Raw genomic sequence first — 109,079 nt, 5'->3', positions numbered from 1 at the left:
GAACTGTCCGAAGGCCGGTGGACCGTACAGGTCTGTACCGCATCCCACCTTGGAGGGTTGGATCTCCGCCAGCCGCACGGCCGGGGAATGTTCTCCCTGGCTCAGGTCGTCGATACGCCGATGGCGGCCCTGCCCGCCCCTGTGTGTACCCGACGTCCGGCCCTTACCGGCTCGCGCGGCCCGAGGACTCGAAACGTCCTTGACGTCCTTTCGTGTCGTCCGCCCGGTTCGGCTGGTGGAAAGCGGTTCGCCATGTCCACCGTCTCCTTCGCGGACGGCACCCTCTCGCTGAGCCTCGCGGCTGATCTCGCCGTCCCCGACCGCGCGGCCGCCGTCCGCGGCCTGCAAGCCCTCGTCCTCGCCCACCGACCGGACCGCGTCCGCGTGCGGGTGACCCCCGGGTCGCCGACGTCCGCCGCGCTCAGTGTTCTGGCCCGGCTGCGGCAGATGTGTGACACGCTCTCCGTCCCCCTCAGCCTCGACACCGGCCCGCCGCCCGGCGTGCGGGCCCGTCCCCGTATCAGGGCGGGTGCGTCATGACCGGCGTGCTGGCCCGCGAGGTCGAGACGGTCCTCGCCGACGGCGGCTTCGGCCCGGGCAGCGGCCTCGTCGTCCAGGAGCGCCCCGGCGGCGTGCTCGTCTCCTGGCACGCGGACGCGGTCATCCGGCCGATGATCCTCGCCCACGCCTCCGACCCTGCCGTCCGCACCCGCGCCACGATCCCCGGGATCCGGAGCGCGCTGGACCACGCCCTGGCCGCGCTCTTCCTGGACGCCGGCCTCCACACCACCACCCCTGCCAACGGCCTCCTCCTGGTGAGCCGTAGGGAGCCGTCGGCCCGTACGCACCGGAGGGGATCGGCATGACACGCGCCATTACTGCGAGCCCGGCCCCCGCCGCGCGGGACACGACGGCCGACGACACGGGCGCCGCCACCCGCAGGCGGGCGCTGGACGGCCTGCCGGAAACGGCCCGCCCCCGCGCCGCGGACACCGATGACGCCCGTGCCCTGTCGGTCGGGCTGTTCCACCGCCTGCACGAGCTGAAGGAGGGCACGCCGGAGTACGCGTACGTCCGCAACACGCTGGTCGAGCTGAACCTCAGCCTGGTCAAGTTCGCCACCCGCCGCTACCGCCGCCGGGACGAGCCCGAGGACATCCTCCAGGTCGGCACGATCGGCCTGATCAAGGCGATCGACCGCTTCGACCCCTCCCGCGGGATCGAGTTCTCCGCCTTCGCCCTGCCGACGATCCTCGGAGAGATGAAACGCTACTTCCGCGACACCGGCTGGGCGGTCCACGTCCCCCGCCGCCTCCAGGAACTCCGCCTCGACCTCGCCAAGGCATCCGACGCCGTGGAGCAGCGCGACGGGCACCGGCCCAGCAGAGCCGAGCTGGCCGCGCACCTGCACCTCACCGAGGACGGCGTGGCCGAGGGGCAGCTCGCCGCGAACGGATACGCCGCGCACTCCCTCGACGCCCCCGCCGACGGCGCCGAGGACGACGAGCGCGCCCCCAAGGGCACGGAGGGAAGGAACACCGCGGTCGAGGAGGCCGGCTACGAGCTGATCGACGACCTTCAGTCACTGCGCCCGCTGCTGGAACAGCTCGACGAACGCGACCGGACCATCCTCTCCCTCCGCTTCGGCACGGAGGAGCTCACCCAGGCAGAGATCGGCCGCCGCCTCGGCCTCTCCCAGATGCACGTCTCCCGCCTCCTCACCCGCATCCTCACCACCCTGCGCGAGGGCCTGCTCACCGACCCGGAGCCCGACGACACACCTGTCGACGGCCGAACGCCGCGCAGTGGAGTGGCTGCGACCGTGCCCGAGTTTTCACGGGGCCGCGATCTGGCAGACCTCCCGTAGTCATCATCCATCCAACGGAAAGGGTTCGCTGTGAGCGAGTTCGACATCTGGGTCTACCGCCCGAACACGGGCTACCAGAAGGGCATCGACATCGTCGGCTACAAGGTGGAGGCCACCGACGGCAGCATCGGCAAGATCGACAAGCACTCCGAAGACGTCGGTGCCTCCTATCTGGTCGTCGACACCGGCGTGTGGATCTTCGGCAAACATGTACTGCTGCCCGCCGGGACGATCGAGCGGATCGACACCGCAGAGGAGAAGGTCTACGTCAGCCGGACGAAGGACCAGATCAAGGACGCCCCGGAGTACGACGCGGCCAAGCACGGCGGCGAGCCCGGCTACCTGGAGCAGTTCGCCCGGTACTACGGCCAGCCCCACATGTAGCGGCGAGCGGATCGTGCGGGGCAGCGGCGCCCTCACCGCCGAGCCCTGGAACGAGTGGCGGCTGCCGCAGCGGTGGGTGCTCCCGTCCCGGCCCGGCTGTGCTCGATCCAGCTGGGCAGGAGAGGCCGGCCGTGGGTGCCGTGGTGGGTCAGTGGCCGAGCGCGTTCTTCAGCTGCTGCTTGGTCATCGTCGAGCGGCCTTCGATGCCGCGCTTCTTCGCTTCCTCGTACAGCTCGTCCTTCGTGCGTTCGGAGGAGCCGCCCGACTTCTGTCCGCCGCGCTGGGAGGCGGACTTCCCCTGGGTCGAGCTGCGGCTGGAGGTCTTCGTCTCGCCGGACCGGGCCCGTTCCTTGTTGACGGTCCGGGAGGCCATCTCCTTCGCCCTGCTCTCGGACATGCCTCGCTTCTCGCCGGACTCCTTGATGTGCTCGTACTGTCGTTCGCGCTTCTGGCTGGATCCTCGGGGCATGGCGAAACCCTTTCGTCGACGGTGTCGTAGGGCCATCGTGCGTGTGCCCGCAGTACCCCGCATCCACACCGCCGCTCGGCTGGTGCATCCGTGCATCGGCATGCGCACTGCGCCATCGGGGAGGAATCCCGACCGGGGTGATAGCGACGTCGGGCGGGCGGGTAGCCGCTCAGCATGAGTCCCAGCCATCACGCTCCGCTGCGCGCGGTCGCTCTTGTCTGCACCCTGTCCCCCTCGCCGGCTCGGTCGAGCTCGCAGCTGCTGGCCGAGCAGACCATGACCGCGCTCGCCGAGCACGGCGTGACGGGCAAGGTCGTCCGGGTCGTCGACCACCGCGTGAAACCCGGCGTGGAGATCGACATGGGCGAAGGGGACGACTGGCCGGAGATCCGCGCCGCCATCCTGGACTGCGACATCCTGATCCTGTCCACGCCCATCTGGCTCGGCCACCCCTCCAGCATCGCCCAGCGCGTCCTGGAGCGCCTCGATGCCGAACTCGGCGAGAGCGACGACCAGGGCCGCATGCTCACCTACGGCAAAGCCGCCGCGGTGTGCGTGGTCGGCAACGAGGACGGCGCGCACAAGGTCAGCGCCGACCTGTTCCAGGGCCTCAACGACGTCGGCTTCACTCTCGCCCCGAACGCGGTCACCTACTGGGTCGGCGAAGCCATGCAGGGCACCGACTACCAGGACCTCGACGAGACACCCGCGAAGACCGCGGCCACCACCAGGACACTCGCCGCGAACACCGCCCACCTCGCCCGCCGGCTCAAGGCCGCCCCGTACCCGGCGAGCTGACGCACCCGTCCGCCGTCTCCCCACGACAGGAGCCATCACCGTGCCGTCCCCCGACCCTGTCACCCGTCACCCGCAGCCGCCGCTTCCCGACCAGGAGCAGGAGCATCCCGGCTCGACCGAGGCCATGGATCCGCGGCCCGACCACGGGGAGGACACCTACCGAGGCCACGACGTGCTCGCGGACCGGGCGGCGCTGGTCACCGGCGGCGACTCCGGGATCGGCCGGGCTGTGTGCCTGGCCTTCGCGCGGGAGGGCGCGGACGTCGTCTTCACCCACCTTCCCGAGGAGGCGGACGAGGCCGCCGAGACCACCCGCCTGATCCGGGAGACCGGCCGCAAGGCGGTGGCCGTCACCTGCGACATCCGCGACGAAGCGCAGTGCGAGGCGCTTGTCGACCGGACGGTGAGGGAGCTGGGGCGCGTCGACATCCTCGTCAACAACGCCGCCTACCAGATGTCCCAGCCCGACGGGATCGAGGCCATCACCACCGAACAGTTCGACCGGGTGATGAAGACCAATCTGTACGGGATGTTCTGGCTCACCCGGAAAGCTCTGGCGCACATGCCGCGGGGCGGGTCGGTCATCAACACCGCGTCCGTCCAGGGCTACCAGCCCAGCCCCCACCTGCTGGACTACGCGATGACGAAGTCGGCGATCATCTCCTTCACCCACGGGCTGGCGCAGATGGTCGCCGAGCGCGGCATCCGCGTCAACGCCGTCGCCCCCGGCCCCGTGTGGACACCCCTGATCCCCGCGACGATGCCCGACACGACCCACTTCGGTGAGAAGGCCCCGCTGGGCCGGCCCGCCCAGCCGGCCGAGATGGCACCCGCCTACGTCTTCCTCGCCTCCCCCCAGAACACCTACATCACCGGGGAGATCGTCAACGCCACCGGCGGAACCCCCCTGCCCTGAACCAGAAGCCACGCCCCCCGCGAGAGCTTGAGCAGGGGCGGTCGGGCGGCTGGTTCCCCGACCTGGGGCTCAGCCCTCCACGCCCGTGGAGGTGTGCGCCGCTCCCACCGGCTTGGATTCCGGTGATCCCCGCTGGCGCAGATAGACGGAGAGGATGGCCATGGCGGCCACCGCCGGCAGCTCGGACTGCCAGTTCTGCAGCGAGCGGTCCCAGAAGTCGGCGCTCGCCAGGTAGCCGGCCCAGGAGACGGGCGGCAGGAGGTCGCGCAGCTGCTGCTCGTTGTACGCGGCCGTTCCGGCGATCGACTGGGCCAGCCAGGACAGGAGGAACAGCAGGGCCATCACGGCCCCCAGGGAGCGTGAGTACAGGTGCTGCCGCCAGTCCTTCGTGCCGGCCCACCGGGGCGAGTCGGCGTGGGCGTGATCACCGATCTTCTGGTCCCTGTCGCTCTCGGTCCCGGCCTTGTGGAGCTCCTTGGACTCGGGCGAGCCACGGTGGAGGAGCCAGACGGTTCCGAAGACGTAGAGGAAGAACCGGAGGAACTCCGACTGCCAGTTCTCGGTGACGTCGACGGCGAAGTCCGAGGACATCAGGTACTCGCCGAGCGTCAGCTGCTGCATCCCGTCGACGGCCAGGTCCTCGTTGAAACCGGCGTGCCCGGCGAGCGCCTGCCCGCCCAGGACCAGGAGGAACGCGATACCGAAGGCGAGGGTGAGGCTGTTGTCCCGCCAGAAGCCACCCCCAGCGCCCTGCAGTCGGCCGTTCACCGGTTCATCGCCCCGATCGCCATGAAGTAGCCCAGCCCGCCCAGGATGACGACCAGGCAGGTGATGAACAGCAAGCGCAACTCAACCGCCCTCCAACGCACACCGGTAGGGCAGGCCGGCCGCTGGTTCGCAGCCCGCGGCCACGACCTTCCAGCCGCCGGCGAACTGCGACAGGAACAACGTGTCCCGATCCAGATGGAGCAGGGCCTGCCGCCCGTACACCTGCGTCGCGCGCACCGCACCCCCGGCGGGCAGTTCCTCGCCGGCCAGGGCCTGACCGCAGGGTCGGGCGGCATCCTCTTCGAGCTGCCGGCGGGACTGCGGAGCCAGCAGCGCACATGCGCCGGCGTAGTCGGCGCGCGCGAGACTCTTCTCGAACTCGGCGGCGGCCCGGCGCGCGCCGTCCAGCCGCGGCTGGGACACCCCGCACCCGCACAACACCACAACCGCGGCGGCGAGCAGGGCGGCGTGCCGCCGCTGCCCCGGCCGCCTCCGCGGAGGCGGGGCGGCGGCGGTCACTCGTCGGCGCTCGGGACGGCCAGGGGGTCGCGGGGGGCCTTTGCCTTCTCAGCTTCCAACTGCTCGCCGATCTCGGTGAGGCGGTTACGGCCCATGGCCTTGCGTACGTCAGGGAACCACTCCTGCTCCTCCTCCTCGACGTGATGGCGCACGTTCTCCATCAGCACGCTCATCTTCGCCTTGAGGCGTTCGTCCGAGGGATCCATGCCCTTGAGCTCGGACAGCATCCACACCACCGCGTGGTGCTCCTCGATGCTTTCGAGAATGTGATCGGTGGTGTCCGGAGCGGCCTCACGTGCGGCGGGATAGAAGACCTGCTCCTCGATCCACGCGTGCACGGTCAGCTCACTGACCACCTCGTCCGCGATGGCCCGCCGCTCGGCCAGATCGTCCTCACCGGTCTTCTCGAACCGCTTGAACAGCTTCTCCACCGTCTTGTGGTCCTCGCGCAGCAGCACGATCGCATCCATGTCCATTCCCTCCACCGGTGCCGAGTATCAGCACCACCATCCCCGGACAGCCCCGAGGGACGGCGGCCCCGGCCCGCCACAACGCGACAGACCGCCCGCCCGGCCTAAGGGACAGGCGGCGCCATCGCCACCACCGAGCCGGCCTGCGACGTCGTGGACGACCTCGCTCGTTCCACCTGCGCATCGCCCTTCTCGACAGGCGGACATCGGCCGCCGAGCCAGCCTCTCCCGGATGCACGTCTCGCCCTGCGCCGGCGCCATGACCGCCGGCCCACCGTGACGCCTTCAGCTGCGTCGGGGGACCTCCGGGGCGTCCAGGCAGGCGCCGTCGTAGCCCCTGGCCTCGCCGAAGCGGTCGCTCTTCATCCAGTCCTCGCGTGCCTTGCGGATGTCCACGTCGGCGCTGCCGACGACGTTCCACCACAACATGGCCACCGATGCAGCGCCGCGACAGCAATCACACTGAGTGACGCCGACTCCGAGCAAAAAGCCGCCCGTTCAGGGTCGGACCGCGCCGCCCTCCGGCTCGAACCAGCACGCTCCGTTCCCGTGCTGGTTCGGTGCTGGTTCTCACCGGTCGTAATGGGAAAAGGCGCAGGTCCTAACCCTGATCGAATGAGTTGTCGTACCACTCGATGGTGGTGCCGATCAGGCTGGCGGCGACGATGCGCTTGATGGATCCGGGGGACGTGGCAGTGGGTCTTGCGGCGGCCATGTGCACCACTTCCGAGCAGGCGATGGGGACGATTCCGTGTCGCCACACCGTAGAAACCCGCTGGTCACGCGTGTATGTGGTTGCACACCATAGTTCGGTGGCCGAAGGTGCGGGCGGCCACCATGCGGAGGCCCTCCGAGAGGGTCGAACTCATTACGGATAGGGGATTGCACTCGCCGCAAGAGGGCGTCCGATATGGCTATTTCTGCCCCAGTTTGACGACGGGGTTCTCACTACGGTGCTGGTTTGGTGCTGACCTGGAACCCCACGTCAGCACCCCTGCCCACCGCTCCCGTGCTGGTTCGGTGCTGACTACGGAGCGTTGAACTCGGGCATTCGGGCACGGATCGGATGGCCATGGGTGAGCGGACACGTGAGGCCGACAGTCTCCGTCGAGGACTGTCGGCCTCACGTCTCATCGACCGGCGTCAGGCGGCCGGGACGAGCGCGTCGAATTCCAGGGGCTGGCGACGCTGCGGCGGGATCGAGAATCGGCAAGGGCCCGCACCTCCCGGCACCGCCTCCCCCGAGCCTGTCGCGCTGTGTCGGCCCGCGCTTCCCGGCTCGGACCCGCGTCCCGGGGCGGGCGCGCTTCGGCCCGGCCGGGCCCTGAAGAACCATTTCCCGCCACGGCGCGTCCTGTTCTAGGGTGCCCATCAGCTGACCAGGAAGGGGAGGGCCATGGCACAGCCGAGAACGACGTTCGCTCGGCGGATCTCCGAACAGCGGGCGGGAACCGGTGACCCGCGGGCGCTCGTGGGCGAGATGCGGCGCACGGTCCTCCTGGTCCCGTCGGCCGGGGTCGGCCTGTGGTCGGCGCGTTCGGGCGGGGTCCGCTGGATCTGCGCGTTCACGGACGAGACGGCTCTGGCCCGCTTCGCCGTCCACCACGGTCCGGGCGACCGGCCGATGGACTACGTCGCCCTCCTCGGGGCTCGGATCGTGGACGAGATCGTGCCCGCCCTGGACGAGCCCGCCGGCATCGCGGTGGACATCGCGGACACGGACGGGGCGATGTTCTTCCCGCCGGTCACCGGAATCGTCCCGCCCGGCGCCGCGGTCGACGCGGGCCTGACGGATCCCACCGGTCCGGTGGGACCGACCCGTCCGGTGGGGTCGAGCCCTCCGGCGGGGCCCGCCGAGGGGAGGAGCGGGCGTGAGTGGTGACGGGGCGGACCTCTCCTTCGACCAGGCGTCGGTGGCGAAGTTCACGCAGGGCGTGGGAGCGGTCATCGACGGGCTCGGCGACCTCGGCGGTGCCACGGGGTCGGTGATGGGCAAGGGGTTCTCAGGCCTGGCCATGACCGGTATGGAGGCCGGGCACCACGGGCTTTCGGTGGACTTCGAGGACTTCTGCGAACGCTGGGAGTGGGGCGTACGGGCCCTGGTGAACGACGCGAGCTCGCTCGCGAACCGCCTCGGGCTGGCGGCGGGCACCCAGTGGGAGCACGACCAGTACGTCGAGGGCGCGCTCAAGGTCGGCCTCAACTCCGTGATGGGCGGCAACCCGCACGCCGACGAGAAGGACATCGCCCAGCAGGACTGGGGCGACGTCTTCACGCCCGACTACCTGAACCCCGACTGGAGCCCCGAGTCGTTCGAGAAGGCCGGCCAGGACATGGAACAGACCTGGAAGGACACCGGCCGCACCGTCCTGACCGAGGGACAGGGCGGCCGGCAGTCGCAGATGCTCAACGACGCCCTCGGCATCTCCGACGACCAGTGGAACGAGGCCCTGGACGACACGTTCGGGCCGTCGCCGGAGGAACGCGCCCGGCAGGCGCAGCAGCAGGGTGATGCGGGCGGGAGCGGCTGAGGATGGGTTTCGGAGACTTCGTCAGTGACATCACACCCGACGTCGTCGAGGACGCCGTCGAGGACGGCGTCGAATGGGTCGGCAACCGCGTCGAGGACGCCGGGAAGTGGACCGGCGACCGGCTCGACGACGTGGGCTGGGAGTCCGGCGCCGACTGGGTGCGGGAACAGTCGCGCTCGGTGGCGAACCGGATGGGCGCCGAGGTCGACGAGATGGACCTCGGACAGACCGAGGACAAGACCAAGCTGATCTACGGCAGCCCCGCGAAGATCCGCTCCACCGCGGGTCGACTCCGGGCGTTCCAGAAGGCGTTCGACAGCTCCGGCGACGGGCTGAGGGGGCTCGACTCCTCCCGGCTGAAGGGCGAGGCGGCCGAGGCGCTGCGCACCGCGGTGAGCACCCAGCCGCCGAAGTGGTTCACGGGTGCGGACGCCTGCGAGAAGGCGGCCGCCGCGTTGGAGGCGTTCGCCGGCACCGTCACCTGGGCGCAGAACCAGGCGCAGACGGCGATCGAGGTGTGGAAAGAGGGCGTCAAGGCCTCCCAGAACGCGGCCGACGCGCACCGCAAGCGGGTCGACGACTACGACAAGGCCGTCGACCGCTACAACGCCCAGGCCCCGGACAAGCGCGACCCCGCCACGCTGCCGCCCTGCCCCGCACCGACCTTCGAGGACCCGGGCAAGGCACTGATGCGGGACGCGCAGGAGCTCCTCGCCCAGGCGCGTACCCAGCGGAACACAGCCGCGGAGACCGCCCGCACCGCCGTCCGCGCCGCCCGTGACATGGCTCCGAAGAAGCCCTCGTACGCGGAGCAGTTGGGCGACGGTCTGCAGGAGTTCCAGATCATCAAGGACCATGTCGGTGCCGGCGTCATCAAGGGCACAGCGGGGCTGGTCAACTTCGTCCGGGGGATCAATCCGCTCGACCCGTACAACCTGACCCACCCCGCCGAGTACGCCACCAGCCTCAACAGCCTCGCCGCCGGACTCGTCGTGGCCGTCAACGACCCGGTCGGCACCGGCAAGCAGATGATCAGCGACTTCATGAAGGACCCGGCGGAAGGTTTCGGCCGGCTGCTGCCGGACGCGGCCCTGACCGTGGCGACCGGAGGCGGCGGGGCCGCGGCCAAGGCGGTTCGCCTCGCCGCGGACGCGGCGGACGCGGCCCGGCTCCGCAGGCTGGTCGACGACGCTCCCGACGGCACGTACACACGTCCTGACGGGCGGCGCGTCGTCACCGGCACCGACCCGGTCGACCTCGCCTCGGGCAGAATGTTTTTGCCCCAGACCGATCTGGTGCTGCCGGGCACCCTGCCCCTGGCCTTCACCCGCCGCACCGAGTCCGGTCTGTCGGCGGGCCGTTTCCTCGGCCCCTCGTGGACCTCCACCGTGGACGAACGCCTGGAGGTGGACGCGGCCGGTGTCCTCCACGTCACCGCGGACGGCCTCCTGATCGCCTACCCGCACCCCGCCCCGGGCGCCCCGACCGAGCCCGACTCCGGGACCACCCGCACCCGGCTGGCCCGCGGGACGGACGGCGACTACACCGTCACCGACCCCGGCACCGGTCTGACCCGCTTCTTCACCGCCCCCTCCGGCAGCGGGCCCGGCGGCGACGGAACCGCCTGGCTGGACCGCGTCGAGGACCGCCACGGCAACGGCTGGGCCGTGGAGCGCGACGAGGACGAAACCCCGCTCGCCCTCACCTGCTCCGCCGGCCGCCGGGTCACCACCGCGGTGAGCGACGGCCGGATCACCTCCCTTTCCCTGGCGGGAGCGGGAAGGGACGGGGCCGACCTTCCCCTGATGCGCTACGGCTACGAGGACGGCAACCTCACCACCGTCACCAAGCCGTCCGGCGCCACGACCACCTTCCTCTACGACGACCACCGCCGCGTCACCGCCTGGATCGATTCCAACGGCAGCCGCTACGACTACGTCTACGACGACCGCGACCGCGTCGTCGCCGAGGGCGGCGAGGCCGGGCACGTCCAGATCACCCTCGCCTACACGGAGCCGGACCCGGACACCGGTCATCGCACCACCGCCCTCACCACGGCGGCGGGACACACGACCCGGCACCGGATCGACCGGCACTCCCGGGTCGTGGCCACCACCGATCCGCTCGGCCACACCACCCGCTTCGCCTACGACGCCCGCGGCAACACCCTGAGCCGCACCGATCCCCTGGGCCGCACCACCTCCTTCACCCACGACGCGAATGACCGCCTGCTCACCGTCACCCGCCCCGACGGGAGCGAACTGAGCACCGTGCGCGACGCGTCGGGCGCTTCCACGGAGTTCCGGGGCCCGGACGGTGCCCGCTGGCTCCAGGAGTTCGACGAGCGAGGCAACCGCGTCGCCGTCACCGACCCGGCCGGCACCACCAGCCGGTACGCCTACGACGAGCGGGGCAGGCTGACCACCTTCACCGACGCCCTCGGCGCGACCACGACCGTCCGCTGCGACGCGGCGGGGCTGCCCGTCGCCGTCACCGACCCGGCCGGCGGCACCACGCTCCTGGTACGCGACGCCCTGGGCCGGATCGCGCGGACCGTCGACCCGGTGGGCAACGTCACCCGGGTCGACCTGGACGAGGACGGGAACCTCGTGCGCCGCACGGGCCCGGACGGCGCCACCGAGACATGGACGCACGACGGCGAGGGCAACCCCCTCAGCCACACGGGCGCGGCCGGCGCCACCTCCCGGTTCGACTACACCCATTTCGACCTGCTCACCACCCGCACCGGACCCGACGGCACCCGCCACACCTTCGAACACGACGCGGAGCTGCGGCTCACCCGGGTCACCGGCCCGCACGGCACCTGGTCGTACACGTACGACGCCGCGGGCCGGCTGGCCTCCGAGACCGACTTCGACGGCCGTACCCTCACCTACCGCTACGACGCCGCCGGGCAGCGTACCTCCCGGACCGACGCCCTCGGCCGCACCGTGTCCTACGCCTACGACCAGCTCGGCCGGACGGTCCGCAAGGACGCGGCGGGCAGGATGACCACCTACGCGTACGACCGGGCCGACCGGCTGCTGAACGTCACCGGCCCGGACAGCGAGATCGTCTACGCGTACGACCGACGGGGCCGCATCAAGACCGAACTCGTCGACGGCCGCGCCATGAACTACGCCTACGACACCCTCGGCCGCCGGGCCCGCCGCACCACCCCGACCGGCGCCGTCACCACGTACGGCTACGACGCGGCCGGCCGCCCCGCCCGGATGACCAGCGGCGGCCGCGAGGTCACCTTCGCCCACGACGAGGCCGGCCGGGAGATCGAGCGCGCCTTCGGCGGCTCCCTCACCCTGACCTCGGCCTGGGACGAGGCCGGCAGGATCCGCGCCCAGCACCTGACGGCCGCGGGCCGCTCCCTCAACCACCGCCACTACGCCTACCGCGCCGACGGCCACCTCACCTCCGTGGTTGACGGCCTGTCGGGCTCCCGTACGTTCGACCTGGACGCGACCGGCCGGGTCGGCGCGGTCCACGCCGAGGGATGGACCGAGCACTACGCCTACGACGCCGCCGGCAACCAGACGGCGGCCTCCTGGCCGGAGTCCCACCCCGGGCACGACGCCACCGGCGCCCGCTCGTACGCCGGAACCTCCCTCACCAGGGCCGGCGGCGTCCGCTTCGAGTACGACTCCCTCGGCCGCGTGACCCTGCGCCAACGGACCCGCCTGTCGCGCAAGCCCGACACCTGGCGCTACGAGTGGGACGCCGAGGACCGCCTCGCGTCCGTCGTCACCCCCGACGGCACCCGCTGGCGCTACCGCTACGACCCCTTGGGCCGCCGCACCGCGAAGCAGCGCCTCACCGCCGACGGCGAGGGCGTCGCGGAGGAGGTCCGCTTCTCCTGGGACGGCACCACCCTGTGCGAGCAGACGGTGCACTCCCCCGATCTCCCCCACGTCGTCGCCCTCACCTGGGACCACCGCGGCCTGATCCCGCTGACCCAGACCGAACGCCTCCTCACCCCGGACAGCCGTCAGGAGGAGGTCGACCGCCGGTTCTTCGCCATCGCGACCGACCTCGTGGGAACACCCACCGAACTGGTCGACGAGTCGGGCGTCATCGCCTGGCAGACCAGGAGCACCCTCTGGGGCACCACCGCCTGGGCCCGTGCCGGCACGGCCTACACTCCGCTGCGCTTCCCTGGCCAGTACTACGACCCGGAGACCGGCCTTCACTACAACCTCTTCCGCCACTACGACCCCGAGACCGGCCGCTACACCTCCCCGGACCCCCTCGGTCTCGGCCCCGCGCCGAACCCGGTCGCCTATGTGCACAACCCGTTCACCGTCTGCGACCCCCTCGGCCTCTCCCCGTACTCGCAGTTCAAGGGGCTGGGCTGGCTGACCGAGAAGATGATGGAACGTCCGTCGTTCCGCTACCAGCGGCTCGTCACCGACCAGAGCTACGAACAGCAGTGGATCCTGCCGGACGGCCGGGAGGTCCACGTCGACGGCGGCCCGCGGGACGGCTGGATCACGGAGGCGAAGTTCACCGGCGGAGACCGGGTCTCCGAGTGGGAGAAGTCGCCCTACAACCCCGATTTCAAGTACTACGACGAGAGCAGGATCACCACCCAGGCCGACAAGCTCCTCGCCCTCAACGAGGACCTCGGAGGCAAGGGCGTCCGCTATATGGTGTCCAATGAATGGGGTGCCGCGCATGTGAACGAGGTGCTGTCCAAGGCCTTCCCCGAGGCCTACGCGAGCGGGCAGCTGAGGGCGTATCACGTGCCCGGCAACGGCATGAGTGGAATGAGTTCATGGCTGCAGTGATCGCGATGTTGGAACAGCTCAGGGGCCTCGCCCCGCTGACCGCCGAAGGCGCGGCGGGGCGGTTCTCGGCCCAGGGGTGGACGCCCGGCGGCAAGACCCGGGACGGCGTGGAGACCTCTTGGGACAAGGACGGCGCCGGGGCCTGGATCCGGACGTTCAGCAGCGGGACGGTCACCGTCTCGTTCACCGTGTGGATCCGCGACGTGGACGAGTCGGGCTACTTCGACGACCTGGACTCCGTCTACGAGGAGGGGGAGCGAGCCCTTGCCGACTTCCTCCCCGAGATCGAGCGGTCCCCCCTCGCCGGCCACCTCGTGGAGGCCGAGCAGACGGCGGAGGACAAGGACGAGTTCATCGCCGTGAGGAAGTGGACCCTCGACGACCGGATCCTGACCGCCGGCGTGGTCCAGCCCGACACCGACCTCCCTGTCATGGTCGTGGTGGCCCTGGAGGCCCCCCCCGCCTGACGCGACCACGCCGACGAGGACGTCATCCGGTCCCCTCACGCGCCGGGACCATGCCCGCGCGAGGGGGGAACCGGCCTCGGGCCGCGTTTGGATGAGTCGTGGCAGCTGTTTGCGAGGGTTGGTGGGTCCCTTCAGCACCGTTGCGCGGGCCCGATGACCGTGAGATCCACCTGCGCGGCGAGCCAATGCGCGTACGGTTCGCTTGTCTGGCGGCCGTCGAAGACGGCGCTGCGGACGTGGACGAGGACGCTGTGATCGTCGGTGGGCTCATCGAGCTCGCGGGTGGCGGTGTTAAAGAGAAGTGTCACCTCAGCGTGCTTGGACTCGCCGTAGAATCCCGTCTCGGGCGCGGCTGGCCATTGCAATGTGTCCCAGTTGATCAGGCCCATGTTCTGGCCGATCGCCGCGGTGAAATCCGCCTCGATACTGCCGATCGGCAGATTCCATGCCTCCCACTCCACCGGCAGCCGTCCCTCGAACGCCGCTTCCTCGGCCGGCAGGCCGCTCGCTTCGACACCGACGACGAGAGCAGGCCGGTCCTCGAACGGCACTCCTTCGAATTCGTCCAGTTCAGATGCCCCGCAGAACCGTCCCTGGGACATGGCCTTCGCCAGCCGCCGCACCTCCGCGACGGAGGAAAGCTCCGCGTACGCGCAGACCTCGGAGTGCTCGCAGCGGCCGAACTCCATGAGACGGCGCGCGGTGCGCAGGGCGAGTGTCGGGTCGGGGGTACGGAAGACGGGATAGGCAACGTCGTTGGACATCCGGTGATCCTGCCACGGCTTGTCATCGCCGGGCGTCGTAATTACGGCACGCTTCCTATGCGTCGGTAGGCTGCGAGGCGTGCAGGGGGTTGTCGAGCGTGTGGTGCCCGACGGGTTGTGGGAGTTGTTTCAGCGGGTGATGCCGGAGGCTGCTTCGCGACCGCAGGGTGGTGGCCGGCGTCGGCATGGTGACCGTGAGGTGTTGGCCGCGATCGTGTTCGTGGCCACTTCCGGGTGTACGTGGCAGCGGCTGCCTGCCGTGTTGTTGGGGCCGTCCGGGGCCACGGTCCACCGCCGGTTCGCAGAGTGGTCGAAGGCCAGGGTCTGGGCCAAGCTGCACCGCCTGGTCCTCGACGAGCTCGGCTCCCGGGGCGAGCTGGACTGGTCGCGCCGCGCGATCGACTCGGTCAGCATGCGGGCGATGGAAAGGGAACCTGACAGGTCCGCATCCTGTCGACCGGGGCAAGTACGGGTCGAAGATCCACCTGATCACCGAGCGGACAACCACCTGCGGCATTGGCCACGACCCAGCGCACCTTGCCCAGTCCGGAGCCGTGGGCGACGCCGCGTCGGGCCATCAGGGGTGTGTACGAGGACGGCGCGTCCCGGTCAGCCGGTGTCCGCGGCGCAGCGGAAGCCGATGTTGCCGGCGCTGCTGTCAGGGGTGTTGGAGCTGCGGGCGTCGACCCGGTAGCGGAAGCAGTGGCTCTCGTGGCAGAGGTAGGAGCCGCCGCGCATCACCTTGCGGTCCCCGCGCGGCGGCCCGACGGGGTCGGTCCGGGGGCCGGTCGCGTGCCACGTGGGGTGGAACCAGTCGGAGCACCACTCCCACACGTTGCCGCAGGTGTTGTACAGCCCGTACCCGTTGGGCTCGTACGCGGTGGCCGGTCCGGTGCCGAGGTGGCCGTCGGCGCCGGTGTTGTGCGCGGGGAACTCGCCCTGCCACACGTTCATGCGGTGCGTCCCTCCGGGCTCGCGCTCGTCGCCCCATGGATAGCGGGCCTGTGACAGACCGCCCCGGGCCGCGTACTCCCATTCGGCCTCGGTGGGCAGACGCTTGCCCGCCCACTTCGCGTAGGCCCGGGCGTCACGCCAGGTGGCATGGACCACCGGGTGGTCCATGCGGTCGGTGATGTCCGATCCGGGGCCTTCCGGGCGGCGCCAGTCCGCGTGCGCGATCTCCCTCCACCACGGCGTCGCCGGCACGGGGCGGCCGCCGCGTGCGTCGTCGGGCAGCAGTCCGGCGAAGACGAAGGACGTGCCGAACCGCTCCGCGAGCGTCACCCACCCGGTGGCGTCGACGAACTCGGCGAACGCCTCGTTGGTGACCGTCGTGGTGTCGATCAGGAACGGGGCGAGGCGGATCTCGCGCACCGGCCCCTCTCCGTCGGCGGCGTACCCGTCTCCGGCGTCGGTGCCCATCAGGAACTTACCGCCGGGCAGGAGCACCATGCCGGGATGTCCGGACGCCGACCGTTCCGCCGCCGGGGTCGGCCCAGGCCCGGGCTGCTGCCACTCCCGTCCGGTTTCGCGGCTCGCGGAGCAGCACGACCGCTGACGGGTCATGACAGGGTCACCGGCGCGCCGCTCGTGCGGCTGCGATGAGCCGCCTCGACGATCGCGACGATGTCGAGCACTTCCGCCGCGGGGACGTTGGGGATGCCGGTGCGGCAGGCGTCGACGATCGAGGTGAGCAGGCCGGCGAGCATGGGCGGTCCGGCCTCGATGGTGAAGTCGCGGTCTCCGTCCGGGCCGCTCACGCACCCCGTCGTGAGCGGTGACCACCGCTCCTCGCCGCCGAGGGTCGCCGTCCTTCCGTCCGCCCAGGTCAGCGTGACCCTGTCGCCGGTCGAGGCGTCGACGTGCGCGCATCCCGGCCCGAGCGCAGCGACCGCGAGGTCGACCAGGTGGACGCCGTACCAGGCCAGGAAGGGGTGGCCCGGCTGGGTGGGCAGCGGGCCGGTCAGGTCGGCACGGTCGGCACGGCCCCGGCCCGCCGCGCGACGGAACGCGGGAGTGAAGCGCTTCGGCGAGCCCGCCAGCGGCAGGCACCCGTGGGCGCCGGCCGTCGCCAGCATGGCCCGGGCGTCGTCCGACGTGAGCGCGAAGCGCGTGTCGACGTAGACCGGCTTGCCGAAGGGCGCCAGCCGGTTGAAGTACCCGGCGTGGGTGCGGGCGTCCGAGGCGACCACGAGCAGGGCGTCGCAACTCTCGGCGACCTCCTCCGGAGTGCCGTACAGCGGCACCCTCAGGTCGGACACCTCCTGGGCGAAGGCGTCGATGCGGTCGCGGCTGAGCGGGAAGTCCCCGGCCGCCACGCCCTTCCAGGCCGCGGCGACGGTGCCGCCCGGCACGGCACCGTCGACACCGTCACCGAACAGGCGGGTGAAGGACGGAGCGTGCGGGGAGTCGACGCCGATGAGCCCGAACCGCAGGGGTGGTGCCGTCACGCCGTACGTCATCCCTTCACCCCCGACGAGGTGACGCCGGCGACGATGTGCCGCTGGAGGACCATGAAGATCACGAAGCACGGGATGAAGCTCACGAAGGCGGCGGACATGATGCCGGCCGTGGACACCGTCTCGGTGTGCAGGGTGGCGAGCCCGACCGTCAGTGTGCGGGCCTCGTCGGTCTGGCCCACGACCAGCGGCCACAGCAGATCGTTCCAGTGCCAGAGGAAGACGAAGATGGCGAGCGTGGCCAGCACCGGCCGGATCAGCGGCAGCACGATCCGCGTGAAGGTCCGCCACTCCCCCGCTCCGTCGATCCGCGCCGCGTCGAACAGCTCGTCGGGCAGGTCACGGACGAACTGCCGGATCAGGAAGACCGCCTGGGCGTTGGCCAGGGTCGGCATGATCAGACCCCACAGCGTGTTCACGCCGTCCATGCGTGCGACGAGGACGAACGTGGGGATGAGGGTGGCCTGCATCGGCACCATCAGGGTGGCGATGATCGCCCACAGCACCGCGTTGCGTCCCGGGAACCGCTTGCGTACCAGTGCGTAGGCGGCCATGGAGGCGGTGAGGAGGATGACCACCACGGAGACCGCGGAGTAGACGAAGGAGTTGAACAGCCAGAGCGGGAACTCGCCGACCTCGAAGATCCGCGTGATGTTGTCGAGCGTCAGCGAGTCGGGGATCGCGTGCGGCAGCGTGGGCGCGTCCTCGGGCGAGAGAGCGAGGACCACCACGGCGATCAGCGGTGCGATGGTGAAGAGGGAGATGACGGTGAGCGCGAGGGCCGGCGGCCAGTTGCGGGGCCGGCGGGCGCCGGGACGGCCGGCGCCGAGGGCGGAGGGCGGGGTGTTCACTTGGTCTCCTTGCCTTCGACGAGGCGCCGCTGGACGAGGGACAGGACGAGCACGATGACGAAGAGGACGATGCCGATCGCCGCCGCGTAGCCGAAGTCGAGGAATTTGAAGCCCTCGTCGTAGAGGAAGTAGATGAGGCTGTGGCTGGCCCGGCCGGGGCCGCCGCCGGTCATGACGTAGATGGTGTCGAACACCTGGAAGCCGATGATCGTCTCGATCACGAGGACGAAGAACATGACGGGCTTGAGCAGCGGGAGCGTCACGTGCCGGAACGCCTGCCAGCTGCTCGCCCCGTCGAGGCGTGCCGCCTCGTGCACCTCGGCGGGCTGGGCCTTCAGCCCGGCGAGGAAGACGAGCATCGAGTAGCCGAAGCCCTTCCACACCGAGACCAGCGCGAGGCCGGCGAGGACCAGGAGCTGGTTCCCGGACAGGAACGGGACCGGGCCGAGACCGAGCCCGCCGAGCGCGGCGTTGAGCGGACCGTCCATGTCGAAGATCCAGGACCAGATGATGCCGGCCATCACGAAGGAGCTGAGGTAGGGAACGAAGAGCACGGCCCGGAACGTGCCGGTGAACCGCACCAGTTTGTTCAGGAGCAGTGCGCCGGCCAGGGAGACGACGATGATCAGCGGCACGAAGATGAGCACGTAGCTCACCGTCACGCCGAGGCTCTTCCAGAAGTGGGGGTCGGAGAACAGGCGGGTGTAGTTCTCTGCCCCCAGCCAGGTGATGTCGCCGTTGAGGCGGTAGCGAGTGAGGCTCATGGCCCCGGCGCCGGCGATGGGGAAGAACTTGAACACCGCGAAGATGACGAGTGTGGGCAGGATGAAGAGGATCCCCGCCGTGGCCTCGCGGCGCTTCAGCCGGCGGCGGGCCGCCCGGCTGCTCGGAGAGTGGCGCATGGGCTCAGGATGACGGAGCGTTCTGCTGGCCGAGGCGGTGCTCGGAGGTGTGTGCACGGACATGGCGGCCTATCAGCGGTGGGGAGACGGACAGGGGAGGCGTGCGGTCCTCGGCGGGGACGGCACACCCCACGGGCTGGTTCAGGACCGGGCGAGAGGTGCGCGCGCTTCCTCGGCGGCCTTCTCCAGCGCCTCCTTCGGCGTGCGGTCGCCGCCGAGGGCGGACTGGATGTAGGGCGCCAGCGTGGCCATCACCTGACGGGCGGCGGGCGAGGGCTCTCCGGGGTTGGCGTACTGGAGCGCCTCGTTCAGGACCTCGAAGTCGGGTCCGGTGCCCGGCGACGTGACGTCGGTACGGGTCCGGAAGGTGCCCGACGCGGCGTTGAGGGACGCCTGTGCCTCGGCGGAGCTCAGGTAGGCGAGCACGTCGTAGGCGGCCTCGCGGTTCTCGTCCTCGTTGATGGAGGTCAGGGAGAGCAGACCGGGGTTGCCGTAGGTCGCCCGCACCTTGCCCTGGAGAGGCAGGCCGAGGGCCACGTTCTCCTTGCCGAGCGCGGCGCGCATCTGCCCCAGCTCGGGCAGCGAGGTGACGGCACGCATCGCGACCTTGCCCTTTGCGATCGGAGCACCCTCGACCTTGGGGCCCTCGGTCGCGGCGTCGGCGGGCAGGCCGCCCTGCTTCTTCAGGTCCACGAGGAACTGGAGGGCGGCGACGCCCTGCTCGGAGTCGAAGGCGATGTCCTTGCCGTCCTCGCTGAAGACCGTGCCCCCGGCCTGCCAGAGCAGCGGATAGAACGAGAGGTTCAGGGTCTGCTCGCTGCTGCCCGCGTAGTCCATGACGGCGATACCCCTCTTGGCGAGCACGGGGGCCGCCTTCAGGACGTCGCCCCAGGTCCTGGGCAGTTCGAGGCCGGCGTCCGCGAAGACCTTGGTGTTGTACGCGGTGGTGTTGATGTTCTGGAAGACGGGGACGCCGTACAGCTTTCCGTCGAGGGTGGCGGCCTTCAGCGTCCGGGGCTGGAACGACTTCCGCTGGTCGGCGACGGCGTCGTCGACGGGCAGCAGCCCCCGCACCCTGTGGTAGGTCGCCGCCTGATCGGGGGTGATCAGCACGATGTCCGGACCGGACCCTGCCGCGAGGGCGGCCGAGATCTGGGCGTCCCGCTTGTCGAACGTCTGCAGCTCGATGTCCAGGTCGATGCCGGGGTGGGCCTTCTCGAAGGCGGCTTCGGTCTGGGCCCAGTACTTCTTGCTCGCCTCCTCGTCCTTGATGACCGGGTACATCCACAGGGTCACCTCTGCCTTCCCGTCCCCGTCGGAGGCGGAGCAGGCCGTGAATGCCAGTACGGCGGATGCGGCCAGGGCCGCGAAGCGCAGCGGTCGTGTCCTCATGCTGATCCTCTTTCTCGGGGTGGGGCTGCCTGTGCCGCGTCGGTCAGTGCGGCGAGGGCGGCGCTGTGGCGCGGCAGCAGGGGGTCGGGGTTCAGGACGGGGTCGTCGGTTTCGCGCATCCAGCGGAGCAGGGCCTCGGCGAGGCCGGCCCGCACGTCGGCGAGTGCCGGGTCCTCCGCACGGTTGTCGCACTCGTGCGGGTCACGGACGAGGTCGTACAGCTCCAGGGCGGGGCTGGAACCGATGGTGGGCCCTCTGAGCACGGCGGGCAGGCTGCGGCGAACCCATGACTGGGTGGGGTCCATGGCCTGCGGAGCGTTGGAGAAGTTGGCGACGAGCTTGTACGAGTCCGAGCGTGCGGAACGCTTCGGGTCGTAGTAGATGTGGTGGGTGAGCTGCCCGAAGGTGTGGGCACGGGCCGGGCGGCCCTGTTCCACCACCGGGACGAGACTGACGCCCTGGCCGTCCGGGGCCTGCGGCAGGCCGACGAGTTCGAACAGGGTGGGCAGGACGTCCACATGGCTGACCATGGCGTCCACTCGGCGTCCTCGCCAGTCGGGCCGGCCGGGTACACGCATCATGAGGGCGACTTCCAGGCCCGGGTCGTAGAGGGTGCATTTCGCCCGGGGCAGCGCGAGGCCGTGGTCGGTGGTGAACACCACGACGGTGTCGTCGCTCAGACCGAGCGCGTCGAGGTGGGCCAGGATGCTCCCGACGCCCTCGTCCATGTGGCGCACGGCGCCCTGGAGTTCGGCGATCTCCTCGCGGGCGCCCTCGTCGTCCTGGAGATACGGGGGGACGGTGAGCCCGTGGGAGTCGTCCGCGGTCACCGTGTCGCCGAGGAAGCCCATGACTCCGGGGCGGTCGTTCTTCGACGGCGTGCGGTGCGGTTCGTGGAATCCGACCTGCAGGTAGAAAGGGGTGTCCGACGCGGCCGCGCGGTCGAGCGCCTCGATGGTCCGCTCGACGACGGTGTCCCGGTCGCCACCGCTGCGGACCCGGTCGAAGCCGAGGCGTTCGGCCACGACCTCGTCCGCGAGGACGCGTGACTCGTGGTGCACGCCGACGAGTTCGGTCGCGTAGCCGACCGCGCGCAGACGGCCGGCGAGGTGGGTCGCGGGGTCGTCGAGATCCCAGCCGAAGGGGTCATGGGTGAGGCCGAGGACTCCGTTGGTCTGCGGGTACGTGCCGGTGAACAAGGAGGCCCGGGCGGGGCTGCAGTGCGGGGCGGTGGCGAACGCGGCCTCGAACAGCGCCGATTCCGCCGCGAGGGCGTCCAGGTGCGGCGAGACCACGGTGGGGACCTCGTACGCGCCGAGGAACCGGCCCAGGTCGTGGCAGTGGAGCAGCAGAATGCTGCGTGCCGTGGTCACGGTCATCCCCTCGTCACCAGGTCTGCGCGGGTCAGAGCGTGTTCCAAGGGCTCCCCGGTCAGGTGCCGGCGGATCTCCTCCACGACGATCCGCCCGGCGCGCTGCCGTGAGTCGGCGGTCGCGCCCGCGATGTGCGGCGTGAGGAGGACGTTCGGCAGACCGCGCCAGCGGTCGTCGACGGGCAGCGGCTCGCTGTCGAACACATCGAGTGCGGCGTCGATCCGGCCCGAGGCGACCGCCTCGAACAGGGCGTCCATGTCCACGATCGAGGGCCGGGAGGTGTTGACGAAGCGTGTGCCGTCACGCATCGCGGCGATCTCGGCCGCGCCGATCATGCCCTGCGTCTCCGGCGTGGCGGGGGCGTGCACGGCGACGACGTCGCTCGACGTGAGCAGGTCCCTCAGTCCGGTGGTCAGACCGGCGAGCGGATCACCGGGCGGAACGTAGGGGTCGTAGACGCGGACGTCGGCGCCGAGTGCCCGGCACATGTCGATGTAGTGCCGCCCGGTCCGCGACGCGCCGACGACTCCGATGCGGGCCCCGCCGATCTCGCGCGCCCGCTCGGGACCGGCGGCCGTCTCCCAGCTCTGGCCGGAGTGGAGCGCGTGGTCGTGACGGTGGGTACGGCGCAGCAGGGACAGGGTGAAGCCCAGGGAGAGCTCCGCGACAGCCGGAGCCATCGCCGCTCCCGCCTGGGAGACGGGCAGGCCGGTGGCCCAGAACTCGTCGCTCACGAGCCAGTGGAGTGAGGACGCGGCGTGCATGACGAAACGCAGATCGGGTGCCAGCGCGAGGCGGGCGGCGTCGAGGCGGGGGAATCCCCAGGCGGTGACGACGACGTGTACGCCGTCGAGGGCCCGGCGAAAGGCGTCCTCGGTCTGCAGGGCGGCCGGTTCGCACTCGGTGACCTCGCCGAGCACGGCGAGGGCCTGGAGCGTCGGCGGGGGAAAGAAGGCGTCCTTCTCCCGTGAGGGGACGCTCAGGAGGATCCGGATGTGTGAGCCCTGAAGGTGCGGTTCCTGGCCCACTCCGACGTGGTGAATCATGCGGTGAAGCTAGCCCTCACCCTTACTTCTGTCAATGACCGAATAAAGTACACTGGGCCCATCACCCGGGGGACACCAGGCCCCTCCGTACCGTGCGATCACCAGAAGGAGCCGCCAGCCATGAGGCCACGCGCCGGGAGCAAAGCCCTGATCCGCGAGATCAACGAAGCCCTGGTTCTCGATGTCGTCCGTGCTCATCGCCCTGTGGCCAGGGCGAAAATCGTCGCCGAGACCGGACTGAGCCCGGCGACCGTCACCGGGATCACGGCCCGCCTGCTGGGCGCCGGGCTGCTCGCGGAGACCGATGCCGTACGCAGCACCGGAGGGAGGCCCGCCCGTCTTCTCGATCTGGGCACCGACGCGGTGCTGGCCGCCGGCGTCAGGGTGTCGGACACCGATGCCTACGTGGTGCTGGTCAATCTGCGGGGTGACGTCGTCGCCTCCCATCAGGAGCCGCTGACCTCCACCCGCCCGCAGGACGTCGGTACGACCGTCGCCCGCGCGGTGGCCCTGGCCTCGGCGAGCAGGGAATCCGCGACCCTGATCGGTGTCGGCGTCGCCGTCTCCGGCGTGGTCGACCAGCAAGGTGGCGTCGTCCGGCACAGCGGATCGATGGGCTGGGAGAACGTGCCGCTCCAGCAGCAGCTGACGGCCCTGATGGGAACTCCCGTCGTACTCGACAGCTACGTCAACGCCTTGGCCTCCGGTCTGCTGCTCTTCGACGACAGACTCACGGGCCGGAACCTCATGATCTTCAGCGTGGGAGCGAGTCTGGGCGCGTCCGTGGTGGTGCGGGGACGCATTCACCGTGGCTTCAGCGGCACCGCCGGAGGGTTCGCCCACTCCCGCGTGGGCTTGGAGACGGGGCGGCCCTGCCACTGCGGTGCGGAGGACTGTCTGGAGACCCGGGCCAGCTACTGGGGCATCCAGCGAGAGTACGAAAGGCGCGGCACGAAGCCGGGAAGCCTCGTCGGACGCGACGACGACGTCGTGGCGTCCGCCGCCGACAGCCTTGGTACCGCTGTGGCCAACGCCGCCAAGATGTTCGGCCCGGAACGGATCGTGGTCGCCTTCACGCCCGAGATGAACGTCCCGGCGCTCACCTCCCGGACGGAGCAGGTGTTCCGACGGCAGTACGCGCACGGCACCACCCCTCCCCCCGCCCTGGAGATCGCCGTGACCGGCCCCTCCAGCCACGCCGCCGGCGCCGCCTACACCGTCCTGGCGCAGATGTTCACCGCCGACAGCACCTCCGCCGCGGACGTCACCAGCGCCCCCGGCACCGTCACGGCGGGATGAGCGCCGGCCGACCCGGGCGCCCCGTGGGCGACTGGGCACAGACCGTCCGCCTCTCGTTCACGCCCAGACGGATCCGCGACGAGGGAGAAACACCTGACTACCGCTTCTCGCTCGCCAACGAGCGGACGTTCCTCGCCTGGATACGGACAGCGCTCGCGCTCATCGGCGGCGGCTTCGCCATCGACCAGTTCCTGCCGGACCTCGACGGCACGGTGCGGGCGGCCCTGGCGCTCGCCACCATCGCCACCGGCGCGCTGTGCGCCGTGCGCGCGGTACACCACTGGGTCCGCTGCGAACAGGCGATACGTCGTGGCGAGGACCTGCCCGCCACCGCCTTTCCCGCACTGCTCGCCGGCTTGGTGACCGTCGTCTCCGTCGCCATGGTGGCCGTCGTGGCCCAAGGCAGCGCATGACCGCACCGAGCAGCCGTGATCCCGGTCTCCAACCCGAACGCACACGACTCGCCTGGCGCCGGACAGCCCTCACCGGGACGGCCACCATTCTTCTGGCGAGCCGTCACACCGTCACCTCCCCGGCGATGGTCACCGTGGGCATGATCACCGCGGTGTTCACCTTCTGGGCCGTCGCACACCGCCGGATCACGGCACTGCGACGTGCCGAGGCACCTCCGGTGATGCGAACGGGCACCGCGGCCGCCGCCCTTGTCACGACGCTCACGCTGGCCGGGATCGCCGTCGTCCACGTCCTATGAACCTGTGGCGGCCGTCAGACGGCTGTCGGGCGGCTGTCACCGAGGCGAGCAGATCTCTGCCGAGGAGCCCCGCGCCCAGACACCCGGCGGCGTCCCCGAGAGCAGCCGGGACGATCGCGGGCAGCTTCTGGAACGTGACGCGTTCCGACGCCTTGATCGCCGGGGGTGCCTTCGTCGTCCGGGACGGCCCGATCCCGGCCGATCGGCTCGGACACGACGCACTGTGCCCACACCGGGGTGCGGTGCACATGGGAGGCGTACCAACGACCAGTTCGGCTCAGCTCGGGGACCGCCGAGTCTGCGAAGCGGAACGTCACCGCCTTGCCGAGCGACAGCGACCCGAGCACGGTGGCGGGCGGGTTGACGACGGCTCCGGAGAGTCAGCGGCGCGAGGTGAGGATGCTGAGGACGTTGGCGCCGACGACGGCTCCGATGGCGGCCCCTTCGGTCCAGCCGAGGGCCTGTCCGAGGCCGATCCAGCCGACCAGGGCCGCGAGCACGGGGTTGACGCTCATGAACAGGCCGAAGGCGGCGGTCGGCACGTGGCGCAGCGTGAACAGGTCCACCAGGTACGGCACGGCCGAGGCGAGGACGCCGGCGACGACGGCGTACCCGAGGGATGCGGCTGTCGGCGGGTGGCGCAGCACGACGTAGAGCCCGACCGGCAGAAACATCAGGGCGGACAGCAGCGCGGCTGCCGCACTGCCCTGCGCGCCGGGGACGCGGCTGCCGACCGTGCGGTTGAGCAGGATGTACGCCGCCCAGCAGACGGCCCCGAGCAGACCGAAGCCCATCCCGACGTAGTCGGTGGAGGGCTGCGGGCGCATCAGGGTGACGACCCCGGCCGCCGCTATGACGGCGCAGAGCACGTCGACCCGGCGGCGGGTGGCGGCCAGGGCGATGGCGAGCGGGCCGAGGAACTCAAGGGTCACGGCGAGCCCGAGGCCGACGCGGTCGATGGCGGTGTAGAGGGAGAGGTTCATCGTGCCGAACACGACCGCGAGCAGGATGACGGGCCGCCACTGCCGCCAGGTGAAGCTCCGCAGCGCGGGCCGGCCGACGGCCAGCAGCACGGCGGCGGCGACGTACTGGCGGACCGCTACGACCCCGACGGGTCCGAGGACGGGAAAGGCGAGGGAGCCGGTCGCGGCGCCGATCTGGTTGGACAGGCCGCTGCCGAGCATGGCGGCCACACCGGCCGGGGAGGTGCGGTGCGTCTGCTCGGTGCGCGTCGCCGGGGCAGGTCCGGCGGGGGCTGTTTGCATGGGCCGATGGTGGCGCCGCACCGTCCTTGCACAAAATGCATGTGCACATCAGATCTATACGCTGGAGTCATGGATGTGGAACTTCGACAGCTGCGCTGTCTCGTCGCGATCGTCGACGAAGGCACCTTCACCGACGCCGCGCTGGCGCTCGGCGTCTCGCAGGCTGCCGTCTCCCGGACCCTGGCCTCACTCGAACGAACGCTCGGCGTACGGCTGCTGCGGCGCACCTCCCGGTCGGTGACCCCGACAGGCACCGGGGTGCGCGTGGTGACGCACGCGCGGCGGGTGCTCGCGGCGGCGGACGAGCTGGTCCGGGACACGACGGCGGGGCAGCACGTCCTGCGGATCGGTTACGCCTGGTCCGCCCTCGGCCGCCACACCCCGGGCTTCCAGCGCCGGTGGGCGGCGGCGCATCCGGGGACCGAGCTGCACATGGTCCGAGTCAACTCCGCGACCGCCGGGCTGGCCGAGGGCTCATGCGACCTGGCCGTGCTGCGGCGACCGTTGGAGGACCGCCGCTTCGACTCGGCGATCGTGGGGCTCGAACGGCGACTGTGCGCGATGGCCGCCGACGACCCGCTGGCCAGGCGCCGGTCGCTGCGCCTGGCGGACCTGAGCGGCCACACGCTGCTGATCGACCGCCGCACCGGTACCACGACACCGGAGCTGTGGCCGCCTGAGTCCCGCCCCGCGACGGAAGAGACGCACGACGTGGACGACTGGCTCACCGCGATCTCCACCGGCCGCCGCATGGGCATGAGCGCGGAGGCCACCGCCAGCCAGTACCGCAGGCCCGGCGTGGTGTACCGCCCCGTACGCGACGCCGAGCCGGTCGCGGTGCGGCTGGCCTGGTGGCGGGACGACCCGCACCCGGCGGCCCCAACCGTGATCGAACTGCTCACCGACCTCTACCGCAAGGCGTGAAAGGACCCCGGACACCTTCGGCCGGCCGGGACGTCATCGACGATGACCGGATGCGCTCGGCCCACGCCCCGAGGTCGTGCAGGCTCCTTGTGCTTCTTCTTCCGCTCGGGGGATGCCTGCCGGGCCGCTGAATGCCGCGCGGTGGAGTGGCTGCGAGCGTGCCCGAGTTTTCACGGGGCCGCGATCTGGTCTCCCGTAGTCATCATCCATCCAACGGAACTCCGAAGACGTCGGTGCCTCCTATCTGGTCGTCGACACCGGTGTGTGGATCTTCGACAAGCATGTGCTGCTGCCCGCTGGGACGATCGGGCGGATCGACACCGCGGAGGAGAAGGTCTACGTCAGCCGGACGAAGGACCAGATCAAGGACGCCCCGGAGTACGACGCGGCCAAGCACGGCGGCGAGCCCGGCTTCCTGGAGCAGTTCGCCCGGTACTACGGACAGCCTCACATGTAGCGGCGAGCGGATCGTGCGGGACAGCGGAAACCTCGCCGCCGAGCCCCGGAACGAGTGGCGGCTGCCGCAGCGGTGAGTGGTCCCGTCCCGGCCCGGTTGTGCTTGGCCCGGCCGGGAAGGAGAGGCCGTGGGTGCCGTGGTGGGTCAGTGGCCGAGCGCGTTCTTCAGCTGCTGCCTGGTCATCGTCGAGCGGCCTTCGAGCCGCGCTTCTTCGCTTCCTCGTACAGCTCGTCCTTCGTGCGTTCGGAGGAGCCGCCCGACTTCGGTCCGCCGCGCTGGGAGGCGGACTTCCCCTGGGTCGAGGTGCGGATGGAGGTCTTCGTCTCGCCGGACCGGGCCCGTTCCACGCTGACGGTCCGGGAGGCCATTCGGCATGCGCACTGCGCCATGGGGGAGGAATCGCGACCGAGGAGACAGCAGCCTAGGGCGGGCGGTTAGCCGCTCAACATGAGTCCCAGCAATCACACTCCGCTGCGTGCGCTCGCGCTTGTCTGCACCCCGTCCCCTTCGCCGGCTCGGTCGAGCTCGCAGCTGCTGGCCGAGCAGACCATGGCCGCGCTCGCCGAGCACGGCGTGACGGGCAAGGTCATCCGGGTCGTCGACCACCACGTGAAACCCGGCGTGGAGATCGACATGGGCGAAGGGGACGACTGGCCGGAGATCCGTGCCGCCGTCCTGGGCTGCGACATCCTCGTCCTTTCCACGCCCATCTGGCTCGGCCACCCCTCCAGCATCGCCCAGCGCGTCCTGGAGCGCCTCGATGCCGAACTCGGCGAGAGCGAAGACCAGGGCCGCATGCTCACCTACGGCAAAGCCGCCGCGGTGTGCGTGGTCGGCAACGAGGACGGCGCGCACAAGGTCAGCGCCGAGCTGTTCCAGGGCCGCAACGACGTCGGCTTCACCCTCGCCCCGAACGCGGTCACCTAGTGGGTCGGCGAAGCCATGCAGGGCACCGACTACCAGGACCTCGACGAGACACCCGAGAAGACCGCGGCCACCACCGGGACTCCGGCCGCGAACACGGCTCATCTCGCCCGTCTGCTCAAGAGCTCACCGTACCCGGCGGGCTGATTCTCGTCTCCGTTCAGCACTCCCGACAGGGAATGCCGTGTCGGGGATTCAGGTGTCGGTGGGCGTCGGTGTGTGGTCCGGATGGTGGTGGGTGCGGCGTTCTGTCTTGAGACGCGCCTCCCACAGGTGGTCGCGTCCGTCGGCCAGTTCGTCGACGATGTCGCGCTCCATCGCGGCGAACGGTCTGTAGTAGGTGTCGTTGTACGCCTCGATGATTTGGAAGGTCCAGTGGCCGGGGATGACGTTGCGGCCCACCAACTCGCGCTCCACCCGCGCCGCCTGCTCCTCGTGCCCGGCCTCCCGCAGCTGCCGGACCGCGTCACCGAGTTCGAAGTCGGCCGTTCCGGTCAGCTGATGGAAGCCGTAGAGGTGGCCCCGGGCCCGCTCCGTGGTCTCCAGCGCCTTCGAGAGCGCGCCCAGCGCGCGCACGGTCTTCTCGTCGACCCCCTCCGGCGGCTGATGCTCCGGGTCCCTACGCAGTTCGTCGTCCATGGAGATCTCCTTGCCCGGAAATGGTGGTGCCGAGCGGGAGGTTCAGCCGAGCGACCCAACGTGGCGTCTGCCGCGCGTACGGCGCGGGTCATGCCGGCCACCGCCATTCGGTGATCTCGGCGGGGTCCACTCCGGTGCGGCGAAGCTCGCGCCGGAGTTCGTCCCGGTGGCGCGCGTACTGCTCGGCGATTTGCCGGGTCCGGCCTCCAGGCCGCTCCAGATGGCGCAGGAGGCTGAGGGCGAGGTCGTGCCGGGTGGTCCCGTTGAGCGCGAGGAGGTCGTACGGGGTGGTGGTCGTGCCTTCCTCGACGTAGCCGCGGACGTGGAAGCGGCCGGGGTGGGGGCGGCCGTGCAGAAGCTGGTGCACGGCCGAGGGGTAGCCGTGGAAGTCGAGGACGACGGGCGTGTCGTCGCCGAACAGGTCGTGGAACCGTTCGGGGGACATCCCGTGGGGGTGGCGGTCCGGCGGGGCGAGGGCGCACAGGTCGACGATGTTGACGAAGCGGATCCGGGCGTCGGGGAGGTCGCGGCGCAGCAGGTCGGCGGCGGCGAGCGATTCGACGGTGGGAATGCCGCCGGCGCAGGCGAGGACGGCCTCGGCGGGTCCGTCGTCGGCGGTCCCGGCCCATGCCCAGGCGGAGGCGCCCGCCCGGCAGTGCGAGCGGGCGGCGTCGAGGTCGAGCCATTGGGCGGCGTCGTGCTTGCCGGCGACGACGGCGTTGATCTTCCCGGTCTCGTCGAGGAGCTGTTCCATCGTGACCAGCAGGGTGTTGGCGTCGGGCGGCAGGTAGACGCCGGTGACGGCGGAGTTGCGGTCGAGCAGGTTGCTGATGAAGCCGGGGCCCTGGTGGCTGTAGCCGTTGTGCTCCTGGCGCCACCCCTCGCTGGTGAGGAGGTAGGTGAGGCTGCTGACCGGGGCGCGCCAGGGAACCTCCCGGGACATCTTCAGCCACTTCGCGTACTGGTTGGCCATGCTGTCGACGATCGAGGCGAAGGCTTCGTAGGTGGGGAAGAGTCCATGGCGGCCGGAGAGCAGGTACCCCTGGAGCCAGCCCTGGCAGTTGTGCTCGGAGAGCGTCTCCATGACCCGGCCGTCCCGGGCCAGGTCCTCGGCGTACTCCTCGACCGGCCAGACGTACGCGCGTCCGCCGGCCCGAAGGATCGCGTCGAGCTTGTTGGAGGCGAGTTCGTCCGGGGAGACGATGCGGAAGTCGCGGCTCCCGGCGGTCGCCTCCATCAGTCCGGTCAGCCAGTCGCCCAGGACGCGGGTGGGGCTCGCCGTGGTCGAACCCGGGCCGTCCGCGAGGGCGACGGCGTGGGGCTTCAGGGGCGGGAGCGGGAGAGGACGGCGCAGTCGTCCTCCGTTCGCGGCGGGCTGGGCACCGATGAGAGCGTCCGGTGCCGGCAGGCCGGCGAGGACCTCGGGTACCGGCCGTCCCCCCTCGTCGAACAGTTCCCCGGGGCGGTACGACCGGAGCCAGGACTCCAGTGCCTTCAACTGCGCGGGGTCCTCGCGTGCTCCGGGGAGGGGGACCTGGTGGGAGTGGAAGGTGCCCTCGATGGCGGTGCCGCCGACCTCGGCCGGCGCCCCGGCGCCCTTGAGGCTCCGGAGCACGATCATCGGCCAGGCGGGCCGCATGGGAACGTCGCCGGCGCGGGCCCGGCGCTGGAGCTCCCGGATGGTGTCGTGGGCGTCCAGCACGGCCGTCGTCAGGGCGGCTCCGGGTGCGGGACCGGTCTCGTCCACGATGCGCGGGTCCCAGCCGTAGCCCCGGAAGAGAGCGGTGAGCTCCGTGTCGGTCATCGTCGCGAAGAGCGTCGGTGAGGAGATCTTGTAGCCGTTCAGGTGCAGCACGGGGAGGACCGCTCCGCAGGTCACGGGGTCGAGGAACTTGGTGGAGTGCCAGGCTCCCGCCGTGGGGCCGGTCTCCGCCTCGCCGTCACCCACCACGCATGCCACGACCCGGTCGGGGGCGTCCAGCGCGGCCCCCACGGCCGTCGCGAGGGCGTAGCCGAGTTCTCCGCCCTCGTGCAGGGTGCCGGGTACGGACGGAGAGAGGTGGCTGGGGAAGCCGTCCGGGGCGCAGTAGCGGCGCGCCAGCTCCCTCAGGCCCTCCCCCGTTCTGGCCAGCCCCGGGTCCTGGCGCTCGTGCGTGCCCTCCAGCCAGAGGTTGGCGTGGATGGCGGGTGCGCCGTGGCCCGGCCCGGTGACCAGGAGGACATCGGTGCCTCGCTCGCGGATCAGGGTGTTCAGGGCCGAGTAGACCATCGTGATGCCGGGGCAGGATCCCCAGTGGCCCAGAAGTCTCGGTTTGACGTGCTCGGGCCGCAAGCTTTGGGCCAGCAGCACGTTGTCCTGGAGGAAGATCAAGGCGGCCGCGATGTAGTCGGCGGCGCGTTCGTACGGGCTGCGCTCGTCGGGCTGGGTCGGAGCGGACAAGGTCATGGGACCTCCGAGGGACGGGGCTTCGTCAGGGCGCCTGCCCGGAGTGGCTGGGTTCAATCGGCCGGGGCTGGGGGGCGGTCCCACTCGGTACGGGGGGCGGTCCCACTCGGTACGGCGGTCGGTCCCACTCGGTACGGGGGGCGGTCCCACTCGGTACGGCGGTCGGTCCCACTCGGTACGGGGCGAGGACATCGATGAGGCTCTCCTCGCCGGGACCCGCAGTGGACCCGCCCGCCGTCGCCGCGCTCGTAGAACGCTGCCGGGGACCAGCCGCAGGCCGGTCTCCACGGTCGGCGCGGCGGTCCTGTCGGTGAGCGAGGACCGGGCAACCGGTGGGCGATCGGGATGGGGGCTCGCGAGTGCCTGGTCGGTTCATGCCCGACGCCGTCCGTCGAGGCGGTGCGGCGAGGGGTGGGCGGTTCACCCGGGCCAGGTGCCGGTCAGGCGGCGGGTGGCGGTCGCTCCTGCCCGGTCGACGGCAGCCTTGACCAGGGCGAAGATCGCACCCTGCAAGGCTGCGGCGAGCAGGACCTCCCGCCAGGTGCGGTCCTCGTCCGTGGCGTCCGGGGCGTCGTCGTCGGGGCTGATCAGTCTCCACGCCTGCTTGAAGGCCAGGCTCGCGGCCAGGCCGCTGACGGTGCCGAGGGCGAGCCCGACGGGCTTGTAGGCGACCTTGGATGCCTTCATGTCCGCCTCCGGTTGCGGCGCAGGACGAGGAAGACGGCCGTCAGCGCGGCGACGGCCAGCAGCGGGGTGCGGCCGGCCCGTGCGAGGGTGCCGGCGGATGCCGCCTTCCGGCGCACGGGGCGGGGCGTGTTCTCCGCGACCAGGTGCCCGACGTGGGCCGCGCCGTCACGGACCTGCGCCGCGGCGTGCGTCACGTGGTCCAGCACCGGGTCCGGGGTCCTGGCCTTGATCAGCTCGGCGGCCTGGGATGCCTTGCCCTGAATCCGGCCGGTCAGCAGCGCGGCCTGCTCGACGGCCTGCTCCTTGGCATCGGCCGCCTTCGCCTTGGTCTGCGCCTTGATGTCGGCCTTGCCTGCCAGTGCCTCCACGGTCCGGCCGAGTTGGTCGCGGGTGTGCTCGATCTGCTCGCGCAGCTGTTCCGGAGTTGTTCCGGGCTTGTCGTCCTGGGGCTGGCGGCTCATCGGTGTGCCTTCTCCTTGATCTCGGCCACGTCGGCCTTGACGCTGTCGATGGTCTGCTCCGGGGCCGGACCACCGGCCCGGGCGAACTGCTGCTTGCCGGCCATGGCCAGCACCGCGGCGAAGGCCGCGAGAGCGGCGCCGATGATCAGGGCCGACGCCCACAGCGGAAGGAACAGGGCCAGAGCCGCGATCGCGGCGGCGACAAGGGCTTGGGCAGCCAGGACCCCGACGAGCCCGGCGCCGCCGAACAGGCCGCCGCCGGTCCCGTACCGCTTGCCCTTCTGGGCCATCTCCGCGCGGGCCAGCCGCATCTCCACCCGGACCAACTCCGAGATCTGCCGCGACGCCCTCGACACGAGATCGGCCACCGGCTCTTCGCCGCCATGACCGGGGCGATTTCCCACGGTGCTCATCTCGCTGCTCACCTTCCTCCGCTCGCCAAGACCTCTCCGGTCCGCGCATACCCTGCCGCCCGCCGGTCACCCGCCTCAGTTCGTCGTGGCCTCGCCGATGCCGTTCCCGGACGCGGATCCGCAGGCGAGACCGGGTCCGTGGTGCCCGCCGGCCCGCCCGCGGCTCTGGGTGAGGGGCGCGGGAATGAGGATCGCGGGAGAGGGCAGCCGAGGTACGAGCCCGTGGGAATCCAGCAAGGAGAAGGCGATGAACAGCACCCCGGAGCCAGAGCTCCCCGACCCCGTTCCGACGGCGCCGGACGCCGTCACCCCTGACCTGCCCCCGCCCGACCCGGAAGCCCCTGACATCAGGGTCGCCGAAGGCGGGCACTCCCCGTCCGGGAAGACGGGAGGGGCGGACGCGTCCGACGAGGGCCACACCGACGACGACGCGGACGGGAACGCCGACGCGCGGGGTGAAGGCGCCCCGACCGCCGGGCCGGGGACCCCGGCACCCCAGGAGGAGACCGACTAGACGGCCGGGAGCATGCACCGAAGGGGTTCTCCCCAAGCTCTTGAGGCGTTCGGGATCGCGATCGAGGGCGAAGCGGCGACCCCTCACCGCGCCGGGACGGGAACCCGGGCAGGACGGTCACGTGAGGTCACCGGGACGTGCCCGGAGGATCCGCGCCGCCCACCCCGCGCCCGCACATGTATGAAGGCGTCTGTTCCTGTGGTCCGGCGGAATCGCTCGGACAGGGCTCCGCGTCGGGGGCACCGGTCGCGTCGCCCGGCGGCGGACCCGCGGGGGCTTCGGCTACCCGGTGCCGGTCAGGGAGAGGCGTACCGTGACGCGTTTGCCCGCCGGTTCCTCGGTGCATTCGAAGCTGTCGGCGACACTCGCGACGATCTCCAGCCCGTGCCCGCCGATGCGCCCTGCGTCGGCGGGGCGGGCGGCAGGCAGAACGGTGCTGGAGTCCCGGACGACGATCTCCACCTGCTCACCGACGATCCGCAGCTCGATCACGAGGGGACCCGGGGCGTACTTGAGGGCGTTGGTGACCAGCTCACTGAGCACCAACTGCGCCAGCTCGACCGCTGCCGGCGCCACGCGTCGAACGCGGGCGTCGTGCACCTCGGCGAGGAACGCGGCGGCGAGACGACGTGCTCGGGCGATCGAGGCACCGCTGCCGTCGAGCGACGTCGACATGCTGGACAGGGGTGCCGTGAACGCCTCTCGCGTCGACGTACCTGGTTCGTGCATGACCGCCTCTGCACCCGCTTGCCACCGAAGGGCGCCTACCCCCCGGCCGATGTCTGATGCCCGGCCCTCCGTGTGAGGCACGGCACACCGGGCCACCTCTGATCGAGAGCGCCGGGCGGGCTGGGCATCACCCGGCGAGTGTGCCAGGCTTCCCCCATGGCTGCGGCAGAGAACCGGAACTTTCCAAGCCCTACGCCCGGACAGCTGGTCGTCACCACCGCCTCAGCGCCCGGCGGCGTCCGCATCGTCCGCCTGGCCGGCGAGATCGACCACGTCACCGGCGGCACACTCCGGGACGCGCTGCGCGTCCCGGGCCGGCGACCGAGGATCGTCGCCGACCTCAGCCAGGTCAGCTTCATGGACTCCAGCGGAATCAACGTCCTCATCACCGCGCACCAGGAACTGACCGAGGCCGACGGTTGGCTGCGTCTGGCCTCACCCTCCTCCGCCGTACACCGCACCATCACCATCGTCGGTCTGGAGGCCGTCATCGGCTGCCATCCCGCCGTCACCGACGCCTTGGCCGCCTGACCGGCCGACGTGGGACGGGGCGCTTCGAAGCGACGGCGCCGTCAGCGGGCGGTCAGGTGCCGACGGCGCCCCTGACGGGCAGCGGCCGCGCCCGGCTGAGGGAGAGACCGAGCCGGCCGCTCACTGGGACGCGTCGGCCCCGGTCAGCAGGCCGATCAACCCCGGCATGCCCGTCTCGTCCAGTGCCCGGCGCTGGCGCTCGGCGGGTGTGCCGCGGTGCAGGAGCCGGTGGACGAGCCCGCTCACTCCGCGGAGGTCGCCCGCGTCCCCCAGCGCGGGAGTGACGTGGCGCAGAAGGGCGTACAGCACGTCGCCGCTGCGATGCGGGCGCCCCAGGGGATCCAGCAGGGTGCCGGCGAGACCGTGTCGGGCGGCGTGCCAGTTCGCGGCCTGTGCCAGCTCCGGTGGGACCTCGGGCAGGGGCATGCCTGCCTTCTCCTCCGCGATGGCCGTGGCCACCAGTCCCCGGACGATCCCGGCGAACATGACGGCGTCGTCGGCACACAGCTGGACGTCGAGGCAGCGCACCTCGACCGTGGGGTAGCGGTCGGACAGTCGAGCCTGCCAGTAGACCTGCCCCCGGTCGGCGATCACCCCCGACTCCACCAACTGCTCCAGCCGCCCCTCGTAGTCGCAGACCCCGTCGAAAGGAGGCGGCGGGCCACTGACCGGCCAGCGGCCGAAGATGATGGTGCGCCAACTCGCGAATCCGGTGTCCCGACGGTCCCACAGGGGCGAGTTGGCGGACATCGCCAGAAGGGTGGGGAGCCAGCCCCGGATCCTGTTCAGCACCGCCACGCCCGTCTCCGGATCGGGAATCCCCACGTGCACGTGCATCCCGCAGATCAACTGCTCGTCGACCAGACGCCGAGCCGCTCTCTCCATCCTCAGGTAGCGCGGCGCGGGGGTCACGGGTACGGGCAGGCCGCCGCGCAGCGGTGCCGCGCCCGTCGCGGCCACCCGCACGCCGCTCGTCTCGGCGGCGGCTGCGACGGCGTGACGCAGCCGCAACGGTGATCACGGGCCGCGTCTGCCCGAACATCTCATGATCACCCGCTCCGGGACTCCCTCGCACGGATGCCGGACAGCTGAAGCCCACCGCAGGTCGTGCTCTCCTCCGCCGGCCTCTACTCCAGGGGGTGGCGCAGGACGCTGGCTCCCCGGTCCCACGCCTCGCGGAGGTGAGCGGCGAGGCGGTCCTCCAGCAGGACGGTCGCGGCGCAGCCGAAGGCGATGTCGGCCTCCAGCGTGGGCTCGTCGGCCAGGAGTCCGCCGACGACGCCGTGGCGCACCACCTGTTCGTGGACGGCGTCGGCCTCCACGTGTTCGGCGTAGAAGCGTTCGGCCGCGGGTCCCGCCCCGCACCGCCGCATGGCTGTGGCCAGGCGTCTGGACCCGGGCGACGAGGTGATCTCGACACAGGCGAAGTGGCCGACGAGGGCGCCGCGCAGGGCGCGATGGAGCCCGAGGAGCGACATGAGGTTCACGGTCGCCAGGAGCGGTGCGGGCGCGTGGTCCAGGTACCGGCCGTAGGCGCGGTCGAGGCCGAGGTCGTCCATGAGGTCCGCGAAGAGCCGCGCGTGGACGCGGTCGGCGCGGCCGGCGCCGAATTCGTCGTACTCGATGGCGACCATGGACGCCTTGGCCTGTCCGGCGAGCCGGGGGATCACCCACGCGTGCGGGTCGGCCTCCTTCAGATGGTAGAGGGAACGCAGAGCCGCGTACTCGCGCAGCTGCCACAGCTCACCGGCCGTCGCGAGGTGGTGGCTGAGGCTGCCGCTGAGGTCCACGGGCTCGACGAGAAGGGGTGCGAAGGCTTCCGCGACCGTCCGTGGAGCGTCGGGGAGTTCGGCGCGTAGGACGTCGAGGAAGCGCGCTTCCATCGCCTGACGCAGCCGCAGGAGGTCGGGGTCCCACTCGCGGGCGTCGTCCACTCCCTCGAAGCCCCGGTAGTGGAGTTCGTACAGGAGATAGAGGGTGAGCTGAAGGTCCTCGCCCCACGGGTCGGCGCGCGGTACGGCCGCGGCCGGGTGTCGCGGCGCGTCTCCTGACCGCAGGGCCCGCGTCACGGCGCGGGACAGTTCGCCCCGCTCCTCCACGAGCCGGGGTGCCGCGGCGGCGGTCGCCGGGCTCGGGCTCGGGCTCGGGCTCGGGCTCGGGCTCGGGCTCGGGCTCGGGCTCGGGCTCGGCGGGGGCATTATCGCTTCCTTTCCTCGGTCGGGCGGCCGTTTCGCTCGCGGCGGCGATGACTGGTGTCGCACCAGGGGTACGTGCGGCTGCGCCGACACGTACAGATGGCGACGGAGAAGCGATCGGACCGGGCTACCGTGCCGTCGTCGAGCACGATCTCGACGGGGCCCTCCACGATGACGGGCCCCTGAGGATCCACGAACACCCGGCGCGCGGGTGTCCGGTCCGGCGTGTCGTCAGAGGTTGCGGGCACGGATGACCACCAGTTCCTCCCGCTGCTCGTCCGCGCCGGCCAGGCCTCGCCGTTCCAGCCAGGCCCGTCGCGAACGCAGGACCGGCCCCCACGGAACGGACGCACGTGCCGCGACCGTGGCGGACAGGCCTCCTCCTGTCAGGTGGTTCACGGTCGTCTCCGCACCGCACATGCCGGAGTGCACCATCACCAGGACTCCGCCGGGGCGCAGCAGAGCGCCTGCGGCCTCGCAGATCCGGTCGATCACCAGGCGGCCGTCGGCACCCGCGTCCCAGGCCCGCTCCGCGCCCCTCGGCAGCCGGGCCCCCGGGGCCGGTACGTACGGTGGGTTGGTCACGATCAGGTCGAAGCGCCGTCCGTGCGTCCGCTCGGCGAAGTCACCGTGCAGAACGCGCAGCGGCAGGCGGTGGAACAGCGCGTTCATCCGTGCCGTCACCACGGCGGGCCAGGAGACGTCGACCGCCGTGACCGTGGCGGCGCCCCTGCGCGCGGCGTGGAGGGCGAGTGCTCCGGTACCGGTGCCGATCTCCAGGACGTCCGTGAGGGGCCCGACCTCCTCCCGGGCCAGCGCCGCGGCGAGCAGATGCGTGTCCTCCTGGGGCCGGTAGACTCTCGGGAGGGCGAACAGGCCCCCGGGGAGCGCGCCCGGGGGCAGAACCGTGCTGGACATCGGCTACCTCATCTCCGGAGGGAACCCGGCGCTCGCAGCAGCCGGTTCCGTGGTCACGGGCATGGGGCCCATAGGGGTTTCAGCGGACATGGGGGCGGGAGTCAGGGGGAGAAGAGGACCTTGACGGCCCCGTCCTGCTTCTTCTGGAACATGGCGTACGCGTCCGGGGCCTGTTCGAGGGGCAGGCGGTGGGTGGCGAAGTCGTCGACGCCCAGCGGGTCCCCGTCGGTGAGCAGGGGGAGGATGTCGTCGACCCAGCGCAGCACGTTGGCCTGCCCCATGCGCAGCGTCAGCTGCTTGTCGAACATGGTCAGCAGGGGCAGCGGATCCGCCGCGCCGCCGTATACCCCGGAGACCGACACGGTGCCACCGCGGCGGACGAGGTCGATGGCGGTCCGGAGGGCCGCGAGCCGGTCGACTCCGGCGCGCTTCATCAGGGCCCCGGCCAGCGCGTCCGGCAGGAGGTTGGTCAGGCCGTGGGCGGCCTCGGGGACGCGACTGCCGTGCGCCTCCATGCCCACGGCGTCGACGACGGCGTCCGGGCCGCGCCCCTCGGTGAGGGAGCGGACGGCGTCGGCGAGGCCGTCGCCGCACTCCTTCAGGTCCAGGGCGTGGGCACCGCGTCGACGTGCCCTTTCGAGTCGCTCGGGGACGAGGTCGATGCCGATGACCGTGGCGGCTCCGCGATGGGCGGCGATGCGGCAGCTCATGTCGCCGATGGGTCCGAGTCCGAGGACCGCGACGCTGCCTCCCGGCGGCACGTCCGCGTACGCGACCGCCTGCCAGGCCGTGGGCAGGACGTCGGAGAGGTAGACGAAGCGGTCGTCGGGCGGCCCGTCCGGTACCGGGATCGGCAGCGAGTTGCCGAAGGGCACGCGCAGGTACTGGGCCTGGCCGCCGGGGACCTGGCCGTAGAGCTTCGTGTACCCGAAGAGCGAGGCGCCGGTGCCGTGCTGCCGTACCTGCGTCGTCTCGCACTGGGAGTGCAGCCCTCGGCCGCACATGAAGCACGACCCGCAGGAGATGTTGAACGGAACCACCACCCGGTCCCCCGGCTTCAGAGCGGTGACCGCCGGTCCCGCCTCCTCGACGACTCCCATGGGCTCGTGCCCCAGGATGTCCCCGGCGTCGAGGAACGGGCCGAGGACTTCGTAGAGGTGCAGGTCGGAGCCGCACAGACCGGTCGTGGTGATCCTGACGATCACATCGTCGTCCTCGCGGATCACCGGATCGGGCACGGTGTCCACCCGTACGTCCCTCCTGCCCTGCCAGGTGAGTGCCCTCATGACGCCTCCTCCTCGACTGATCCATAGCGCGCGTGCCCTCAGGACCGATCGCGGAAACGGACATCCGGGATGATTCGGGATGTCTCTCGTGGAGTTGCGGGTCTCGGTGCGCGTGGCCCGGTCCACCCTCCGGTTGCCGGTGCCACTCACGTGGGTGAGCTTGGAGAGGAGGTCCGCGCAGTGTGTCGGACCGCCCCTCGACGATCGTCCTTGTCCTCAGGAGGAGACATGGCGCATTCCGAGCAGGACCCGAAGCGGCAGGAAGGTCCCGAGGACGGCGGCGCCGGCGGCATGCCCGACGTCCACGACGGCGGAGCGGACGGAGGCGCCGACGGCGGTGCGGACAGCGGCGCCGAGGGCCCGGCGGACGGCGGTGCGGCCGGCACTCCCGGCGTACACGACGGCGGAGCCGACGGAGGCGCCGACGGTGGTGCGGACGGCGGCGCCGATGACGGCGCGGACGCGGGTGCCGACGGAGGCGCGGACAGTGGGGCCGACGGAGGCGCAGATGGTGGTGCCGATGGCGGTGCGGACGGTGGCGCGGACAGTGGAGGCGATGGTGGTGCCGGAGAAGCCGGCGGCGGCGTTTGAGCACCGTCCCCAGGACGCTTCGGGACACGGCCCCGGATGCCGGGAGTCGTGTCCTGGAGGCACGGCTGATCGGCCTCGGCCGTGAGGAGTTCGCCGCGGAGGTCTGGGGGCGCCTGCCGCTGCTCACCCGCGGAAGCGGTGACTTCTCCGACCTCTTCTCGGCATCCGCCGTCGACGAGCTGGTCTCCCGGCGCGGACTGCGCACGCCGTTCGTCCGCGTCGCCAAGGACGGCGTCACCGCCCCCGAGTCCTCGTACACCTCGCCGGGAGGAGTGGGCGCGTCGGTCGCGGACCAGCTGGACGACACCGCGTTGTGGCGGAGCTTCGCCGACGGCAGCACCCTGGTCCTGCAGGCGCTCCACCGCACCTGGGAACCGGTCACGGACTTCACGGCGAGGCTCGGCACGGAACTCGGCCATCCCGTGCAGGCGAACGCCTACGTCACCCCGCCGCAGAGCCGCGGCTTCGACGACCACTACGACGTCCACGACGTCTTCGTCCTCCAGGTCGCCGGCACCAAGCGCTGGATCGTCCACGAGCCGGTGCACCCGGCGCCCCTGCGCGACCAGCCCTGGACGGCCCGCCGCGCCGCGGTCGCCGAGGCCGCGCGGTCCGAGGCGTACCTCGACACGGTGCTCGGACCCGGTGACGTCCTCTATCTGCCGCGCGGATGGCTGCACGCCGCCGAAGCACTGGGGGCGGTGACGATCCATCTGACACTCGGCGTCCACACCTGGACGCGGCACGCGCTGGCACGACAACTCGCCGAAGCCGCCCTCGCCTTGCTGCGGGAGGACGTGGAGATGCGCGGGTCCCTCCCGCTGGGCGCGGACGGTCCGGGCGCCGACATCGACCTCGTGCGCCGGCGTCTCGTCGCCGCGCTCGCCGAGGCCGACCCGACTCCCCGCTTCCACCGCGCCCGGCGCGACCAGGCGCGCCCCGCACCCCTGGGGCCCTTGGCGCAGCTCGGGGCTCTCGACGGCCTCGCTCCCGACTCGCCGGTGCGGCTGCGGGAGGCGTTGGAAGCCAGGCTGGGTGGCCATCGCCTCACCACCCGCGTCGGGTGGCTCGACCTCTCGGAGGCAGAACTCCCCTCGGCGCTCCAGATCCTCGACGGCGGCACTCACCTGGCCGGCGAGCTGGGTCTTCCACTGGCCGAACGGCTGCTCCGCGCGGGTGTGCTCGTCCCGGCCGAGTCCTGAGACGGCCCGATGACGACTCCGAATCCGGCACGGTTCCTCTGCTCCGACGCCGCTCGCCTGCGCGGAGACCCCCTCGTCGGCACGGCACCGTACGGCTCGGTCTGGATCCTCATCGAGTACCGGGCCGGCTGGCCGTTCAACGGCTTCGACGGAGTCGGTCTCGATCCCGACATCAAGGCACGGGTGAACGCCGCCGCACGCGCGATGCGCGCGCGCGTGCTGCTGATCCGACGCCACGGCCGCGGTCGTACCGACGAACGGCCACGATGGGCCGTACTCCGGTACGCATCGGGAGGCGCCCACCGCCAGGAATGGGGAACCTGGGACGACGACAGGGACCTGGCGGGGATCGTCACCGCCCTGGACGCACCCGGAGAACCGGGGCACCCGCCGGTCGTCCTCGTCTGCGCCCATGGCCTGCACGACACCTGCTGCGCCCTCCGCGGCCGTCCGGTGGCCCGTGCCCTGAGTGAGGCATGGCCACGGCTGGTGTGGGAGTGCACGCACGTGGGAGGCGACAGGTTCGCCGCCAACGTCGTCGTCGTTCCCGACGGTGTCTACTACGGCGACCTCGACGCCCCTTCGGCGGTGAGCGTGGTGGACGAACACCTGTCGAACCGCATCCACCCGGACCATCTGCGCGGCTACACGGACCTCACCCCGCCCCAGCAGGCGGCCCTGTCCGCCGTTCTCCGCCACGCGGGTCCATCGGGTCGGCACGACTACGTCGTCGAGGAGACGGTCAGGGACGACGACCGCCGGCGGATCCGCGTCACCGGCCGGCTCGCCGGACTGTCGGACTTCGAGGTCGAGGTCCACGCCCACCGGGCGCCGGCGCACCCGCTGACCTGCCGCGCCCTCTCCCCCAGCTCGGCGGTGTACTACGAAGTCACCTCGCTTCATGTACGCGAATCGGGTCGCGGCGACATGCCCGACCGCATCGTGTGAGGGCGCACGGTCGACGAGGAGCGGGCCCGGCCGGGAGTGAGCGGGGCGGCCGGCCGCGGCTCCACGCGGGGCGAGTGCGCCTCGCGTCGCGCCGACGACGAGTTCCGTGAACAGATCCGTGAACAGAACAGTGCGCTGCCGGTCAGACCGCGTCGACGACGTCCAGCACGTCCCCGGTGCCGGTGACGGCGAGGAGCCGCGTGAGCTGGCCGCTGAGCGGGCCGATGAGGATGTGCCGCTCGGGCCGGCTCCGTGTGTCGCCGAGTGCGTGGACGAGCGCGGAGTCGCCGAAGTTCACGCCCGCCAGGTCCAGCAGAACCAGTTCGACCTGCGGGGTGCGGACCGCGTCGAGGGCCTCACGCAGGCAGGGGACGGTGTCGGCGTCGAAGGCACCGCTCAGGAGCAGGGCGGCCGTGGTCGGGCAGCCGACAGGGGCGTAGCGCACGAGGGCGTCGCCGTGGTGGGCGCGCCAGGCCGGCGCACCGGCGACGAGTTGGAGGCGGGTGCGGGGCGTCTGGTGTCGGGGTCGGTCGGGTGTCACGTTGCGTCGCCTCGATCCGTGGGGGCGGCCCTTCGGCTGCGTGCACCCGCTGGCCTCCGCGGGATCCCAGGCGTCGGAGCCTGGCTTCGAGGCGACATCGCCGCCGACGGGAAGGTGGGACGTCGGCGGTAACCCGGATCGGTCCGGTCGTCCCACCATCCTCCACTGTGAGCCGGAACGCACATGTCGCAGGTCAGGACCGGTCTTCGAGGCGGCACGGCGCGGGGGCTGCCGCGCCGGACGCCCGGTCGGGGCGCGGCGTGGTGCTGCCCGCGGGCCGGTGGACCGTACGGGTTCGGGTCCGTACCGCTTCCCGGCGCGGAGGGCGGGGTCTCCGCCCGCCGTCGACGTACCGCTCGACGGTGGAGCGGAGTGGAGCGGGGGTACGGGTCAGCCCGCGGTCCAGCCGCCGTCGAGCGGCAGGGAGGTGCCCGTCAGGTAGCCGGAGTGCGGGCCGCAGAGCCACAGGACGGCGGACGCGACCTCCTCGGTCTCCAGGAGCCGCTTGACGGGCGAGCGGGCCAGCATGACGTTCGACAGGACGTCGCCCTCGCTGATGCCGTGGGCGGCGGCCTGGTCGCGGACCTGGCCCTCGACCAGCGGGGTGCGGACGTAGCCGGGGTTGACGCAGTTGCTGGTCACGCCGTGCGGGGCGCCTTCGATCGCGGCGACCTTGCTGAGTCCTTCGAGGGCGTGCTTGGCGGCGACGTAGGCGGACTTGTAGGCGCTGGCCCGCAGGCCGTGGACGCTGGAGACGTTGACGACACGGCCCCAGCCCTGCCCGTACATGTGCGGCAGCGTCCTGCGCATGAGCAGGAACGGGGCGGTGACCATGACGTTCTGGATGAGCTCGAAGCGCTCCGGGGGGAACTCGGTGAGCGGGGCGACGTGTTGGAGGCCGGCGTTGTTGACGAGGATGTCGACGGCGGCCGGGAGGCGGTCGATCGCGGCCCGGTCCGCGAGGTCGACCTCGTGCGCCACTCCGCCGGCGGCCTCGGCGACCGCCTCGGCGGCGGCGCCGTCCCGGTCCACGACGTGCACGGTGGCCCCCGCCTCCGACAGGGCCAGCACGCAGGCCCGGCCGATGCCGCTGCCGCCGCCGGTCACGAGCGCGGTGCGTCCGCTCAGGTCGGTCGCCGCGCCGGCCGGCAGGGCGGCCGGGGTGGGAAATGTGTTCGTCATGGCGGGAAACAGTAGGGAGAGCTCCGGGGCCCTCCCATGGATGAGGTCACCACAAAGCGAGGTGTTCTTGTGGTGGGGTGCACCACTGGCGGCCTCAGCGGCCGAGCGGGCAGCGGTTCACGAGCGTCGTGGGGTCCGCGCCGGCGGGCAGGGCGACGGTCTTGGAGGCCGGCGGGCGGGTGCCCGTGGAGAGCCACTTCTCCAGTGCCGTGAAGCCGCTGCGGTGGCAGGGTGTGAGCGGCCTGAGCTTGTCCGGGAAGACGTCGTACAGCGAGTCGGTGTGGGTGCCGCCCTCGATGCGGTAGTAGCGGTGCAGCGGTCCCCGGCCGGCGTCCCGGACCATGCGGGCGTAGACGTCGGAGTCCTCGCCGATCGGCAGGAGGGTGTCGAGGGTGCCGTGGAGGGTGATCAGGGGTTTGCCGATGCGGCCGGTGAGGGCGATCTTCGCGACGGCCCGGTGTACCTCGGCGGGCCGGGTCGCGTAGTCGTAGTCGGTGTCGCAGGCCGGGGTTCCGGACGCGCAGTACGGGGTGCCGGCCTCGGTCGCGCCGTCGAAGCCGGGGTCCACCTCCTCGCGGTAGATGCGCTGGGTGAGGTCCCAGTAGACCTGGTGGTGGTACGGCCACAGGAACTCGGTGCCGGCCGGGAAGCCGGCCGCGTGGAGGTCCCGGCGGGCCTGTTCGGCGCCGTCGCCGCCGGCCGCGTACACGGGGTAGGCGCGCAGCGCCTCGGGGAGGAAGTCCAGCAGGTTGGGGCCGTCGGCGCGCCAGAGGGTGCCTTCCCAGTCGACGCCGCCGTCGTACAGCTCGGGGTGGTTCTCCAGCTGCCAGCGGACGAGGTAGCCGCCGTTGGACATGCCGGTGGCGAGGGTGCGGGCCGGGGGCCGGTGGTAGCGCTGGGCGACGGCCGACCGGGCGGCGCGGGTGAGCTGGGTGAGGCGGTCGTTCCACTCGGCGACGGCGTCGCCGGGCGCGCGGCCGTCCCGGTGGAAGGCGAGGCCGGTGTTGCCCTTGTCGGTGGCGGCGTACGCGTAGCCGCGGGCCAGCACCCAGTCGGCGATGGCCCGGTCGTTGGCGTACTGCTCGCGGTTGCCGGGGGTGCCGGCGACGACGAGGCCGCCGTTCCACCGGTCGGGGAGGCGGATGACGAACTGGGCGTCGTGGTTCCAGCCGTGGTTGGTGTTGGTGATGGAGGTGTCGGGGAAGTAGCCGTCGATCTGGATGCCGGGGACCCCGGTGGGGACGGGGAGGTCCTTGGGGGTGAGTCCCGCCCAGTCGGCCGGGTCGGAGTGGCCGGTGGCGACGGTGCCGGCCGTGGTCAGTTCGTCCAGGCAGGCGGCCTGCTGGAGTTCGGCGCCCGGGACGCGGAGCTGGTCCATGCGGGCGCAGTGACCGGCGCCGTCTCCCCGCGCGGCGGGGCCGGGCGCGGCCGCCGCCGGGACGGCGGTGAGCGCCAGGGCGGTGACGGCGAGGGCGGTGAGCGCGTTGCGGCGCGGGGCGCGGGGTGGGGAGCCGAGCGAGAGACGCACGGGGGTGCCTCCGTGGTTCGGGGTTGCCGGGACCCGCGAGAGGCTATGACGCCGTTTCGGCCCGACCCATGGGCGTATCGCCCATTCTTGGCCGTCCGGTGGTGGTGGGCGGCACCATCCGCCTCCGGCTCCCGCGGGCGGTGTCGTGGCCCGGGTCCGGGACGGCGGTGTCCACCGGGGGAGGTGGTCGTCACCATGTCCCCCGGGCTCGGTGTGTGGACGGCAGCCATGGGCGGGCCCTGCGGCCGCTGCCTAGGCTCGCTGCCCATCGGTCGTATCGGCCACCGGCGCTGACCTGCGGGGTCGCCCGGTCGCCCGAGGGAAAGGGTCCGTATGGGTCTGGACAAGACGGTCGCGAGCGCGGCGGAGGCGGTGGCCGACATCTCCGGCGGCGCCTCCCTCGCGGTGGGCGGCTTCGGGCTGTGCGGGATACCCGGCACGCTGATCGACGCCCTGTGGCAGCGGGGGGTCGACGGTCTGAGGATCGTGTCGAACAACTGCGGCGTCGACGACTGGGGGCTCGGCCTGCTGCTCGCGGCGGGACAGATCTCCCGGATGACGAGTTCGTACGTGGGCGAGAACAAGGAGTTCGCCCGGCAGTACCTGAGCGGCGAGCTGGAGGTCGAACTCGTCCCGCAGGGGACGCTGGCGGAGCGGCTGCGGGCCGGCGGCTCGGGCATCCCGGCCTTCTACACCCCGGCGGGCACGGGGACGCAGGTCGGCGAGGGCGGGCTGCCGTGGCGGTACGCGGCGGACGGCGGCGTGGCGGTGGCGTCCCCGCCGAAGGAGACGCGGGAGTTCGGCGGCCGCCCGTACCTGCTGGAGGAGGGCATCACGACGGACTTCGCGCTGGTCCGGGCGACCGTCGGCGACCGGCACGGCAACCTCGTGTTCCGCTCCTCGGCCCGGAACTTCAACCCGCTGGCCGCGATGGCCGGGCGGGTCACGATCGCCGAGGTCGACCACCTCGTCGAGCCGGGCGAGCTCGACCCCGACGAGGTCCACCTGCCCGGCGTGTTCGTCCAGCGCGTGGTCCGGGTGACGCCCGGCGACCCGGCCGCGGAGCGGCGCGTCGAGCGCCGTACCGTCCGACAGGAAGGCGACGTGTGATGGCCCTGACCCGCGAGCAGATGGCGGCCCGCGCCGCCCGGGAACTCACCGACGGCAGTTACGTGAACCTCGGCATCGGGCTTCCCACGCTCATCCCCAACCACCTCCCGCCGGGCGTCGAGGTCGTGCTCCAGTCCGAGAACGGCATCCTCGGCGTGGGCCCGTACCCCACCGAGGACGAACTCGACGCGGACCTCGTCAACGCGGGCAAGGAGACGGTGACGACGCTGCCCGGCGCCTCCTTCTTCGATTCGGCCCTGTCCTTCGGGATGATCCGCGGCGGGCACATCGACACGGCGGTGCTCGGCGCCATGCAGGTGTCGTCGGCGGGCGACCTCGCCAACTGGATGATCCCCGGCAAGATGGTCAAGGGCATGGGCGGGGCGATGGACCTCGTCCACGGCGCCGGGCGGGTCGTCGTCCTCATGGAGCACACCGCGAAGGACGGCACGCCGAAGCTGGTCGAGACGTGCGGTCTGCCGCTGACGGGCCGTGCGGTCGTCCAGCGCGTGATCACCGATCTCGCCGTCGTGGACGTCACCCCCGACGGCTTCGTCCTGGCCGAACTGGCCCCCGGCGTCACCGTCGAGGAGGTCGTCGCGGCCACCGCGGCGCCCCTCCACGTACCGCGGGCCGTCGCGGCTCCGGCCTGACGGTCCCCCGCTCAGGCCGGCCGGTCCCCTTCCCGGCGCAGCCACGCGCCGCACGTCGCGTAGTCGGCGTCCGTGAGGCCGACGCGGGCGTCCACCCGCAGGAGCAGGGCGTGGCCCCGGTGGTGGGCGCCGACCCAGCTCCGGTCCCGGTCGGTGAGCTCGTCGTCGATCCAGACGAACGGCCGTCCCGCCGCCAGGTCGACGAGCGGCCGGGTCTTCCAGTGGAGTCCCTCGCGCCGGTCGTCCTCGGCGTCGGCGTCGGACGGCTCCGGCCAGGCGACGACGGCGAGCGGCGGCAGGCCGAGCACCGGGGCGACGCACTCGTTCGCGTCGTCCATCCACGTGGTCGCCCAGACCAGTTCGCAGGGCAGTGCGGCGAGCCGGGCTCCGTGCGCCGGGTCGATCCTCGCGAGGAGCGGGTTCACATCGGCCCCGTGGAGCGGGTGCGAGGCCGGTGCGAAGGTCGGATACCGCCCGGGCTCGGCGCCGAACGGGATCAGCGGGCCGTCGACGTCGAGGAAGAGGAGCGGAAGCCGCTCGGAGCCGGTCACAGCGGACGAGGATAACGGCCGGGGCGGGCGGGTCAGGCCTTCCGGACGTGGAGGGAGAAGCCGGTGCGGCCCTCGGGTTCCAGGCCCGGCTTGAGGTGCAGTGAGGGGATCTCGTAGTCGCCGAAGTTCTGGCGGCGGTACGGGATCGGCTCGGTCGATTCCAGGGTCAGCAGCCTCTGCCGAAACGCCTCGGCGGCCGTCTCGTACTCCTCGGCGGACATGCGGTCGCTGCCGTACAGCACGAACGGCGGCAGCGGCTCGATGCCCGGGTAGTAGAGGATCCCGTGGTGGATGGGGAACAGCAGGTCGTCGATGGGGCCGTTGATGCCGCGGGCCGCGTAGTGCGACGCGGGGCCGCCGACGGTCACCGACAGGAGGGCCTTCCTGCCCGCGAGGGTGCCCTCGCCGAAGCGTTCGCCGTAGCGGGTCTCGTCGTGCGGGCCGACGCCGTAGGCGAAGCGGTGGGTGAAGACCCGGTCGACCCAGCCCTTGAGGATCGCGGGCATGGTGTACCACCAGAGCGGGAACTGGAAGACGATCGTGTCGGCCCAGAGCAGCTTCTCCTGTTCGGCGAGGACGTCCGGGGTGAGCCGGCCGGCCTCGAAGGCCCGGCCCGAGTCCCGGGCGACCTTCAGCGGCTTCGACGCGTCGGGGCCGTAGTCCGCGGCGTCCACCGTGGCCTTCCAGTTCATCGCGTACAGGTCGCTGACGCGCACCTCGTGCCCGGCGCCCTCCAGGGTGGCGACCGCGAGGTCCTTCAGCGAGCCGTTGAGGGAGTTCGGCTCCGGGTGGGCGTGGACGATCAGCGTCTTCATGGGGGCTCCTCAGGTCGGATGGCCCGAGTCTGGCCGCGACGGCCGTCGTCGTTCAGGGGCGCCCGTACCGTCGGAACGGTCTTCCTGGTACCGGCAGGGCCACCCTGGGAGCGGCGGCGGGGCCGATACTGGAGCCATGGACGATCTCGCGGGCTTCCTGCGGACCCGGCGTGCCCGGGTCGACCCGGCCGGCGCCGGCATTCCGACGGACAGCCGGCGGCGGGTCGAGGGGCTGCGCCGCGAAGAGGTGGCGCACCTGTCCGGCGTCAGCGTCGACTACTACGTACGGCTCGAGCAGGGGCGGGCGACGCAGCCGTCCGAGCAGGTCCTCGACGCGCTCGCCCGGGTCCTCGGCCTGGACGAGACCGAGCGCGGGCACCTGTACCGGCTCGCGCGGCAGCGCCGCCGCCGGGCGAAGGCGCCGGGCGGGCGGGTGCGGCCCGAACTGCTGCGCGTCCTGGACCTGGTGACGGCCTCACCGGCGCTGATCATGGACCACCGGCTGGACGTGCTGGCCGGCAACCGCATGGCCGGGCTGCTGTACGGGCGTCCGGTGGCCGGCCTGAACAGCGCCCGGCACATCTTCCTGGACGAGGACGAGCGCGGGCTCTACGCGGACTGGGAGACGTGCACCCTGGACGTGGTCGGGCATCTGCGTCTGGCCGCCGGGAAGTACCCGGACGACCCCCGCCTGGCCTCTCTCGTCGGCGAACTGGCCATGGGCAGCGAGCGTTTCCGCCGGCTGTGGGCGCGTGCGGACGTCCGCGCCCGAACGCACGGCCGCAAGGCGTTCCGGCACCCGCTCGTCGGGCCGCTGGAGCTGCACCAGGAGAACTTCGCGCTGCCGGACGGATCGGGCAGGGAGCTGCTGGTGCTGTCCGCGGCCCCCGGCAGCCCCGCCGAGGACGGCCTGCGGCTGCTCGCGGGCCTGGCCCCGACCACCCCGGGCGAGCCGGCCACCCCCGGCGAGCCGACCAACCCCGGCGAGGCGGCCGCCCCCCGGGAGCCGGCCACCCGCGGCGAGCCGGCCACCGCCTCCCGGCCGGGCCGCCCGGCGGGGCAGGTGCCGCCGGTGTGATCCGTCCGGTTCATCCGGGCCGCTCGCCGGGCGTGGCGGGACCGATCGGCTTCGGGTGGCTCGTCCCGGCCTCCCTCCGGATCGGCGTCCGTCCCGCACGCGGGGGCGTGGCCGGGATGGCGCTGAGGCCTGTGGGGCGTGGGACCCGTCCGTCCCGCACGCGGGGGCGCGACCTTGTGGAGACCGCCCTCGGGGGCCACCTCCGTGTCTCCCCCGTGCGGCAGCCGCCTGGTCTACCGTGGAACCGACGCTCGGTCAGAAAGGTCCGGACGCACGGAAGGAGAGCGTGTCGTGAGTGTGCTGCCCCGTCCCGCCGCGCCCGGCATCCCCCGTACCGCGAACGGGATCGCGGCCGCGCTCGCACCGGGCCGCAAGGGGCCGTTCCTGGAGGAGCTGCTGGCGGCGCAGGCCGGGGCCGAGCAGTTGGCGGTGATGGACCGCTGGCATCTGCGGGCCGTCGCCGACACCCGGCGGACGGACGCCGACCGCGAGCGGGCGGCCTCGCTGCGGACCGGCGAGCGCGGCGGGGTCGCGCCGCTGGAGGCGGTCCTCGCCTCGCTCGGCCGGGCCCGGTGAGCCACGGCTTGACCGATCAGGCCGCCGCGGTCCTCTCGGCCATGTCCGCCCGGGCGCCCGAGGTGTTCGCCGCCACGGTCCGCGTCCTGAGCGCCGTCGCCGAGGCGCACGAGCGCGGGACCGTGCCGCCCGGTGCGAGCCCCACCGACCAGTGGGGCGATGTGTACGACCTCGACGTCCCCGGCCACCCCGTGCTGGTCGAGTGGTTCACCGGGGACCCGGAGGCGGTGACCTTCACCCGCGTCACCTGGCTGGAGGCCGGCCGGTAGGCCGTGGCCCCGGAAGCGGGCGGGGGTCGTGGGCGGAGGGCGGCCCGGAGGGGGCGGGTGGCTCGGGGGCGGAGAGTGGCTCAGGGGCAGCGGGTGGCTCGGGGGCGCGTTCGCCGCGTCGGTGCCCGGCCCTCGCCGGTCTGCCGAGGAGGACTCCGCAGAGGACGAGGCCCAGGCCGCCGAGCTGCTGGAGGGTCAGCGACTCCCCGGCGACCGCCACGCCCAGCAGGACGCCCGTCACCGGGTTGAGCAGCCCGAGCAGGCCCACGGTCGCGGCGGGCAGGTGCCGCAGTCCGGCGAACCAGACGGTGAAGGCCAGGGCGGTCGCGACCAGCGAGACGTAGGCGAAGGCGAGGAGCGCCGAGGGGGAGAGCCCGGGCGGCGCGCCCTCCACGACCGCGGCGACCGGGAACAGCAGGAGTCCGCCGGCGGTGAGCTGCCAGGCGGTCGAGGCGAGCACGTCGACGTCGGTGCTCCACCGTTTCGCGAGGATGTGGCCGAAGGCCGAGACGAGCATGGCGGCGACGGAGGCGAGGATGCCGCCCGTGCTGACGGTGCCTGCCCCGGTGAGCAGCATGAGGGCCACTCCCGTCAGACCGACGACGGCCCCGGCCAGGTGGGCGACGCCGGGGCGCTCCGCGATCAGGGCCCACGCGATGAGCATCATCGCCAGCGGCGACACCGCCATGACCGTGGAGGCGACGCTCGTCGGCAGCAGCTGGGAGGCGGCGTAGACGAGGACGAAGAACAGGCTGACGTTGAGCAGTCCGAGGACGGCCGAGCGCCACCACCAGTCGCCGCGGGGCCGCTTCCTCGACAGGGCCAGCAGGACGGCTCCGGCGGGCAGCGCGCGGAGGGCGGCGCCGTACAGCGGGCTGTCCGCGGGCAGGAACTCGTGGGTGACGAAGTAGTTCGCCCCCCAGGCCACCGGCGCGACGGCGGTCAGCACGGCCCAGCGATTGGCTTCCATGGAAGCCAATATATATCTTCCATGGAAGCTATGATGCCGGTCATGGACGATCCGCCCCCACGGGACCGCGTGGCCCGCATCCAGGCCGACTGGCGCCGCGAACGCCCCGACCTCGACGTCTCCCCCCAGGGAGTCATCGGCCGCCTGCACCGGCTGGCCGACCGCCTCGCCGGCGAGCTGCGCCTCGTCTACGACCGGTACGGGCTCGGCGAGGGGGAGTTCGACGTCCTGTGCGCCCTGCGCCGGGCCGGCGCCCCCTTCGAGCGCGCCCCCGGCGAGCTCGCCGCGCACACCATGGTCACGACGGGCGCGATGACCAAGCGCATCGACCGGCTGGAGCGCGCCGGTCTCGTCGCCCGCCGCCGCGCGGACGACGACCAGCGCGGCCGTATCGTCGCCCTCACCGGCCCCGGCCGCGAGCTGATCGACCGCGCCTTCACCGACCACATGCACAACGAACGCCGGCTCCTCGACCTGCTGACACCCGCCGAGGCCGAGGCCCTGGAGCCCCTCCTCGCGGCCTGGCTCGGCCGCCTGGAGCCCGGGCCGTGAGGGGAGCCCGGCACCTCAGACCGTGAAGCACGCGCCGGGGTCGGCGTGCCGGACCTCCCCCGGGAACTCGGCGGCGGCCCCCGCGACCGCCTCGGCGGGCTCCGTCCCGGGTCCCACGTGGGTCACGACGAGCCGCCGGGCTCCCGCCAGGGCGGCGCTCCGCCCGGCCTGGGCGGCCGAGTGGTGTCCGGCGCTCTCCCCGTCGGCCTCGCAGACGAAGAGGTCGCAGTCCCGGCCGAGTTCGACGAGCGCCGGACAGGGCTCGCAGTCGCCCGAGTAGACGAGCGAGCGGCCGCGGGCGTCCTCGACGCGGAGTGCGAAGGCGGGCATGCCGTGCTCGACGGCCCGCGCCCGCAGGATGAGTCCGCCGACGCCGGCGACGTGCCCGTCGGTCAGCTCCCCGAAGGCGAAGGCCCGCTCCACGGGGCTTCGCTCGGGGCCGTTGGTGAGGAAGCCCGCCAGCCGGTCGGCCGTGCCGGGCGGCCCGAAGAGGGGTACGGGCAGGGTGAGTTCGAGATCGGCGTACAGCAGGCCGTAGTAGGCGGTGAGCAGGTCCGCGCTGTGATCGGCGTGCAGGTGGGAGATCCAGATCGCGTCGATCTCGCCGAGGCCGGCGTGTCTCTGGAGCTCTCCGAGCGTGCCGCTGCCGGCGTCCACCCACACCCGGGCGCCACCGCCCTCGACGAGATAGCCGGAACAGGCGTTCCCCGGCCGGGGGAACGGGGTGGCGGAGCCGAGCACGGTGATCCGCAGCGCGTCGTCGGTCATGGACCGACCCTAGGCCGGTTCTTCGGGATCCTGTCGGGCTCGCGACCCGGACCTGTGCGATGAGCCCGATTTGCCGTTTCGGCAAGAGGACTGGCCCGGGCGCGGAGGGCTGGGCGACGGTGGGGCCATGCCCGATGACATCGTCACAGACGCCCCCGCCGCCGACCGTCTCCCGTCCTCCGACACTCCTCCGTTCGCCGACGGCTACGTCGGGGATCCCGCCGTGCGCGACGACTGGGACGCGCTCTACTCCGAGCGGGAGCAGCTGTGGAGCGGGCAGCCCAACGGGGCGCTGGTCGCGGAGGTCGCCGACCTCTCCCCCGGCCGGGTGCTCGACGTCGGCTGCGGCGAGGGGGCGGACGCCATCTGGCTCGCCCGCGCCGGCTGGGACGTCACCGCCCTGGAGGTCTCGGGCGTAGCGCTGCGGCGGGCCGTCGTCCACGCGCGGGACGCCGGTGCGGAGGTGCGCTGGGTCCACGCCGGGCTGACCGACGCGGCGCTCCCGCCGGGCTCCTTCGACCTGGTCTCCGCCCAGTACCCGGCGCTCCTCCGCACCCCCGGGGCCACGGCCGAGCACGCGCTGCTCGCGGCCGTCGCCCCCGGCGGCGTGCTGCTGGTCGTCCACCACGCGGGCATGGACGAGCACCACGCGGAGCGGGACAGCGCGTTCGACCCCGCGGACTACGTCCGGCCCTCGATGGTCTCCACGCTGCTCGGCGACGACTGGCGGGTGGAGGTGGACGAGGAGCGTCCCCGCGTGGTGCCCGAGGGCGGCGCCGGCGCGCACCACCACCACGACATCGTGCTGCGGGCCCGCCGCCTGCGCTGACGCACACCGCGTCCGGCGCCGCGGGAGGGCTCCGCGGGAGGGCTCCGCGTATATCGCCGCGCATATCGTCGGCGTATCGAGAAGCCGATACGCCGACGCAACCGCCGGCCGTGTCCCATGAGGGCATGAACGACGACTCCGTACTGCCGGATCAGCTCCAGCGCGCCCGCGGGACCCTGCTCGCGGGCCTGGCGGTCCTGGGCGTGGCGGGGGCCCTGTACACGCTGCGCGGGCCGCTCCTGATGTCCGCGCCGGCGTGCGTGTCGGGGCGGTGGGACCGCTGCCTCGGCACGTTCAACGGCGTGGTGCTCATGACGCTGGTCACGGTGCCGGTCGCGCTGCTGGTGGCGTGGAGCCTGGCGCGCGTGCGGCGAGGCATCGGGGTCGCGGACCCGTGGCGGAGGTCGCTGGCCGAGGTGGGCATGGTGCACGGGACAGTGCCGTTCCTGTGGCTGACGCTCATGCCGGGCGGCGGCGCCGGGGTGGCGCCGCCTCGGGTGAGCCTCGTACCGCTGCGGGATCTGGTCACCATGGGCCCGCTCGGCATCGGCGGCAATCTGCTGGTCCTCGCCTCGCTCGGCTTCTTCGCGCCGATGCGGTACGCGGCCGTGGCGTCGGTGCCGCGGATCCTGGCGCTCGGGGCGGGCTGCTCGGTCCTGATCGAGACCGCGCAGTACGTCCTGCGGCTGGACCGGGTGTCCTCCGTGGACGACGTCCTCGTCAACGCCGCCGGCGCCGCCCTGGCCGGGCTCGCGTCCCGCCGCTGGTGGCGACGCACGACGCCGCGTCCACCGGCGCCCTCTCGTGTTGCCTAGGCTTCGGCCATGCGCGTACTGATCGTGGAGGACGAGCCCGACCTGGCCGAGGCCGTCCGTGACGGTCTCCGGCTGGAGGCGATCGCCGCCGACGTCGCCGGCGACGGCGACGCCGCCCTGGAGCTGCTCGCCGTCCACGCCTACGACCTGGCCGTGCTCGACCGCGACATCCCGGGGCCGTCGGGCGACGAGGTCGCCCGCCGGATCGTGGCGTCCGGCAGTGGCATCCCGATCCTCATGCTCACCGCCGCCGACCGCATCGACGACAAGGCGTCCGGATTCGCGCTCGGCGCCGACGACTACCTGACCAAGCCGTTCGAGCTGCGGGAGCTGGTGATGCGCCTGCGGGCGCTCGACCGCAGGCGCGCGTACGCGCGGCCCCCGGTCCGCGAGCTGGCCGGTCTGCGCGTCGATCCGTTCCGCCGGGAGGTCTTCCGCGACGGGCGGTACGTGGCGCTGACCCGCAAGCAGTTCGCGGTGCTCGACGTCCTGGTCGCCGCCGAGGGCGGGGTCGTGAGCGCCGAGGAGCTGCTGGCCCGGGCGTGGGACGAGAACGCCGACCCGTTCACCAACGCCGTCCGCATCACCGTCTCCGCCCTGCGCAAGCGGCTGGGCGAGCCGTGGATCATCGCCACCGTGCCGGGGGTCGGCTACCGCATCGACCTCGGCCTGCCGGACTCGGACCCTTCGGGTGGGTAGGCGCCCGGGCCTCAGCGTCCGGCTGAGACTCACCCTCAGCTACGCCGGTTTCCTGACCGTCGCGGGCGCCCTCCTGCTGGCGGTGGTGTGGGGTTTCCTGCTGCGGTACGTCCCCGACAACTCCCAGGGCCTCCTCGGGGTGTCGCCCAACCGCTACCTGCTGGTGCGGACCTTCGCACCCGCGGCGGCGGTGGCGATGGGCTTCCTGCTCGTGTTCGGCCTCGTCGGCGGGTGGCTGCTCGCGGGCCGGATGCTGGCGCCGCTCACCCGGATCACGGCCGCGGCGCGGACGACCGGGACAGGCTCGCTCTCCCACCGGATCCGGATGGAGGGCCGGCAGGACGAGTTCCACGAACTCGCCGACGCCTTCGACTCCATGCTCGACCGGCTGGAGTCGCACGTCGCGGAGCAGCGGCGGTTCGCCGCGAACGCCTCCCACGAGCTGCGCACCCCGCTCGCCGTCACGCAGGCGCTGCTCGACCTCGCCCGCGAGGATCCCTCCCGGGACCGCGACGAACTCCTCGCGCGCCTGCGCACCGCCAACACCCGCGCGATCGATCTCACCGAGGCGCTGCTGCTGCTCGGCCGCAGCGAACGCGGACCCGTCGGCCGCGAACGCGTCGACCTCTCCCTCGTCGCCGAGGAGGCCGCCGAGACGCTGCTCCCCCTCGCCGAGCGGCGCGGGATCGCGCTCGACGTGACGGGCGGGGCGGCCTGGACCGCCGGCTCCCCCGAGCTGCTCCTGCGGATGGTGACGAACCTGGTCCAGAACGCGGTCGTGCACAACCTGCCGTCCGGCGGCACCGTCACGGTCCACACCGAGGCGCGGGACGGCGTCAGCGAGGTCCGGGTCGAGAACTCGGGCGCCCCGCTCCCTCCGGAACTGGTGCCGACCCTCACCGAGCCCTTCCAGCGGGGGACGGAACGCGTCCGCACCGGCGAGCACGCGGGCGTGGGCCTCGGCCTGGCGCTCGTCCACAGCATCGTCCGCGCCCACGGCGGCACGCTCACCCTGCTCCCCCGCCCCGCCGGCGGTCTCCTGGTGACGGTCCTGCTGCCCGACGCGCCGTGATGCCTGACGGTCCTGCCGCCCGACGCGCGGGAGAGACTGCGGCCCGGTCCGCCGGTGCGGCCGGCGGTCGTTCACGCCGACGGACCATCCGGTCGGCGGGCAGGGTGCCGCGTACGATCGAGCGATGCAGGCACCTGTGACGCTCCACGTGGACCCGACTCCGCACGCTCCGGCGCTCGTTCTCCGGCCCTGGTGCGCGGAGGACGCCACCGCCCTGGTGGGGATCTCCGGAGACCCCGCCCTCCGCCGCTGGACGAGCCTGTCGTTCGAGCGCGAGGACGAGGGCGCGCGCTGGATCCAGGAACAGGAGCGGGACTGGGCAGGGGGCCTGCGGTTCGCCTTCGCCGTCCTGGAGGTGACGGGGGACGGCACGCCTCCGCTCCTCGTCGGCGGCACCGTCCTCAAGGACCTCGCCCCCGGCAGCCCCACCGCCGAGGTGGGCTACTGGACGGCGGCCCGCGCCCGGGGCCGGGGCGTGGCCCCCCGCGCCCTGGCCGCCCTCACCACGTGGGCCGTGGACACCTTCGTCGACGACGGCCTGCTGTGGCTCGAAGCCCTCCACCAGATGGACAACGAGGCGTCCTGCCGCGTCGCGGAGAAGTGCGGCTACGCCTACGACCGCACGCTGCCCGCCACCCCTCCCGACTTCCCCCTCGACGGCCATCTCCACAAACGGCGCGCAGCCTAGTTCCGGTCGTCAGTCCACTCCCCTGATCCGCCGGACCAGGACCGCACCGGCCAGCCCCAGTGCGGCGGACACCAGGTACAGCGCCCGGTAGCCGCCCAGGTGGTTAACGAGCGGGGCGGCCAGGGCGGGGGCGGCCACCTGGGGCAGGGCGTTGGCCACGTTGATGACGCCGAGGTCCTTGCCGCGGTCGTGGGCGGTCGGCAGGACGTCCGTCATCAGCGCGAAGTCGACGGAGGTGAAGACGCCGAAACCGATTCCGAGGAGAGCGGCGGCGACGAGCGCCCCGTTCCACGTCTGCCACCCCGCGAGCATCCCGGTCGCCACGGCCATCAGGACGCCGGACCACAGGACGAACGGCTTGCGCCGTCCGATGCGGTCCGACCAGACCCCGCCTGCCACCACGGTGGCGAGGAGGGTGACGCCGTTGACCGCGGTCAGGATCAGGACCCCGGTCCCCGGATCGGGATGGTGCAGCCGGTCACGCAGGTAGTAGAAGAGGTAGAGCAGGACGAGCGCGTTGCTCAGGTTGATGAGGAAACGGGTCAGCCAGGCCCAGGCGAGGTCGGGGTACGCGCGCGGGCTCAGCCAGAACCCGGCCGCGAAGCGCCGCCAGGACCAGGCGGGCCGGTCGGCGACGGCGAGCCGCAGGTCCGGATGGCGGAGCACGTACGGGGCCACGCCCACCAGCGTGAACACGGCGCAGGCCACGTACCCGGCGCCGATCCCGCCGACGGCCGTCGCGAGGCCCGTGCCGGCGACCACGCCGAGGATCTGCGCGGCGCCCAGCCAGCCGCCCACGACGCCCCGCTGACCGCGCGGCACCCGGTCCGGCACGGCGGCGGTGACGGCGGCGAAGGCCGCGTTCAGCGTCAGCTGCACCAGGCACCAGCCGGCGAAGAGCACCCAGACCGCGTCCGCGGACCCGAGCAGCAGCAGGGAGAGCGCGCCGCCGGCCGCGCCCGCCACGATCCACGGCGTGCGCCGCCCGTGGCGGGACACGGTGCGGTCCGACAGCGCCCCGAACAGCGGGTTCGCGGCCAGGGACACCACGGCGCCGACGCCGGTCACCCAGGCGAGCAGCGACTCCTTCGACAGTCCGGAGCCGGGCGCGAAGCTCTCGGCCTGCTGGGCGAGCAGGATCTGCAGCGGCCCGTACCAGCCCACCCATATCGCGCCGTTGGCCAGCGACAGCGCGGCCGTCCAGCCGCGTCCGACCCGTTCGGCCGGCTCCTCCAGGGCGAGGGCGGTCATGCCCGCTGGGCCCGCAGGGCGTCCCGCAGCCAGCCGTACGACGCCTTCGGCGTGCGCTCCTGGGTCGCGTAGTCGACGTGCACGAGCCCGAACCGCTTCGTGAACCCCTCGGCCCACTCGAAGTTGTCGACGAGCGACCACACGAAGTAGCCGCGGACGTCGACCCCGGCCTCCAACGCCCGGTGCAGCGACCGCAGATGCCCGTCCAGGTAGGTGATCCGCGCCTGGTCGTCGACGCCTTCGTAGGCGCAGCCGTTCTCGGTGATCACGACGGGCGGCAGCCGGTCGCCGTACCGGTCGCGGAACGAAGTGAGGAGTTCGGTCAGTCCGTCCGGGACGACGGGCCAGCCGAAGTCCGTCACCGGGTACCCCTCGATCTCCCGCACGGAGAAGGGAAGTTCGGCGGGGAGGGTGAGGCCGGAGAACTCCACGTCCTCGGCGCGCGGCGCGCCCACCTTCGTCGGCTGGTAGTAGTTGATCCCGTACCAGTCGAGCGTGCCCTCGGAGATCACCTTGAGGTCGGCGGCCACGTCGGCGCCGGGCATGAGCTCGCCGAATCCGTCCGGGTAGCGGCCGAGGAGCAGCGGGTCGGAGAAGAGCCGGTTGAGGATGATGTCGTAGAGGTCGGCGGCTCCGGCGTCGGCCGGTTCGGCGGAGGCGGGCCAGGTCGGTCCGTGCGAGTTGGCGATGCCGATGTCGGTCGCGCCGGCCGCGCGCAGGGCGCCGGCGGCGAGGCCGTGTGCGAGGAGCTGGTGGTGGGCGACCGGCAGCGCGTCGAAGAGGAGCTTCCGGCCCGGGGCGTGCTCGCCGAGCGCGTGCCCCAGGAGGGTGTGCTCGGCGGGCTCGTTGAGGGTGATCCACTTCTTCACGCGGTCGCCGAGCCGCTCCGCGACGGTCTGCGTGTACGCGGCGAAGCGGGAGGCCGTGTCGCGCTCCAGCCAGCCGCCCGCCTCCTCGATCGCCAGCGGCAGGTCCCAGTGGAAGAGGGTCGGCACCGGCCGCACCCCCTGCGCGCACAGCTCGTCGACCAGCCGGTCGTAGAAGTCCAGCCCGCCGGGGGCGAGCACACGCGGCCAGGAGATCGAGAAGCGGTACGCGTCCACCCCGAGGTCCCGCACGAGCGCCACGTCTTCCCGGTACCGGGCGACGTGGTCGCACGCCACCTCCGCCGTGGACCCGTCCCTGATCCGCCCGGGCTCGGCGCTGAACGCGTCCCACACGGACGGCAACCGCCCGGAGACGGCACCCTCGATCTGATGGGCGGCGGTGGACACGCCCCACAGGAAACCGGGCGGGAACTTCGGAAGAGCATCCGGGGAAGCAGCCATGGCCGCGATCATCCGTACCGGCCGGTAGAGAAGTCAACACCCGTGCGAAAAGTGCAAATCGACCGCGGGAAGCCTCAGCTTTCGCCGCCGGTCCGGTCGGGCCGTGTGCCGAACGGACCTCACGTACAGTGCGGTGGCAGGCCGGACGGCGGGGTGCGGAGGCGGGGCAAGTGGTGCTGGGGACGGGGCGGTTGTGGGTGGAGGGGTGGGCCGTCGCACGGCGGGTGGCGGCGCCGGTGGAGGTGCCCTGGGGACTGCGGGTCGAGGTGGGTCGGCCCTCCCAGGTGGTACGGCACGTCCTGCTCGGGGCCGATGACACGACCGCACGCGGGCTCATCGGGTCGGTCACCGAACCCACCACGTGCGTCAAGGCGTTCATGACGTCCGAGGCCATGCGGCCCTGGTTCACGCCCGCTTGGGAGCCGGTCGAGCCCTGCTTCCTCATGGCCGTCGCGCTGCGCCCCGCGCCCGTGCGCGCGCCGGAGGGGTACGACGTCGATGTCGAGGTCGCCGACGGCGTCGTCTCCGTGCGGGTCCTGAGCGCCGGCGGGGAGCTCGCCGCCGCCGGACTCGCCGGACTGACCGGGGACGCCTGCGTCTTCGACCAGATCGTCACCGAACCGGCGCACCGGCGCCGCGGCCTCGGCACGCTCGTCATGGGCGCGCTCACCGAGGCCGCCGCCGAGCGCGGGGCGGCCTCGGGCGTGCTCGGCGCGACCTTCCCGGGCCGAGGGCTGTACGAAGCGCTCGGCTGGAAGGTCCTCGCCCCGTTGAACGGGTTCGTGTACCGGTCCTAGCCGGTCGAGCCGTCGAGCATTTCGCGCAGGATGTCCAGGTGGCCGTTGTGGCGGGCGGTCTCCTCCGTGAGGTGGAGGAGGATCCAGCGCAGGTCGACGTGGACGCCGCCCCTGATGGGGCGCTGTGCGCGGGTGTCGAGGGAGTGTTCGGCGACGAGCGCACGGTAACGGGCGCTCTGTTCCGCGTACTCGTCGAGGAGCTGCGGGAGGGGGAAGTCGACCGCGACCCGCATCTCGCGGTCGGGGTCCTCGTCCGTCCAGGGACCCTCGTCCTCGTGGCCCAGGAAGACCACCTGGAACCAGTAGTACTCGACCCAGCGCAGATGGTTCACAAGTCCGCTCATGGTCATCAGCGGAGAGCCGGGCAGGAGCGCCCGGCGGGCGTCTTCCGCGGAGACGCCGTCGCACTTGGCGCGGGTGGTGTCACGTGCGTAGTCGAGGAACGTGGTGAGCTGGCTGCGCTCGTCCCACGCGGGCGGTGTGTCGTCGATTCTGGTCATCGCGCGCAGCCTCCCCGATCTTGGGGACGGGTGTCGAGGGAATTTCCGCCGCCCCGGTCCGGGTCCCGGTCGCGCCCCGCTTCTCACGGCACGTCACGCCTCCGGGTCGTGGACCCGCAGGTCGTAGAGGTAGGAGCGGTCGTCCTTGAAGCTGCGCCAGACGCCCCTCGGCGGCTCGGGGCCGTCGGCGCGCCCGTCGAGCGGATACGCGGTGACGAGGCCGCCGCCGATCGCGCAGTGCCACCCCTCCCCCGGCGACCAGACGCACCGGACGGCCCCGTCGGTCCGGCGGTAGGCGGGACGGCCGTGGTGCTCCCCGTCGCGGGTGAAGAGGTGGCGGAGGCCGTCGGTGTGGCGCACGAAGGCGAAGACGGAGAGCGCGGTCGTCATGTCCGTACGGTAGACGCCGGTCCCGCGCGCGCTACCCCTTCGGAGAGGCGCCGGACCCGCCGGACGATCCACGGGCACGGGACCCGGAACCGGTGCTGCCGCGGGTGCCGGTGCCCGCGACCGTACGTCCGAAGGCCAGGTCGAAGATCCGCCGCCACCGCACCGGCGGCGTGGGGAGGACGACGCCGGGGCGGTCGCGCGGCACCAGGACCCGCAGGGCGAGCGGGCGGAGCGTGCACACCACCGGCGTGGGCATCCGCAGTGCCTCGCCGTCCACCGCCACCGGGATCTCCGCCTCCTCCGAGGTCACCTCGACGCGCTGCGCGGACAGGACGGTCAGGCCCGAGGACTGCGAGCCCCGCACGGCCAGGTCGGCCGCCTGCGCCGCGTCCTCCACCCGGATGCCGAGCACGCCCAGCTCGCCGTCGTCGAGCCGGGGGCGGCGGCCGCCGCCGCTCAGCTCGTCCGGCGAGATGTACGGGTTGTTGCTGACGAGCAGCGCCTGCTGGGAGGAGAGCTCCGTGTCGTCGACCCGCGCGTCGAGTCGCCGCACGCCTTCGCCGACGAGCAGGTCGGGCATGACGGCCAGGGCCGTACCGGCCTTGTCGTCGCGGTACTCGGGGCGCTGGACGACGTCGGCGTAGACCCCGAAGGAGACGGTGTTGACGAAGGGCCGGCCGTCGACGTCGCCGAGGTCGACCCGCAGCTCCTCGCCGTCCGTCAGCGCGTCGAGGCACCGCGCCGGGTCGGAGCGGTCGAGGCCGAGGTCCATGGCGAAGTGGTTCCGGGTGCCGGCCGAGACCACGAGGAACGGCAGGCCGTGCTCGGCCGCCACCGCCGCCACCAGCGCCTGCGTGCCGTCACCGCCGGCCACACCGAGGAGGTCCGCGCCGTCCGCCACCGCCTCCCGGGCCAGCGCGGCGACGTCGGCCGGGGCGGACGGGTCGAGCAGGACGACGCGCGCGCCGAGGGCTTCCGCCCGTTCGACGAGGCCGAAGCGGCCGACCTTCCCGCCCCCGGACTTCGGGTTCATGATGAGGACGGGACGGACCGGCGGGGTCGCGGGGACAGCCGGTGTCGGCCGGGGCGGGCGTGACCTGCGCAGGGCGGCCCGGGCACAGGCCAGGGCGGCGCCCCAGCAGAGGGCGAGGACCAGGGCCGTCAGCCAGAGTCCGTCGTGGGCGAAGAGGACGAGGACGCCGACGGGCGCCGCGACGGCGACGAGCACCCCGAGCAGCCGCATCGCGCCCCGGTGGGCGATCAGCCACCACACGCCGGCGGCGCAGAGCACGATCCCGAGGAATCCGGCGATGATCACTTTGAGGCCGCCCTCGCCGACGGCCACCCCGAGCACGACCAGGGAACCGACCGCCGCGAGCAGTGCGAGCCTCGCCAGCAGCCGGGCGGCCTGGTTCGTCCCGTGCCCCGTCGTCCGCGCCTCGATCATGGTGTCCTCTCCCCGCCCTGCCCGTGAGCCGGTCCGAGGCACCAGCCTGCCCACTTCCGGAGCGCGGGGCATCCCCGCGGGGCCGTGCGGATGAAGGGCCCGTCCGGCGCGCCGTTCCCTCGGACACGGTCCCCGCCCTGCCGGTCGCCGGGGCCGCGTCACCGTGGGGAGGTGGCCGGGGACGGTCCGCGCGTGGCCTCGTCCGCCGTACGTTCGCCGTACGTTCGCCGTACGACCGCTGCCGCATCAGGCCGCGGAGCCCCCTCTGCGGTGCGGTGCTCCGCCGTCAGCAGGCGCCGAACGACCAGAAGACCCCGACCTCGTCCTCGTTCACCGCGATCACGCCCAGGTCGTCGACGATGTCCAGCCCCTTGACGTACTCGGTGGTGGCGCAGCGGTGCGAGCGGGTCCCCGCGAGTCCCGCGGCGACGAAGTCGGGGCTCGCGCCGTCCGCGGCCGCGGTGGCGTTGGTCCAGAGGCCGGCGGCGGGGCCGTACCGGTCGAGGAGGGTACGGGCGTCCGCCAGGATCCTGGCGCGGTCGGGGCTCGGACGGGAGCGGACGGGCGCGGGCTCCGCCTGCCACTCCTCGGACATGACGGCCAGCGCGGCGACCGCCGTGTCGAGGCCCACGGGGTGAAGACGGGCGGGGAGTTCGGCGATGGCCAGGGGGTCGAAGGGGTGGTCGGGGAAGGTGTGGCGGACGTCGTCGAGACGGTCGCGGTCCAGACGGATCCAGCCCCGGGGGTCACGGACGGACCGGCGCATCACCGCGCGGACGTCGTCCGCCCAGTCGCGGTGCAGCCGGGGGCCTGCCGCGACGAAGGTGTAGGGGTCGTCCAGCAGGCGCAGCGCGGCCGCGTTCCACGGGCTGCGGCGGCCGCGGAACTCCGCCAGCAGGCCGCCGACCCGGCGTACGAAGTCGTCCCGGGGCGTGCGGGGAAGGCGCCTGAGCCGGTCGAGGGCCCAGGAGTGGAGTGCGTCCGGGTCGTCCACCCCGGCCGCGGGCGACCGCTCCGGCTCCTCGGCTCCAGGCTCGATTCCGGGCTCGATTCCGGGCTCGGAGCCCGGCCCGGAGAACGGACCGGCGCCCGGCTCGGCGGTCCCGTCCCAGAGGGCCTCCAGGTACGCGTCCAGCCGATCCAGCGCGGTCCGGTCCGGGGACGGGGCCTCGTGGGGAAGCGGGGGCATCCGGGTCACCCTAGGCGGCGCGGAGCCGCACCCCGTACCGCTCCCGAAGCCTTCTGAGCTCCCACCAGGCGAGCGCCGTGACCGAGGCGGGGCCGCCCAGGATCGCGGCGAGCTGGACGGGGACGGGGCCCGGCGGCATGCCGGAGAAGGCGAGGTTGACGGCGGCCAGTTCCCAGACGAGGACGCCGGTGACCAGGGCGGGCAGCGCGGCGTGGACGCGGGAGAGGCCGAAGACGGAGGGGACGAGGGTGAGGGAGGCGAAGACCACGTAGCTGAGCATCCAGACCGACGGGAACAAGAGGCCGATCGTGATCACCGGACGGAAGGACTCGAAGAGCTCGCTCAGCGCCACCATGGTCGCGAAGAGCAGCGGCACGGCCGTGAACGCGCCGAAGTACCAGAGCGCCGCGCGGCCCGAGGCGCCCAGGTGGGAGCGCATGAAGGGGCGGGCCGACGGGGGCGCGAGGCGGAACACCGCCAGGATGATCAGCGGGGCCGTGAGGAGCACCAGCCAGGGTGTCGTCGTGACCCTCAGCAGGTACTGGGCCTGGAGCTCCTCGAGGTCCTGTCCCGTGCCGTAGGCGAGGAGGATCAGGAAGCTCGCCGCCAGCGCGGCCCAGGCGCGGGCGTCCTGGACCCGCTTCATGAACGGGTCCACCACGCGGGGGTACGCCTGGACGGGGAACCGGCGGTGGGCCTGCCGGGCCGCCGTGCGGGCCAGCGGGTACCAGAGCGCGAACAGCATGAAAGGCCAGAGGCAGAACAGCATGAGCGCCCAGGCACACCCGTGGAGACGTATCCGCCGCAGCAGGTTCATGGGGGCGGGCCAGTCGCCCTCCCGGAAGCGGACCCAGCCCGAACGCCGGAGGGCGGAGGGGGCGTACGCGGGCTGCGGGGGGATGCCCGCGCCGGGAGGAGGCGGGGGCGGCGCCCAGGCCGGGCCGGCGGGGTGTCCGTAACCGTAGCCGTAGCCGTTTCCACGCCCGCCGCCGGCCCCCTGGTCATACGGGTTCCGTCCCCCGTCGGTCACGTCTGTTCCCCTTTCCGCACGCACTGCTTGCACCGCCCGTCCGCCGGTCACCCGCCGGAGCCGCCCTTGATCGACTCCTCGCGGAGGGGCAGCCGGACCGGTTCTACCATCTCGTCCGGCTCGGGGCGGAACCCGCCGACTCCTGGACGGTCGCGGGGCGTTGGCGGGCGGCCGGGAGAGACCTGGCAGGTTCGCACGGCCGGGGCCGGGAGCGTCGGCGAGGTACGGGAGGAACCGGCGGCCCGGCGCGGCCGGGGCTGCGGGCGTCGGCGAGGAGCGGGAGGGGCCGGCTGCCTCGCACGGCCGGGGCTGGGGCCGTCGGCGAGGAGCGGGAGGAACCGGCGACCTCGCACGGCCGGGCTGGCGGGCGATCAGGACGCGTGCGGCAGGCCCCATGTCTGGAGGACGAAGGGGCGGCCCTTCTCCTGCCCCTCGATCAGGGGTACGTCGAGGAGGGTGAAGCCGGCCCTGGTGGCCACGGCGACGCTGGAGGTGTTCTCCGCCTCCAGCTCCAGGACCACCCGCTCCGCGCCCAGTTCCGCGCGGGCGAACGCGGCCATGACCCGCACCGCGCGGACGGCGAGCCCCTGCCCCCGGTGGGCGGGGCCGATGGCGTATCCGAGCTCCACGCCTCCCGGGACGCGCCGCAGCATGCCCTCGCCGAGCGGCGCGCCGCCGTCGACCGTGATCGCGAAGAGCAGCGCCTCCCCGTCCGCCCGCAGCTTGCGGGCCCGCTCCAGCCGTGCGACGGCCGCCCGCGCGTCGAAGGGCGAGACGATCGGCGTCCAGTAGGCGACGTCGGGGTCCTCGAACAGGACCGGCATCGCGGGCAGGTCCGACTCCGTCCACTCCCGCAGGACGAGACCTTCCCCTCTCAGCTCGGTCCTCTCGGGGAAGGGGGAGGAGGTCGTGGTGGTGCTCATGCGCGGTTCCTTCCTGGCCTCGGCGACGAGGCAGCATATCGGGACGATCATCGGTTCGTCCGATATCCGGAATCGCGTGCGGGTCCGCGTCCGCGGCCTCCCCCACCGTGCTCGCCCTCAGGCGGAGGGCGTGAGGAGGCCGTTGAGCTCGGGGTAGTCGATGCCGTCCCGCAGGGAGTCGTAGCCGCCGGTGCCGAGCAGGTCGGCCGCCGCGCGTCGGGCGACGGCGTACGCGGCCTGGGCCACGCCCGAGCCGAGGCTGACGCGGGCCACGCCCAGGGCGCCCAGTTCGGCCACCGTCGGGGCGCCGGGGCCGGCCAGGACGTTGAGGGGGACGGGGAGGGCGGCGGCCAGCTCCTTGATCAGGGCGGGGTCGGTGACGCCAGGGACGAAGACGCCGTCCGCGCCGGCGTCCACGTAGGAGCGTGCCCGGTCCAGCGTGTCCTGGAATCGGGTGGCGGGGTCGCCGAGCCCCTTCAGGTACGTGTCGACGCGGGCGTTGAGGAAGAGGTCGGCGCCCGCGCGCGCCGCCGCCGCCCGGGCGCCCGTCAGCCGCGCGGCGAGGTCCTCCGGCGGGCGCGTGCCGTCCTCGATGTTGACGCCCGCGACACCCGCCTCCACCAGCCGGGCCACCGTGTCCGCCACCTCGGCGGGGGTCCGGCCGTAGCCGCCCTCGATGTCGACGGTGACCGGGACGGCGACCGCCGCCGCGATGCGGGCGACGAGGTCCAGCACGAGGTCCCGCGAGACGCGGTCCCCGTCCGGGGCGCCGAGCGACCAGGCGACACCGGCGCTGGTGGTCGCGATCGCCGGGGCACCGGCGGCCTCCACGATCCTGGCGCCCGCCACGTCCCAGACGTTGGCGAGCGCGAGCGGACGGGCGGGCGTGTGGAGGGAGCGGAAGAGCGAGGTGTCGCTTGCGTCGATCATGGGTTCAGACAAGCAGGGGGCGGATCGCGTTGTCCGGCAGAATTCCGACATCGACGTGATCCGTCCCCTCCGGCGCCACCCGTGGGCACATCGGTTCGAAATTCACTGGGGCTCGCGGGGCCCCTGAGGCAGAATGCCCGACGATGATCTCCACCGCCGGCGAACTGCTCGCCGCTCTCGAACCTCTCCCCCACTCGGCGCGGCTGCGGTTCACCGCCGTCACCGCGCACCGACTCGCCGGCCAGGGCCTGCTGCGGCCCCTGCTGGACGAACTGGACGCGCTCGGCCCGTACGAGCGGCGGCTGGCGGCGCTGGCGGCGTTCGCCGCCGGGGACACGGCCCACCTGCTCGGACGCCTCGGGGACACCGATGCGGTGGTCCGCCGGTACGCGCTCCGCGACGCCCGGCGCCGGCCGGTGGGGGACACGGGCGTCGACGCCGCCGTCGAGGCCGCCTACTGCGACGCGCCTGCCGTGGTCCGGGCCGGCCTCGCCCGCCTGCTGCGGGACGGCCGGCGGCCCGCGCTCGCCGAACGCCTCGCCGTGCGCGTCCGCGCGGAGTACGGCGACCGGGACGCGGTACGCCTCCTGCCGGGCTGCTCGCCCGAGTTCACCGCCCGGCTGCTGCCCGAACTGGCGGGGGCGCTGGAGCCCGAGGACTGGAAAGCGCTGGCGCTCCGTCACCCCGTCCTCGTCCTCGACCAGGCCGGGCGTCAACTCGCTTGCCTCACAAGGAGGTTGCGGAACGAGTGGTGGCGGCGGTACGCGACCGGCGTGGCCGCGGCGCTGCCCGCCGCACCGGAGCGCGTCCTGGAACTCCTGGAGACGTACGGCCCGGACACCCTCCCGGGTCCCGTCGGCGACCGGCTCGGGGACCTCGTCGCGGTGGACGCCGAACGTGTCGTGCGGTGGCTCGTCCGCCCGGACCGGGCGGCCGGGCGATGGGAGGGGACCCCAAGTCCCGCCGCCCTCCGCCAACTGGTGGCCGCGGATCCGCCGTCCCTTCCCCTGCTCGGGGTGCGGTGGTTCCACCGGCAGGTCTTCACCGCCCTGCTCCGGCTGATGCCGCCGGCGCGCCGGGGCGCCTTCGTGGACGCCGTCGTCGCCGCGCGCGGCCGGAACTCCGGCATCCACGCGCACACGGAGTTGCTGACGCTGCTGCCGCCGGCCGAGCGGCGGGCCCGGGCCAGGGCCGCCCTCGACGACATGGACGCACGTGTCGCGGCCGGGCACGACCTGCCCACGGACCGCTGGAGCCTGGTCGCGCTGCTGCCGCCCGAGGAGGCCCGCCCCGTGCTGCTGGCCGCGCTCGGCACGGGGGACGCCGAGGAACGGGCCACGCTGTGGGAGCTGCTGCTCCTCAACGCCTGCGACGCCCGGGACCCGGAGCGGCTGGCGGAGACGATCGCCGGGGCCGCCGCCCGACTGGCCAACGAGCGGGACCCGGTCCGCCAGGACGTCCTCGCGCGCCTCGCCCTGCTCCCGGTGCCCCTGGTCGTCCGCGCCATCGGCGACGGCGACCGCGCCTCCACCGGGGGCGGCTCGGCTTCCCCGCACCTGGAGCGACTGTGCCGGGACGCCCTGGGCTCCCGCGACTGCTCCGAGCTGACCCGGGACGCGATCGGCTCGCTGGCCGCGGCCCTGCTCTCCGGAGCGGCGGGGACGGGCGGCGGTCCCGCGGCGGCCCTCGGCGCCCGCCTCCTGGAGGCGCTCACCGCGCACACGGGGACGGTCGAACCCGGCTGCCTGGAAGCGGTGTCGGACGACCAGGCGCTGCGCGCCGCGGTCGGCGCGCTCGGCCCGTGGCTGGACCGGAGCGCCGCCCGCGGCGATGTCGCGCCGCTGCTCGCGCTGGCCACCTCCTGCGGCCGCCGGGCCTCCCGCGTGCCGGAGCTCCAGGACCGGCTCGGCAAGGCCCTCGCCTTCTGTCCGGACGCGCTCTACGGTGACGTCGCCGCGGCCTGGCTCGCCGATCCCTCGACCCGACTCGGCCGTGTCGCCGAGCTGCTGGCGCGCGAACCCTCGGCCGCCCTCCTCCCGCCGGTGCTCGCCGTGCTCGCCGCCGGGCGCACCGACCTCCTGGACGCCGCCCTGGCGGAGTCCCCTCCCCCCGGCGGCCGGTTCCCGGTGGCGGGTGCTCCCCGGGCGCTGCCACCGTTCCGGTACGCCGACCGGTGGCTGCCCCGGCAGCAGGAGGCCGCGGTCCGGCTGGCGGCCGCCGCCGTCGCCGACCCCGGCCGGGGCACCGACGAGCGGGCCGCCGTCCTCCGCGCGGTCGCCCCGGTCCCGGAGCACGGCCGTGCCCTGCTGCGGCGGTACGCCTCCCCGGTACGGGAGCCGGCCGGGCCCGACGACGCGCCGGACGTCCCGACCGGCTCCCCCGAGCGGGCGCTCGCCGAGGCGGCACTGGACGCCGCCGCCCGCACGGACGACCCGGCCTCGGCCCTCGGCACCCTGCTCGACCACGCGGCCGACGACCGGGCGGCGGCCGCCTGGTCCGCCGCCGCCCGTGCCGCCTCGCACGCCCGGCCCAGCCGGGTGGCGGCGCTGCTCCACGACGTCCTGACCCGTGAGACCGGGGTGAAGGTCACCGTCCGGAAGGCCGCCGCCCGGCTCGCCGCCCGCCACCTCCCCTCGCGTACGGCCGTCACGCTCCTCGCGACCGTGGCCCGTGCTCCGGGCGTCCACCCGGACGTGCGCGCCACCGTCGTCGGCGTGGCCGTGACGCTCCTGCCCGCCCCGGCGATGTGGGCGCTCCTGGAGTCCGCGGTCACCGACGGCCCTGAGCCGGCGCGTCGCACGCTCCTGGAGGTGAACCCGGCGGACCTGACCCCGGCCGACCGCACCCGCTTCGGCGGACTGATGGCCCGTCTGCCGTTCCTCGCGGACTCGGACACGGCCAAGGACGCCGTGCCCGTCCTCGCGGCCTGGGCGGGGTACGCGCCGGCGGCGGGCACCGCGCTCGCGGACGTCTACACCGACCCGGCCTGGCCGGAGGGATTCCAGAGAGGGCTCTGGCGAGTGCGGGAGGGGCTGACCGAGCTCGCCGGGTCGGACCTTCCCCACCCGCTCGGGGGCGTGGGCCCCGGCAGCCTCCTGGACGGCGTGGTGGAACGGCTGCTGCTCCGCGTCGCGGCCGGCGAGCCGGAGGGCGGGGGGCCCGGCGGGGACCTTCCGGCCCTCCGCCGCCTCCGCTCCCTCCTGGACAGGACCTCCCTGGCTCCGCGTGCTCAGGCGGAGTTGGCCCGTCGACTGGCGGACGAACCCCGCGTCACCACCACCCGTACGGCGCTCCTCGTCCGTGCGCTCGACCTCGCCGCGCCCGAGGCCGAGATCCTGCGGGCGCTGCGCGAACTGCTCGCCGCGCTGTCCGGCCGGCCGGTCCTCGCCGCCCGGGTGGGCGAGGACCTCGAAGAGGCGCACGGATACGGCGAGCCGCTCGCCGACGCTACCGGGGCCCTCGCCGCGGTCCGCTTCCTGAGCGACGACGGCGGGCTCGCCCCGGGCCTCCTCGCCGTCGGCCTCGCGAACGCCGTCGGCCGCCGCCAGAGTTGGACCGACCCGTGTCGCGCCGCGGTCGTGGCCCTGCGCCGCCATCCCGAGCCCGACGTCCGGGACTCGGCGTACGAGACCGACCTGGGCGGCCCGCGCTGACACGTACGGGCGGGGTGGCGACGGGGGCGCGTTAGCGGGGCGTCAGCGAGACGGCAGGGACGCCGCCGAGGGTGGAGGCCGACCACTTCAGGAGGCACCATGCGACGACGTACGTTTCTCAAGGGGACGCTGATGGGCGCGGCCGCGGCCGTGCCGCTGTCCACCCTGGCCCAGGGCACGGCCTCGGCGGCCGGCACCGTGACCGTGACCAGCATCGCGGCGCTGCAGAGCGCGATCGACTCCGCCGTCCCCGGGGACCGCGTCGTCCTGGCCGACGGCGCGTACACCGTCCCCTCCTCCGGCATCCGCGTGTCCGGCAAGCACGGCACCACGAGCGCCCCGATCACCATCGTCTCCGCCAGTCGCGGCGGCGCCGTGCTCAGCGGGTCGGTGAGTTTCGTGCTCTCCGGCTCCAGCAACATCACGATCAGCGGCTTCGCCTTCCGCCAGACGACCACCCTCGCCGTCCCCGCGGACTGTCCCCGGATCCGGCTGACCCGCAACGACTTCAAGCTCGCCGACAGCGCCGGGCTCGACTGGGTGACGGTCCGGGGCGACGACGCCAAGATCGACCGCAACTACTTCCACCACCGGAGCTCACAGGGCATCTTCCTGGTCGTGGACGGGCCCGGGACCACCGCCATGGCGCAGCGGACCCACATCTTCCGGAACTACTTCGCCGACCACTCCTACACCGGCGCCAACGGCGGCGAGGCGATCCGGCTCGGTGTCAGCCACCGCGCCCTGTCGACCGCCGACGCCGTGGTCGAGTACAACCTCTTCGAGCGCTGCGACGGCGACCCCGAGGCCATCTCGGTCAAGTCCTCCGGCAACACGATCCGGTACAACACCCTCCGCGACGGCAAGGGCGGCATCGTCCTGCGGCACGGCAACGCGACCACCGTCGAGGGCAACCACGTGCTCGGCGGCGCGAACGGCGTGCGCCTGTACGGCAACGACCACCTCGTGGTGAACAACCACATCTCGGGGACGACCTCCCGCGGCATCGTCATCGGCAGCGGCACCGTCCGCGACCACCACGCGGGCGAGACCACCGAGCAGCGGCGCGGGAACGACGCGTGCGACCGGGCCGTCATCGCGCACAACACGCTCGTCGGCAACTCCGCCACGCTCTCCGGCGAGGACCGGACGTACGAACCGCGTGACGTGGTCGTCGCCGACAACATCCTCGTCGCCGGCGGCGGCACCCTGGTGAACCTCGGCGCCGCCACCGGCTTCACCTGGCAGGGGAACATCCTGTGGGGCTCGGCCGCCGACGGCACGATCCCGTCCGGAGGGTTCCGTCGCGTCGACCCCCTCCTCCGCAAGGACGCGGACGGCGTGCACCGCCTCACCGCCGGCAGCCCCGCCGTCGACGCCGCCACCCTCGCCTCGCTCACCGTGGCGGAGGACGCCGATGGGCACACCCGCACCGGCGCCCGGGACGTCGGCGCCGACGAGTACACGACCCTCGCACCCGTCCGCCGCCCGCTGACCCCGTCGGACGTGGGCCCGAACGCCGCCTGACCCCGGCGGCACCGGCCCCGTGCCGACCGGCCGCCGGACGCGCCCCGCGGGTGCCCGGCGGCCTTCCGCCGTACGCTCCCCCGACCCGCCCGTCTAGGGCGTGTTTCGAAAGTAGCGCCGTCCGCCCGAAGGGCGGGCCCCGCGGCGTCTGGTGCGTGCGATCGCAAGGCGGAGGGTCGTCCTCGTACCGGGCGTACTCGGACGACCCCGACAACGCGGCGAGCGCGCGTGCCAGGCGTCGCGGGGCAGGCGGGACTTTCGAAACACGCCCTAGGCTCGGAGGATGCGGCGCGACGATGTCACACGGGCTGACGGCACCTGGCTGGGGCTCGCCCTGGAGGTCCCGGGCAGCCCTCGGCCGGGGCTGTGCGTGTTCACGGCCGGGCGGCGGCTGCTGATCGCGCAGGAGTCCCGGCCCGTGCTGTTCGCGCTCGTCGACGAGCACTTCGACGGCGTGGACTTCTGGCGCACGGACGCCTACCGGTCCGTCGTCCCGCCGCTCCGCGCCGCCACGGCCCGCGGCCTGGCGGGAAGCCCGGAGCGCTGGGCGCACCGGTACGCGGCGGCGCTGGCCGAGGCGCCCGACGGCCCGCTGCACGAGGGCCGGTGGCTGCTGACGGACGACGCCCAGGTCCGCGGCGGGAGGGGCGCGAGCGAGTCTCCGGCCTCGTACTGGTCCGAGATGATCGCGGACGGGCACCCGGACGGATACCTCGACTGGCACCTCCACAACTGCGGCTGGGAGTTCCTGCCGCTGCGTCCCCTGCCTCCCGCCGACGACGGACGGGTGAAGGCGTACCGCAAGCAGGTGCGGGAGGGGACGCTCCCGCCGGTCCTGGTGTGGTGGGTGAGCGGGTTCGACTCCTTCGTGATCCTGGACGGTCACGCCCGGCTCGCCGCCGCGATCGCCGAGTCCGCCGATCCCCCGCTCCTGGAACTGCGGCGCGCGCTCCCCCGCGAGGACCTGGCCGCCGGTACCGACGAGGCCGCGGCCTTCTACGCGTACGAGCTGGCACGTTTCGCCGGCCTCCGGGCCGTCCACGGCCCCACGGTCCCCGACGGCGCCGCCACCGCCGGCCCCCAGCTCGTACGCCTCCTCCACGACCTGCACACCACCTCGCGCCCGACGTGGGCATGGCCCCTGCCCGGCGGGGAGGCGCGGTGGGAGCTGCTCGCGCGGGAGGCGACCGGCGGGCGGGAATGGCCGGGCGGCGGCTGAGGCGAGCCGCCTGCCAGGTGCGGCGGCCGCCAGGCGGGGCCGCTGCCAGGCATGGCGGCTGCCTCTAGTTCCCTGCCCAGTAGGCGGCCCGCACGTCCCCCTCCGCGAAGTCCTGGCGCGACAGGCGCAGGCCGAGGGATTCCTCCAGGGCGTGGAAGTACAGCTCGAACGTGTCGGTGACCTCGGGGTGGTCGAGCTCGGCGCGACGCAGGGCCCGGTTGAGGAAGTCCAGCTCGCCGCCCCGCGGATAGGGGGCCTGCCCGCGGTCGTAGAAGATCAGCTCCAGGATGCCCAGGTCGTCGTCGACGCGGCGGCCGTCCCGCACGTAGTCGAAGGTGTAGATCGCCTTGGCGGAGGTGGCGCTCAGCCACACGCTCTCCTCGATCCCGAGCGCCGCGTACGCCTCGGCGTCGGCGTAGGCCCCCGGCGGCGTCTCGTGGTGCAGGAGGAACGTCCACCCGCCGGAGCTCCCGAAGCAGCAGCTCTCCCACTGCCGGTCCCAGTGGGTCCGGCCGCCGTCCACGGCCCGCAGGTCCTTCAGGCGCGTGCCGGCCGCGACCTGCGCGGGGTCGGCCCCGTACAGCAGGGCGAGCCGCTCGGCGTCGACGGTCCGGCCGGGTGCCGCCCGGAAGAACGCGAGGGTCGTGTACGGCTCCTGGTCACGCCAGGAGCCCGCGATCCACGCGAGCCCTTCTTTGGGATCGCGTCCGCACGCCTCGACCGTCCCCGTGCCGTCCAGGCCGCCGGTACGGAACCGTCTGCCCCACCCCGGATCGATCCGCTCCAGCGCGACGGCCTTCTCCTCCGGCCCGGCGTCGCCGCCCCGGCCGATCGCGGCCTCGGCCATCGCGTACAGCACGTCCTCCAGGCCCCGGGTCGTGAAGTCCCGCCGGTACGCGCCGTACCAGCCGTGCACCGTGCCGTCCTCGTCCAGCAACAGGGCCAGGCTGTCGTCGTCCGCCTCGTCCGCGCGCTCGGCCCACGCCTCCAGCTCCTCCTCCGAGCGGAAGACGGAGGGCAGAGCCACCCCGTGGAGCCGGGGGTGTCCGGCGGCCCTCCGCTCCCAGGCTTCGGCGAGTCTCTGCTCGGTGATCTCCATGCCGTCAGCCTACGAAGGGGCACCGACAACGGCGGCTCCCGGGCCCCGACCTCCGCCGGACAGTGCCCGGAAGCCCGTGCAGCCGAAGCGCGTCCACGAGGATCGGTCGTCGCCGTCGGCCCGGTACACGACCACCGTCCAGTCGCCGGTCCTGGAGGTGACGGGCGGGGCACCCGGGAAGTCCTCGGGGTAGGTCAGCGACTTCTCGGCCGAGCCGACCCGTACCGGCCGGGAGGTGTGGCCGAAACCCTTCGTACCGGGAGGTTTCACGCCGGCGACCAGGCGGTACGTCCGCCCGCCGGAGAAGGAGAAGCTGACGTCGACCGACGCCGCGCCGGAGCGGTACGTCACCGAGGTCGACGAGGTGCTGCCGGACGGTCCCGCCTCCGGGGGCCGGTCGCACTGCCCGGCCCCGAGCCTGGCCTGTTTCGGGTCCTTCGAGCGGACCCACCGCACGTCCGAGGCGGACGCAGGCGCCGACGACGGCTGGGCGGACTGGGCCGTGTCGCCCGTTCCGGGCGGGGTCGTGTCGCCCGTTCCGGGCGACGCGGTGGAACCGCCGGTCACGCCGCCGCCGGCGTCGTCGGTGCCGGCGTCCGCCCGGTTCCACTCCTGCCAGGCCACCGTGCCCGCGGCACCCGCCAATGCCAGGACCAGTGCCACGGCGCCCCACCGGCTGCGGCGCACGGGAGCCCGCACCGCACCCGGACCCGTGTCCGAGTCCGAGTCCGTTCGCGTAGGGGGACCCGTGGGCGAGTCCCGCTCGGCCGTCGGGTCGACGTGGGTCGATGGCAGGGGCGCGCCGGTCTGCCCGCCGCACCGGGCGATCACCTCCGACGTGCGCGGGCGGTCCGCGGGGTCCTTCGCCGCGCAGACCCGGACCAGAGCAACCAACTCCGGGTCCATGCCGTGCCCTTCACCGAGATCGATGTCCTCGTGGACCGCCCGGTACGAGACGGCTTCGGCGGGACCCTCCCCGAAGGGCGGGCGTCCCGTCATCACGTAGGCCATGGTGGCGCCCAGGGCGAAGACGTCCGCGGCGGCGGAGGTCTCGTTGCGCAGCAGCACCTCGGGGGCGGTGAAGCCGGGCGTCCCCGGCGCCGCGCCGGTCCGGGTCAGGGCCGTGTCGTCCGGGCCGCGCGCGATCCCGAAGTCGATCAGGCGGGGGCCTCCGTCCGCGAGGATGACGTTGTGCGGCTTCAGGTCGCGGTGGGTGATGCCGTACGCGTGGACGCTCTCCAGCGCCACGGCGAGCGCCCGGAACAGATTGCGGCAGACCTCCGGCTCGAACGGTCCCTCGCTGCCGATTGCCTGACGCAGCGTCGGACCGGGGACGTACTCGGTGGACAGCCAGTACGGCGCTTCGTCCAGCGAGGCGTCCACCAGCTGAGCGGTGTGCGGGCTGCGGACGGCCCGTACCGTGGCGACCTCCCGCCGGAACCGTGCCATGGCCTCCGGGTGTCCGGTGATCTCCTCCCGGATCACCTTCAGCGCGACCATCCCGCCGTCCGGCGAACGGGCCAGGTACACCTGTCCCATACCGCCCGCGCCGAGCCGGCCGAGGAGGGTGTGGGCGCCTATGTGCGCGGGGTCCTGCCCGGGTCTCAATGGGTCCACGGTGCCGTACTGTAATGCGGCCCCGGAGCGCGTACTTCGCGGTGTCCGGGAGCCGATGCGGGCCGCGCACGGCCGGAAAGGCCGAGAACGCGGCGGACGGCCGCGGGCCTCACCGACCCCAGGGCCGGAGCCCGGGACTTCACCAGGCCGGAGCCCAGGACCCCACGCGGCCGGAGCCCAGGACTCCGCGAGGCCAGCCGCCGGATTCGTCGCGAGGGAGGGCACCAGGGGAAGCGGGGCACCAGCGACAGTGATGTCCGTCACGATCGCGCAACCCTGTGAGCGGGCTGTGAGTCTTGCCGGTGATCACGTCAGTGGTCGGTTCACCGAGGAGACCATCATCACCGCCATACGCAAGACCCTCACCGCCACCGCCGTCGTCGGCGCCGTCCTGGCGGGTTCGGCCGCCTGCGGGACGGTCGAGCAGCTGTCAGCCGGGAAGAAGCTGGACCAGGCGTTCGAGAAGCTCGGGAAGGCGAAGTCGCTCTCCTTCGAGCTGGACCTGGACGTCGACGCCCGGACCCTCAAGGAACTGGACGCCCAGTCGGACCCGGAGCCGGGCGAGGAGCTCCCGGACGAGGTCGCCGAGCTGATCAGCGGGGCGAAGATCAGCGTCACGGTGGAGTCGAAGAAGCCTCTCGGCGAGTCCGGGGAGCAGGACTACGTCGGCGCGGCGATGAAGTTCAGCACCCCCGACGGCGATCTGCTCGAGTACCGGGTCGTCGGCGACCACACCTACCTGCGCTCCGACGTCCGGGAGCTCGCGGACGTGGTGGGCATACCCATGCCGCGCGTCGAGGAGCTGCCCGCCGAGGCCGGTGCCTTCAAGAAGGTGCTGGAGGGCGAGTGGGTCAAGTTCGACACCAAGGAGATGGAGAAGGCCGGCGAGGAACTCGCCGCGGCCCCGGGCAGCGGTCCGGCGGAGGGCGGGAACGGCGGCGGTGAGCCGTCGGCGGAGCCCACGCTGGACGCGAAGACCCAGAAGAAGCTGCTGGAGGCCCTGCGCTCGGTCGTCGCGCGTGACGTCGAGTTCAAGACCGCCGGCGGCGGGGACGGCACCGAGCGCATCTCGGCCACGGCGTCCTTCCGCACCCTGATCACGGACCTCTTCGACGAGATCCGTCCGCTCGCCGGGGAGCTGCCGCCCGGCGTGGAACTGCCCACGGGCAGCGACCTGAAGGACGCCCCCGACAGCAAGGTCACCGCCGACTTCACGCTCAGGAACGGCGAGCTGAAGGAGATGTACGTCGACCTCGCCCCGCTCACCGAGAGCGCGAAGGTCGACAAGTTCGGCCTCTCGCTGAAGCTGAGCGCCGGCGTCACGCCGGTGGCGCCCGCCGGAGCCACCGAGCTGAAGATCGACGAGCTCATGGGCGCCTTCGCCGACTCCATGATGCCGACCGACGAGGAGCTCGGCGAGCCCGGCTTCGGCGAGGACGACTTCGGCTCGTTCGACGTCGAGGGGCTGGACGACAGCGAGGCCGCCGGGGGCGCCGCGTAACCCGCTCCGGACCGCGCACCGAGACGGCGGCGGGGGGGGGGGGGGGGGGCCCCCCCCCCCCCCCCCCCCCCCCCCCCCCCCCCCCCCCCCCCCCCCCCCCCCCCGCCCGNNNNCGACCGCGGGGGGGGGGGGGCCCCACCCGGGGGCCGCCGGGGCCGCCGCGGGGCCCCCCCCGCCCCCCCCGCCGCGCCGGCGGGGGGGGGGGGCCCCCCCCCCCCCCCCCGCCCCCCGCGGCCCGCCTGGTCCCTCACCGGGTCGCCCTCGGCCCTGAGGAAGCGGCGGAGTGACGCCTTGGCCGCCACCCTCGTCCGGATCGACTCGCTCGTCCGGATCGACGCCCTCGCCCGGGCGTGCGGCACCGCGCGGTCGTGCGGCACCGCCCTGTGGGACCAGCCTGCCGTGCGGCCGGAAACCGCCGACCACACCCTCGCCCGTCGTCCCCGGAGGACGTAGGGTCGTCCTTGAACTCGCCTTGGAACAAGGCACGTTCACGGCCTGATTCCAACAACTCGGCACGGTGTCCTCGGCAGGAGTCTCCATGTCCATCGGCCCGTCCACCACGACTCCCTCCCCCGGGCGGGAGCGAAGCCGCCTGCTCCACGGCGTCACCGCCCTCGCGGGCTCCCTGCTCTTCGCCGCCGCGATCACCGCGTGCGGAGGGGCCGGCACGGGGAGCCGGGAAGGGGCTGTTCCCTCTCCGGTGAAGGCCGCGAACGCCGACTCACGGGCCACCGTGCACGAGAGGCCCGCCCCGCGAATCATCACCAGGGGTGCGGGGGACGGATTCCCGAGCCTGTACGCCCATCTCTCGGGGACTCTCGTCGTCACGGGCGACAACTGCCTCGCCGTGTCCTCCTCCAGGAGCGGCGAGCCGACCGCCGTCGTCTGGGGCCACGGCTGGTCGGTGCGCGCGGAGAACGGCGAGGCGGCCGTGTACGACGCCGACGGCAGGCTCTTCGCCCGAGAGGGCGACCAGGTGGGACTGGGCGGAGGCAGCACCGGCCGGTTCGCGGGCGAGCCGTGCGCCGCCGGCCAGGTCTTCGAGGCCAACGACGCCCAAGCCGCCCCGAGGGACGCCCGACCGGCGCGCGACGCGGCGGGGCGGTGACGGGGCCGGCCGTACGGGCCCGGCGTCTCGGCGAGCCGGCTGACGACCCGGCGCGAGAACTCCACCCCTCGCACCGAGGGAGCGCCGGATAGGGTCGTCCGGATGACCATGCCGTCCGCGTCCCTGGCCCGCGCCCTCGACCTGCCCTCCGATCCTCCGCTACGGCCTCTGCCCGCCGAAGCGGCCGCGCTTCTGCGCGCGTTGGGGGCTCCGCCGCGGCTGGCGGCGCATCTGCGGGCCGTGCACGACGTCGCGGTCGAGGTGGTCGACTGGGTGCGGGAACGGCACCCAGGGCTGGCGTTCGACAAGGATGCGGTGCTTTTCGGGGCGGCCACGCACGACGTGGGCAAGGTGGTGCATCCCGAGGAGCTCGTGGGGCCGGGGTCGGCGCACGAGGCCGCCGGGCGGGAGCTGTTGCTGCGGCACGGGGTCGGGGCGGAACGGGCCCGGTTCGCCGCGAGCCATGCCCGTTGGGACGATCCGGACGTCACCGTCGAGGATCTGCTGGTGTCCGTGGCCGACAAGGTCTGGAAGGACAAACGCGTGGCCGGCCTCGAAGACCGGCTCGTGCGGGTGCTGGCGCGGGCCTCGGGGCGGGAGCCCTGGGAGGAGTTCCTGGCTCTGGACGAGCTGCTGGTCCGGCTCGGTGCGGGCGCCGGGCGCCGGCTCGCCTTCCAGGCGGCCTTCCCCGTCTGAGCGGAGCCTCGAAGGTCCGCCGGGGGCGGTTCCCTTGCTCGGTCGATTGTCAGTGGCGGGTGAGACGGTAGGAACATCAAGCCGGCGCGAAGACGGGGAGTTTCGCCGTGTCCAACAGCCAGAACTACATCAATCACGTCGCCCTCGTGCTGGACGCGAGCTCGTCCATGTCGCACCTGCGCGGCAAGGTCGTCGAGGTGGCCGACCAGCAGATCGAGTACCTCGCCCGCCGGTCGCGCGAGCTGGACCAGGAGACCCGGGTCACCGTGTACGTGTTCGCGGACAAGGTGCAGTGCGTCATCTACGACAAGGACGTGCTGCGGATGCCGTCCCTGAAGGAGCTGTACAAGGTCGGCGGCATGACCGCTCTGCTCGCCGCCGCGCTGAAGTCGCAGCGGGAGCTGGCGCAGACGGCGCAGCTGTACGGCGACCACAGCTTCCTGACCTTCGTGCTGACGGACGGGCAGGAGAACGCCAGCCACCGCTGCGCGGACGCGCCCAGCAAGCAGCCGAAGGCCCTGGTGGCGGCCGTCGCCGAGATGATCGAGAAGCAGGACGACAACTGGACGCTGGCCGTCCTGGTCCCGGACCAGATGGGCAAGCGCGAGGCCATGAACTGCGGCTTCCCGAAGGACAACGTCGCCATCTGGGACGCCACCAGCACCCAGGGCCTGGAGGAGGCCGGGCAGGTCATCCAGCAGGCCACCGAGAAGTTCATGGTGGGCCGCACCAAGGGCATCCGGGGGTCGCGGGCGGTGTTCTCGGTGGGTGCCGAGGCGGTCAACAGCAAGACGATCGCGGCGGCCGGCCTCACCCCGGTGGACGCCTCCGGGTACCAGCTCCTCCCGGTGACGCGCGACGCGGCGATCCGTGACTGGGTGACCGAGTCCGGGCACACGTACCGGACCGGATGCGCTTTCTACCAGCTGAGCAAGTCCGAGAAGATCCAGGCACGGAAGCGGATCGCCGTGCTGGAGAAGCAGACCGACCGCGTGTACACGGGGCCCGAGGCGCGGGCGCTGCTCGGCCTCCCGGACGAGGAGATCCGCGTCAAGCCCGACCACAACGCCGACTTCACCATCTTCGTGCAGAGCACCAGCGTCAACCGCAAGCTCGTGCCGAACACGCGGCTGCTGCTGATGCACTGACGCCGTGGGGAGGGCGCGGCCCGCGCCCTCCCGGTCGGCCAGCCGAGCGGGCGCCCGCTCGGCCGGCCGGTCAGTCGTCGGCGATCTGGAGGGCGACGGCGTAGTGCCGGCCGTCCGTCCCGGCGAGGAGGCTGTCGAAGAGCGGGGTCAGTCCGTTCACGGCGCCGCACGAGGCGTCGTGGTTGGTCCACCAGCTGCCTTCCGGGCCGAGCAGGGCGACGACGCGGTCCGCCGCGCGCGCGGCGGACCCGGCGGACCGGTGCCGGTGACTCGGCCACACCAGATCGACGGTCGCGAGCGTGGTCAGGAACGGTGCGGCCTCGGCGGCCTCCAGAGGTTCCAGCGCCGCGCATATCCCCGGGACGGGCGGCGGTGCGTACGCGGGCAGGAAGCGCCGCCATGCCTGGTCCTGCGCCGCCTCGGCGAGCAGGGCCCGGATGCGTACCGCCAGCTCCGGCAGATCGGGGTCCTGCTCGGTGAACCGTCCAGCCGCCACGAACACCCTTGAAGGCGTGGCCAGTTCCTCCATACGGCCGCACAGCTCCGCCAGGTGGACATCCTCGGACGCCGTCACGCCGGACGCTCCTCCGCGACCCCAGGCGCGTCCTGCCGGCCGAGGCGGCGGAGGACGCGGGTGCGCAGGAGCGTGTACTCGTCATGGAGTCTGCTCCATTCGTCGAACGGCGGGCGGGGGACGACGATCCCGTCGGTGACGTGCTCCTCCGGACCGAACTGCTCGCGCGTGAGATCGATCTCGACGCCCTCGCCCAGGCGGTTCCACCAGTGGTAGTCCACGCGCTCGCCGTCGACGTGGACCTCGCCGCGGAGCAGTTCGCCGCCCAGCAGGTCGTTCACGACCATCGCGGTCACCCCGCACTGGTCCCGCGCGGGGTTGTCCCCCGTCCAGCAGGACCGGTACTCGGGTGTGCAGGTCTCGGCGCTCCAACTGCTGCGCACGGCCCGTTCGATGTCGGAGAGGAGCAAGGGTGTCATGCGCGTGATCCTCCCAGCCGCCACCGACAGCCGAGGGGCGGGCCGCGGCCCGCCCCTCGTCCCGGCGTGTTCCCCGACTCGCGGGGCACCGCCGCCCGGCCCGCGGGCACCGCCGCCCGGCCGGCCCTTGCTGTGTGCGCACGAGGTGGCTGATGATCGTCCCGCCCCGCGGGTGGAGTGGCTGCCACGCGCGGGCGTTCATCCCCCACCCGTATATGACCGCAGGTCAGGTGGGTCGGGGCGGCCGGGTCGGGTGGAGGGTGCGGAATGCGTGTGGTCTTGTCCGTGTACGGGGCGCGCGGCAGCGTGGAGCCGATGGCGGGGCTCGCGGCGCGGCTGCGGGAGCGGGGCGCGGAGGTGCGGGTGTGCGCTCCGCCGGACGAGGAGTTCGCCGCGCTGCTGGCCGAGGCCGGGGTGTCGTCGGTGCCCGTCGGGGCGCCGGTGCGTCCGCTGGTGACGACGGTGCGGCCGGGTTCCGCGGAGGGGCTGGCGCAGCGGGCGGCCGATCTGATGTCCGCCCAGTTCGGGGCGGTCGCCGAGGCCGCCGAGGGGTGCGACGTCCTTGTGGCGGCGGGCCCGCTGCCGGTCACGGCGGGCGCCCGGTCGGTGGCCGAGCGGCTCGGCGTCCGCTACGTGTACGTCACGCACACGCCGGTCGTCCTCCCCTCACCGCATCAGCCGCCGCCCGGGCGGCGGGGCCGGCCGCTGCCGCCGGAGGTGGAGGACAACCGTGAGCTGTGGGAGCTGGACGCGCGCCTCGCGGACGACATGTTCGGTGGGCCGCTGGGGGCGCTCAGGGAGTCGGTCGGCCTGTCGCGGGTCTCCGGAATCCGTGACTACGCCTTCACCGACCGCCCGTTGCTCGCGGCGGACCCGGTCCTGAGCCCCTGGCCGGCGACGGGCGGCCGGGACGGTCTCCGTGTCGTCCCGACCGGCGCGTGGCTCCGACCCGGCGATCGCCCGCTCCCGCACGAGGTGGCGGCCTTCCTGGACGCCGGCCCCCCGCCCGTGTACGTCGGCTTCGGCAGTACGCCCCTGGGCACGCGGGCCCCCGGCATCGCGCGGGCGGCCGTGGAGGCGGCCCGAGAACGGGGGCTGCGGGTGATCGTCGCCCGGGGCTGGGCCGGCCTGGGCGCGCCGGACGACGGGGCCGACTGCCTCACGGTCGACGAGGTCGACCACCGGGCTCTGTTTCCCCGGGTGGCCGCGGTCGTCCACCACGGCGGCGCCGGCACCACGGCGGCGGCCGCCCGGGCCGGCGTGCCGCAGGTGGTCGTCCCGCAGGCCGGGGACCAGCCGTACTGGGCGGACCGGGTCGCCGGGCTGGGCATCGGTGTCGCCCACGCCGGCCCTGATCCGGCCGCCGGTTCCCTGTCGGTGGCCCTGGCGACGGCCCTGAGCCCCGCGACCCGTGCGCGGGCGACGGCGGTGCGCGGCACGGTCCGCGGCGACGGGGCGGCGGTGGCCGCGCGGCTGCTGGACGAGGCCGCGGGCCGCTGACCCCCGGCGCTCCCGCCGGTCGGGGCGGTCCCGGTGAGCGGCATCGAGGTCAGGGGCGCAGCACGGGCATGGCGACGTCCGTCCAGAGGGCGCGGGGTGGGGTCGGGAGGGGGTCGGGGGGCTGGTCCTCGGGCCTCCAGATCCTCGTGGAGTCACCGGAGGTGCTCAGGACGGGGGCCCAGCCCGGGTCGCCGGTCGCGGCGAACCCGGCCCAGGCGCGGACCATGCGCCCGGCCAGTTCCCGGTCCGCCGGAGTGGGGGCGCCGCCGATGAGGAACGACAGGCGGGGGTCCTCGTGGTTGCCCCAGGCGAAGGGGATGTCCGCGCAGTGCCAGGCGCGGACGGCCATACCGTCGGCCGCCTCGCGTCGGCGGTCGAAGCGGGAGAGGTACGCCCGGCCGCCCGCCCCGGCGTGGGTCTCGGCGAGCCGGGAGGCGAACTCGCTGAAGAGCAGGTCGCCGAAGACGCTGAGGTAGACGTCGGGGAGCGGGGCGTGCGGCAGTGCGGCGCGGTAGCCGGTGAGCAGTTCTTCCGGGAGGCCGAAGTCGGCGGCGAAGCGGGCGAGTCGGGCGCCGGTGGTGAGCTTCGCGCAGCTTCCGACGGCGTCGAGGAGCCAGTACTCCTCCGTGGTGTGGCAGACCAGCAGGTCCACCTCCCGGCCGGCACCTGCGGCCAGTGCCGCGAGGGGGTCGGCGGGCAGGGTGTCGCCGCCGAGGACGGGAGCGAAGAGGGAGGGGTCGTAGTGGCGGGAGCCGGACCCGGGGTCGCTCCGGTACGCCTCGACCACCTGGTCCGCGGCGGCGACCAGGGCCTCGGGGGGCAGTGCGGCGAGGCCGGCGAGCGTGGCGGGGCAGCCTGCCGCCGCCGCGATCTCGCGGGTGGTCGACGCGGCGATGTCGGGTGTGTGGAAGACACTGGCCGGGCTGTGGGCGACGGCCCGGCGGAACAGGCCGCGGGCCCCGTCCATGACCATCAGGCACGCCACCGACGCGGCCCCGGACGACTGGCCGGCGAGCGTGACGTTGCCGGGATCGCCGCCGAACGCGGCGATGTTCTCCCGGATCCAGCGCAGGGCGGCGACCTGGTCGAGCAGTCCCCGGTTGTCGGGGGCGCCGGGTATGTGCCCGAACCCCTCGAAGCCCAGGCGGTAGTTGAGCGTCACCACGACCAGTCCGGCCCGCGCGAGCGCCGTACCGTCGAAGTCGGGCTGGGCGGAGGAGCCGAAGGTGTAGGCGCCGCCGTGGAGCCAGACGAAGACCGGCAGGCGGTCGCCGCCGGCCGCGGGGGTCCAGACGTTGACGGTGAGGACGTCCTCGTCGCCGGGCGACCAGACGGGGGCGCCGGGCAGCTCCGCCGACTGCGGCGCGACCGGCCCGAACTCCGTACCGTCCCGCACCCCCTGCCACGGCTCGGCCGGGAAGGGCTCGCGGAAGCGCCGGGCGCCGAAGGGCGGTGCGGCGTAGGGGATGCCGAGCACGGCGACGACGTCGTCCGCGGCCCGGAAACCCCGGACCGCACCGCAGTGCGTCTCGAAGACGTCGTCCACGGGGAGTGCCTCGTTTCGTTCGGGGAGGAGGGAGTGGGCGGGTTGCCGGACCCCAGCCTCTCGTCCCGTGACCCGTCCGGTCCAACACCCTAACCGTCGTGATCCACGCACTTGCATTGTCAATACGGACGGTCGGCGGAGGGGGCGGGGGCCGTCGGATCTCCGGCTGGGGGCCGCTGCTGGATTCGGCCGCCATGCGGTCCAAGGACTTCGACCTGTCCGGCTGTCGTCGGCATGACCGGGGCGTCCTTTCGTACGCTGGCGGCATGCGTATGCGCCCTACCTTGAGCTGGACCCCGACCGAGGACCTCCCGCCGGGGACGACGGACCTGGAGCCGGTCGTCGACGTGGTGCGGGCGGGGGGTGTGCTCGTGCTCAGCGGGGCCGGGATCTCGACCGAGTCGGGGATCCCGGACTACCGGGGCGAGGGCGGGAGCCTGAGCCGGCACACGCCGATGACGTACCAGGACTTCACCGGCGGCGCCGCGGCCCGGCGGCGGTACTGGGCGCGCAGCCACCTGGGCTGGCGGACGTTCGGGCGGGCGCGGCCGAACGACGGGCATCGGGTGGTGGCTGCTTTTGAGCGGGAAGGACTGCTGGACGGGGTGATCACCCAGAACGTCGACGGGCTGCACCAGGCCGCCGGCAGCGCAGGGGTCGTGGAACTGCACGGCAGTCTCGACCGGGTGATCTGTCTGGGCTGCGGCGACGTCAGCGCGCGGCGGGAGCTGGCGCGGCGGCTGGAGGAAGCCAATCCCGGGTTCGATCCGGTGCCCGCCGCCTTGAACCCCGACGGGGACGCCGACCTCACGGACGCGCAGGTCGCGGGGTTCCACGTGGTGCCGTGCGTGGTGTGCGGCGGGGTGCTCAAGCCGGACGTGGTGTTCTTCGGCGAGACGGTGCCGGCGGAGCGGGTGGAGCGCTGCCGGGCACTGGTGCGGGAGGCGGCGTCGGTGCTGGTGCTGGGGTCGTCGCTGACGGTGATGTCGGGGCTGCGGTTCGTGCGGCAGGCGGCGCAGACCGGTACGCCGGTGGTGATCGTCAACCGGGATCCGACGCGGGGCGACCGGCTCGCCGTGGCCCGGGTCGAGCTGCCCCTGGGGAAGGCGCTCACCTCCGTCGCGGAGCGGCTGGGGGTCACCGTCACCTGACACACCCCCTCCCCGGCCGTGTCAGGTCAGGGCCTGGGCGGCGTAGAGGGCGCCGATCGCCGTGGCGAGCGTGCCGAGGAGGAGACGGAGAGCGCGTTCGGGCAGGCGGGGCTGGAGGCGGGCGCCGAGGTAGCCGCCGACGAGTCCGCCGAGGCCGCAGGCCAGGCCGAGCCACCAGTCGGGGGCGATGTCGCCGGTACCGACGAGGGACAGGACGGCGTACGTGACCGCGCCGACGACGGAGGTCACGAACGTGGTCGCGAGGGCGGCCGGCGCGACCCGCGCCACGGGCAGTCCCCGGGCGACGAGCACGGGGCCGACGAGGGAGCCGCCGCCGATGCCGTAGATGCCGCCGACGACCCCGACGGCGAGGGCGAGCGCGGTCAGCCCGGCCGGGGACGGCTCCGCCGAGGCCGCCGGTCCGGGGCGGCGGGCGGGGAGGAGGGTCCGGGCGCAGAGCCACAGGCCCAGGGGCAGGAGGAGCCCCGCGATCAGAAGGCGGTAGACCGCCGGCCCCGGCAGGGCGTACACACGGATGACGGCGCCCGCCACCACCCCGGGCAGCGTGCCGGCGACGAGGCGCCGGGCCAACGGGCCGCGCAGGGCTCCGTCGCTCCGGTAGCGCCAGAGGGCGCCGGGGCCGGCCACCACGTTGAAGAGCAGGTTCGTGGGTGTGATGGAGGGGTTCGGTACGCCGAAGACGCTGAGGTGCACCGGGAGCAGGAAGACGGCCCCCGACACCCCGACGGGCGCGGTCACCACCGAGATCAGCAGGCCGGCCGCCACGCCCGCCACCAGCGTCCACTCCATCGCCCGCGCTCCCCCGCCCCGTGCCCCGACCCTCAGCCCTCGGCCCCTGCCCCTGAGCCCTCAGCCCCCGGCCGTGGAACAGTATCCGCTGTCCGTGCGGCGGGGCGCGGGACGGTCAGGGAGCGGGGGCGAGGCCCCAGGCGGCGGCTCTGGCGGCTGCGGCGGCACGGTTGGGGACGTCGAGCTTCGCGAGGATGTGCTCGATGTGGGTGCCGACCGTGCGGGGCGTGACGTACAGCCGCTCGGCGATCTGCCGGTTGGTGCGGCCGGTCGTCAGCTCGGCGAGCACTTCGAGCTCCCTCGGCGAGAGTCCGCCGGGCCGTGCCGCCGCCGCGCCGCGCTCGGGCGCCGCGGCCTCCGGGAGCGGCCCGGCCTCGCGGGAGGCCACCGCCGCGGCGAGGGACTCGGTGAGCAGGGTGACGACGGCGCGGGCCGGGTCGGGGGTGCGGCGGCGCCCCCGGACGCTGATGTTCAGCATGCCCACGTACCGCCCGTCGGAGGCGAACAGGCACTGGGCCACACCGTCCTCGATCCCGAGCGGGGACAGCACGTCCTGGAACCCCGGTGACGCGGCCAGCAGGTCCTTCGGGACGTCCCCGAGCCAGAGCCCGCCCCGCGCCGGGCTGCGCAGCACCGGGAACACCGGGTCCTGGTGGAGGCGGGCCTCGATGTACGCCGTGGCGTCCTCGGGGTAGCTGCCGGCCAGCGTGGTGTGGCGCCGCCGCCGCGGGTCCCACCGGGAGAGGGAGGCGTGGTCGTGCTCGACCACCTCGGCCAGGGCCGTCAGGACGGTGTCGACGCCCGCCGTGCCGGCGGTGACGCTCCTGGCGGCTTCCCGGACACGGAGGGCCGAGTCCAGAAGGTCCGCCGTGTCGTGCTGTGCTGCCATCCCACCAGGATGATCATCCGGTCGGGGTACGTCAATCGAGCAGGGTGTCGTGCACGATCCGCCCGTCCATGACGGTGAGGACGACGGGCATGTCCGGGATGGCGTGCGGGTCGGCACCGAGCAGATCCCCGTCCACGACGCACAGGTCGGCGACCTTGCCGGGCTCCAGGGAGCCCTTCCAGTCGTCGGCGAAGTCCTGCCAGGCCGCCGTGACGGTGTACGTGCGGATCGCCTCGGCCAGCGCGATGCGCTGCTCCGGGCCGCTGACCCGGCCGGCGGCCTTCGACTCGCGCAGCACCATGGTGGCGACGCCCTGGCGCCAGTCCGGGTGGGTGACGGGCGCGTCGGAGCCGCTCGCGACCCGGACGCCGGCGTCGATGGCGTCGCGGTAGGGCCAGGCGTAGGCGGCGCGGTCGGCGCCGACGAAGTCCTCCTCCATGTCGGCGACGGTCCACTTGATGGTGGGGTTCATGTTGACGCCGAAGTCGTGCGCGGCGAGCACCTTCATGCTGTGGGCGGTGAGGAAGTCGCCGTGGATGACGTAGTGGCGGGGGTCGTCGCGGGGGTGCTCGGCCGCGGCCTCGGCGAACGCGTCCGCGACCGTGTCGATGGCCCGGTCGCCGGTGGCGTGGACGCCCAGCTGGTGCCCGGCGGCGTGGGCGTGCCGGACCATGGCCCGGATCTCGTCGACCCTCTCCTCGTCGATGTCGCCGCCGACGCACAGGGAGCCGCATCCGCCGCCGGTGTACGGCTCGTGCATCCAGGCCGTCTTGTTGGGGACGATGCCGTCGGCGAAGATCTTCACGCCGTGGACGGTGAGGCGGCGCGGGTCGTCGCCGACGGTGACGCCGGCCAGGCCGTCGAGGGTCCGCGCGAACTCCTCGGCGGTGCCGGCCATGCCGGTGGGCAGGAGCAGCACGCCCACGCGGGCGGTGAGTTCGCCCTCGGCGAGCAGGGCGCGGTAGACGTCGAGGGTCTCGGTGCCGAGGGCGCCGCGCATGATGCCGTCGCCGCCGGGACCGAGGCCGGGCTCGGTGTAGCTGGTGACGCCGAGGGCGGCGAGCGTGGCGAGGGTCGAGCGGATCGCCTCGGTCCGTTCCGGCCGGCTGAGCGGCGGGAGGGCGTTCTGGACGAGAGCCTGTGCCCCCTCGTGGAGCAGGCCGGTCGGTTCGCCGTCGGCGTCCGTGACGATGGCGCCGCCGGGCGGGGCGACGGTGTCGCGGTCGATGTCCATGAGCGCGAGGGCCTTGGAGTTGACCCAGGTGGCGTGTCCGGAGAAGGAGTACAGGACGACCGGGTGGTCGGGGCTGACGGCGTCGAGGTCGGCCCGCGAGGGCTGCCGGGACGGATCGGCCACGCATTCGCCGAGGAAGCCGGCGTCCCAGCCGTGTCCGGTGATCCACTGCCCGGCGGGGGCCCGCCCGACGGCGTCCCGAACGGCCCCGGCGACCTCGGCCAGCGACGAGACGGCGGGGTGGCTCAGGTCGAGGGAGAGCGGCGGGGCGGCCATGCCGAAGGCGCAGCCGTGCAGGTGGGAGTCGTTGATGCCGGGGAGCAGGGTGGCGCCCTTCAGGTCGACGACGCGGGTGCCGGGCCCGACGAACGGCGCGATCTCCTCCCGGCTGCCGACGGCGCTGATGACCGCGCCGGTCACCGCCAGAGCCTCGGCCACGGAGAACTCCGCGTCGACCGTGACCACCTTTCCGCCGACGAACACCAGATCCGCATACGTACCCACAGCAGGGTCCTTTCGAAGACCGGGCACCCCACGGGCACCCGCGAACGATCTCCGAGGACTATCGCCGGGGCCACGGCCTCCGCACATCGGTCATTCCACCGATACGGGCGCCCGCGCCCGCGCACGGCCGGCGGGGGCCCGGGGCGGCACCGGCACCGGCCGCAGTCACGGGCCGCCGTCACGGGGGACGGTCGAAGGAGATCGGCCTTGTGCCCCGGTCCGGGTCTACCGTCGAAGGTGTCCCCTCCGGGTGCGTGACGACGGGAGTGAGCGCGATGAGCGATCGGACGTGGGTGCCGCGGTCCTGCACGCTGCCCACCGAGGAGCTGCCCCTGCGGGTCGCGGAGTGGGACGGGTTGTTCGCCGAGCGGCTGACCGCGCTGTCGCGGCCCGGCCCGCTGCGGCTGCGGCTGGACCTGGCCGGCGGGCCCGGTGTCGAGGCGCGGGTGAGGGATCTCGTGGAGCGGGAGGGCGGCTGCTGCTCGTTCTTCACCTTCACGGTCACCCCGGGCGAGCGCCTGATCAGCCTGGACATCAGGGTGGATCGGCGGCACGCCGCGGTCCTGGAGGCCCTGGCCGCCCGGGCGGGGGACGTTTCGCCGCGTCGGTCCGGGACCTGAGCCCTCACTGCTTCTCGTCCAGGCGGATGGCCCGCCGCAAGCTGTCGGCGGCCTCGTGGCTCGTGCCCTCGCGCTGTTCCAGCAGCGCCGCGGCGATCGCGTCCAGCTTGCGCTGCACGGCGTGCGTGTCACGGCGTTCGGTGTTCTTCAGCAGGGCGAGCAGCAGGAGGTTGACCGCTGCCATGACGTCGCCCGCGAAGATCAGCCAGGGCAGCGGCGGGTGCAGGAAGTGGAGGACGACGGTCCCGAGGACCAGGAGCACGCACAGGCCGTAGAACGTCGGTGAGCTGGTGACGTTCGACGCCCGGTCCGAGAACGCGGCGAACCGGTCGTGCCCGGCGCCGCCCCGCTCGGCAGGATGATCAGTGGACATGCCCCTCATGTTCCCCGGACCCGCCGCCGTGGACCCGCTCCCGACACGACGGACCGGCCGCGTCGTCCCACCCGCTCCTTTCCTCCGGCGCGGGGAGCCGTCCCCGGCGTCCGGGGTCGCCGGGGGCGGGTCACAGCACGTCGCGCCGCTCGTCGGTGACCGTGGGGGCGACGGGCGGGACGACCATCCTGCGGCGGCGGAGGATGCTGCTGTAGACCAGTGTGCCGATGATGCCGACCGCCATCAGGATCAGCCCGACGAGATCGAGGTCGACGGACTCGACCTCCCAGTCGGTCGCGAAGGTGAGGATGGCGCCGACGGCGATCAGGATGATGCACAGTCCCAGGCCCATGGTTGTTCCCTCCCTTGTGAGTTGGATGCGGTGCGCGTACCCCGGCGTCCCTCCTTCATTCCGGAACGGGGCGCGCCCACGCCGTGGGAACGGCGTGGGCGCGGGGTTCGCGAGGTGCTGGAACGGAAGTGGCCGGTGGTCGGCGGGGTCAGAAGACGCTGACGCCGTAGGCGCTGAGGGCTTCCGTGACGGGCTGGAAGAAGGTGGTGCCTCCGCTGGAGCAGTTGCCGCTGCCGCCGGAGGTGAGGCCGAGGGCGGTGGAGCCGGCGAACATCGGGCCGCCGCTGTCGCCGGGCTCCGCGCAGACGTTGGTCTGGATCAGGCCGTACACGATGTCGCCGCCGCCGTAGTTGACGGTGGCGTTGAGGCCGGTGACGGTTCCGCTGCGGAGGCCGGTGGTGCTGCCGCTGCGCTGGACGGACTGTCCGACGTAGGCGTTGCCGGCGGAGGTGATGTCCCGGTAGCTGCCGTTGTAGAGGTAGACGCGGCCGTCGGCGGCGGAGGCGTTGGAGTGGCGGATGATGCCGTAGTCGTTGGTGGGGAAGCTGGAGCCGGTGCGGGTGCCCAGCAGGGCGGTGTTGGCGGAGTTGGTGTACCAGGTGCTCGCCGAGTTCGTGCAGTGGCCGGCGGTGAGGGCGTAGTAGGTGCTGCCGCTGCGGACGTTGAAGCCGAGGGAGCAGCGGCCGCCTCCGGCGTAGATGGCCTGTCCGCCCGCGATGAGCTTGTCGAAGGTGCCGGTGGTGCGCTCGATCCGCAGGTTGGCGGCGTTGGCGCCGGCGGCCTTGCGGAGGGTGGCGATCTCGTCCTGGGTGACGGTCGTGTCGACGGTGACGACCACCTTGCCGGTGGCCTGGTCGGTGTACCAGGCGGTGCCGGGGACGTCGGCCTGGAGGACGGCCTCGCTGGCGGAGGCGAGCGCTCCGGCGGTGGCGCGGGGGGTGTCGGCCTCCTGGGCGGAGGAGGTGGGGGCGGCCAGCGCGGTGGCGGCGACGAAGGCGCCGAGGACGGCGAGGAGGCGGGTGCCCTTGGTGAGGCCGCGGTTTCGGGTCGAACGGTTCACTGTGTCCTCCGTATGGGGGGCGGGCCGCTGGGTGGGCGGCTCGGGCGGGGGTGCGGTCGGCCGGGTGCGCCGACATGAACCTGTCAAGCTCAGGAGGAATCCTCGACTCCGCCGGAGAGCACGGCAAGGTGCTCTTTCGGCCGCTCTACGCGCGTCCACGCGCGTCCGCCCGACCGGACCCTCCGCCCGGCCCGGCCGGGACCCGCCACCCGGCCCCGAACCGAAAACCGATCAGAAATTTGCAGAGACCCGTTGCAGTTCAGGAGCCGGGGGCGGAGCCCGCCGGTCCACGCTCCCCCGACGCCGCCGGACGGCGGCCCGGGAGCGTTCCCACGAACCCCCAGTACCGCCGGTACGGGGGCAGTGGTCCGCGTTTACGGCGTTCCGCCGGATGGCCGGATCGCGACCTTGCGCGCTGCCGAGAAGCCGGTCGCGGGGCCGGCCGGAGGCGTGCGGGCTCGGTTCAGGACAGGAACTCGCCGTCCCGGGCGACGACGACACCGCCGTGCACGACGAGGTCGCGCTGCGGCATGTCGACCACGACCTGCGGCAGCCCCTGGCCCCGCACCAGGACGAAGTCGGCGGGGGCGCCGGGCTTCAGGTCGGCGTGCGCGAGGCCCATGACGTCCGCGCCGCCGTGGGCGGCGGCCCGGTAGCAGTCCGCCAGCTCCTCGTCGAGCCGCACGTCCGTGACCCAGCCGAGGATGTGGGCCCGGTGGAGCATGTCGGCGTTGCCGAAGGGGCTCCAGGAGTCCCGGACCCCGTCGGAGCCGAGGCCGACGCGGACGCCGTGCTCCCGCAGACGGGCGATCGGGAGGACAAGGTCGCGGGAGGGGGCCACGGTCGTGAGCGCGATGTCCTGGTCGGCGAGGTCGGTCGCGAGGGCACCCAGGTCGCGGTCGGAGAGTTCCGGCAGGCAGAAGACGTGACTGATCGTCACCTTGCCGGCGAGGGAGAGGGCCCTGGTCCGGTCGATGATGCCGCGGATGGCCCGTACGCCCTCGTCACCCCCGTCGTGCAGATGGATGTCCACACCGACGCCGTGCCGGTCCGCGATGCCGAAGACGGTGTCGAGGTGCTCGTCCAGGGCGTGGTCGAAGCCGATGGGGTCGATGCCCCCGATCATGTCGACGACGCCCCGGCGGGCGCCCTCCTCCAGGAGCCGGGCCGTGCCGGGCGTCCGGATGACGCCGTGCTGCGGGAACGCGACGATCTGGACGTCCAGCGCGTGGGCGAGGCGGCGGCGCGCCTCGGCCAGGCCCTCGACTCCGGCCAGTCCGTACGCCGGGGCCACGTCGGCGTGGGCCCGCATCCCCCGCGTACCGCGGCTGACGGCGTGGCTCATCAGCCCGTACGCGCGCTCCGCCACCGAGCGGGTCTGGGCCCGGAACAGCTCCACGTCCTGCTCGACGAAGTCGGCGATGGTCTCCGCCGGACGGCGGGAGACCCACGGTCCGCCCCACGTCGTCTTGTCGGGGTGGATGTGGGCGTCCACCAGGGACGGGAGGGCGATCCGGCCGCCGCCGCGCACCACCTTCGCGCCGCGCGGCGCCGGCCCGTCCGTGATCCTCCCGTCCACGACCACCAGATCGGTGGAGGCCCCGCCGAACGGGCGCACGTCACGGAAGACGACCGTACGGGACCTGCGGTCCGCGTCGCCGCCGTTCCCGTGCGCGGCATGGGCGGCGGCCGGGACGGCGGCGGAGGCCGGACCCGCGGAGACGGCCGCCGCGGCGGTCGTACCGGCCAGGGCCGCGGCTCCAGCGAGCATGGAGCGGCGCGAGACCGCACCGGTGGGGGCCGAGGACTGCTGCATCGGGAACTCCTTGGGGAGAGGGCGCGAAGGGCCGGGGAAGACACCCCCGGCGAGGGACGGGGGGGAAGGGAGAAGGAAGGAAAGGAAGGGCAGGGCGGTCAGACGGCAATGCCCGCGCGGATCACGCGGACCGGCGTCTTCAGGAGCGAGAGGTCGGAGAGCGGGTCACCGGCGAGGAGCAGCGCGTCACCGGCGTAGCCGCGGGCGAGGCGGCCCACCGTGCGGTCGAGGCCGAGGAGTCGGGCGGCGCCGGTGGTGGCGGTACGGAGGGCGTCGAGCGCCGGCAGGCCGGCGGCGTGCATGAGCTCGACCTCGCGCCCCACGGGGTCGACGGTGCCGCCGGAGGAGTCGGTGCCGGCGGCGAGCGGGACGCCGAGCTCGTACGCGGCCCGCACGGCCCGCTTCAGGACGGGCAGGAAGGCGCGGCCCCGTTCGGCGAGGACGGGATCGGCGCTCTCCGCGAGGCCGGCGATGGCCGTGAGCGTCGGGGTGAAGTACGTGTCCCGGCGCCGCATCTCGCGGAGGGTGCGCTCGCCGACGAACACGCCGTGCTCCAGGGAGCGGACACCCGCCGTGACGGCGTCGTGGCAGCCCTTCTCGCTGTAGCTGTGGCAGAGCACGCCCTTGCCGTGACGGCGGGCCGCCGCCACGATCTCGGCCAGCTGCTCGCGCGAGTACACCTGGGTGAGCGGGTCCTGGTCGGGAAGGCCCGCACGCTCGTTGACCCTGGTCTTGATGACGTCCGCCCCGCGGGCGGCGTTGACGTCGACCATGCGGCGCAGCGCCTCGGCCGACCGCACGCCGTCCTTCGCCCGCGCCAGCGCGGTGAGGTCCGGGTCGGCCAGGATCGTGTCACCGGGCAGCGGTGTGACGAAAACGCCGGCGGCGCGCAGCCGGGGTGCGAGTCCGGGGCTGTGCCGGGCGAGTTCGCGGACGGCGATGTCCTGATAGAAGGAGGTCGAGCCGGAGCGCGCGCTCGTCACGCCGCAGCGGAGCGCGGCGCGGGCCTCGGCGGTGGTGCTGAGGTGGATGTGCGCGTCCGTGAGGCCCGGCAGCACCCAGTGTCCGTCCGCCTCCAGGACCGGCAGGCCGTCCGGGACGCCTACGGAACCGGCGCGCCCGGCGGCGCTGACGACACCGTCCCTGATCACGACCACCGCGTCCTCGGTCACGTGCCCGGTCGCGGGGTCGAGGAGCGTGCCGCCCCGGATGACCAGGTCCCCGGTCCGCGCGTGCGCTCCGGCGACTGCGGCGGGCGCGGGGGACGCGGGCGCACCGGGCACGGCGGCCGCAGGCCCGGCGGCGGCCACGGTGCCGGCGAGCACGGCGGCACCGGCGAGGACACCGCGGCGGGTCAGGCGGGAGGGAACGGGCTGGTGGGCGTCGACACACATGGGGGCTCCTCGGGGACGGAAGGACCACGGGTCCCCGTTTTGTATACCAAGCCAAGGATGCGGAACAAGGGGTACCGCCCTCCTGGTGGGTAGTGAAGCCGGACATCACGCACATACAGCGAGCAGGCGGGCGCACGTCGCCTCAAGGGGGCAACGCTTTGGTATACAGGAGATCGAGAGAGGGCTCGCCCGGCCCGCGGAGGTGCCGTAGGGTCACGGACCGTGTCGTCGTGCGCACGGCGCCCGGTCGCCCGGGCCCGGGGCGCTGAACCGGGTGGGGGTCGTAGGTGCAGCGGGCCGTTGTCATGGGTGGCAGCTACGCGGGGCTGTTCGCGGCCCGCGTTCTCAGCGAGCACGCCGAGGAGGTCGTCGTCGTCGAGCCGGACGCGATCGGTGAGGACGGGCTCGGGCGGCGCACCCCGCAGCGGCGCCAGCTCCACGCCCTGCTCTCCATGGGCCATCGCAGGCTAGAACGCTGGTTCCCCGGCCTCACCGACGAACTCGTGAAGGGCGGGGCGCGGCTCGGCGAGGGCGAGGACGTGCGGTTCTACGTCGACGGCAGGCTCAAGGCCCCGGTGGCCGAGTCGCGGATGCTCGGCGCCACCCGACCCTTCCTGGAGAGCCGGCTGCGCAGCCGGGTCGAACGCCTCGCCACCGTCCGCTTCGTCCGGGCCGAGGTCACCGACCTCCTCCTGCGCGGCGAGCGGGTGGCCGGGGTCGTCACCACCGCGCCGGGCGCCGACCCCGCCGAGGGCCGCCCGGCGGGTGAGGAGCTGACCGCCGACCTCGTCGTCGACGCCACCGGGAGGAACAGCAGGCTGGGCGAGTGGCTGACCCGCCACGGCTGGGACGAGGCGCCCGTCGACCGGATGCGGATCGACCTCGGCTACGCCACCGCCTCCTTCCAGCGCGGCGGCGAACTCGGCAGCACGGTCATCGCCCATTCGAGCCCCGGCCCCGCGAGCGACTACCGGGCCGAGGTGACCGAGCCCGGGGCGCTCGCCGCCGTCGAGGGCGAGCGCTGGTCGGTCGTCCTGGCCGGGTACGCCGACTACCGTCCGGGACCGGACCCGGACGAGTTCCTCCGCCGGATGCGCCGCTGCGTCGAGCCGATCCGCACGGTGGCCGAGGAGGCGACGATGATCGAGGACGTCGTCACGTACCGCTTCGTCGAGAGCCGGCGCCGGGTCCACTCCCGGCTCCGGCGCTTCCCCGGCGGACTCGTGGTGGTCGGCGACGCGCTGGCGAGCGTCAATCCGGTGTACGGGCAGGGCCTGACGCTGGCCGCGCTGGAGGCCGACGCGCTCGCCGCGTATCTGCGCACCGCTCCCGGCCCGCACGCCCCCGCCCTCGGCTACTTCCGGCTCGCCGAGGCCGCCGTCGACGCGGCCTGGCAGCTGTCCACCGCCGCCGACCTGGCGCAGCCCCACGTCACCGGCCCCTACCCGCGCGGCTACCGGGCCCAGAAGTGGGTCGCCGACCGGCTCACCGAGGCGTCCGTGCGCGACTCCGACGTCAACGCCGCCTATATGAGGGTGGTCAACATGGAGGACCCGCCGAAGGCCCTGACCGATCCCCGGCTCCTCGCCCGGGCGGCGCGCGTGTTGCTGCGCGGCTGACGCGGGGGTCCCGCCGGTCGGCGGGTGAGGGCGTGGTCCTCCCGGGCTCCCGTCCCATGCCGCGGATCACTACCGCTTGGCGGGAGCCTTCCCGGACTTGGCGGACTTGGCGGACTTCGTCGGCTTGGTGGGCTTCGCGGACTTCGCCGGCTTGGCCGTCTTGGCCGGGGCCTTCTTGGCGGTGGCCTTCCTCGCGGTCGCCTTCTTGGCCGCGGCCTTCTTCGTGCTGGATGCCTTCTTGGCCGCCGGCTTCTCCGCGGACGCCTTCTTGGCGGTGGCCTTCTTGGCGGTGGCCTTCTTCGCACTCGCCTTCTTGGCGGCCGCCTTCTTCGCCACTGCCTTCTTCGCGGCCGTCTTCTTAGCCGTCGGCTTCTTCGCCGGCGACTTCCCCTCGGCGGCGATAGGCCACTTGAGTTCCACCTCCAGCTCGACCTCGCCATCCTCGACGGAAAGCTCGACCTCGCCGCGCATGTCGTCGGGGATCCGGAGGTTCAGCACACCCCCGCCCCAGTCGAGTTCCGCCTCGCCGCCCGCCCAGAGCGCGGCGGCGAGGGAGGACAGCTGGTCGGCGGCCTCCGCCCGGGAGAGCGAGCGCTTGCGCTCGTACTTGAAGTCCTTCATGACGGCCTCCGGTCGTCGCACGGTGTCGTACATTGCGGACAATACTATTGATCTTGGTCGACCGCTGGCCGGGTGAAGGTGGGGCGGACTCGGTGCGGCGCGCGCGGACGGGCCTCGTCGCGGTGGTAGCCGTCGGCCATGCAGCAGCAGTCAGCGGGGTCGCCCCGGGTGGCCCCCTTCCTCCGCACGGTCGCCGCGTACGCGTGGCGGCTGCTCGTCGTCGGTCTCCTCGTCTACGCCCTGTTCGCCCTCCTCGGCCGGTTCCACGAGATCGGCGTGGCCCTCTTCCTCGGCCTCGTGGTCACCGCTCTGCTGCGGCCGGTCGCGGACGTCGTGGCGCGCGGCATCCCGCGCGGGTTCGCGGTGGCCCTCACCCTGCTCGGCGGGCTGGCGCTGGTCCTGGGCGTGCTCGCCCTGGTCGGGGAGGCGGTGGCGGGCGAGCGCACCACGCTGGTACGGGAGTTCCGGGACGGTCTCGGCCGCATCGAACGGTGGCTGGAGGCCCCGCCGTTCCACCTGAGTCCCGGGGCCCTGACGGACATGCAGGCACGGATCGGGCAGTTCCTCTCCAGCCATCGCTCGACGCTGATCGGCGAGGCCGTCAGCGGCGCGCACCACGTGGTGGCCGTCCTGACGACGCTCGCCCTGGCGCTGTTCGCCTCGGTGTTCTTCCTCCACTCCGGGGACCGCCAGTGGGCGTGGTTCCAGGAGCAATTGCCGGAGCCTGCGCGGGGGCGGGTGGCCATCGGCGGGCGGGCCGCGTGGCGTACGTTCACGGGGTACACGCACGGGATCGTGCTGGTCGCGGCCGTGAACGCGGTGCTGGTCGGGTTCGCGCTGTGGCTCCTCGGCGTGCCGCTCGCGGTCCCGCTGGCGCTGCTGGAGTTCGCCGCGGCGTTCGTACCGCTGATCGGGTCGCCGATCGCCCTGGCGGTGGCGGCCGTGGTGGCGCTCGCGGCGAAGGGGCCCCTGGTGGCGGGGCTCGTGGTGGCGCTGATCGTCGTCATCGGCCAGATCGAGGGCCATGTGCTGCATCCGCTGGTGATGAGCTGGGCGGTACGGCTCCACCCGTTGGTGGTGGCGATCTCGGTGGTGGCGGGGTCGATCGCGGCCGGCATCGTCGGGGCGGTGGTGGCGGTGCCCCTGGTGTCGGTGGTGTGGTCGGTCTACACGACGCTGCGACGGGAGGCACGCGCGCGTACCGAGGAGGCGGGAGCGGGATGAGGAGGCGGGAGCGGGATGAGGCGGAGGCGCCCGCCCGGGTGACGACGGGGGCACCCAGGCGGGTGCCGCCCGGCCCGCCCAACTGCCCCGGCCCGCTCCGCTCCGCCCCGCCCCGCCCTCAGGACGCTTCGATCGCGGTCTTGATGCGCTGCCCGAAGGCGGGGGCGTCCTTGCGGGCCGCGGCGAGCGCGAGGCCGACGAGGAGCTTGCCGAGTCCGTGGCCCTCCAGGACGTTGTGGATGCGGACCCGGGTACCGCCGTCCGGCAGCGGTTCCAGGTCGTAGCCGCCGCGGGCCGCCGTCACCAGGTTCTTGGACTCCTCGGCCCAGCGCAGCGTCCGGGGCGGTTCGAAAGCGGTGATCCGGAAGGTGCGCGCGGTCTTCATCCCGGCGTCCTTGACGGTGCTCCGGAAGACGGTGCCGACGGCGGTCGGGCCCTCGGGGATCCGTTCGATCCGGAGCACACGGGGGCTGAACTGCGGATCGTTCCGCCCGTCGGCGAGGTACGCGAACACCTCGTCGACAGGCCGGGCGACGTCGACGGACGCCTCGAACTGGCCGGACATGACGACTCCTCCTTCACACGCGGAACCCGGAGAGAACCCGGAGAGCATCAGGTGGGACACCCTCATCGTCACAGGTCCTCCGGGTTCCGGCCGTTCGACGCACCGCCGGTCAGGGCCGCTGCCCGAAGGCGGCCGGGAGGGGTTCGCGGGCCGCGTGCCAGGCGTCCGGGAGGGCGGTGGTGCCCGTCCGGGCGGCGATCACACCGCCGGCGACGGCGCAGGTCGTGTCGATGTCGCCGCGCCCCGCGACCGTCGCCCACAGGCCCTCGTGCAGGTCGTCGAGGTGTCCGGCCGCGCACCAGAGGGCGTACGGGACCGTGTCGGGTCCGGACATGCGGTAGCCGGAGCCGAGGACCTCGGCGGCGTGGCGTACCGAGGTCCGCCCGGTCATCCGGGCGGCGATGCGCAGGCCGGACCGGACGTCGCTCTCCGGGAGGCGTGCGGCGACGTCCAGGAGGAAGGCCTGGCGGGCCGGTGCGGGGCCGCCGCGGCTGCGGGTCGCGAGCGCGGCGGCGAGGGCGACGGCCACGGCTCCGGCGACCGCCTCGGGGTGGTGGTGGGAGACGACGGCCTGGCGGGCGGCCTGCTCGGCCGCGGTGTCGAGGTCGTCGGCGTGCCAGGCGCCGAGCGGGGCGACGCGCATGGCGGCGCCGTTGCCCCAGGAGCCCTGCCCGCCGAACTGACCGGCGACGACGTCCCGCCAGGGCTCGCCCGAGCCGATGCGGCGCAGGACGTCGTGCATGGAGGCGCCGTAGCCGCGGTGGGTGTCGTCGGCGTAGGCGGCCGCGAGGGCCAGGGCGAAGCGGTCCTGGTCGACCGCGCCGGCGCCCGCCGCGAGTTCGCGTACGAGGACGAGGGCCTGGGCGGTGTCGTCGCTCCAGCGCCACGGCGTCTCCGCGGGCAGGACGCGGGCCGCCAGGGGCGCCTCGCCTTCACGGCGGAGGATGCGGAACCAGCGGTCGCCGAAGGCGTCCCCGAAGGCGAGCCCGTGCAGTGCGTCCCGTACGGCGGGTGGTGACTCGGTCATCGGAGCAGTAGACCAGCGGGGTGGCCGGTCGGGCACCTGGTTTCGGGGCGTCGGCGCCGGGGCCGCGCTCCCTGCGGTCCTCCTCCGGCCCGCGGTCCCGTCCTCTGCCCGGGGCGGGCTACATCGTCTCGCCGGCCGAGTCGACCAGACGGCGGCGGGCGGTGCGGACGGCCGGTGTCAGGGCGGCGAGGGCGCCGGCGGCGGTGACGGTGAGGACCAGGGCGGTGAGGGCGGCCGGGTCCGGGAGTCGGGCCACGCCCGCGCCGAGGCCGGTCGCCGCCGCCTCTGCGTCGACGAGGAACCGCCCGGCGACGGCTCCGGCGCAGGCACCGAGCAGTGCGGCGGCCAGGGTGGTGAGCGCGGCGGAGGTGACGACGACGGCGCCGATCTGGCGGGGCGTCAGGCCGATGGCGCGGAGCGCGAGCAGGTCGCGGACCCGGTCGCGGACCCCGGTGCCGATGAGGGTGAGCAGTTCGACGAGGGCGATGAGGGCGAGGACCGCGACGAGGGCGGCGAGGACGCCCCGGGGCGCGTCCCCGCCGTCCGCCGGGTCCGCCGTGCCGCGGACCTCGACGGGTACGGGGACGGCCGCGGCCACGGCGGCGGCCACCTCGCGCGGGTCGGCGGCCGGGCGCAGGACGAGGGCGTGGAAGGCGGGGCGGAGGCCGGGGGCGCCGTCGCGGAGGGTGTCGAGGGTGGTGGAGACGACCCGGCCGCCGTGGTCGGGTTCGATGCTGCGGCCGACGAGGTGCAGGATCTGCGGGCGGCCCTCGACCGTCATCCGTACCCACTCCCCCACACGTACGCCGAGGAGGTCCAGGAGGCCCTGCCCTGCGACGGCCTCGTCGGGGCCTTCGGGCGCCCGGCCCTCGACGACCGTGTGGGGGTGGGGCGCGGTGCGGGTGCCGAGGCCGCGGAGGGTGATGGTGCCGGTCTGGCCGGGGACGAGGGCGACGAACTCGGCGCCGGGGACGGCGTCGGCGACGCCGGGGACCGCCCTCAGGGTGGCGGCGAGGTCGGCGGCGGGCGGCTGTTCGATGCGTACGGTGAGGGCGGCGGCCCGGCCGACGCGGGCGGGGTCGGTACGGAACTGGCCCAGGGTCGTCCAGGCGACGAGGGCCACGGTGATGAGGGCGAGCGGGAGCGCGAGCCGGGCGGTGGAGCCGAGGGCCCGGCCGCTGCCGGGTGCGGTGAAGGCGGAGCGCCAGCCGAGGACGAGGACCGGAGAGACGCGGAGTCCGAGGGCACGGCGGCCGAGCGCGGAGAGCGGCCGGGCGGCGGGGTGGGCCGAGCGGGCGGCGGGGACCGGGGGGACGCGGCCGGCGCGCCAGGCGGCGAGCGCGGTGGCGGCGGCGATGAGGAGGACGGCGGCGACGGGGACGCCGACGACGGCGGCGCGGTGGCCGGGCATCCGGGGCCAGAGGGCGACGGCGTCGCCGATCCGGCCGGGTATCCACCGTCCGCAGGCCAGGGTGGCGGCGGTGCCGAGTCCCGCGCCGGCGACGGCGAAGCCGAGGTGCTGGAGGAGGAAGCCGCGGACGACCTGGCCGGGGGTGAAGCCGACGGCCTTGAGGACGGCGATGTCGCCGGCCTGTCCCCTGATCCGGGCCCGGACGGCGCCGGCGACGGCGACGGCCGCGGCGAGCAGGGCGGCGAGGCCGAAGGCGGCGAAGATCTGGCCGAGGAGCCGGTCGTCGCCGCCGATGTCGGCCTTGGCCTGCTGCCACTTGGTGACCTGGTCGATGCGTTCGGCGCCGAGGAGGGTGACGGCGCGCTGGACGGTGTAGTCGGTGTCGTCGGGGTCCTTGAGGCGGAGTCCCGCGGTCTGTCCCGTGGTGGCGGGGGCGAGGCGGTCGAGGGTGTCGGGGAGGATCCAGCCGATGCCGTCGGAACGGCCCGCCCGGTAGCGGGGTTCGGCGGTCTCGGCGAGGCCGGAGACGTACAGCGTGCGGGTGGTGGGGCCGTGCCGGCCGGTGAGGGTGACGGTGACGGTTTCGCCGGGTTCGGCCCACAGGGTGCGGGCGAGGGTGCGCTCCAGGACGATCTGGTCGCGGGGTGCGCCGGGCGCGAGCCAGTGGCCGGTGGTGAGGAGGGGGCGGGCGGTGTCGGGCGGGCGGGTGCCGGCGGCGCGCAGGACGACGCCGGCGCGGGTCCCGCCGGTCTCCAGGGTGGCGGCGGCCGTCTCGAAGGGTCCGGAAAGGGCGGCGACCTCGTCGAGGGAGGCGAGAGGGGCGAGGGCTTGTGGATCGAAGCCGTCGCCGCCGTCGCGTCCGTGGATCCAGACGTGGGCGCCCTGCGACTGGTTGAAGACGCGCTGCCAGGGGTTGACGGCGTAGCTGAGGAGGGCGGCGGAGAGGAGGAGGGAGGCGATGACGCCCGCGCTGGCGAGGACGGCGAAGAGGGCTTCGCCCCGGTGGGTGCGGAGGTCGGAGTGGACCCATCGCCAGGTCGCGCGCATGTCGCCTTCCCTTCGTCGCCGCTTCGGCTCTCCTCCTCGGTCGTGGTCAGTCCTTCAGGTCGAGCACGCCGGTCACCCCCGGGCGGGTGGGGGCGGGGTCGCCGAGGGTGGCGTCGTCGGTGACGCGGCCGTCGAAGAAGCTGATGACGCGGTCGGCGGCGCTCGCCATCCGGGCGTCGTGGGTGACCATGAGGATGGTCTGGCCGCGGGCGTGGAAGCGGGCGAGGAGCCGCAGGACGTCCCGGGTGCCCTTGCTGTCGAGGCTGCCGGCGGGTTCGTCGGCGAGCAGCAGGGCCGGCTGGTTGACGAGGGCGCGGGCGAGGGCGACGCGCTGCTGCTCGCCGCCGGAGAGGGCGCCGGGCAGGGCGTTCTCCCGCCCCTGGAGGCCGAGTTCGGCGAGGAGCTCGTCGCGGCTCGCGCGGGCGGCGCGGGGGCTCGCGCCGGCGAGGAGGGCGGGGAGTTCGACGTTGTCCGCGACGGTGAGGTGGGAGACGAGGTTGAAGAACTGGAAGACGACGCCGATCTTCCGGCGGCGCAGGACGGCCCAGCGGGCCTCGCCGTGGCCGTCGACGCGTTCGCCGCCGATCCAGAGGCGGCCGGTGTCGGGGCGTTCGAGGCCGCCGACGAGGTGGAGGAGGGTGGACTTGCCGGCGCCGGAGGGGCCGGTGACGGCGACGAACTCGCCCTCGCGCACGGTGAGGTCGACGCCCCGGACGGCGTGGACGGGGGCGCGGTCGCCGTGGTGGGTCTTGGTCAGGCCCACGGCGTGCACGATCGCCCCCGGCGGGGGCGGGTTCCCCGCGGTCCCCGCGTCGGTCATTCGAGCTCCTCCTGACAGCGCTCCAGCCAGTCGAGGTCGGCCTGGAGGTGCAGCATGGCGCCCTCGATGAGGAGGTGGGCGATCTTGTTGTCGCGGTCCTCCGCTGCGGCGAGGCGGGAGAGGCTGCGCATGGTGTTGAGGTGCTGCCGCCGCTGCCGGTTGATCAGGGCGATCGGGTCGGCGATTCCGGTGAGGGGGGCGAGGGCGATCTTCATGAAGAATCCGTCGCGCACCCGGGGTTCGTCGGCGGTGTCCTCGAACCACGCGGCGACGGCCTCCCGTCCGGCGTCGGTCAGGCGGTAGATCCGCTTGTTGGGGCGGCCCGTCTGTTCGACGTCCTCGCCCTCGATGAGTCCGCTCTTCTCCAGTCGGCCGAGGGTCACGTAGACCTGGCCGACGTTGGGCTGAGGGTAGGCGGAGCCGAGGAGTTGTTCAAGGCCCTGCTTGAGCTCGTAGCCGTGGGCGGGGCCCCGGGTGAGGAGTGCCAGCAGCTGCTGCCGCACGCGCTCCCCCTTCTGTGTCGTGCGCCGTTCCCGGCCCGGTGGTGGCGGCCCGGGGGCCGGTGGACCGGCGGTCGCCGGGTCCGCCGGACCAGTATCACCGATGGGGCGCGGCGGGGGTCTGTCACGATGGGTCGTCGCGTTCGGCACCACGTCCGGGAGGAACGCATGGGGTGGATCCGGTCCGCGGGGAGGACCGCCGGGAAGGCTGCGGGCAGGGGCGTGGGCCGGGTCGTGCTGGTGGCGGCGGTCCTGCTGGCGGGGTGCGCCGGCGGCGCGCCGCCGTCGGGTGCGGGGCCGGCCGGCGGGCGGGGCGCGCTGACGTTCGTGACGGCGGGGGATCTCACGGACTATCTGGCGCCGCTGGTGGAGGAGTGGAACGCGGGGCGGCCGGCGGAGCCGGTGACGCTGGTGGAGCTGCCGGACTCGGCGGACGAGACGCGGGCGCAGATGCTGAGCGAACTGCGGTCGGGGAGCCGCCGGTTCGACGTGCTGAACATCGATGTGGCGTGGACGTCGGAGTTCGCGGCGGCGGGGCTGATCGCGCCGCTGGAGCATGAGCGCTTCGACCTGGCGGCGTTCCTGCCGCCGGTGGTGGGGACGGCGACGTTCCGGGGGCGGTTGTACGCGGTGCCGTACGTGACCAACGCCGGGTTGCTGTACTACCGGAAGGACGTGCTGGACGCGGCCGGCGAGCGGCCGCCGCGGACCTGGGCGGAGCTGGCGCGGCTGGCGCGGACGCTGGCGCCGGAGCACGGTATCGGCGGCTACGCGGGGCAGTTCCTGCCGTACGAGGGGCTGACGGTGAACGTCACGGAGGCGATCCAATCGGCGGGCGGGACGGTGCTGCGCGAGGAGGGCGCACGGGTGGGGGTGGACTCGGACGCGGCCCGGGCGGCGCTGTCGTTCCTGGCGGGCGGGGTGCGGGAGGGGTGGATCCCGGCGGAGGCGCTGCGGTTCAAGGAGGAGGAGTCGAAGGCGGCGTTCGAGGAGGGGCGGCTGCTGTTCCTGCGGAACTGGCCGTACGTGTACGCGGACGCGGGCCGGCCGGGGTCGGCGGTGGCGGGACGGTTCGAGGCGGCGCCGCTGCCGGGGCCGTACGGGCCGGGGACGAGCGTGCTGGGCGGCTCCAACCTGGCGGTGTCGGCCCGGTCGCGGCACCCGGCGACGGCCGGCGACTTCCTGGCGTACCTGACGAGCGAGCGGGTGCAGCGGCAGGTGCTGACGCGCGGGTCGCTGCCGCCGGTGCGGGCCTCGCTGTACACGGATCCTGAGCTGGTGGCGGCCCATCCGTACCTGCCGATCCTGCGGGAGAGCGTGCTGGCGGCGGTGCCGCGCCCCAAGAGCGCGCGGTACGACCAGGTGAGTCTGGCGGTGCAGGCGGTCGCGCAGGACGTGCTGGCGCTGCGGACCTCGCCCGAGGAGGGGGTGCGGCGGCTGACGCGCGAGCTGGCGGCGATCCCCCACGAGGGGCGGGACACGGCGGCGGCCCCCGTCGGTTCCTGACGTCACGACCGTCCCTCCCTTCCCTCGGCCCCTCTACCTACACGTTAGGTAGAGGGGTTCTCCTTGCCCTCCTTGAGTTTCCCAATCATGAGGCAGATCAAGCGTGTTGAGTCGCCATGGTTGACATGCTTTCGTCATTGCTACTTAACATGTAGGCATTGCTGCGAAGGAAGGACGACCATGCGACGACCCTCCCGCACCACCCTCCGTGCCGCCGGCGCACTCTCCGCGGCCCTCGCCCTGGCACTCACCGCCACCGCTTGCGGCGGTGGCGGCGACACCCCGAAGTCCGGCGGCGAACTCGCCGGCACGACCGTCACGGTCGCCGGCGTGTGGACCGGCGGCGAGCAGAAGAACTTCAAGAAGGTCCTCGACGCGTTCAGCGCGAAGACCGGCGCCAAGACCGTCTTCGTCCCCTCCGGCGACAACGTCTCCACCTTCGTCGGAAGCAAGATCGAGGGCGGCAACGCCCCCGACGTCGTGCTCGTCCCCCAGGTCGGCGTCCTCCAGCAGTTCGCCGAGGCCGGCTGGCTCAAGCCGCTCTCCGAGCAGACCGCCACGACCGCCGGCGGGAACCTGGCGCCGGTCTGGAAGAACTACGGCACCGTCGACGGCACCTTCTACGGGCTGTACTTCAAGGCCGCCCACAAGTCGACCGTCTGGTACGCCCCCGACGCGCTGGAACAGGCCGGGGTCACCGAGCCCGGCACCTGGGACGAACTCCTCGCGGCCGGCCGGACGCTCGCCGACTCCGGCAGGCCCGCCTTCGCCGTCGCCGGCGAGGACGGCTGGACCCTCACCGACTGGTTCGAGAACGTCTACCTGTCGCAGGCGGGACCGGAGAAGTACGACCGGCTCGCCCGCCACGAACTGAAGTGGACCGACCCCAGCGTCGTCACCGCGCTCACCACCCTCGCCGAGGTCTTCAAGGACGAGCGGCTGGTGGCGGGCGGCGCCGCCGAGGCGCTGCGCACCGACTTCCCCGGCTCCGTGGAGAAGGTCTTCGGCCCCGAGCCCAAGGCCGCCCTGGTGTACGAGGGCGACTTCGTCGGCGGCGTCGCCAAGGACGAGTTCGGCCGCAAGCCCGGCGAGGACGCCAGGTTCTTCCCCTTCCCGCCGGTCGGCGGCGGGAAGGCCCCGGTGGTCAGCGGCGGCGACGCGGCCGTCGTCCTCAAGGACGCGAAGAGCGCGGACGCCGGGATGAAGCTCGTCGAGTACCTCGCCACCGCGGAGGCCGCCGAGGTGTGGGCCGGGGCCGGCGGCTTCCTCTCCCCCAACAAGGACGTGAAGCCGGAGGCGTACGCCGACGACACCGCGCGGGCCACCGCCGCCTCGCTCGTCGCCGCGGGCGACTCGGTCCGCTTCGACATGTCCGACCAGGCACCGGCCGCCTTCGGCGGAACCAAGGGCGCCGGCGAGTGGAAGCTCCTCCAGGACTTCCTCCGCGACCCCTCGGACCCGAAGCGGACCGCGGCCGCCCTGGAGGCCGCGGCGGCCAAGGCGTACGGGAACTGAGGCCGGACCGCCATGGAACGGCAGCCCGCCATGGAAGGGCCTCCCGCCGGGGACCCGAAGGCCGCCGAGGACCGGCGGTCCGTCGGGGACCGGCCGCCGAAGGCGCGCGCCGCGGTGGACCCGCGGCGCCGCGCCCTGCGCAGAAGGCGGCTCCTCGGCGCCACCTTCGCCCTGCCCGCGCTCCTGCTCCTCGGCGCGCTCGTCGCCTACCCGGTCGTCTTCTCCGCCGGCCGCAGCCTGTTCGACGCGGGCGGGGAGCGGTTCGTGGGCCTGGACAACTACGTGGAGATGGTCCGCGACCCGGCCACGCTGAAGGCCCTGCGCAACAGCGCGATCTGGGTGGTGGTCGCCCCCGTCCTGCTCACCGGCCTCGGACTCCTGCTCGCCGTTCTCACCGAGCGGGTCCGCTGGGCGACCGCGTTCAAGCTGGTGCTGTTCCTGCCGATGGCCGTGTCGTTCCTCGCCGCGGGCATCGTCTTCCGGCTGGCGTACGAGCAGGATCCCGACCGGGGCGTCCTCAACGCGGTGGTGGTCGGCGTCCATGACGCCTTCGAGGCACCCGCCCCCTATCCGACCGCCCGCGCCCGGGAGGGCCAGGGCCTGACCGGCGGACCGGACGGCGGCTACACGACCGGGGAGCTCCGGCCCGGCTCGGCCGCCGCCCTGCCCTTCGTGGGCGTCGCCCCCGGGGCCGTACCCGGGGACGCGGCGCCGGCCCGGGCCCCGGCCACGGAACCGGGCTCCCTGACCGGGACCGTCTACCTCGACTTCACGCCCGGGACCGGCGGCCGGCCCGGGGTGGTCGACGGGCGGGAGAAGGGGCTGCCCGGGATGACCGTCGAGGCCGTCCGGGACGGCGAGGCGGTGGCGTCGGCGCGGACGGCCGCCGACGGCACCTTCCGCTTCGAGGGGCTCGCCGACGGGACGTACCGGCTGCGCGTGCCGGCCGACAACTTCGCGGCCGGGTACGGCGGGGTCGACTGGCTCGGCCCTACGCTCGTCACCCCGGCGATCATCGGCGCGTACCTGTGGGTGTGGACCGGCTTCTCCATGGTCCTGATCGGGGCCGGGCTCGCGGCCCTCCCCCGCGACGTCCTGGAGGCCGCACGGGTCGACGGCGCGAACGAACGGCAGATCTTCCGCCGGATCACCGTCCCGCTGCTCGCCCCCGTCCTCACCGTCGTCTTCGTCACCCTGGTCATCAACGTGATGAAGGTCTTCGACCTCGTCTACGTGATCGCCCCCGGCCCGGTGCAGGAGGACGCGAACGTGCTCGCCACCCGCATGTGGCTGGTCTCCTTCGGCGGCGGCAACGACCAGGGTCTCGGCAGCGCCCTCAGCGTGCTGCTGCTCCTGCTCGTCGTCCCGGCGATGGTCTTCAACATCCGGCGGTTCCGGAAGGGCGGCGGCTCATGAACAAGCCCACGCGCGTCACCCGGTGGCTCGGGAGCGCGGCGGTGCAGTCGCTGCTCGTCCTGGTCGCCCTCGTCTGGATCACGCCGCTGGCGGGCCTGCTGCTCTCCTCGCTCCGGGACGAGCGGGACAACGCCGCCGACGGCTGGTGGACGTCGATCGTCGAGCCCTCACAGCTCTCCTTCGACAACTACCGCGCCCTGCTGGAGGATTCGGGGCTCGTCCAGGCCTTCTGGAACACCGTCCTGATCTCGGTGCCCACCACCGTCCTCGTCGTCGGGGTGGCCGCCCTCGCCGGATACGCCTTCGCCTGGCTGGACTTCCCCGGCCGGGACTGGCTGTTCCTGGTGGTGGTCGGCCTGCTGGTGGTCCCCGTCCAGATCGGGCTGCTGCCGGTGGCCAAGCTCTTCGGCGCCGTGGGCCTGTTCGGCACGGTGGCCGGCGTCGTCCTCTTCCACGTGGCGTACGGGCTGCCGTTCGGCGTCTTCCTGCTGCGGAACTTCTTCGCCGAGATCCCCCGCGAGATGCTGGAGGCGGCCCGGCTCGACGGCGGCGGCGAGTGGCGGATCTTCCGGCAACTCATACTGCCGCTGGGACGGCCGGCACTGGCGAGCCTGGCGATCTTCCAGTTCCTCTGGGTGTGGAACGACATGCTGGTGGCGCTGCTCTTCGCCGACGGCGAGTCCCAGCCGCTGACGGTGGCGCTCCAGTCGCAGATGCGGCAGTTCGGCAGCAACATCGGGGTCCTCGCGCCGGGGGCGTTCCTCTCCCTCGTCGTGCCGCTGGTGGTGTTCTTCGCCTTCCAGAAGCACTTCGTGCAGGGGGTGATGGCCGGTTCGGTCAAATAGCCGACGGCTCCCGCCGGAGCCACCCGAACGGCGGATGCCGGAATCAGAGCGGAGGAGCCGTGACGGAAAGTATGATCAGGCGATGTCTGACATGACTGAGACCACGCCCGGCTGGATGACCTCGGACGAGCTGGACACGGCCCGCGCCCGGATGCCGATCCTCTACGTCGACGCGGTCCCCGTGCGGGTGGACGACAGCGGCGAGGTCACGAGCATCGGACTGCTGCTCCGCATCGGCGCCGACGGAACGATCAACCGCACGCTCGTCTCCGGACGCGTGATGCACCACGAGCGCGTCCGGGACGCGCTGCTGCGGCACCTGGAGAAGGACCTCGGCCCGGTGGCCCTGCCGCGCGTGCCCGCCTCGCTCCAGCCCTTCACGGTCGCGGAGTACTTCCCGACCGCGGGCATCACGCCCTTCCACGACCCGCGCCAGCACGCCGTCTCGCTCGCCTACATCGTTCCGGTGAGCGGCGACTGCCGCCCCCGCCAGGACGCCCTCGACCTGGTCTGGTTCAGCCCCCACGAGGCCGCCTCCCTGGCCGTCCAGAGCGAGATGCCCGGAGGCCACGGCGTCCTCCTGAAGCAGGCGCTGGCCCATGTGGGGGTCACGTACTGAACGTGGTTCCGACGACTGCGGCCCGGGCCCCCCCCCCCCGGGGCGGGGCCCCGGGGGGGGGGGGGGGGGGGCCCCCCCGGGGGGGGGGGCCCCGCGGCGGCCCGGCCGGGGGGGGCCTGGGGGGGGTGGGGGGGGGC

General features: G+C 73.3%; 110 protein-coding genes and 4 pseudogenes. 51 read left to right on the top strand and 63 right to left on the bottom strand.

The genetic code is table 11. The features are described 5' to 3' along the window. Positions 1-252 precede the first annotated feature (252 nt). Genes ACFYT9_RS18265 through ACFYT9_RS18250 form a run of 4 tightly spaced genes read left to right on the top strand, consistent with a single transcriptional unit; the run spans position 253 to position 2,251 of the window. Entirely contained in the window at positions 253-540 is a 288-nt protein-coding gene (locus ACFYT9_RS18265; RefSeq protein ID WP_376598341.1) for a hypothetical protein, read from the top strand. Beyond that, positions 537-866 carry a hypothetical protein gene (locus ACFYT9_RS18260; RefSeq protein WP_389164920.1) on the top strand — a complete coding sequence of 110 codons (330 nt, stop codon included), beginning with the start codon at positions 537-539 and terminating at the stop codon, positions 864-866. Before ACFYT9_RS18265 ends, ACFYT9_RS18260 begins: the two co-directional genes overlap by 4 nt. Then, complete coding sequence (locus tag ACFYT9_RS18255) at positions 863-1,867, top strand: SigB/SigF/SigG family RNA polymerase sigma factor (RefSeq protein ID WP_389164918.1); 1,005 nt, start codon at positions 863-865, stop codon at positions 1,865-1,867. The genes ACFYT9_RS18260 and ACFYT9_RS18255 overlap by 4 nt, the downstream gene beginning before the upstream one ends. Positions 1,868-1,897: 30 nt before the next feature. Continuing rightward, on the top strand, positions 1,898-2,251 hold the full coding sequence (locus ACFYT9_RS18250) for a PRC-barrel domain-containing protein (protein WP_387274685.1): 354 nt from the start codon (positions 1,898-1,900) through the stop codon (positions 2,249-2,251). A 148-nt stretch (positions 2,252-2,399) separates the two neighbouring features. Here ACFYT9_RS18250 and ACFYT9_RS18245 read toward each other — a convergent pair whose 3' ends face one another. Further along, positions 2,400-2,720: a plasmid stabilization protein gene (locus ACFYT9_RS18245; protein ID WP_387274687.1), complete on the bottom strand. Its 321-nt coding sequence runs from the start codon at positions 2,718-2,720 to the stop codon at positions 2,400-2,402. A gap of 174 nt (positions 2,721-2,894) precedes the next feature. Here ACFYT9_RS18245 and ACFYT9_RS18240 point away from each other — a divergent pair, with 174 nt between their 5' ends. Both ACFYT9_RS18240 and ACFYT9_RS18235 read left to right on the top strand, forming a co-directional pair. After that, entirely contained in the window at positions 2,895-3,518 is a 624-nt protein-coding gene (locus tag ACFYT9_RS18240) for a flavodoxin family protein (RefSeq protein ID WP_389164915.1), read from the top strand. Positions 3,519-3,558: 40 nt separating this feature from the next. Then, positions 3,559-4,434 (top strand): SDR family oxidoreductase, encoded by an 876-nt coding sequence (locus ACFYT9_RS18235; protein ID WP_389164912.1) that lies wholly within the window; start codon positions 3,559-3,561, stop codon positions 4,432-4,434. Positions 4,435-4,503: 69 nt separating this feature from the next. Here the strand turns inward: ACFYT9_RS18235 and ACFYT9_RS18230 are convergent, their stop codons facing one another. The 4 genes from ACFYT9_RS18230 to ACFYT9_RS18215 all read right to left on the bottom strand — a co-directional run bounded on the left by ACFYT9_RS18230 (position 4,504) and on the right by ACFYT9_RS18215 (position 6,620). Beyond that, the gene (locus ACFYT9_RS18230) at positions 4,504-5,202 is read right to left on the bottom strand and encodes a DUF6766 family protein (RefSeq protein WP_389164909.1); all 699 of its coding nucleotides are present in this window, start codon (positions 5,200-5,202) and stop codon (positions 4,504-4,506) included. Between the two features lie 81 nt (positions 5,203-5,283). Beyond that, entirely contained in the window at positions 5,284-5,625 is a 342-nt protein-coding gene (locus ACFYT9_RS18225) for a hypothetical protein (protein ID WP_389164906.1), read from the bottom strand. A 92-nt stretch (positions 5,626-5,717) separates the two neighbouring features. Further along, a complete protein-coding gene (locus tag ACFYT9_RS18220; protein ID WP_389164904.1) occupies positions 5,718-6,191 on the bottom strand; it encodes a hemerythrin domain-containing protein in 474 nt (157 codons plus the stop codon). Between the two features lie 285 nt (positions 6,192-6,476). Next, the gene (locus tag ACFYT9_RS18215) at positions 6,477-6,620 is read right to left on the bottom strand and encodes a pirin (protein WP_389164902.1); all 144 of its coding nucleotides are present in this window, start codon (positions 6,618-6,620) and stop codon (positions 6,477-6,479) included. A 1,051-nt stretch (positions 6,621-7,671) separates the two neighbouring features. Between ACFYT9_RS18215 and ACFYT9_RS18210 the strand changes: the two genes are divergently transcribed. Genes ACFYT9_RS18210 through ACFYT9_RS18195 form a run of 4 tightly spaced genes read left to right on the top strand, consistent with a single transcriptional unit; the run spans position 7,672 to position 13,988 of the window. Next, positions 7,672-8,073 carry an SseB family protein gene (locus tag ACFYT9_RS18210; RefSeq protein WP_387271911.1) on the top strand — a complete coding sequence of 134 codons (402 nt, stop codon included), beginning with the start codon at positions 7,672-7,674 and terminating at the stop codon, positions 8,071-8,073. Next, complete coding sequence (locus tag ACFYT9_RS18205; protein ID WP_387271796.1) at positions 8,063-8,722, top strand: hypothetical protein; 660 nt, start codon at positions 8,063-8,065, stop codon at positions 8,720-8,722. Before ACFYT9_RS18210 ends, ACFYT9_RS18205 begins: the two co-directional genes overlap by 11 nt. Before the next feature lie 2 nt (positions 8,723-8,724). Beyond that, positions 8,725-13,521 (top strand): putative T7SS-secreted protein, encoded by a 4,797-nt coding sequence (locus tag ACFYT9_RS18200; RefSeq protein WP_389164899.1) that lies wholly within the window; start codon positions 8,725-8,727, stop codon positions 13,519-13,521. Beyond that, a complete protein-coding gene (locus ACFYT9_RS18195; protein ID WP_376595724.1) occupies positions 13,509-13,988 on the top strand; it encodes a hypothetical protein in 480 nt (159 codons plus the stop codon). The genes ACFYT9_RS18200 and ACFYT9_RS18195 overlap by 13 nt, the downstream gene beginning before the upstream one ends. Before the next feature lie 131 nt (positions 13,989-14,119). On the opposite strand, the gene ACFYT9_RS18190 is transcribed toward ACFYT9_RS18195, so the two are convergent. Further along, on the bottom strand, positions 14,120-14,752 hold the full coding sequence (locus tag ACFYT9_RS18190) for a hypothetical protein (RefSeq protein WP_389164896.1): 633 nt from the start codon (positions 14,750-14,752) through the stop codon (positions 14,120-14,122). A gap of 79 nt (positions 14,753-14,831) precedes the next feature. Here ACFYT9_RS18190 and ACFYT9_RS18185 point away from each other — a divergent pair. Then, a pseudogene (locus tag ACFYT9_RS18185) lies at positions 14,832-15,247 on the top strand (transposase); the annotation flags it as partial. Between the two features lie 114 nt (positions 15,248-15,361). Here ACFYT9_RS18185 and ACFYT9_RS18180 read toward each other — a convergent pair. From ACFYT9_RS18180 to ACFYT9_RS18150, 7 genes are all read right to left on the bottom strand, one after another. Continuing rightward, positions 15,362-16,204, bottom strand: a complete 843-nt coding sequence (locus tag ACFYT9_RS18180) for a formylglycine-generating enzyme family protein (RefSeq protein ID WP_389164893.1) — start codon at positions 16,202-16,204, stop codon at positions 15,362-15,364. 110 nt (positions 16,205-16,314) lie between these two features. Continuing rightward, complete coding sequence (locus ACFYT9_RS18175; RefSeq protein ID WP_389164890.1) at positions 16,315-17,202, bottom strand: Gfo/Idh/MocA family protein; 888 nt, start codon at positions 17,200-17,202, stop codon at positions 16,315-16,317. Between the two features lie 8 nt (positions 17,203-17,210). Next, complete coding sequence (locus ACFYT9_RS18170; RefSeq protein ID WP_389164887.1) at positions 17,211-18,062, bottom strand: carbohydrate ABC transporter permease; 852 nt, start codon at positions 18,060-18,062, stop codon at positions 17,211-17,213. Beyond that, positions 18,059-18,964 carry a carbohydrate ABC transporter permease gene (locus ACFYT9_RS18165; protein ID WP_389164884.1) on the bottom strand — a complete coding sequence of 302 codons (906 nt, stop codon included), beginning with the start codon at positions 18,962-18,964 and terminating at the stop codon, positions 18,059-18,061. Before ACFYT9_RS18165 ends, ACFYT9_RS18170 begins: the two co-directional genes overlap by 4 nt. A gap of 141 nt (positions 18,965-19,105) precedes the next feature. Continuing rightward, a complete protein-coding gene (locus ACFYT9_RS18160) occupies positions 19,106-20,356 on the bottom strand; it encodes an ABC transporter substrate-binding protein (protein ID WP_389164881.1) in 1,251 nt (416 codons plus the stop codon). After that, the gene (locus ACFYT9_RS18155) at positions 20,353-21,729 is read right to left on the bottom strand and encodes a sulfatase (RefSeq protein ID WP_389164879.1); all 1,377 of its coding nucleotides are present in this window, start codon (positions 21,727-21,729) and stop codon (positions 20,353-20,355) included. The genes ACFYT9_RS18160 and ACFYT9_RS18155 overlap by 4 nt, the downstream gene beginning before the upstream one ends. Positions 21,730-21,731: 2 nt before the next feature. Next, entirely contained in the window at positions 21,732-22,775 is a 1,044-nt protein-coding gene (locus tag ACFYT9_RS18150) for a hydroxyacid dehydrogenase (RefSeq protein WP_389164876.1), read from the bottom strand. Between the two features lie 120 nt (positions 22,776-22,895). Between ACFYT9_RS18150 and ACFYT9_RS18145 the strand changes: the two genes are divergently transcribed. From ACFYT9_RS18145 to ACFYT9_RS18135, 3 genes are read left to right on the top strand one after another with little or no spacing between them, the layout of a single operon-like run. Next, complete coding sequence (locus ACFYT9_RS18145) at positions 22,896-24,074, top strand: ROK family protein (RefSeq protein ID WP_389164873.1); 1,179 nt, start codon at positions 22,896-22,898, stop codon at positions 24,072-24,074. After that, complete coding sequence (locus ACFYT9_RS18140) at positions 24,071-24,487, top strand: YidH family protein (protein WP_389164870.1); 417 nt, start codon at positions 24,071-24,073, stop codon at positions 24,485-24,487. Before ACFYT9_RS18145 ends, ACFYT9_RS18140 begins: the two co-directional genes overlap by 4 nt. Continuing rightward, positions 24,484-24,786 carry a DUF202 domain-containing protein gene (locus tag ACFYT9_RS18135; RefSeq protein WP_389164868.1) on the top strand — a complete coding sequence of 101 codons (303 nt, stop codon included), beginning with the start codon at positions 24,484-24,486 and terminating at the stop codon, positions 24,784-24,786. The genes ACFYT9_RS18140 and ACFYT9_RS18135 overlap by 4 nt, the downstream gene beginning before the upstream one ends. On the opposite strand, the pseudogene ACFYT9_RS18130 reads toward ACFYT9_RS18135, so the two are convergent. Together ACFYT9_RS18130 and ACFYT9_RS18125 are read right to left on the bottom strand one after the other, a co-directional pair. Beyond that, a pseudogene (locus ACFYT9_RS18130) lies at positions 24,749-24,934 on the bottom strand (hypothetical protein); the annotation flags it as partial. The gene ACFYT9_RS18135 and the pseudogene ACFYT9_RS18130 sit on opposite strands and share 38 nt — an antisense overlap. Before the next feature lie 232 nt (positions 24,935-25,166). Continuing rightward, positions 25,167-26,051, bottom strand: coding sequence for a DMT family transporter (locus ACFYT9_RS18125; RefSeq protein WP_389164865.1), 885 nt, complete (start codon positions 26,049-26,051; stop codon positions 25,167-25,169). 69 nt (positions 26,052-26,120) lie between these two features. Here ACFYT9_RS18125 and ACFYT9_RS18120 point away from each other — a divergent pair, with 69 nt between their 5' ends. Further along, a complete protein-coding gene (locus tag ACFYT9_RS18120) occupies positions 26,121-26,975 on the top strand; it encodes a LysR family transcriptional regulator (protein ID WP_389164862.1) in 855 nt (284 codons plus the stop codon). A gap of 208 nt (positions 26,976-27,183) precedes the next feature. Beyond that, a pseudogene (locus tag ACFYT9_RS18115) lies at positions 27,184-27,432 on the top strand (PRC-barrel domain containing protein); the annotation flags it as partial. A 179-nt stretch (positions 27,433-27,611) separates the two neighbouring features. Here ACFYT9_RS18115 and ACFYT9_RS18110 read toward each other — a convergent pair. Continuing rightward, complete coding sequence (locus ACFYT9_RS18110; protein ID WP_389164859.1) at positions 27,612-27,800, bottom strand: hypothetical protein; 189 nt, start codon at positions 27,798-27,800, stop codon at positions 27,612-27,614. Between the two features lie 79 nt (positions 27,801-27,879). On the opposite strand from ACFYT9_RS18110, the pseudogene ACFYT9_RS18105 reads away from it, so the two are divergent. Continuing rightward, positions 27,880-28,503: pseudogene (locus ACFYT9_RS18105) on the top strand (flavodoxin family protein). 48 nt (positions 28,504-28,551) lie between these two features. Here the strand turns inward: ACFYT9_RS18105 and ACFYT9_RS18100 are convergent. From ACFYT9_RS18100 to ACFYT9_RS18080, 5 genes are all read right to left on the bottom strand, one after another. Next, positions 28,552-28,995 carry a hypothetical protein gene (locus ACFYT9_RS18100; RefSeq protein WP_389164857.1) on the bottom strand — a complete coding sequence of 148 codons (444 nt, stop codon included), beginning with the start codon at positions 28,993-28,995 and terminating at the stop codon, positions 28,552-28,554. Between the two features lie 88 nt (positions 28,996-29,083). Next, positions 29,084-31,441 (bottom strand): phosphoketolase family protein, encoded by a 2,358-nt coding sequence (locus ACFYT9_RS18095; protein WP_389164853.1) that lies wholly within the window; start codon positions 31,439-31,441, stop codon positions 29,084-29,086. Positions 31,442-31,861: 420 nt separating this feature from the next. Next, positions 31,862-32,128 carry a DUF4235 domain-containing protein gene (locus ACFYT9_RS18090; RefSeq protein WP_389164850.1) on the bottom strand — a complete coding sequence of 89 codons (267 nt, stop codon included), beginning with the start codon at positions 32,126-32,128 and terminating at the stop codon, positions 31,862-31,864. Beyond that, on the bottom strand, positions 32,125-32,589 hold the full coding sequence (locus ACFYT9_RS18085; RefSeq protein ID WP_389164848.1) for a DUF3618 domain-containing protein: 465 nt from the start codon (positions 32,587-32,589) through the stop codon (positions 32,125-32,127). The genes ACFYT9_RS18090 and ACFYT9_RS18085 overlap by 4 nt, the downstream gene beginning before the upstream one ends. Then, positions 32,586-33,002, bottom strand: coding sequence for a phage holin family protein (locus ACFYT9_RS18080; protein ID WP_389164845.1), 417 nt, complete (start codon positions 33,000-33,002; stop codon positions 32,586-32,588). The genes ACFYT9_RS18085 and ACFYT9_RS18080 overlap by 4 nt, the downstream gene beginning before the upstream one ends. 247 nt (positions 33,003-33,249) lie before the next feature. On the opposite strand from ACFYT9_RS18080, the gene ACFYT9_RS18075 reads away from it, so the two are divergent. Continuing rightward, positions 33,250-33,516 carry a hypothetical protein gene (locus tag ACFYT9_RS18075; protein WP_389164843.1) on the top strand — a complete coding sequence of 89 codons (267 nt, stop codon included), beginning with the start codon at positions 33,250-33,252 and terminating at the stop codon, positions 33,514-33,516. Positions 33,517-33,798: 282 nt separating this feature from the next. Here ACFYT9_RS18075 and ACFYT9_RS18070 read toward each other — a convergent pair whose 3' ends face one another. After that, the gene (locus ACFYT9_RS18070; RefSeq protein ID WP_389164841.1) at positions 33,799-34,191 is read right to left on the bottom strand and encodes an ATP-binding protein; all 393 of its coding nucleotides are present in this window, start codon (positions 34,189-34,191) and stop codon (positions 33,799-33,801) included. Positions 34,192-34,401: 210 nt separating this feature from the next. On the opposite strand from ACFYT9_RS18070, the gene ACFYT9_RS18065 reads away from it, so the two are divergent. After that, positions 34,402-34,776 (top strand): STAS domain-containing protein, encoded by a 375-nt coding sequence (locus ACFYT9_RS18065; RefSeq protein ID WP_376599933.1) that lies wholly within the window; start codon positions 34,402-34,404, stop codon positions 34,774-34,776. 120 nt (positions 34,777-34,896) lie between these two features. On the opposite strand, the gene ACFYT9_RS18060 is transcribed toward ACFYT9_RS18065, so the two are convergent. From ACFYT9_RS18060 to ACFYT9_RS18035, 6 genes are all read right to left on the bottom strand, one after another. Then, positions 34,897-35,787 carry a glutamate--cysteine ligase gene (locus tag ACFYT9_RS18060; RefSeq protein WP_389164838.1) on the bottom strand — a complete coding sequence of 297 codons (891 nt, stop codon included), beginning with the start codon at positions 35,785-35,787 and terminating at the stop codon, positions 34,897-34,899. Between the two features lie 116 nt (positions 35,788-35,903). Then, positions 35,904-36,845, bottom strand: coding sequence for an iron-containing redox enzyme family protein (locus ACFYT9_RS18055; protein ID WP_389164835.1), 942 nt, complete (start codon positions 36,843-36,845; stop codon positions 35,904-35,906). 128 nt (positions 36,846-36,973) lie between these two features. Beyond that, positions 36,974-37,171, bottom strand: coding sequence for a CDGSH iron-sulfur domain-containing protein (locus ACFYT9_RS18050; RefSeq protein ID WP_389165312.1), 198 nt, complete (start codon positions 37,169-37,171; stop codon positions 36,974-36,976). Between the two features lie 31 nt (positions 37,172-37,202). Continuing rightward, positions 37,203-37,889 (bottom strand): HemK2/MTQ2 family protein methyltransferase, encoded by a 687-nt coding sequence (locus ACFYT9_RS18045; RefSeq protein WP_389164833.1) that lies wholly within the window; start codon positions 37,887-37,889, stop codon positions 37,203-37,205. Positions 37,890-37,990: 101 nt separating this feature from the next. Further along, positions 37,991-39,175 carry a zinc-dependent alcohol dehydrogenase gene (locus ACFYT9_RS18040; protein ID WP_389164830.1) on the bottom strand — a complete coding sequence of 395 codons (1,185 nt, stop codon included), beginning with the start codon at positions 39,173-39,175 and terminating at the stop codon, positions 37,991-37,993. Between the two features lie 216 nt (positions 39,176-39,391). Further along, positions 39,392-39,829, bottom strand: a complete 438-nt coding sequence (locus tag ACFYT9_RS18035; RefSeq protein ID WP_389164828.1) for a hypothetical protein — start codon at positions 39,827-39,829, stop codon at positions 39,392-39,394. On the opposite strand from ACFYT9_RS18035, the gene ACFYT9_RS18030 reads away from it, so the two are divergent. Beyond that, on the top strand, positions 39,763-40,968 hold the full coding sequence (locus ACFYT9_RS18030; RefSeq protein ID WP_389164826.1) for a cupin domain-containing protein: 1,206 nt from the start codon (positions 39,763-39,765) through the stop codon (positions 40,966-40,968). The genes ACFYT9_RS18035 and ACFYT9_RS18030 overlap by 67 nt on opposite strands. A gap of 9 nt (positions 40,969-40,977) precedes the next feature. After that, positions 40,978-41,916: a sucrase ferredoxin gene (locus ACFYT9_RS18025; RefSeq protein WP_389164823.1), complete on the top strand. Its 939-nt coding sequence runs from the start codon at positions 40,978-40,980 to the stop codon at positions 41,914-41,916. Positions 41,917-42,058: 142 nt separating this feature from the next. Here ACFYT9_RS18025 and ACFYT9_RS18020 read toward each other — a convergent pair whose 3' ends face one another. The 3 genes from ACFYT9_RS18020 to ACFYT9_RS18010 all read right to left on the bottom strand — a co-directional run bounded on the left by ACFYT9_RS18020 (position 42,059) and on the right by ACFYT9_RS18010 (position 45,167). After that, positions 42,059-42,457 carry an STAS domain-containing protein gene (locus ACFYT9_RS18020; protein WP_389164820.1) on the bottom strand — a complete coding sequence of 133 codons (399 nt, stop codon included), beginning with the start codon at positions 42,455-42,457 and terminating at the stop codon, positions 42,059-42,061. 390 nt (positions 42,458-42,847) lie between these two features. Continuing rightward, a complete protein-coding gene (locus ACFYT9_RS18015; protein WP_389164817.1) occupies positions 42,848-43,639 on the bottom strand; it encodes a 3-hydroxybutyrate dehydrogenase in 792 nt (263 codons plus the stop codon). 94 nt (positions 43,640-43,733) lie between these two features. After that, entirely contained in the window at positions 43,734-45,167 is a 1,434-nt protein-coding gene (locus ACFYT9_RS18010) for a tannase/feruloyl esterase family alpha/beta hydrolase (RefSeq protein ID WP_389164814.1), read from the bottom strand. Between the two features lie 333 nt (positions 45,168-45,500). Between ACFYT9_RS18010 and ACFYT9_RS18005 the strand changes: the two genes are divergently transcribed. Together ACFYT9_RS18005 and ACFYT9_RS18000 are read left to right on the top strand one after the other, a co-directional pair. Continuing rightward, a complete protein-coding gene (locus ACFYT9_RS18005) occupies positions 45,501-46,277 on the top strand; it encodes a CoA transferase subunit A (RefSeq protein ID WP_376602822.1) in 777 nt (258 codons plus the stop codon). Beyond that, entirely contained in the window at positions 46,277-46,930 is a 654-nt protein-coding gene (locus ACFYT9_RS18000) for a CoA transferase subunit B (RefSeq protein WP_376602823.1), read from the top strand. The genes ACFYT9_RS18005 and ACFYT9_RS18000 overlap by 1 nt, the downstream gene beginning before the upstream one ends. 11 nt (positions 46,931-46,941) lie before the next feature. Here ACFYT9_RS18000 and ACFYT9_RS17995 read toward each other — a convergent pair whose 3' ends face one another. Then, positions 46,942-47,481 carry an HAD domain-containing protein gene (locus ACFYT9_RS17995; RefSeq protein WP_389164811.1) on the bottom strand — a complete coding sequence of 180 codons (540 nt, stop codon included), beginning with the start codon at positions 47,479-47,481 and terminating at the stop codon, positions 46,942-46,944. A 32-nt stretch (positions 47,482-47,513) separates the two neighbouring features. Continuing rightward, the gene (locus ACFYT9_RS17990; protein WP_389164809.1) at positions 47,514-48,296 is read right to left on the bottom strand and encodes an NAD(P)H-dependent oxidoreductase; all 783 of its coding nucleotides are present in this window, start codon (positions 48,294-48,296) and stop codon (positions 47,514-47,516) included. Between the two features lie 136 nt (positions 48,297-48,432). Between ACFYT9_RS17990 and ACFYT9_RS17985 the strand changes: the two genes are divergently transcribed. The 3 genes from ACFYT9_RS17985 (at position 48,433) to ACFYT9_RS17975 (ending at position 50,219) form a co-directional block, all read left to right on the top strand. Then, positions 48,433-49,374: a helix-turn-helix transcriptional regulator gene (locus ACFYT9_RS17985; protein WP_389164806.1), complete on the top strand. Its 942-nt coding sequence runs from the start codon at positions 48,433-48,435 to the stop codon at positions 49,372-49,374. A 291-nt stretch (positions 49,375-49,665) separates the two neighbouring features. Next, positions 49,666-49,950, top strand: coding sequence for a hypothetical protein (locus tag ACFYT9_RS17980; RefSeq protein ID WP_389164804.1), 285 nt, complete (start codon positions 49,666-49,668; stop codon positions 49,948-49,950). Between the two features lie 8 nt (positions 49,951-49,958). Beyond that, positions 49,959-50,219: a hypothetical protein gene (locus ACFYT9_RS17975; RefSeq protein ID WP_389164801.1), complete on the top strand. Its 261-nt coding sequence runs from the start codon at positions 49,959-49,961 to the stop codon at positions 50,217-50,219. Here ACFYT9_RS17975 and ACFYT9_RS17970 read toward each other — a convergent pair. Beyond that, entirely contained in the window at positions 50,194-51,189 is a 996-nt protein-coding gene (locus ACFYT9_RS17970) for an EamA family transporter (RefSeq protein WP_389164798.1), read from the bottom strand. The two genes, ACFYT9_RS17975 and ACFYT9_RS17970, sit on opposite strands and share 26 nt — an antisense overlap. Before the next feature lie 42 nt (positions 51,190-51,231). Between ACFYT9_RS17970 and ACFYT9_RS17965 the strand changes: the two genes are divergently transcribed. Next, on the top strand, positions 51,232-51,741 hold the full coding sequence (locus ACFYT9_RS17965; RefSeq protein WP_389164795.1) for a MarR family winged helix-turn-helix transcriptional regulator: 510 nt from the start codon (positions 51,232-51,234) through the stop codon (positions 51,739-51,741). A 15-nt stretch (positions 51,742-51,756) separates the two neighbouring features. Here the strand turns inward: ACFYT9_RS17965 and ACFYT9_RS17960 are convergent, their stop codons facing one another. Further along, positions 51,757-52,509, bottom strand: coding sequence for an MBL fold metallo-hydrolase (locus ACFYT9_RS17960; protein ID WP_389164792.1), 753 nt, complete (start codon positions 52,507-52,509; stop codon positions 51,757-51,759). Positions 52,510-52,636: 127 nt separating this feature from the next. On the opposite strand from ACFYT9_RS17960, the gene ACFYT9_RS17955 reads away from it, so the two are divergent. The 5 genes from ACFYT9_RS17955 to ACFYT9_RS17935 all read left to right on the top strand — a co-directional run bounded on the left by ACFYT9_RS17955 (position 52,637) and on the right by ACFYT9_RS17935 (position 56,612). Beyond that, positions 52,637-53,338, top strand: a complete 702-nt coding sequence (locus ACFYT9_RS17955) for a class I SAM-dependent methyltransferase (protein ID WP_389164789.1) — start codon at positions 52,637-52,639, stop codon at positions 53,336-53,338. A gap of 125 nt (positions 53,339-53,463) precedes the next feature. Next, positions 53,464-54,153 carry a VanZ family protein gene (locus ACFYT9_RS17950; protein WP_389164787.1) on the top strand — a complete coding sequence of 230 codons (690 nt, stop codon included), beginning with the start codon at positions 53,464-53,466 and terminating at the stop codon, positions 54,151-54,153. 9 nt (positions 54,154-54,162) lie between these two features. Then, the gene (locus tag ACFYT9_RS17945) at positions 54,163-54,852 is read left to right on the top strand and encodes a response regulator transcription factor (RefSeq protein ID WP_389164786.1); all 690 of its coding nucleotides are present in this window, start codon (positions 54,163-54,165) and stop codon (positions 54,850-54,852) included. Next, on the top strand, positions 54,845-55,924 hold the full coding sequence (locus tag ACFYT9_RS17940) for a sensor histidine kinase (RefSeq protein WP_389164783.1): 1,080 nt from the start codon (positions 54,845-54,847) through the stop codon (positions 55,922-55,924). Before ACFYT9_RS17945 ends, ACFYT9_RS17940 begins: the two co-directional genes overlap by 8 nt. Before the next feature lie 124 nt (positions 55,925-56,048). Continuing rightward, a complete protein-coding gene (locus tag ACFYT9_RS17935) occupies positions 56,049-56,612 on the top strand; it encodes a GNAT family N-acetyltransferase (protein WP_389164780.1) in 564 nt (187 codons plus the stop codon). Positions 56,613-56,621: 9 nt separating this feature from the next. Here the strand turns inward: ACFYT9_RS17935 and ACFYT9_RS17930 are convergent, their stop codons facing one another. Next, positions 56,622-57,863 (bottom strand): MFS transporter, encoded by a 1,242-nt coding sequence (locus tag ACFYT9_RS17930; protein ID WP_389164778.1) that lies wholly within the window; start codon positions 57,861-57,863, stop codon positions 56,622-56,624. Continuing rightward, positions 57,860-59,203, bottom strand: coding sequence for a GH1 family beta-glucosidase (locus tag ACFYT9_RS17925; protein ID WP_389164776.1), 1,344 nt, complete (start codon positions 59,201-59,203; stop codon positions 57,860-57,862). Before ACFYT9_RS17925 ends, ACFYT9_RS17930 begins: the two co-directional genes overlap by 4 nt. 158 nt (positions 59,204-59,361) lie before the next feature. On the opposite strand from ACFYT9_RS17925, the gene ACFYT9_RS17920 reads away from it, so the two are divergent. Further along, on the top strand, positions 59,362-59,988 hold the full coding sequence (locus ACFYT9_RS17920) for a GNAT family N-acetyltransferase (protein ID WP_389164773.1): 627 nt from the start codon (positions 59,362-59,364) through the stop codon (positions 59,986-59,988). On the opposite strand, the gene ACFYT9_RS17915 is transcribed toward ACFYT9_RS17920, so the two are convergent. The 7 genes from ACFYT9_RS17915 to ACFYT9_RS17885 form a co-directional block, all read right to left on the bottom strand. Further along, positions 59,985-60,488, bottom strand: a complete 504-nt coding sequence (locus ACFYT9_RS17915) for a DinB family protein (RefSeq protein WP_389164771.1) — start codon at positions 60,486-60,488, stop codon at positions 59,985-59,987. The two genes, ACFYT9_RS17920 and ACFYT9_RS17915, sit on opposite strands and share 4 nt — an antisense overlap. 93 nt (positions 60,489-60,581) lie before the next feature. Beyond that, entirely contained in the window at positions 60,582-60,878 is a 297-nt protein-coding gene (locus ACFYT9_RS17910; protein WP_389164769.1) for a hypothetical protein, read from the bottom strand. 31 nt (positions 60,879-60,909) lie between these two features. Beyond that, positions 60,910-62,325, bottom strand: a complete 1,416-nt coding sequence (locus tag ACFYT9_RS17905; RefSeq protein ID WP_389164767.1) for a diacylglycerol/lipid kinase family protein — start codon at positions 62,323-62,325, stop codon at positions 60,910-60,912. Positions 62,326-62,611: 286 nt separating this feature from the next. Then, the gene (locus ACFYT9_RS17900) at positions 62,612-63,514 is read right to left on the bottom strand and encodes a hypothetical protein (protein ID WP_389164765.1); all 903 of its coding nucleotides are present in this window, start codon (positions 63,512-63,514) and stop codon (positions 62,612-62,614) included. Between the two features lie 10 nt (positions 63,515-63,524). Continuing rightward, positions 63,525-64,544, bottom strand: coding sequence for a hypothetical protein (locus tag ACFYT9_RS17895; RefSeq protein ID WP_389164762.1), 1,020 nt, complete (start codon positions 64,542-64,544; stop codon positions 63,525-63,527). A gap of 371 nt (positions 64,545-64,915) precedes the next feature. Further along, entirely contained in the window at positions 64,916-65,467 is a 552-nt protein-coding gene (locus ACFYT9_RS17890) for a GNAT family N-acetyltransferase (protein WP_389164760.1), read from the bottom strand. A 117-nt stretch (positions 65,468-65,584) separates the two neighbouring features. Continuing rightward, positions 65,585-66,397, bottom strand: coding sequence for an isocitrate lyase/phosphoenolpyruvate mutase family protein (locus tag ACFYT9_RS17885; RefSeq protein WP_389164757.1), 813 nt, complete (start codon positions 66,395-66,397; stop codon positions 65,585-65,587). A 143-nt stretch (positions 66,398-66,540) separates the two neighbouring features. Between ACFYT9_RS17885 and ACFYT9_RS17880 the strand changes: the two genes are divergently transcribed. The 3 genes from ACFYT9_RS17880 to ACFYT9_RS17870 all read left to right on the top strand — a co-directional run bounded on the left by ACFYT9_RS17880 (position 66,541) and on the right by ACFYT9_RS17870 (position 72,796). Next, positions 66,541-70,050 carry a hypothetical protein gene (locus ACFYT9_RS17880; RefSeq protein WP_389164754.1) on the top strand — a complete coding sequence of 1,170 codons (3,510 nt, stop codon included), beginning with the start codon at positions 66,541-66,543 and terminating at the stop codon, positions 70,048-70,050. Between the two features lie 99 nt (positions 70,051-70,149). Then, positions 70,150-71,577 carry a chondroitinase-B domain-containing protein gene (locus ACFYT9_RS17875; RefSeq protein WP_389164751.1) on the top strand — a complete coding sequence of 476 codons (1,428 nt, stop codon included), beginning with the start codon at positions 70,150-70,152 and terminating at the stop codon, positions 71,575-71,577. A 283-nt stretch (positions 71,578-71,860) separates the two neighbouring features. Next, on the top strand, positions 71,861-72,796 hold the full coding sequence (locus ACFYT9_RS17870) for a hypothetical protein (protein ID WP_389164749.1): 936 nt from the start codon (positions 71,861-71,863) through the stop codon (positions 72,794-72,796). A gap of 64 nt (positions 72,797-72,860) precedes the next feature. On the opposite strand, the gene ACFYT9_RS17865 is transcribed toward ACFYT9_RS17870, so the two are convergent. Both ACFYT9_RS17865 and ACFYT9_RS17860 read right to left on the bottom strand, forming a co-directional pair. Continuing rightward, on the bottom strand, positions 72,861-73,895 hold the full coding sequence (locus ACFYT9_RS17865) for a hypothetical protein (protein ID WP_389164746.1): 1,035 nt from the start codon (positions 73,893-73,895) through the stop codon (positions 72,861-72,863). Positions 73,896-73,904: 9 nt separating this feature from the next. Then, positions 73,905-75,512, bottom strand: a complete 1,608-nt coding sequence (locus ACFYT9_RS17860) for a serine/threonine-protein kinase (protein WP_389164743.1) — start codon at positions 75,510-75,512, stop codon at positions 73,905-73,907. 289 nt (positions 75,513-75,801) lie between these two features. On the opposite strand from ACFYT9_RS17860, the gene ACFYT9_RS17855 reads away from it, so the two are divergent. The 5 genes from ACFYT9_RS17855 to ACFYT9_RS17835 all read left to right on the top strand — a co-directional run bounded on the left by ACFYT9_RS17855 (position 75,802) and on the right by ACFYT9_RS17835 (position 79,965). After that, positions 75,802-77,013 (top strand): hypothetical protein, encoded by a 1,212-nt coding sequence (locus tag ACFYT9_RS17855; RefSeq protein ID WP_389164740.1) that lies wholly within the window; start codon positions 75,802-75,804, stop codon positions 77,011-77,013. 291 nt (positions 77,014-77,304) lie between these two features. Beyond that, positions 77,305-77,466: a hypothetical protein gene (locus ACFYT9_RS17850; RefSeq protein ID WP_389164738.1), complete on the top strand. Its 162-nt coding sequence runs from the start codon at positions 77,305-77,307 to the stop codon at positions 77,464-77,466. A gap of 85 nt (positions 77,467-77,551) precedes the next feature. After that, positions 77,552-78,121, top strand: a complete 570-nt coding sequence (locus ACFYT9_RS17845) for a hypothetical protein (protein ID WP_389164735.1) — start codon at positions 77,552-77,554, stop codon at positions 78,119-78,121. 102 nt (positions 78,122-78,223) lie between these two features. Beyond that, the gene (locus ACFYT9_RS17840; RefSeq protein WP_389164732.1) at positions 78,224-78,817 is read left to right on the top strand and encodes an HD domain-containing protein; all 594 of its coding nucleotides are present in this window, start codon (positions 78,224-78,226) and stop codon (positions 78,815-78,817) included. Positions 78,818-78,924: 107 nt separating this feature from the next. Continuing rightward, a complete protein-coding gene (locus tag ACFYT9_RS17835; RefSeq protein WP_376605158.1) occupies positions 78,925-79,965 on the top strand; it encodes a vWA domain-containing protein in 1,041 nt (346 codons plus the stop codon). Between the two features lie 70 nt (positions 79,966-80,035). Here the strand turns inward: ACFYT9_RS17835 and ACFYT9_RS17830 are convergent, their stop codons facing one another. Continuing rightward, complete coding sequence (locus tag ACFYT9_RS17830) at positions 80,036-80,539, bottom strand: hypothetical protein (RefSeq protein ID WP_389164729.1); 504 nt, start codon at positions 80,537-80,539, stop codon at positions 80,036-80,038. Next, positions 80,536-80,958, bottom strand: coding sequence for a hypothetical protein (locus ACFYT9_RS17825; protein ID WP_389164727.1), 423 nt, complete (start codon positions 80,956-80,958; stop codon positions 80,536-80,538). The genes ACFYT9_RS17830 and ACFYT9_RS17825 overlap by 4 nt, the downstream gene beginning before the upstream one ends. 267 nt (positions 80,959-81,225) lie before the next feature. On the opposite strand from ACFYT9_RS17825, the gene ACFYT9_RS17820 reads away from it, so the two are divergent. Further along, positions 81,226-82,458, top strand: coding sequence for a glycosyltransferase (locus ACFYT9_RS17820; protein WP_389164724.1), 1,233 nt, complete (start codon positions 81,226-81,228; stop codon positions 82,456-82,458). Positions 82,459-82,507: 49 nt separating this feature from the next. On the opposite strand, the gene ACFYT9_RS17815 is transcribed toward ACFYT9_RS17820, so the two are convergent. After that, positions 82,508-84,004 carry a carboxylesterase/lipase family protein gene (locus ACFYT9_RS17815; RefSeq protein WP_389164722.1) on the bottom strand — a complete coding sequence of 499 codons (1,497 nt, stop codon included), beginning with the start codon at positions 84,002-84,004 and terminating at the stop codon, positions 82,508-82,510. Positions 84,005-84,270: 266 nt separating this feature from the next. On the opposite strand from ACFYT9_RS17815, the gene ACFYT9_RS17810 reads away from it, so the two are divergent. Then, positions 84,271-85,155: an NAD-dependent protein deacetylase gene (locus ACFYT9_RS17810; RefSeq protein WP_389164720.1), complete on the top strand. Its 885-nt coding sequence runs from the start codon at positions 84,271-84,273 to the stop codon at positions 85,153-85,155. Between the two features lie 21 nt (positions 85,156-85,176). On the opposite strand, the gene ACFYT9_RS17805 is transcribed toward ACFYT9_RS17810, so the two are convergent. The 3 genes from ACFYT9_RS17805 to ACFYT9_RS17795 form a co-directional block, all read right to left on the bottom strand. Then, on the bottom strand, positions 85,177-85,965 hold the full coding sequence (locus ACFYT9_RS17805; RefSeq protein ID WP_389164717.1) for a sulfite exporter TauE/SafE family protein: 789 nt from the start codon (positions 85,963-85,965) through the stop codon (positions 85,177-85,179). Between the two features lie 115 nt (positions 85,966-86,080). Continuing rightward, the gene (locus ACFYT9_RS17800; RefSeq protein WP_389164715.1) at positions 86,081-86,854 is read right to left on the bottom strand and encodes a LuxR C-terminal-related transcriptional regulator; all 774 of its coding nucleotides are present in this window, start codon (positions 86,852-86,854) and stop codon (positions 86,081-86,083) included. 31 nt (positions 86,855-86,885) lie between these two features. Continuing rightward, positions 86,886-88,592, bottom strand: a complete 1,707-nt coding sequence (locus tag ACFYT9_RS17795) for an amidohydrolase (RefSeq protein WP_389164712.1) — start codon at positions 88,590-88,592, stop codon at positions 86,886-86,888. Positions 88,593-88,867: 275 nt separating this feature from the next. Between ACFYT9_RS17795 and ACFYT9_RS17790 the strand changes: the two genes are divergently transcribed. Next, a complete protein-coding gene (locus ACFYT9_RS17790; protein WP_389164710.1) occupies positions 88,868-89,212 on the top strand; it encodes a hypothetical protein in 345 nt (114 codons plus the stop codon). A 4-nt stretch (positions 89,213-89,216) separates the two neighbouring features. Here the strand turns inward: ACFYT9_RS17790 and ACFYT9_RS17785 are convergent, their stop codons facing one another. The 5 genes from ACFYT9_RS17785 to ACFYT9_RS17765 all read right to left on the bottom strand — a co-directional run bounded on the left by ACFYT9_RS17785 (position 89,217) and on the right by ACFYT9_RS17765 (position 94,207). Next, positions 89,217-89,585, bottom strand: a complete 369-nt coding sequence (locus ACFYT9_RS17785; protein ID WP_389164707.1) for a hypothetical protein — start codon at positions 89,583-89,585, stop codon at positions 89,217-89,219. Between the two features lie 130 nt (positions 89,586-89,715). Next, the gene (locus ACFYT9_RS17780) at positions 89,716-89,937 is read right to left on the bottom strand and encodes a DUF6458 family protein (RefSeq protein ID WP_376602509.1); all 222 of its coding nucleotides are present in this window, start codon (positions 89,935-89,937) and stop codon (positions 89,716-89,718) included. Positions 89,938-90,085: 148 nt separating this feature from the next. Beyond that, positions 90,086-90,997, bottom strand: a complete 912-nt coding sequence (locus ACFYT9_RS17775; protein WP_389164705.1) for a S1 family peptidase — start codon at positions 90,995-90,997, stop codon at positions 90,086-90,088. Positions 90,998-91,460: 463 nt separating this feature from the next. Further along, on the bottom strand, positions 91,461-92,813 hold the full coding sequence (locus ACFYT9_RS17770; protein ID WP_389164702.1) for an amidohydrolase: 1,353 nt from the start codon (positions 92,811-92,813) through the stop codon (positions 91,461-91,463). A gap of 98 nt (positions 92,814-92,911) precedes the next feature. Further along, complete coding sequence (locus ACFYT9_RS17765) at positions 92,912-94,207, bottom strand: amidohydrolase family protein (protein ID WP_389164699.1); 1,296 nt, start codon at positions 94,205-94,207, stop codon at positions 92,912-92,914. Between the two features lie 287 nt (positions 94,208-94,494). Here ACFYT9_RS17765 and ACFYT9_RS17760 point away from each other — a divergent pair, with 287 nt between their 5' ends. Further along, positions 94,495-95,826: an FAD-dependent monooxygenase gene (locus tag ACFYT9_RS17760; protein ID WP_389164697.1), complete on the top strand. Its 1,332-nt coding sequence runs from the start codon at positions 94,495-94,497 to the stop codon at positions 95,824-95,826. A gap of 69 nt (positions 95,827-95,895) precedes the next feature. Here the strand turns inward: ACFYT9_RS17760 and ACFYT9_RS17755 are convergent, their stop codons facing one another. Continuing rightward, complete coding sequence (locus tag ACFYT9_RS17755) at positions 95,896-96,480, bottom strand: amphi-Trp domain-containing protein (RefSeq protein WP_389164694.1); 585 nt, start codon at positions 96,478-96,480, stop codon at positions 95,896-95,898. Positions 96,481-96,585: 105 nt separating this feature from the next. Here ACFYT9_RS17755 and ACFYT9_RS17750 point away from each other — a divergent pair, with 105 nt between their 5' ends. Next, the gene (locus tag ACFYT9_RS17750) at positions 96,586-97,671 is read left to right on the top strand and encodes an AI-2E family transporter (RefSeq protein WP_376602362.1); all 1,086 of its coding nucleotides are present in this window, start codon (positions 96,586-96,588) and stop codon (positions 97,669-97,671) included. A gap of 118 nt (positions 97,672-97,789) precedes the next feature. Here ACFYT9_RS17750 and ACFYT9_RS17745 read toward each other — a convergent pair whose 3' ends face one another. The 5 genes from ACFYT9_RS17745 to ACFYT9_RS17725 all read right to left on the bottom strand — a co-directional run bounded on the left by ACFYT9_RS17745 (position 97,790) and on the right by ACFYT9_RS17725 (position 103,044). Continuing rightward, entirely contained in the window at positions 97,790-98,236 is a 447-nt protein-coding gene (locus ACFYT9_RS17745; RefSeq protein ID WP_376602363.1) for an SRPBCC family protein, read from the bottom strand. A gap of 109 nt (positions 98,237-98,345) precedes the next feature. Next, entirely contained in the window at positions 98,346-99,263 is a 918-nt protein-coding gene (locus ACFYT9_RS17740) for an ADP-ribosylglycohydrolase family protein (RefSeq protein WP_389164692.1), read from the bottom strand. A 118-nt stretch (positions 99,264-99,381) separates the two neighbouring features. Next, positions 99,382-101,721: an FtsX-like permease family protein gene (locus ACFYT9_RS17735; protein WP_389164690.1), complete on the bottom strand. Its 2,340-nt coding sequence runs from the start codon at positions 101,719-101,721 to the stop codon at positions 99,382-99,384. Positions 101,722-101,767: 46 nt separating this feature from the next. Next, complete coding sequence (locus ACFYT9_RS17730; RefSeq protein ID WP_389164687.1) at positions 101,768-102,541, bottom strand: ABC transporter ATP-binding protein; 774 nt, start codon at positions 102,539-102,541, stop codon at positions 101,768-101,770. Continuing rightward, the gene (locus ACFYT9_RS17725) at positions 102,538-103,044 is read right to left on the bottom strand and encodes a PadR family transcriptional regulator (RefSeq protein WP_389164684.1); all 507 of its coding nucleotides are present in this window, start codon (positions 103,042-103,044) and stop codon (positions 102,538-102,540) included. Before ACFYT9_RS17725 ends, ACFYT9_RS17730 begins: the two co-directional genes overlap by 4 nt. Positions 103,045-103,209: 165 nt before the next feature. On the opposite strand from ACFYT9_RS17725, the gene ACFYT9_RS17720 reads away from it, so the two are divergent. The 5 genes from ACFYT9_RS17720 to ACFYT9_RS17700 all read left to right on the top strand — a co-directional run bounded on the left by ACFYT9_RS17720 (position 103,210) and on the right by ACFYT9_RS17700 (position 108,942). Then, complete coding sequence (locus ACFYT9_RS17720; RefSeq protein WP_389164683.1) at positions 103,210-104,547, top strand: ABC transporter substrate-binding protein; 1,338 nt, start codon at positions 103,210-103,212, stop codon at positions 104,545-104,547. Positions 104,548-104,727: 180 nt separating this feature from the next. Continuing rightward, positions 104,728-106,062 carry an ABC transporter substrate-binding protein gene (locus tag ACFYT9_RS17715; protein WP_389164680.1) on the top strand — a complete coding sequence of 445 codons (1,335 nt, stop codon included), beginning with the start codon at positions 104,728-104,730 and terminating at the stop codon, positions 106,060-106,062. A 12-nt stretch (positions 106,063-106,074) separates the two neighbouring features. After that, complete coding sequence (locus ACFYT9_RS17710; protein ID WP_389164677.1) at positions 106,075-107,478, top strand: ABC transporter permease subunit; 1,404 nt, start codon at positions 106,075-106,077, stop codon at positions 107,476-107,478. After that, entirely contained in the window at positions 107,475-108,323 is an 849-nt protein-coding gene (locus tag ACFYT9_RS17705; RefSeq protein ID WP_389164675.1) for a carbohydrate ABC transporter permease, read from the top strand. Before ACFYT9_RS17710 ends, ACFYT9_RS17705 begins: the two co-directional genes overlap by 4 nt. A gap of 82 nt (positions 108,324-108,405) precedes the next feature. After that, entirely contained in the window at positions 108,406-108,942 is a 537-nt protein-coding gene (locus tag ACFYT9_RS17700) for an NUDIX hydrolase family protein (RefSeq protein WP_376605638.1), read from the top strand. Positions 108,943-109,079: the final 137 nt, after the last annotated feature.

The organism is Streptomyces sp. NPDC004435, assembly GCF_042873895.1.
Lineage (GTDB): Bacteria > Actinomycetota > Actinomycetes > Streptomycetales > Streptomycetaceae > Streptomyces.
The sequence above is the reverse complement of the archived record's forward strand: the minus strand, read 5'-3'. Positions and strand labels throughout refer to the sequence as shown.

Bases quoted from the DNA above. Each gene is read 5' to 3' on its own strand.
- ACFYT9_RS18265 (WP_376598341.1), top strand. From the start codon at position 253: ATGTCCACCGTCTCCTTCGCGGACGGCACCCTCTCGCTGAGCCTCGCG.
- ACFYT9_RS18260 (WP_389164920.1), top strand. From the start codon at position 537: ATGACCGGCGTGCTGGCCCGCGAGGTCGAGACGGTCCTCGCCGACGGC.
- ACFYT9_RS18255 (WP_389164918.1), top strand. From the start codon at position 863: ATGACACGCGCCATTACTGCGAGCCCGGCCCCCGCCGCGCGGGACACG.
- ACFYT9_RS18245 (WP_387274687.1), bottom strand. From the start codon at position 2,720: ATGCCCCGAGGATCCAGCCAGAAGCGCGAACGACAGTACGAGCACATC.
- ACFYT9_RS18240 (WP_389164915.1), top strand. From the start codon at position 2,895: ATGAGTCCCAGCCATCACGCTCCGCTGCGCGCGGTCGCTCTTGTCTGC.
- ACFYT9_RS18220 (WP_389164904.1), bottom strand. From the start codon at position 6,191: ATGGATGCGATCGTGCTGCTGCGCGAGGACCACAAGACGGTGGAGAAG.
- ACFYT9_RS18215 (WP_389164902.1), bottom strand. From the start codon at position 6,620: ATGTTGTGGTGGAACGTCGTCGGCAGCGCCGACGTGGACATCCGCAAG.
- ACFYT9_RS18210 (WP_387271911.1), top strand. From the start codon at position 7,672: ATGCGGCGCACGGTCCTCCTGGTCCCGTCGGCCGGGGTCGGCCTGTGG.
- ACFYT9_RS18200 (WP_389164899.1), top strand. From the start codon at position 8,725: ATGGGTTTCGGAGACTTCGTCAGTGACATCACACCCGACGTCGTCGAG.
- ACFYT9_RS18195 (WP_376595724.1), top strand. From the start codon at position 13,509: ATGGCTGCAGTGATCGCGATGTTGGAACAGCTCAGGGGCCTCGCCCCG.
- ACFYT9_RS18190 (WP_389164896.1), bottom strand. From the start codon at position 14,752: ATGTCCAACGACGTTGCCTATCCCGTCTTCCGTACCCCCGACCCGACA.
- ACFYT9_RS18180 (WP_389164893.1), bottom strand. From the start codon at position 16,204: ATGGTGCTCCTGCCCGGCGGTAAGTTCCTGATGGGCACCGACGCCGGA.
- ACFYT9_RS18165 (WP_389164884.1), bottom strand. From the start codon at position 18,964: ATGCGCCACTCTCCGAGCAGCCGGGCGGCCCGCCGCCGGCTGAAGCGC.
- ACFYT9_RS18160 (WP_389164881.1), bottom strand. From the start codon at position 20,356: ATGAGGACACGACCGCTGCGCTTCGCGGCCCTGGCCGCATCCGCCGTA.
- ACFYT9_RS18150 (WP_389164876.1), bottom strand. From the start codon at position 22,775: ATGATTCACCACGTCGGAGTGGGCCAGGAACCGCACCTTCAGGGCTCA.
- ACFYT9_RS18145 (WP_389164873.1), top strand. From the start codon at position 22,896: ATGAGGCCACGCGCCGGGAGCAAAGCCCTGATCCGCGAGATCAACGAA.
- ACFYT9_RS18140 (WP_389164870.1), top strand. From the start codon at position 24,071: ATGAGCGCCGGCCGACCCGGGCGCCCCGTGGGCGACTGGGCACAGACC.
- ACFYT9_RS18135 (WP_389164868.1), top strand. From the start codon at position 24,484: ATGACCGCACCGAGCAGCCGTGATCCCGGTCTCCAACCCGAACGCACA.
- ACFYT9_RS18125 (WP_389164865.1), bottom strand. From the start codon at position 26,051: ATGCAAACAGCCCCCGCCGGACCTGCCCCGGCGACGCGCACCGAGCAG.
- ACFYT9_RS18120 (WP_389164862.1), top strand. From the start codon at position 26,121: ATGGATGTGGAACTTCGACAGCTGCGCTGTCTCGTCGCGATCGTCGAC.
- ACFYT9_RS18110 (WP_389164859.1), bottom strand. From the start codon at position 27,800: ATGGCCTCCCGGACCGTCAGCGTGGAACGGGCCCGGTCCGGCGAGACG.
- ACFYT9_RS18100 (WP_389164857.1), bottom strand. From the start codon at position 28,995: ATGGACGACGAACTGCGTAGGGACCCGGAGCATCAGCCGCCGGAGGGG.
- ACFYT9_RS18095 (WP_389164853.1), bottom strand. From the start codon at position 31,441: ATGACCTTGTCCGCTCCGACCCAGCCCGACGAGCGCAGCCCGTACGAA.
- ACFYT9_RS18090 (WP_389164850.1), bottom strand. From the start codon at position 32,128: ATGAAGGCATCCAAGGTCGCCTACAAGCCCGTCGGGCTCGCCCTCGGC.
- ACFYT9_RS18085 (WP_389164848.1), bottom strand. From the start codon at position 32,589: ATGAGCCGCCAGCCCCAGGACGACAAGCCCGGAACAACTCCGGAACAG.
- ACFYT9_RS18080 (WP_389164845.1), bottom strand. From the start codon at position 33,002: ATGAGCACCGTGGGAAATCGCCCCGGTCATGGCGGCGAAGAGCCGGTG.
- ACFYT9_RS18075 (WP_389164843.1), top strand. From the start codon at position 33,250: ATGAACAGCACCCCGGAGCCAGAGCTCCCCGACCCCGTTCCGACGGCG.
- ACFYT9_RS18070 (WP_389164841.1), bottom strand. From the start codon at position 34,191: ATGTCGACGTCGCTCGACGGCAGCGGTGCCTCGATCGCCCGAGCACGT.
- ACFYT9_RS18065 (WP_376599933.1), top strand. From the start codon at position 34,402: ATGGCTGCGGCAGAGAACCGGAACTTTCCAAGCCCTACGCCCGGACAG.
- ACFYT9_RS18045 (WP_389164833.1), bottom strand. From the start codon at position 37,889: ATGTCCAGCACGGTTCTGCCCCCGGGCGCGCTCCCCGGGGGCCTGTTC.
- ACFYT9_RS18040 (WP_389164830.1), bottom strand. From the start codon at position 39,175: ATGAGGGCACTCACCTGGCAGGGCAGGAGGGACGTACGGGTGGACACC.
- ACFYT9_RS18025 (WP_389164823.1), top strand. From the start codon at position 40,978: ATGACGACTCCGAATCCGGCACGGTTCCTCTGCTCCGACGCCGCTCGC.
- ACFYT9_RS18015 (WP_389164817.1), bottom strand. From the start codon at position 43,639: ATGACGAACACATTTCCCACCCCGGCCGCCCTGCCGGCCGGCGCGGCG.
- ACFYT9_RS18005 (WP_376602822.1), top strand. From the start codon at position 45,501: ATGGGTCTGGACAAGACGGTCGCGAGCGCGGCGGAGGCGGTGGCCGAC.
- ACFYT9_RS18000 (WP_376602823.1), top strand. From the start codon at position 46,277: ATGGCCCTGACCCGCGAGCAGATGGCGGCCCGCGCCGCCCGGGAACTC.
- ACFYT9_RS17990 (WP_389164809.1), bottom strand. From the start codon at position 48,296: ATGAAGACGCTGATCGTCCACGCCCACCCGGAGCCGAACTCCCTCAAC.
- ACFYT9_RS17985 (WP_389164806.1), top strand. From the start codon at position 48,433: ATGGACGATCTCGCGGGCTTCCTGCGGACCCGGCGTGCCCGGGTCGAC.
- ACFYT9_RS17970 (WP_389164798.1), bottom strand. From the start codon at position 51,189: ATGGAAGCCAATCGCTGGGCCGTGCTGACCGCCGTCGCGCCGGTGGCC.
- ACFYT9_RS17965 (WP_389164795.1), top strand. From the start codon at position 51,232: ATGGACGATCCGCCCCCACGGGACCGCGTGGCCCGCATCCAGGCCGAC.
- ACFYT9_RS17960 (WP_389164792.1), bottom strand. From the start codon at position 52,509: ATGACCGACGACGCGCTGCGGATCACCGTGCTCGGCTCCGCCACCCCG.
- ACFYT9_RS17955 (WP_389164789.1), top strand. From the start codon at position 52,637: ATGCCCGATGACATCGTCACAGACGCCCCCGCCGCCGACCGTCTCCCG.
- ACFYT9_RS17950 (WP_389164787.1), top strand. From the start codon at position 53,464: ATGAACGACGACTCCGTACTGCCGGATCAGCTCCAGCGCGCCCGCGGG.
- ACFYT9_RS17945 (WP_389164786.1), top strand. From the start codon at position 54,163: ATGCGCGTACTGATCGTGGAGGACGAGCCCGACCTGGCCGAGGCCGTC.
- ACFYT9_RS17935 (WP_389164780.1), top strand. From the start codon at position 56,049: ATGCAGGCACCTGTGACGCTCCACGTGGACCCGACTCCGCACGCTCCG.
- ACFYT9_RS17930 (WP_389164778.1), bottom strand. From the start codon at position 57,863: ATGACCGCCCTCGCCCTGGAGGAGCCGGCCGAACGGGTCGGACGCGGC.
- ACFYT9_RS17925 (WP_389164776.1), bottom strand. From the start codon at position 59,203: ATGATCGCGGCCATGGCTGCTTCCCCGGATGCTCTTCCGAAGTTCCCG.
- ACFYT9_RS17915 (WP_389164771.1), bottom strand. From the start codon at position 60,488: ATGACCAGAATCGACGACACACCGCCCGCGTGGGACGAGCGCAGCCAG.
- ACFYT9_RS17910 (WP_389164769.1), bottom strand. From the start codon at position 60,878: ATGACGACCGCGCTCTCCGTCTTCGCCTTCGTGCGCCACACCGACGGC.
- ACFYT9_RS17905 (WP_389164767.1), bottom strand. From the start codon at position 62,325: ATGATCGAGGCGCGGACGACGGGGCACGGGACGAACCAGGCCGCCCGG.
- ACFYT9_RS17900 (WP_389164765.1), bottom strand. From the start codon at position 63,514: ATGCCCCCGCTTCCCCACGAGGCCCCGTCCCCGGACCGGACCGCGCTG.
- ACFYT9_RS17890 (WP_389164760.1), bottom strand. From the start codon at position 65,467: ATGAGCACCACCACGACCTCCTCCCCCTTCCCCGAGAGGACCGAGCTG.
- ACFYT9_RS17885 (WP_389164757.1), bottom strand. From the start codon at position 66,397: ATGATCGACGCAAGCGACACCTCGCTCTTCCGCTCCCTCCACACGCCC.
- ACFYT9_RS17880 (WP_389164754.1), top strand. From the start codon at position 66,541: ATGATCTCCACCGCCGGCGAACTGCTCGCCGCTCTCGAACCTCTCCCC.
- ACFYT9_RS17875 (WP_389164751.1), top strand. From the start codon at position 70,150: ATGCGACGACGTACGTTTCTCAAGGGGACGCTGATGGGCGCGGCCGCG.
- ACFYT9_RS17870 (WP_389164749.1), top strand. From the start codon at position 71,861: ATGCGGCGCGACGATGTCACACGGGCTGACGGCACCTGGCTGGGGCTC.
- ACFYT9_RS17865 (WP_389164746.1), bottom strand. From the start codon at position 73,895: ATGGAGATCACCGAGCAGAGACTCGCCGAAGCCTGGGAGCGGAGGGCC.
- ACFYT9_RS17845 (WP_389164735.1), top strand. From the start codon at position 77,552: ATGTCCATCGGCCCGTCCACCACGACTCCCTCCCCCGGGCGGGAGCGA.
- ACFYT9_RS17840 (WP_389164732.1), top strand. From the start codon at position 78,224: ATGACCATGCCGTCCGCGTCCCTGGCCCGCGCCCTCGACCTGCCCTCC.
- ACFYT9_RS17825 (WP_389164727.1), bottom strand. From the start codon at position 80,958: ATGACACCCTTGCTCCTCTCCGACATCGAACGGGCCGTGCGCAGCAGT.
- ACFYT9_RS17820 (WP_389164724.1), top strand. From the start codon at position 81,226: ATGCGTGTGGTCTTGTCCGTGTACGGGGCGCGCGGCAGCGTGGAGCCG.
- ACFYT9_RS17810 (WP_389164720.1), top strand. From the start codon at position 84,271: ATGCGTATGCGCCCTACCTTGAGCTGGACCCCGACCGAGGACCTCCCG.
- ACFYT9_RS17805 (WP_389164717.1), bottom strand. From the start codon at position 85,965: ATGGAGTGGACGCTGGTGGCGGGCGTGGCGGCCGGCCTGCTGATCTCG.
- ACFYT9_RS17800 (WP_389164715.1), bottom strand. From the start codon at position 86,854: ATGGCAGCACAGCACGACACGGCGGACCTTCTGGACTCGGCCCTCCGT.
- ACFYT9_RS17790 (WP_389164710.1), top strand. From the start codon at position 88,868: ATGAGCGATCGGACGTGGGTGCCGCGGTCCTGCACGCTGCCCACCGAG.
- ACFYT9_RS17785 (WP_389164707.1), bottom strand. From the start codon at position 89,585: ATGTCCACTGATCATCCTGCCGAGCGGGGCGGCGCCGGGCACGACCGG.
- ACFYT9_RS17780 (WP_376602509.1), bottom strand. From the start codon at position 89,937: ATGGGCCTGGGACTGTGCATCATCCTGATCGCCGTCGGCGCCATCCTC.
- ACFYT9_RS17770 (WP_389164702.1), bottom strand. From the start codon at position 92,813: ATGCAGCAGTCCTCGGCCCCCACCGGTGCGGTCTCGCGCCGCTCCATG.
- ACFYT9_RS17765 (WP_389164699.1), bottom strand. From the start codon at position 94,207: ATGTGTGTCGACGCCCACCAGCCCGTTCCCTCCCGCCTGACCCGCCGC.
- ACFYT9_RS17755 (WP_389164694.1), bottom strand. From the start codon at position 96,480: ATGTACGACACCGTGCGACGACCGGAGGCCGTCATGAAGGACTTCAAG.
- ACFYT9_RS17750 (WP_376602362.1), top strand. From the start codon at position 96,586: ATGCAGCAGCAGTCAGCGGGGTCGCCCCGGGTGGCCCCCTTCCTCCGC.
- ACFYT9_RS17745 (WP_376602363.1), bottom strand. From the start codon at position 98,236: ATGTCCGGCCAGTTCGAGGCGTCCGTCGACGTCGCCCGGCCTGTCGAC.
- ACFYT9_RS17740 (WP_389164692.1), bottom strand. From the start codon at position 99,263: ATGACCGAGTCACCACCCGCCGTACGGGACGCACTGCACGGGCTCGCC.
- ACFYT9_RS17735 (WP_389164690.1), bottom strand. From the start codon at position 101,721: ATGCGCGCGACCTGGCGATGGGTCCACTCCGACCTCCGCACCCACCGG.
- ACFYT9_RS17730 (WP_389164687.1), bottom strand. From the start codon at position 102,541: ATGACCGACGCGGGGACCGCGGGGAACCCGCCCCCGCCGGGGGCGATC.
- ACFYT9_RS17720 (WP_389164683.1), top strand. From the start codon at position 103,210: ATGGGGTGGATCCGGTCCGCGGGGAGGACCGCCGGGAAGGCTGCGGGC.
- ACFYT9_RS17715 (WP_389164680.1), top strand. From the start codon at position 104,728: ATGCGACGACCCTCCCGCACCACCCTCCGTGCCGCCGGCGCACTCTCC.
- ACFYT9_RS17710 (WP_389164677.1), top strand. From the start codon at position 106,075: ATGGAACGGCAGCCCGCCATGGAAGGGCCTCCCGCCGGGGACCCGAAG.
- ACFYT9_RS17705 (WP_389164675.1), top strand. From the start codon at position 107,475: ATGAACAAGCCCACGCGCGTCACCCGGTGGCTCGGGAGCGCGGCGGTG.
- ACFYT9_RS17700 (WP_376605638.1), top strand. From the start codon at position 108,406: ATGTCTGACATGACTGAGACCACGCCCGGCTGGATGACCTCGGACGAG.